Consider the following 107,847-nt stretch of genomic DNA (forward strand, 5'->3'; position numbering starts at 1 on the left):
CGGCCAGCGCGTCGCCGATCTCCGACGTGCTGCGGGCGGGCTTGCCGGTGCGCTCCGCGAGGTCGGCGGAGACCGCCTCGTCGATGCGGGCGGCCTCGGCGTCGTAGCCGAGGTGGCGCAGGAGCAGGGCGACGGACAGGACCGTGGCGGTGGGGTCGGCCTTGCCCTGGCCGGCGATGTCCGGGGCCGAGCCGTGGACCGGCTCGAACATGGACGGGAACGCGCCGGACGGGTTGATGTTCCCGGACGCGGCGACGCCGATGCCGCCGGAGACGGCCGCGGCGAGGTCGGTGATGATGTCGCCGAAGAGGTTGTCGGTGACGATGACGTCGAAGCGCTCGGGCTGCGTGACCAGGTAGATGGTCGCCGCGTCGACGTGCATGTACTCGGTGGTGACCTCGGGGAACTCCTCGGCCACCTTGTTGAAGATGTTGGTCCACAGGTGACCCGCGAAGGTCAGCACGTTGTTCTTGTGGATCAGCGCGAGCTTCTTGCGCGGGCGGGCCTGCGCGCGGGCGAAGGCGTCGCGGACCACGCGCTCGACACCGAAGGCCGTGTTCACGGAGACCTCGGTGGCGACCTCGTGCTCGGTGCCCTTGCGGATGGTGCCGCCGTTGCCGGTGTACGGGCCCTCGGTGCCCTCGCGGACCACGACGAAGTCGATCTCGGGCTGTCCGGCGAGCGGGGTGGCGACCCCCGGAAGGAGCTTCGACGGACGCAGGTTGACGTGGTGGTCGAAGGCGAAGCGGAGCTTCAGCAGGAAGCCGCGCTCCAGGACGCCCGACGGCACGCCCGGGTCGCCGATCGCGCCGAGCAGGATCGCGTCGTGCTTCTTCAGGGCGTCGAGGTCGGCGTCGGTGAGGGTCTCACCCGTGGCGTGGTAGCGCCTGGCGCCGAAGTCGTACTCCTTGGTCTCCAGCTTCACATCCTGCGGAAGGACGGCGGAGAGGACCTTCAGGCCTTCGGCCACGACCTCCTGGCCGATGCCGTCACCGGGAATCACTGCGAGATTGAGGCTGCGAGACATGTCGGCACCCTACTCCTCGTCCCATGGGATGACACACGATGTCCGCGATACGGACACCCTGACGAGGGACGGCGTCTGGGTGTCGACCGGCGTTCACCCGCATGTATGCCGGGTGTTGGCCGTTGCTGGGAACTTTCCCAGCATGGACCTCCCCGACTTCGGCATCCCGCCCCAGCTCGCCCGCCGTATGAGCATGGCGGAACAGCACGAGTACCTGCGTACGAAACTGACCCGGCGCCGCACGCTGGTGACGGCGGGCGCGGTGGCGGGCGGTCTGCTGACGGGCTGCTCGGGGTCGGGGCCGGGCACGCCCGGTACGAAGCCCTCCGTATCGGCGCCCGCGTCCACCCTGACGAAGGTGCCGGGCTCCGCCGTCGCCCCGTTCGGCCGCCATCTCGCCTTCGGCGCCGACCCGAAGTCGCAGATGCGGATCACGTGGCAGGTCCCGGCCGCGGTGAAGAAGCCTTACGTCCGGATCGGCCTGCGGCCCGACGACCTGAGCCGCAGGATCGACGCCGAGATCCGCGATCTGTACACCCCCGAACTGCAGGGCATCCGCGCGGCGTTGGAGCAGTACTACGTCCACGCGGCACTGGACTCCCTGCGCCCCGGCACGACGTACTACTACGGCGTGGGCCATGACGGCTTCGACCCGGCGGCCCCTAAGAACCGCGCGACGATCGCCTCCTTCCGCACGGCTCCCGCGAGCCCGGAGACCTTCACCTTCACGGCCTTCGGCGACCAGGGCGTCAGCGAGGCGGCCGCCGCCAACGACAAACTCCTGCTGGGCCAGAACCCGGCCTTCCACCTCCACGCCGGCGACATCTGCTACGCGAACGTCAAGGGCCAGGGCAAGGAGTCGGACGCCTACGACCCCGGCTTCTGGGACGGTTACCTCAAGCAGACCGAGTCGGTGGCCAAGTCGGTGCCGTGGATGGTGACGACCGGCAACCACGACATGGAGGCCTGGTACTCGCCGGACGGCTACGGCGGCCAGCTGGCCCGCTGGTCCCTGCCGGACAGCGGCTTCGATTCCCGTACGGCCCCGGGCGTGTACTCCTTCACTTACGGCAACGTCGGCTTCGTGGCGCTGGACGCGAACGACGTGTCGTACGAGATTCCCGCCAACCGGGGCCACACGGACGGCCGCCAGACGAAGTGGCTGGACGAGCGGCTCGGTGAGCTGCGGGCGGCGAAGGGCGTCGACTTCATCGTCGTCTTCTTCCACCACTGCGCCTACTCGACGTCCTCGCACGCGTCCGACGGGGGTGTGCGGGCCGAGTGGGTGCCGCTGTTCGCCCGCCACCAGGTGGACCTGGTGATCAACGGGCACAACCACGTCTACGAGCGGACGGACGCCATCAAGAACGGCGAGGTCGGCCGGCAGGTGCCCATCGGCGCCTCGACGGACCCGACGCGGGACGGCATCGTGTACGTCACGGCGGGCGGGGGCGGCAAGGAGCTGTACGGCTTCCCCGCAGGCGTCGAGGAGAGCTACGAGGGGCATGTGACCGAGCGGGAGTCGGTCGACACCTTCAAGTGGACCAAGTCACGCGCCACCAAGGCGGAGAGCGTGCAGTGGTCGCGGGTGCGCTACCGGGGCTTCTCCTTCCTCACCGTGGAGGCGGAGGGCGGCGCGAAGCCCCGGCTGAAGGTGTCGGCACTGGCCCAGGACGGGGAGCGCATCGACCACTTCGAGGTGCGGCGAGGCGGCTGATCGGCCTGAGGTCGGTACGCGGCACGACGGCGGAGCGCTACGCCGCCTGGTGGCCGGTGGCTCCGCCGTTGTCCCTGCGGTCGAGGGCGCGCTGGAGGGCCGCGGCGGCGTTCTTGCGGTCGGACTCGCTCGTGCGGGAGAGGTGACGGACTCGGCGGCGGGCGGTCGTCTCGGCCATGGAAATCGACTCCTTCGACAATCCGGGAGTGCAGACAGGGGATACGAGACGCCGGATGGGGCGGGGAGCGGTGCCGCAGGGGTTGCCTGCAAGGGGCCCGGCTCACGACCGCCATTCGCTTGATCGAGCGAGACGTTCGGCTTCTACAAAGCTAAGGGAGGACGGCGCGTCTGTCTCCACAATTACTCGGACTTCCTACTATCTGAGACGGCCGAGTAGGTCACACCCCACTGACCTGGGCTTTCCGTCATCGCCCCCGTCAGAGCACGTCCCCGTCCCGCCAGTCGAAGACCAGCTCGAAGGCGGGGTCGAGCACACCCGCGAGCGCGGGCCGCACGAACGTCGTGCCCTCCTCGTCCGGCAGATGCACGACGCCCTCCGGTCCCAGCGCGCAGACCCGCCCGCGCCACACCTCCCAGCCGCGAGCGGCGTACAGCGCGGCCCCCTCGTCGCTCGCGGACAGCATCCCCGCGTCGTACGCCCGGTCGATCACCCGCTCCAGCTCCGCCATCACCCGGCCCCCGAGCCCGCCCCGCCGCGCATCGGCCCGCACGGCGACCGCCTCGACGTAGCCGACGCGCAGCCACCGGTCCCGGTACCGCACCCGCCGCATGATCACCGAACCGTGGGCGACGATCCGCCCGGCGTCGTCCTGGACGAGGGCATGCATGCCGCCGAGCCCGTGCTCGAAGTCCTCGTCGGAGAAGTCCCCCTCGAAGGCGTCGTCCAACAGGGCGCGGATCTCGCTCAGTTCGGCGGGGGTGAGGTCGGCGGTGTGCGCGGTGCGCGGGGTGCCCGCCGGTGCGTCGGTGGTCATCCCACCAGTATTCGGCATCGCCCACTCGGCTGATCCTCCGCGCCGCCCGGGAGACGGAGTCACGTCGAGGGGAACGGTGAGGTCATGAACGACACGTCGAAAGTGTTCCTCGAGGGCGGCCCCGAGGATCTGCCCGAGCGGATCGTCGGGGCCCCGTCCCCCGGTCCGGATGTGAAGATCAAGCTCCGCGGTGGATACGAGCACTTCAGGCCGACCTCGCGCCAGGAGAACACCCCGGAGGGCGCGCTGCCGGTCTACGAGTGGTGGGAGCGCACGGAGATCGCCGAGTAGCGCACTCGCCCCGCACGGCAAAGGGCCGGGTCCGTCAAGACCCGGCCCTTTGCGTTGAGTTGGGGTGTCAGCCCATGTGCGGGTACGCGTAGTCGGTCGGCGCGACCAGCGTCTCCTTGATGGCGCGGGTCAGCGTCCAGCGCATCAGGTTCTGCGGGGCGCCGGCCTTGTCGTTGGTGCCGGAGGCGCGGCCACCGCCGAAGGGCTGCTGGCCGACGACGGCGCCGGTCGACTTGTCGTTGATGTAGAAGTTGCCGGCCGCGTAGCGCAGCTTGTCCATCGTGTACGCCGCAGCCGCCCGGTCGCCCGAGATGACCGAGCCGGTCAGCGCGTAGGCGGACACCGACTCCATCTGCTCCAGCATCTCGTCGTACTTGTCGTCCTCGTAGACGTGCACGGCGAGAAACGGGCCGAAGTACTCGGTCGTGAAGACCTCGTTCTCCGGGTCGGTGCACTCGACGACGGTCGGACGGACGAAGTAGCCGACCGAGTCGTCGTAGGAGCCGCCCGCGACGATCGTGCAGGTCGGGTCCTGCTTGGCCCGGTCGATCGCCGCCTTGTTCTTGGCGAACGCCCGCTCGTCGATGACCGCGCCGACGAAGTTCGACAGGTCCGACACATCGCCCATGGTGATGTAGTCGACCTCCGCCGCGAACTCCTCCTTGAAGCCGGAGTTCCAGATCGACGCCGGGATGTACGCCCGGGAGGTCGCCGAGCACTTCTGGCCCTGGTACTCGAAGGCACCGCGGGTCAGGGCGGTCTTCAGCACGGCCTTGTCGGCGCTCGGGTGGGCGACGACGAAGTCCTTGCCGCCGGTCTCGCCGACGATACGCGGGTAGGAGCGGTACTTCTCGATGTTGTTGCCGACCGTCTTCCACAGGTACTGGAAGGTCTTGGTCGACCCGGTGAAGTGGATGCCAGCGAGGTCGCGGTGCTCCAGGGCGACCTTGGACACCTCTATGCCGTCACCGGTGACGAGGTTGATGACGCCCTTGGGCAGACCGGCCTCTTCCAGCAGCTGAAGCAGCAGCACGGCGGCGTGGGTCTGCGTCGGGGACGGCTTCCAGACCACGACGTTGCCCATCAGCGCGGGCGCGGTGGGCAGGTTGCCGGCGATCGCCGTGAAGTTGAACGGCGTGATCGCGTAGACGAAGCCCTCCAGCGGGCGGTGGTCGAGGCGGTTCCACACGCCCGGGGAGTTCGCCGGGGGCTGCTCGGCAAGCAGGTCACGGGCGTACTTGACGTTGAAGCGCCAGAAGTCGACCAGCTCGCAGGGCGTGTCGATCTCGGCCTGCTGGGCGGTCTTCGACTGGCCGAGCATGGTGGAGGCGGCCAGCGTCTCGCGCCACGGGCCGGACAGCAGCTCGGCGGCGCGCAGGATGATCGCCGCGCGGTCGTCGAAGGACATCGCACGCCAGGCCGGCGCGGCGGCGAGGGCCGCGTCGATGGCGTCCTGGGCGTCCTGCCGGGTGGCGTTGCCGTAGGTGCCGATGCGGGCCTTGTGGTTGTGCGGCTGCACGACGTCGACGCGCTCGCCACCGCCCAGCCGTCGCTCGCCGCCGATGGTGCACGGCAGGTCGATCGGGTTCTCGGCCAGCTCCTTGAGCTTGACCTCCAGCCGGGCGCGCTCGGGCGAGCCGGGGGCGTAGCCGTGCACCGGCTCGTTGACGGGGGTGGGGACCTGGGTCACAGCGTCCATGAGTTCCGTAACTCCTTACTGAGCGGTGGTGGTTCAGCCCTTGGTGATCATGCTTCGTACGAAGAACCGCAGGTTGGCGGGCTTCTCCGCGAGCCGGCGCATGAAGTAGCCGTACCAGTCGGTGCCGTACGCCGTGTAGACGCGCATGCGGTGGCCCTCCGCGGCCAGCCGCAGATGCTCGTCGCTGCGGATCCCGTACAGCATCTGGAACTCGTACTCGTCCAGCTTGCGCCCGGCACGCCGCGCGAGCTCCTGGGCGATGGAGATCAGTCGCGGGTCGTGGGAGCCGATCATCGGGTACCCGGCACCCTCCATCAGAACCTTGAGGATCCGGACGTACGCCTTGTCGATCTCTTGTTTCTGCTGGTAGGCGACCTCGGCGGGCTCCTTGTAGGCGCCCTTCACCAGGCGCACCCGGCTGCCGTTCGCGGCGAGACGGCGGGCGTCGGCCTCGGTGCGGAAGAGGTAGGCCTGGATGACGCAGCCGGTCTGCGGGAAGTCCTTCCGCAGCTCCTCGTGGATGGCGAACATCGAGTCGAGGGTCGTGTGGTCCTCCGCGTCCAGCGTGACCGTCGTACCGATGGCGGCGGCGGCCTCGACGACCGGGCGGACGTTGGCGAGCGCGAGCTCGTGTCCGCCCTCCAGCGCCTGGCCGAACATGGAGAGCTTGACGGACATCTCGACGCGCTCGCCGAGCTCGAGGTCCTTGATCCGGTCGACGAGCGCCAGGTAGGCGTCCCGCGCGGCCTCGGCCTGCTCGGGGCGGGTGATGTCCTCGCCGACGACGTCCATCGTCAGCTCCAGGCCGTTGCCCGTGAGCTCCTCGATGATCGGCACGATCTCGTGGACGGTCTCGCCGGGGATGAACCGGTCGACGACCTGTTTGGTCACCGGGGCCGCCGAGATCAGGCGTCGCATCCGGTCGCTGCGCGACGCGGCGAGAATCACGGGACCCAGCACGGGGCACCTCCACAAACACTGCCGAATGACGGCCGACTCCCCGGTAAGTGATGTTCCGGGTACGGCACGGAGAACCACCGTGAAACCTAAGGATCCCTCCGAACGGCGGCCATCGACAGCTGTCACGCATCCGTGCCTCAGATCTCAGACAGATGTATGAAGGCTGCGCGAAAATGCGGGAGAATGCCCGGGTGACGCCGGAATTCAAGGACCACAAGGACCACAAGGACGACTACCAGGAGCTGGTCGACGAGATCTCCGAGCTCCTGGGCGCGCCCGCCACGCTGGAGAACCGCGACTTCGAGCTGATCGCCTTCGGCGCCTACGACAGCGAGGGCGATCTCGACGCGTCCGCCCTGGATCCCGTACGTGCCCGCTCGATCCTGACGCGGCGCTCCACGGCGGCGGTGCGGACGTGGTTCGAGGGCTTCGGCATCACCCGGGCGACAGGCCCGGTACGCATCCCGCCCACCCCGGAGGCGGGCGTCTACCGGGGACGCGTCTGCCTCCCCGTACGCCATCGAGGGGTGGTCCTGGGTTACGTCTGGCTCCTGGACGACGATCCGGGCCCCACGGACCAGCAGTTGTCGGCCGCCATGGAGGTGACCGCCCGGATCGGCGCACTGCTCGCCGACGAGGCGCAGCACGGGGCGGATCTGAGCCGGGAACTGCGGGCCGCGCTGACCGCGGAGCGGGGCTGGCAGGGGGACCAGGCGCTGGCGGCCCTGCGCACGGCCCTCGGCCCGCGCGGCGAGGGCACGCACACCGTGGTCTGCGTGGCCCCGTGGCCGTCCGCCGACCCCGACGACGCCCCGTCCGTCCGTACGGTGCCGCACGCGACGGCGCTGTGCACGGTGCCGTGGGGCGGGGGCACCTCCCACACTCTCAAGGCGGTGGGGGAGAGCGGCCAGAGCCTCGCCATCCTCGTCCGGCTGCGCTCGCCGGAGGTACGGACGCCGGCCCAGGCGGCGGCGTCCCGGCTGCTCAAGGAGGGCGCGGTACAAGCAGCCGCCGGCATCGGCGCACCCCGCTCCGGCCTCGCCGACCTCGCCGCCACCTGGCAGGAGGCATCGGCCGCGGCCCGCGCCGCCCTGGCCGAACCCCGCCTCGGCCCGGTCGCCGAGTGGGCGCACATCGGCCCGTACCGCCTGCTGACGTCCCTCCCCCCGGACGCCGCCCGGGACCCCGCCATCACGCAGCTCCTCTCCCCCACCCACCACGAACTCGCCCGCACCGCCGAGATCTACCTCGACCGCGCGGGCCAGGCCGGCCGCACCGCCGCCGAACTCGGCATCCACCGCCAGACCCTGTACTACCGCCTCTCCCGCGTCGAACAAATCACGGGCCTGGACCTGGACGACGGGGAGGACCGGTTGCTGCTGCATATGGCTTTGAAGGGCGCACGCCTGTAGATCGAGCACGTCATCGGCGCCATTGGCGTCATCTCCCAGGGCTGACGGTCCACTCCCAGCTATTGGAAATGATTGTCATCATGCTACGGTCACGGCAACCGCTCTCTTGACCACCCTTTTACCCGGAGGGCCCCGTGCGCCTGCCCACCCGCCATCTGCTCCCCGCCGCCGCCCTCACCGCGGCCTCCGCGCTGCTCACCGGCTGCTTCGCCGGTGCGGAGTCCGCCGAGGACGTGGGGGCCGGTGGCAAGCGCGTCCGGGTCGCGATGATGCAGCCCCCGCGCTCCGGGCTGTCCCCGCTGTCCGACGACGCGTTCAAGCTGTCGCGGTGGTCGACCGCCGAGACCCTGGTGAAGCTCGACGAGGACGGCGACGCGCAGCCCGCGCTCGCCACCGAGTGGGAGCAGTCCGGCCGTACCTGGACCTTCGAGATACGCGACGGCGTCACCTTCCACGACGGCACGAAGCTCACCGCCGAGGCGGTCGCCAACTCCCTCACCAGGGCCGCCACCGCCTCCCCCAAGCCCCGCATCCTCGACGGCGTCGACCTGACCGCCAAGGCCACGGACGCCGACACCCTCACCGTCACGACAGCCGCCGAGGACCCCCTGGTCCCGCAGCGCCTCAGCTCCCCGCAGTTGTCTGTCCTGGCCGCCAGGGCGTACCGGGGGAAGACGGTCGACCCCGTCGGCGCCGGCACCGGCCCCTTCGAGCTCACGAAGGTCAACGGCACCGCCTCCGCCGCCCTCGACCGCTACGACGCCTACTGGGGCGACAAGGCCCAGGCACCCGGGATCGACGTGACCTTCGTCCCCGACGGCACGGCACGCGCGGCGGCACTGCGCAGCGGCGAGGCCGACATCGTCGAGGCGATACCGGTGTCGCAGGCCGCGGTCCTCGACCAGGATCTGATCACCGAGGTCCCGATGCCGCGCACCAACACGCTGTACCTGAACACCGGGAAGGGCCCCTTCAAGGACGCCTCGCTGCGGGCGGCGGCCCGCGAGGCGATCGACGCCGAGGCACTCGTGAAGGGCGTCTACGAGGGCCGCGCCGACGTCGCCGAAGGGCTGCTGGGGCCTGCCCTTCCCTGGGCCGCCGAGTTGCGCGGGCCGGTGCCGCGGGGCGCCGAGGCCGGGGCGCCGGACGGCGAGGCGATCACCATCGGGACGTACACGGACCGGGCCGAGATGCCCGAGGTCGCCGCCACGCTGCAACAGCAGCTCCAGAAGGCCGGGTTCAGGGTGAAGCTCGACGTCCGCGAGTACACCAACATCGAGGCCGACGCCCTCGCGGGCAGGTTCGACGCCTTCGTCCTCTCCCGCGCCACCGTCCTCGACTCCGGCGACCCGGCCGCCTACCTCTACAGCGACTTCGCGTCCGACGGCACCTTCAACCTGTCCCGGTTCGCGGACCAGGACGTGGACGCGGCCCTGAAGAAGGCCTCCGACACCGAGGTGGGCGATGACCGCCGCGCGGCGGTCATCGCGGCCGAGGCCGCCGTGCTCGCCGCGGACGCGGCCGTGCCGATGCTCCACGAGCGGGTGATCCAGGGTGACGCCGCCGGTGTCGTCGACGCCGCCCACGACCCGCGCGAGCGGGAGCTCGTCACGGCGGACACGTACGTCAGGTGAAGCTCCGTCTGCGTCAAGTGCAGTCCACCGCACGGAAGTCGATCGGCCCCGCCGCCCTGACCCGCCTCGTCTGCCTGGTCGCCGTCCTGGCCACCGTCGGCCTGCTCCCCTGGCTCTCCCACCAGGACCCGGCGCTCACCGTGTTGCGCGCCCGGTCGGCCGAGCGGGAGGCGACCGACGAGGCCCTGTCCGCGATCCGCGAGGACCTCGGCCTGGACGCGGGCCCCCTTTCCCTGCTGGGGAGTTGGGCCTCGGACCTGCTGCGCGGCGACTTCGGCACCTCCTGGGTGTCGGGCACCGACGTGCTGCCGTCCGTCGTCGCCGGCCTCCAGGTGTCGCTGGGCCTGATGGGCGCGGCGCTCGGCGTGGCGGTCACCCTGGCCGCCTTGCTGGTGGCGCCGGTGCTGGTGCGCGGTCGCGGGTCGGCCGGTGCCTTCGCCGCCATGCTCGCCGCCGTACCGGAGTTCCTGCTGGCCACCGTCGCACTGCTGGTCTGCGGGGTGTGGCTGGGCTGGCCGCCGACGGCCGGCTGGGCGGGCCCCGCGTACCTGGTGCTGCCCGCGCTCGCCCTCGGCGTCCCGGCGGGCGGCCTCCTCGGCCGGCTCGTCGCGGACGCGCTGCCCGCCGTCCTCGACGAACGGTGGGTGGAACTGTGGCGGGGCGCGGGAGTGAGCCGTACGGCGATCTCGGCGGCCGCCCTCAGGCGCGTACTGCCGTCACTGGTACCGCAGTTCGGCATGGTCGCCGTCGGCCTGACCGGCGGCGCGGTCGCCGTGGAGCTGGTGTTCGCGGTGCCCGGCATCGGCCGTACCGCTCTGGGCGCGGCCAAGTCGCAGGACCTGCCGCTGCTCCAGGGCTCGGTGCTGGCACTGCTGCTGCTCGGCCTGGTCGCCGGCGCGGCCGCGTCGCTCACCCGGCGCCGGCTGCTCGGCCCCGCCCTGCGGGACGCCGGACTGACACTGCCCCCGGCCCGCCCGGTCCGTACCCACCCGGCGACCCCGTCGGCACTGCTCACGGTCCTCGCCGTGACCATCGGCTGCGGCCTGCTGCGCGACCCGTACACGGTCGATACGGCCGCCCGCCTCGCCACCCCCTCCTGGGCACACCCGCTCGGCACCGACGCCCTCGGGCGTGACGTGCTCGCCCGGCTCGGGCACGGGGCCGCTTCGACCGTGGGCACGGCCGCCGCCATCTGCGCGCTGAGCCTGCTCCTCGCGCTCGCGCTGGGCTTCCTGCCCGGCATCGCGGCGGGCTCCGCGGACATCGCCAACGCCCTGCCCCCGGTGGTCGTCGGCATCCTCGTCGCGGCGGCGACCGGCCCCGGCGCCGGCGGCGCGGCCCTGGCCGTCGCGCTGATCTCGTGGCCCGCGCTGTCCGCGCACGCGGCGGCCCTGGTGCAGGAGGTACGCGCGTCGGCGTTCCTCACCGCCCAACGGGCCATGGGCGCGACCCCGTTCTGGATCCTCACCCGGCACGTCCTGCCGTCCGTCGCCGTCCCGGTCGCCCGCCACGCCCTGCTGCGCCTGCCCGGTATCGCCCTGGCCCTGGCCTCCCTCGGTTTCCTGGGCCTGGGCGCGCAGCCGCCGGCGCCCGAGTGGGGCCTGCTGCTTGACGAGTCCCGCGCCTACGTCGAACGCGCGCCGTGGGCGGCCCTCGCCCCGGCCGTCGCACTGGCCCTGCTGGCGGGGCTGGCGGTGACGGGAGCGGCGGCGGTACCGGGCCGGGGAGCGCGTGCCGTACGCAAGGAGGCCCCCGTTGCAGCCTGAGAAAAGCCCCGAGGTGCTCCTCTCGGTACGCGAGCTCCGTATCGCCTTCGACGGCGTCGAGGCCGTGCGCGGCCTGTCCTTCGATGTCCGCCCGCGCGAAGTCCTCGCGATCGTCGGCGAGTCGGGGGCGGGCAAGTCCCTCACGGCACGGGCACTGCTGGGCATGCTGCCGCGGGGCGCGACGACGGGCGGGACGATCGAGCCGGATCTCTCGGCCCACCGCGGCCGCCGCATCTCGCTCGTCCCGCAGGACGCCCTGTCCGCCCTCTCCCCCGTGCACCCGGTCGGCGACCAACTCGCCGCCGCCGTACGCTCGGTGGCCCGCGTCTCCCGCAAGGAGGCCCGGGCCCGGGCGGTCGCCGCACTCGACCGGGTCGGCATCCGGGACGCCGCCCGCAAGGCGCGGGCGTATCCCCACGAGTACTCCGGCGGCATGCGGCAGCGCGCGGTCATCGCCATGGCGACGATCAACGAGCCCCACGTAGTCGTCGCCGACGAACCCACCACCGCCCTGGACGAGGAGCACCGCGACCAGGTGCTGCGGGTGCTCGCCGAGCGACGGGAGGCCGTCGGTGCCGCGCTGGTCCTGGTCACCCACGACATGGACGTTGTACGGGACCACGCGGACCGCGTGCTGGTCATGTACGCGGGACGTCTCATCGAACTCGGCCCGGCGGCCGAGGTGCTCGGCCGCCCCCGCGCCCCGTACACGGCAGGTCTGCTGGCCTCCCTCCCCCAGCACGCACCCCCCGGCCGCCGCCTCACCACCCTGCACGGCACCCCACCCGCCCCGGGCACCCTCCCACCGGGCTGCGCCTTCGCCCCGCGCTGCCCGTCGGCGGCGGATCCCTGCCATCGGACGGAACCAGCACCGCAGCACGTGGAGGGACGCCTGGTCGCCTGCCACCGATGGCCGGAACTCCCGTATCCGGCATGGGAGTTGTTCCATGAGTGACGCTTTGCTGGACGTCCGCGAGCTCGTGGTCCGCCACGGCGACACGACCGCCGTCGACCACGTCTCCTTCGCCCTGGCCGCCGGCGAGACCCTCGCCCTGAACGGCCCCTCCGGCTGCGGCAAGTCGTCGACGGCCCTGGCGGCGCTGCAGCTGCGCCGCTCGGATGCCGGTGAAGTCCGCTTCGAGGGACGCGAGTTGACGGCCCTGACCGAAGCCGAGCTGCGCCCGATCCGCCCGCGCATGCAGCCCGTCTTCCAGGACCCGTACGGCTCCCTCAGCCCCCGCCACCGCATCCGTGACGCGGTGGCCGAACCGTTGCGGGTGCAGGGCCGCTGGAACGCCGCCGACGGTCCCGCGCGCGTCGCCGAACTCCTCGACCGGGTCGGCCTGGACCCGTCGTACGGCGACCGCCGCCCGCACGAACTCTCCGGCGGTCAGTGCCAGCGCGTCGGAATCGCCCGTGCACTGGCCTCACAGCCCCGCCTGCTGGTTCTCGACGAACCGGTCTCGTCCCTCGACCCGTCGGCGCGCGCCGGCGTGCTGAACCTGCTCGCCGAACTGCAGGACGATCTCGGCCTCGGGTACCTGTTCATCTGCCATGACCGGGCGGTCGTACGGCACTTCGCGGACCGGGTGATCGAGATGCGGGACGGGCGGGTCACTTCCGAGTGGCGGCCTCGATCACCTGGCGCAGGCCCTCGCTGAGCTGATCCGCGTCGGGCGCGGTCTTCGGGTCGAACGTCCACTGCGCGATGAGACCCGTCATCAGGGTCACGTAGAACCTGCCGAGGGTGTCCAGGCTCTCGTCCGGGACGTCCTCCTCCCGTCCGCCCATGAGCAGCGGAATCAGTCCGCGACAGGCCTCCCGCTGAGCCAGCGCCAGATGGTCGCGGACTTCCGGCAGTTGGTCGCCCATCACGACGATCTCCATACTGAGCCGCCACATGGAGCCGGGCCCGCTCATGGTGCCGATGATGTTCGACCACACCTCACGGAACCGTTCGATCGAGCCGGGCTCGGCCGTGATCCCGGTGGCGCCCTCGAAATCGTCGCCCATCCCCTCGACCAGCGACACATAGGCCTGGGCGAGCAGCGCGTCCTTCGAGCCGTAGTGATAGCCGATCGAGGCCAGGTTGGTCCCCGACTCCTTGACGATGTCCCGCGCCGTCGTGCGCGCGAACCCCTTGTCGAGCAGGCAGCGCTTGGCGCCCTCGAGCAGATCCTCACGGTGTCCCATGCCTCCACCCTACCGCCGATCCATACAACCGTCCTATACAGCCGTTCTAGACAAGCGTTTAAGACGCGCGTACATTCACCGCCATGACAACGAACCCGACGAGCACCACCACGCCTCCTTCCCCCGGCGCCGGACGCCGCGAATGGACCGCTCTCGGCGTGCTGATGCTGCCGCTGCTGCTGGTCTCGATGGACGTCTCCGTCCTCTACTTCGCCGTCCCGTCGATCAGCGCGGACCTGGAGCCGAGCGGCACCCAGCAGCTGTGGATCTTCGACATCTACGCCTTCGTGCTGGCCGGCCTGCTGATGACGATGGGCTCGCTCGGCGACCGCATCGGCCACCGCCGGCTCCTGCTGATCGGCGCCGCCGCCTTCGGCACCGCCTCGCTGCTGGCGGCGTACGCGAACAGCGCCGAGATGCTGATCGCGGCCCGCGCGGTCCTCGGCATCGGCGGTGCGACCCTGATGCCGTCGACGGTGGCCATGCTCCGCACGATGTTCACCGACCCCGCCCAGCGCGCGAAGGCGATCGGCGTGTGGTCCGGCGTGATGACCGCCGGGATCGCCCTCGGCTCGGTGATGAGCGGCGTGCTGGTCGAGCACTTCTGGTGGGGCTCGGTGTTCCTGGTCAATCTGCCCGCGATGGCGCTGCTGCTGGTCCTCGGCCCGCTGCTGCTCCCCGAGTCGAGGAGCTCTTCCCCCGGCCGCTTCGACTGGCTGAGTGTCCCGCTGTCGATGGCGGCGGTGCTCCCCGTGATCTACGGCCTGAAGGAGATCCCCTCCGAGGGCTTCGACGTCCGCTACGTCGTCTCGATCACCGTCGGCCTGCTGTTCGCGACGCTCTTCGTGCACCGCCAGCGCACGGCCGTCTCACCGATGATCTCCCCGGCCCTGTTCCGGGGGCGGGGCTTCGCGCCGTCGGTCGTCCTGAACCTGGTCTGCATGTTCGGGGTGATGGGGTCGGCCTACTTCACCACGCAGTACTTGCAGTCGGTGCTGGGCAAGGGTGCGCTGGAGGCGGCCCTGTGGGCGCTGCTGCCGTCGGTGCCGATCGGCGTGGCGGGGCCGGTCGCGACCCAGCTGGTCCAGCGGGGCGTCAATCGTGCCTACGTCGTCACGGCGGGCTTCGCGATCTCCGCGGCCGGGTTCGCGCTGCTCGCCCTCGCCGGGACGGACTCGCTGTGGCTGGTGCTGACCTCGTGCGCGGTCCTCGCCGTCGGGGGCGTCATCGTGATGTCCCAGATCATGGACCTCGCGCTGGGCACCGCCCCGGTGGAGCGGGCAGGCTCGGCGTCCTCCCTGATGGAGACGGCCGGCGAGTTCGGCGGTGCCATGGGCATGGCGCTGCTCGGCTCGATCGGTACGGCGGTCTACCGCCACGAGATCCCCGCGTCGGCACCGGACGTGGCCCACGAGACGCTGGGCGGAGCGCTGGCGGTCGCCGACCGGGTGCCGGGTCTGGCCACACTCGCCCGGGAGGCGTTCACCAGCGGGATGCAGGGGGCGGCGATCGCGGGCGCGGTCCTGCTGGCGGGGGCGGCGGTGCTGGCCGCGGTCACGCTGCGCCGGGCCGAGCTCCGGGAGCCGGCATGCGAAACGCCGGACGAGCCGAGCAAGCTCAGCGCGTCCGGCGTTCGATAGGCCTCGGTGTGCGACGGGCCTCAGGCCAGGTTCACCGCACGGGCCGACGTCGCCCCGATCTCCTCGGCGACCTCGGTCAGCACCCCGGCGGGCACCGTGTCGTCGACGGTCAGGACGGCCAGCGCCTCGCCACCGGCGACGGCACGCGAGACCTGCATGCCGGCGATGTTGATGCCCGCCTCGCCGAAGACCCGGCCGACCGTGCCGACGACACCCGGACGGTCCTCGTACCTCAGGACGACCATGTGGTCGGCGAGCGCGAGATCCACGTCGTAGTCGCCGACCGCGACGATCTTCTGCAGGTGCTTGGGGCCGGCCAGCGTGCCGGACACCGACACCTCCTCGCCGCCCGCGAGCGTGCCGCGCACGGTGACGACGTTGCGGTGGTCGGTGGCCTCCGAGCTGGTCGTCAGCCGCACCTCGACGCCGCGCTCCTGGGCGAACAGCGGGGCGTTGACGTACGACACCGTCTCGTCGACGACGTCCTCGAAGACACCCTTGAGGGCGCTGAGCTCCAGCACCTTCACATCGTGCTGGGTGATCTCGCCGTACACCTCGACGTCGAGGCGGACCGCGACCTCGCCGGCGAGCGCCGTGAAGATGCGGCCCAGACGCTCGGCGAGCGGCAGACCCGGCTTGACGTCCTCGGCGATGACGCCGCCCTGGACGTTCACCGCGTCGGGCACGAGCTCACCGGCGAGGGCGAGGCGCACCGAGCGGGCCACGGCGATACCGGCCTTCTCCTGCGCCTCGTCGGTGGAGGCGCCGAGGTGCGGGGTGGAGACGACCTGGTCGAACTCGAACAGCGGGGAGTCCGTGCAGGGCTCCTTCGCGTACACGTCGAGACCGGCGCCGGCGACCCGGCCCTCCTTGAGGGCGGAGTACAGCGCCTCCTCGTCGACGATCCCGCCGCGCGCGGCGTTGACGATGCGCACGCTCGGCTTGACCTTGCGCAGCGCCTCGTCGCCGATCAGGCCGAGGGTCTCGGGGGTCTTGGGCAGGTGGACGGTGATGAAGTCGGAGACCTCGAGCAGCTCGTCCAGCGACAGCACCTTGACGCCCATCTGCGCGGCCCGCGCGGGCTGCACATAGGGGTCGTAGGCGACGACCTTCATGCCGAAGGCCGACATGCGCTGCGCGACGAGGGCGCCGATGCGGCCCAGACCCACGACACCGAGGGTCTTCTCGGCCAGCTCGACACCGGTGTACTTGCTGCGCTTCCACTCGCCGTTCTTCAGCGCGGCGTTGGCCTGCGGGATGTTGCGGGCGGTGGCGAGCAGGAGACCGCAGGCGAGTTCGGCGGCGGTCACGATGTTCGAGGTGGGGGCGTTGACGACCATGACGCCGGCCTTGGTGGCGGCGGAGACGTCGACATTGTCCAGGCCGACGCCGGCTCGTGCGACGACCTTGAGCTTGCGCGCGGCTGCGACGGCCTCGGCGTCGACCTTGGTGGCGGAGCGGATCAGGATCGCGTCCACGTCGGCGATGGCCGGGAGCAGGGCGGCTCGGTCCGCTCCGTTGCAGTGGCGGATCTCGAAGTCGGGGCCAAGAGCGTCAACGGTGGCGGGCGACAGCTCTTCAGCGATGAGTACGACGGGTTTCGAGCTCACGTGAGTCCTCACATGTCCAATGCGGACGGCCGTCCCGACGGCCGCAGGCGGTGGAGGGTACTGGCCGCGTGGAAGACGCACGACGCTGTGGGCCTGACGCGTATGTTGTGCGCCAGTGTAGTGGCGCGGCGGAAGTCGTCTTACGCCTCCGCGGAAGGATCACTCGTCCGTGGCTGGACGAGGTGGACAACGGGGCCGGAGCAGCTGCTCCGGCCCCGTGGCCTTGAGGCTTACGCCTCCTCGTTCACCCAGCTCATGAGCTTGCGCAGCTCCTTGCCGGTGGTCTCCAGCAGGTGCTCGGAGTCCTGCTGCTTGTACTCGTTGTACTTCTTCAGACCGCCGTGGTACTCGTCCATCCAGGCCTGGGCGAAGGTGCCGTCCTGGATCTCGGCGAGGACCTTCTTCATCTCGGCCTTGGTGGCGTCCGTGATGATGCGCGGGCCGGTGACGTAGTCGCCCCACTCGGCGGTCTCGGAGATCGACCAGCGCATCTTCTCCAGGCCGCCCTCGTACATGAGGTCCACGATCAGCTTCAGCTCGTGCAGGCACTCGAAGTACGCGATCTCCGGCTGGTAACCGGCCTCGGTCAGCGTTTCGAAACCGGCCTTGACCAGGGCGGCCGTACCACCGCAGAGGACGGCCTGCTCACCGAACAGGTCGGTCTCGGTCTCCTCGGTGAAGGTCGTCTTGATGACGCCGGCGCGGGTGCCGCCGATGCCCTTGGCGTACGACAGGGCCAGCGCGAAGGCGTTGCCGGAGGCGTCCTGCTCGACGGCCGCGATGCACGGAACGCCGCGGCCCTCCTCGTACTGGCGGCGCACCAGGTGGCCCGGGCCCTTCGGGGCGACCATGCAGACGTCCACGCCGGCCGGGGGCTTGATGAAGCCGAAGCGGATGTTCAGGCCGTGGCCGAAGAACAGCGCGTCGCCGTCCTTCAGGTTGTCCTTGATGTGGTCCTCGTACACCTGGGCCTGGATCGGGTCCGGGACGAGGATCATGATGACGTCGGCCTCGGCGGCGGCCTCCGACGGCGTCACCACGCGCAGGCCCTGCTCCTCGGCCTTCGCCTTGGACTTGGAGCCCTCGTGCAGTCCGACGCGGACGTCGACACCCGAGTCACGGAGCGACAGCGCGTGGGCGTGGCCCTGGCTGCCGTAACCGATGACCGCGACCTTGCGGCCCTGGATGATGGACAGGTCGGCGTCGGCGTCGTAGAACAGCTCGGCCACTTTGGGTTCTCTCCTTGGTGTGCAGGTGTTGCGTCCCACCGTATGACGGGGGGCGGAAGGGAAGTTTCGGGGTCTCGCCATACGGGCGCTGTCCGGACGGCCGGTGTCACCCGGCCGTCCGAACGCGTCCTAGGCCGAGCGGTCGAGCGCGCGCAGTGAGCGGTCCGTGATGGAGCGGGCGCCGCGGCCGATCGCGATCGTGCCGGACTGGACGAGCTCCTTGATGCCGAAGGGCTCCAGCATCTTCAGCATGGCCTCCAGCTTGTCGCTGGAGCCGGTGGCCTCGATGGTGACGGCCTCCGGGGAGACGTCGACGGTCTTGGCGCGGAACAGCTGGACGATCTCGATGATCTGGGAGCGGGTCTCGTTGTCGGCGCGCACCTTCACCAGAACGAGTTCGCGCTGAACGGCCGAACCCGGCTCCAGCTCGACGATCTTCAGCACGTTGACGAGCTTGTTGAGCTGCTTCGTCACCTGCTCCAGCGGCAGGTCCGCGACGCTCACCACGATGGTGATGCGGGAGATGTCGGGGTGCTCGGTGACGCCGACCGCGAGCGAGTCGATGTTGAAGCCGCGGCGGGAGAACAGGGCGGCGATCCGGGCCAGGATGCCGGGCGTGTTCTCCACCAGGACGGAGAGCGTGTGCTTGGACATGATCTTTTACGTCTCTCTCGCTCAGTCGTCTTCGTTGTCGCCGAAGTCGGGGCGGACGTCCCGGGCGGCCATGATCTCGTCGTTGGAGGTGCCGGCGGCGACCATCGGCCAGACCATCGCGTCCTCGTGGACGATGAAGTCGACGACGACGGGGCGGTCGTTGATGGAGTTCGCCTCTTCGATGACCTTGTCGAGGTCCTCCGGCGACTCGCAGCGGATCGCGTAGCAGCCCATGGCCTCCGACAGCTTCACGAAGTCGGGGACCCGGGTGCCGGCGCTCGGCTGCTTGCCGTCCGCCTCCGGGCCGCTGTGCAGCACGGTGTTGGAGTAGCGCTGGTTGTAGAAGAGGGTCTGCCACTGGCGGACCATCCCGAGGGCGCCGTTGTTGATGATGGCGACCTTGATCGGGATGTTGTTCAGGGCGCAGGTGGTGAGCTCCTGGTTGGTCATCTGGAAGCAACCGTCACCGTCGATCGCCCAGACCGCCTTCTCCGGCGCGCCGGCCTTGGCGCCCATCGCGGCCGGAACGGCGTAGCCCATCGTCCCGGCACCGCCGGAGTTCAGCCAGGTGGCCGGCTTCTCGTACTGGATGAAGTGCGCGGCCCACATCTGGTGCTGGCCGACGCCCGCGGCGAAGACCGTGCCCTCCGGCGCGAGTTGACCGATGCGCTCGATGACCTGCTGCGGGGACAGCGAGCCGTCGCCGGGCTGGTCGTAGCCGAGCGGGTAGGTGTCGCGCCAGCGGCTCAGGTCCTTCCACCAGGCGCTGTAGTCGCCCTGGTGGCCCTCGGCGTGCTCCTTCTGCACGGCCTGGACCAGGTCGGCGATGACCTCGCGGGCGTCACCGACGATCGGCACGTCGGCGTCGCGGTTCTTGCCGATCTCGGCCGGGTCGATGTCGGCGTGGACGATCTTGGCGTACGGGGCGAAGCTGTCCAGCTTGCCGGTGACGCGGTCGTCGAAGCGGGCTCCGAGGGCGACGATCAGGTCGGCCTTCTGCAGCGCGGTGACGGCGGTGACCGCACCGTGCATGCCCGGCATTCCCACGTGCAGCGGGTGGCTGTCGGGGAATGCGCCGAGCGCCATCAGGGTGGTGGTGACGGGCGCTCCGGTGAGTTCGGCGAGGACCTTCAGCTCGGCGGTGGCGCCGGCCTTGAGGACGCCGCCGCCGACGTAGAGGACGGGCCGCTTGGCGGCGGTGATCAGCTTGGCGGCCTCGCGGATCTGCTTGGCGTGCGGCTTGGTGACGGGCCGGTAGCCGGGCAGGTCCATCACGGGCGGCCAGGAGAACGTGGTCTTCGCCTGCAGGGCGTCCTTGGCGATGTCGACCAGCACCGGGCCCGGGCGGCCGGTGGAGGCGATGTGGAACGCCTGCGCGATCACCCGCGGGATGTCCTCGGCCTTGGTGACGAGGAAGTTGTGCTTGGTGATCGGCATCGTGATGCCGACGATGTCCGCCTCCTGGAAGGCGTCCGTACCGATCGCCTTGGAGGCCACCTGTCCGGTGATCGCCACGAGCGGCACCGAGTCCATGTGTGCGTCGGCGATCGGCGTGACCAGGTTGGTGGCGCCGGGTCCCGAGGTGGCCATGCAGACACCGACCCTGCCGGTGGCCTGCGCGTAGCCGGTGGCGGCGTGACCTGCGCCCTGCTCATGGCGGACCAGGACGTGGCGCACCCTGGTGGAGTCCATCAGCGGGTCGTACGCCGGAAGGATCGCACCACCCGGAATGCCGAATACCGTGTCGGCGCCGACCTCCTCGAGCGAACGGATGAGGGACTGCGCACCCGTGACGTGCTCGGGGGCGGACTGGTGTCCTCCGGATCGGGGCCGGGGCTGCGGGTGATGGGCCCCGGTGGCCTGCTCGGTCATCGGCATTCTCTTCTCGATGCTGAGGGTTTTTGCGAAGTTTGAGCGGAGTTTCGGTGCTGCACGACAGGCGCCTGTGCAACAAAAAACCCCTCGTGCCATAAGGCAAGCGAGGGGAGCGCGCCGGGTGTGGTCGCTGGGAGTTCCGGGTCGGTCCGGACGTCACCAGCTTCAGCCGACGCGCTTTCCAAGTACGAGAATTCGGGTGCGCATGGCACAGACCCTCCCCCCGGCACGCACCCACTGTCAAGTGGGTGGGACGGGAGTCTCATTATGTGAGCGCAGGCCACTTCCGCCTCCGAGAACAGCGGGCACACCACCGGTGTACACCCCCGCACCCCTCTCCATGGCTCGTTCACCTCTCACGCCGCCGGCGAACGCGGGCTCCGCCGGTCCCTGCGGCACCGGATAGTGGCCGGAACTCAGCGCCCGTCGCAGCCGGTACTCGTCCAGCGGCCCGGAGAACGCCATGCCCTGCCCGTGCGTGCACCCCATCGCGCGCAGGGCGACGACCTGTTCCGGCAGGTCCACGCCGTCGGCCACGGACTGCACCCCCAGATCGCCGGCGATCCTCAGCAGTCCACCGGTGATCTTGTGCAGCCGCGCGGACTCGACGACACCCTCGACCAGACCTCGGTCGAGCTTGAGTACGTCGACGGGGAGCCGGCGCAGGGCCGTGATCGCCGCGTATCCGCTGCCGAAACCGTCCAGGGCGACCCGGACACCGAGCCGGTGCAGACCGCTCAGGCGACGCTCCAGTTCGTCCAGTGAGACGCGCGGGTCCAGATCGGACAGCTCGATGATCAGCGATCCGGACGGCAGCCCGTGCCGGGTCAGCAACGCCTCGATCGAGCCGAGCGGCATCGACCGGTCCAGCAGCCGGCGCGCGCCCACCCGCACGGCGACGGGTACGGCGAGCCCGGTCGCGGTGCGCTCGGCGGCCTGCTCCACGGCCTCCTCCAGCATCCAGCGGCCCAGCTCGGCGGTCTTGTCGCTGTCCTCGGCCACCCGCAGGAACTCGGCGGGCGTGAACAGCACCCCTTGCGAGGACCGCCAGCGCGCCTGGGTGACGACGGAGGCGATCCGGCCGCTGTCCAGACACACCACCGGCTGGTGCAGCAGCGCGAACTCCCCGTCGTGCAGCGCGGCCCGCAGACGCGTGGCCAGCTCCGCCTTCCGTACGACGTCCTGCTGCATCTGCGGCTTGTACAGCTCGACCCGGCCCTTGCCGCCCGCCTTCGCGCGGTACATCGCCAGGTCGGCGTTGCGCAGCAGCTCCCCCGCGCCGAGACCGGGCTCGGCGAAGGCGACGCCGATGGAGGCGTTGACACGGACATCGTTGCCGTCGATGAGGAACGGCTGCGACAGCGTCACCCTGAGGCGGTCGGCGAGCTCCAGGATGTGTCGTTCGCGGGCGGTGCGGTCACGGGTGTTGTCCCCGGCGATCAGGGCCGCGAACTCGTCGCCGCCCAGCCGGGAGGCCGTGTCCCCGCCCCGGACCGCGTCCTGGAGTCTGCGGGCGGCCTGGACAAGCAGTTCGTCCCCTGCCTGATGTCCGATCGTGTCGTTGACGCCCTTGAAGCCGTCGAGGTCGATGAACAGGACCGCGGTGTTGCGCAGGGCGATGCCCCGGTCGGAGGCGCGGCGGCCGGACAGGGCCTGCTGGACCCGCTTGGTGAACAGCGCGCGGTTGGGCAGGTCGGTGAGCGGGTCGTGCTCGGCGTTGTGCTGGAGCTGCGCCTGCAGGCGCACTCTTTCGGTCACGTCCCGGCTGTTGAAGATGAGGCCGCCGTGGTGACGGTTGACGGTCGACTCGACGTTGAGCCAGCCCTCGTCGCCGGACCGGAAGCGGCACTCGATGCGCGTAGTGGGTTCCTCAAGTGGGCTGGCGGCGAGGAAGCGGCGCACCTCGTGCACCACGCAGCCCAGATCCTCCGGGTGGATGAGATTGGCCAGTTCCGTGCCCACCAGCTCCTCCGCGGAGCGGCCGTAGACCCCGGCGGCGGCCGGGGAGACGTACCGGAGGATGCCGTTCGGCGCGGCGATCATGATGACGTCGCTGGAGCCCTGCACCAGGGAACGGAAGTGGTTCTCCTTCTGGGCCAGTTCCTGGGTGAGGGTGATGTTGTCGAGCAGCATGATGCCCTGGCGCATCACGAGGGCGAGCACGACGGTGCCGCCGGTGATGAGCACGACCCGGTCGACACTGCGGCCGTTGAGGACGTTGTAGAGGATCCCCAGCGTGCAGACGGCGGCCGCGAGGTACGGCGTGAGGGCGGCCAGGGAGCCGGCGATCGGCCGGGTGACCGGGTACCGGCTGTGCTCACCTCCCTGCGCGGGCATGTGGTGATGGCTTCCGCCACGCTGTCCGGGTACGTGCTCGTGCACCACGCGCGTGTGCCCCGTGCTTTCCTGCCGCTCACAGTCTCCGTGCCGGGGCGCGGCCCACGGGGCGTACGCCAGGAGCAGCGAGCCGGCGAACCAGCCCGCGTCGAGCAACTGGCCGGAGCGGTAGCTGTTGTGCATCAGCGGCGAGGTGAACAGGGCGTCGCACATCACGGTCAGTGCGAGCGCGCCGATCGCGGTGTTGACCGCGGTGCGGTTCGCCGACGAGCGGCGGAAGTGCAACGCGAGCACCATGCTGACCAGGGCGATGTCGAGCAGCGGGTAGGCGAGCGAGAGCGCGGTGTGCGCCACGCTGGCCCCGCCGTTCGAGTCGATCTTGGCCGCCTGGGCGAGGGCGAGGCTCCATGCCAGCGTCAGCAGCGAGCCGCCGATCAGCCACGCGTCCAGCGCGAGGCAGACCCAGCCGGCCCTCGTCACCGGCCGCTTGGCGAGCACCAGGAGTCCCACGATGGCGGGCGGCGCGAAGCACAGGAAGAACCCGTCGGCGTAGGAGGGGCTGGGTACGGGTCGCTGCAGGACGACCTCGTACCATCCCCAGACCAGGTTGCCGAGGGCGGCCATCGCCGAGGAGAGCGCGAACAGCAGCCAGGCGGGTCGAAAGCGGATACGGCGGCTACGGGCGTAGCGGAAGCAGGACACGGCGGCGGCGCCCGCCGCGGCGGCCAGCCCGAAGTCGCCCATGATCAGCGCGAGTTGCTCCGAACCCCAGCCGAGTGCGGAACCGGCGGCGTATCCCGCACACACCAGGGCCAGAACGAGCTGCGGAACCAGCCCCGAGCCGCCGCCGAAGGACGACGGACGGGGCAGCAGCGCCGTCGACGAGGGCTGACCCCGCAGCCCCGCGTCCAGCGTGGTCGTGGAGGGCGGTGGCGAGCTCACCGGGCCCTCCCGGTCCGCGCCGCTCGCGGGTCCCGAGGGTCCCGGTGCGCTGGGTGCGCATGCCGCCTGCGGCTGCTGTGCCTGCGGTGGTGATGGCTGTGACGACAGCCGTGAGTGCCGTGGTGGCCGCGTCTGCGCGCGGCCGTTCGCCAGGGTCGCCGCCGACGGCCCCGCCGCGTCGGATTGCTCGTCCATAGGCCGTGCATCGCCCGTCGCCCCCCTCACAAATCTGCAATATCCATCCCCGGCGCCGAAAGGTGCACGGCGCAGCCCCTGTCGGGGACGATACACCAGTCTCGTCACTCAGGGACATAGCATCTCTACGCTCCGTAACGATCAGCGCATATGCGAGTACGGACCGCTTTCGGAAGGTTGCGGACGGTACTCGAAACGGGTTTCGGACCTGTTGCGCGCGGCGCACACGGCACCCGCGGAAAGCTCAGCCCGCGAGCGTCACGCGCGTGCCGCGCCCGTCGTAAGGATCACGTTGCGAAGGGGCTCACGGTTCACGTAACGAGTGAGCTGGTCCACCAGCAACCGCTTGGCGCGCGGCAGGAATGCCGACGTGGGTCCGCCCACGTGCGGGCTGATGAGTACGCCCGGCGCACGCCACAGCGGATGCTCCCTGGGCAGCGGCTCGGGGTCGGTGACGTCCAGGGCCGCGGTGATGCGCCCGGCCTCCAGTTCCGCCAGCAGTGCCTTCGTGTCCACGACGCCGCCACGTGCGACGTTGACCAGCAGCGCGCCGTCCTTCATGCGGGCGAGGAAGCCGGCGTCGACCAGGTGCCGGGTGGCCGCCGTGAGGGGCGTGGAGAGGATGACAACGTCCGCTTCCGGAAGCAGGGCGGACAGTTCGGTGAGCGGAAGCACGGGTCCGCGCGCCGTGGTGCGCTCAGAGCGCGCGACGCGCGCCACCCGCGCGAGTTCAAAGGGCGCGAGCCGGTCCTCGATGGCGGCGCCGATCGAGCCGTATCCCACGATGAGGACGTTCTTGTCCGCCAGCGCGGGCCGGAATCCGCTCAGCCACTCCCCTCTGTCCTGGGCCCGCACGAAGTCGGGGACGCCCCGCAGCGAGGCGAGGATCAGCGTGAGCGTGAGCTCGGCGGTGCTCGCCTCGTGCACTCCACGCGCGTTGCACAGCCGCACGCCCGGACGCAGGTGCTTCAGGCCCGACTCCACGTGATCGATGCCGGCGGAGAGCGTCTGCACGACCTCCACGGAGCTCATCTCCGGCAGGGGACGCTGTCCGATTCCCGGCGGCTTCATGTAGGGGACGACGTAGAAGGCGCACTCGGCCGGGTCGGCTGGAAACGTCTCCTCGCCGTTCCAGAAGCGGTAGTGCGGGCCCTGCGGGAGGCCCTCGATCTCTTCCGGCGGGATGGGGAGCCACACGTCAGCAGTCATGCCTTGGAGGCTATGTCAGGCGAACAGGAGTGCAGAGGTTAGGTTGGGGTGCCGAAAGAGGGAGGGTTACGGCCAGGTGGAGCGCAGGACGATCGGCGCGGCGGCGCTCGCGGTGGGAGCCGTCGGACTCGGGTGCATGCCGATGAGCTGGGCCTACAGCTCGTCGCGGCAGCGGGGCGAGGAGTCGCTCAGGGCGGTGCACCGGGCGCTCGATCTGGGCTCGACGCTGCTGGACACGGCCGACATGTACGGCCCGTTCACCAACGAGCTGCTGTTGGGGCGGGTGTTGAAGGAGCGCCGCCAGGACGCGTTCGTGTCGACCAAGGTCGGCCTGCTCGTGGGCGAACAGCACATCGTGGCCAACGGCCGTCCCGGCTACGTGAAGCGCGCCTGCGACGCCTCTCTGCGCCGCCTGCAGACGGACGTCATCGACCTCTACCAACTGCATCGCGCGGACCCCGAAATACCGGTCGAGGAGACCTGGGGCGCGATGGCGGAGCTCGTTCGGGCCGGAAAGGTACGGGCGTTGGGACTGTGCGCGGTGGGCGCCCGGGGTGGCCGCCGCTCGGGAACCCGTCTGCACGACACGACGATCCGCCAGTTGCAGCGGGTGCAGCAGGTCTTCCCGGTGAGCGCCGTACAGGCGGAACTGTCGGTCTGGTCGCCGGAGGCGCTGGAGACGCTGGTGCCGTGGTGCGAGGCCCGCGGCATCGGCTTCCTGGCCGCGATGCCACTGGGCAACGGCTTCCTCAGCGGCAGGCTGACCCCCGGCGAGGGCTTCGAACCGGACGACGTCCGCGCCCGCCATCCGCGGTTCACCGCGGAGATGATGGCGGCGAACCAGCCGATAATCGCCGGGCTGCGCCGCATCGCGTCCCGCCACGGGGAGGGCGTCACCCCGGCGCAGGTGGCCCTGGCGTGGGTACTGGCGCAGGGGCGACACGTGGTCACCGTGCCGGGGGCGAAGCAGGAGCGCTGGGTGAGCGAGAACGCGGCGGCCGGGGGGTTGCGGCTGACGGAGACGGATCTGGCGGAGGTGGCGGAGCTGCCGGGGGCGTTGGGGTCGTGGGACTGACGATGCAAGGGTCCTGACCCGAGAATCGCCGGGCTCGGGAAGCGGAGATCGGCCGGACACCCGGATGGGCCGGAGACCCAGATCGGCTGGGGGCCGGGCTGACCTGCGGGCCGCCGCGAACCCCTCCCGTCGGCCGCGCGCCCTGCTGCGGCCTCGTCCCGTCGCGAAGTCCCGGCCGCCTGACCCTGCCCCCGCCGACGCCCGCGCATGGGCTCGACCGCAGGTCACAGGCACCGAATGCCGACCAGACACGGACGGGGCGCCCGCACGGCGGTGGTTCGAGGTTCATGGATCGGGAACCTGTGAGGCGCGAGCGGTGTAAGAAAAGTAGAAGCCGCCGCGTCGAAGGGACCTTGATCGTGCAACGTCGAGTTGTGACGGCCGTGATGGCCGCGGCCGCGCTCGTGCTGACGGCCGGCTGTTCCTCCGACGACGGGGGATCTCCGGCCGAGGGCGGAGCCGCGGCACCGAGCAGTAGTACGGCCGCGGGGTCGTCGCCCTCCGGTCGGGCCGCCGAGGAGACCCCGCCGGCGAAGGGCTCCGTCAAGGTGGTGCGCACGGTCGCCGAGGGTCTGAACACCCCCTGGGGCCTGGCCCCCCTCCCCGACGGCGACCTGCTCGTCTCTTCCCGCGACGAGGCCACGATCACGCGGGTCGACGCGAAGACGGGCAAGAAGACGGAGCTGGGCGAGGTACCGGGGGTGTCCCCGGCTGGCGAGGGCGGCCTCATGGGCCTTGCGCTGTCGCCGGACTACGCCTCGGACCACATGATCTACGCATACTTCACCTCGGCCTCGGACAACCGCATAGTCCGTGTGCTGTACGACGAGGAGCGGCCCACCGGCGAGCAGTTGGGCGCACCCGACACGATCTTCAAGGGCATCCCCAAGGGCTTCATCCACAACGGCGGCCGGATCGCGTTCGGCCCCGACAAGATGCTGTACGCGGGCACGGGTGAGAGCGGTGAGACGGGCCTGTCCCAGGACAAGGAGTCCCCGGGCGGCAAGATCCTGCGCATGACGCCGGAGGGTGAACCGGCTCCGGGCAACCCCGTCGCCGACTCCCCCGTGTACTCGTACGGCCACCGCAACGTCCAGGGCCTGGCCTGGGACGCCAAACAGCGCCTGTTCGCGGCGGAGTTCGGCCAGGACACCTGGGACGAGCTCAACGCGATCAAGCCGGGCGACAACTACGGATGGCCGGAAGTCGAGGGCAAGTCCGACAACGCCAAGTACCGCAGCCCACTCGCCCAGTGGGGCACCGACGACGCCTCCCCCAGCGGCATCGCCTACGCCGAGGGCTCCGTCTGGATGGCCGGCCTGAAGGGCCAGCGTCTGTGGCGCGTCCCCCTCAATGGGACCAAGGCATCAGCCGACCCGCAGGCCTTCCTGGAGGGCGAGTACGGCCGGCTGCGGACGGTTGTTTCGGCGGGCGGCGACAAGCTGTGGGTGACGACGAGCAACACGGACGGCCGGGGCAGCCCGAAGGACGGGGACGACCGGATCCTGGAGGTGCAGGTGACTTGAGCGGCCGCCCTCACCCTTCCCCGTCGCGCGTCCCGTCACCCCCGTCGTCGTCCCCCTCGGCCGACAGGTCGGGGGGCCGTACGACGACCTTCCCGGACGCGAGATCTATCGGTCCGCGCCCGGGGTCGTTGTCCCCGACGTCCACGCGGGTGAGTTCCAGGCGGTTCTTTTCGTCACGGGTGTGCTTACGGCCGGGCGCGAAGAGTTCCTCGAACGCGTTGAACACGCAACCTCCCAGGGCCAACGTCCCTTACAGCGTAAACCTCAGGCTCAGATCCCGGACGGGAGTGATTCGGTCGCGAACATCCCCGTTCGATGCGCAACGGCCGCAGCCTCGCCCCTCCCGGAGACGCCGAGCTTGCCCAGGATGTTCGACACATGGACGCTGGCCGTCTTCGGGGAGATGAAGAGTTCCTCGGCGATCTGGCGGTTGGTGCGACCTGCGGAGACCAGGCGGAGGACGTCTCGTTCGCGGGTGGTGAGGCCGAGGGAGTCGGCCGGGTCGGTCGGGGGCGGGGCTGTCGTGAGGGCGAGGCGGGCTCGCTGGGCCAGGTGTGTCGTGGCGTCGACGAGCGGGCGGGCGTCCAGGTGGGTGGCGGCGGCCCGGGTCAGGCGGAGCAGTTCCGTGGCGCGGGCGCGCTCGTCGTCGCCGCCGATGGCGAGCAGCGCCTCGGCCAGGCGGTGGCGGACCTGGGCGAGGTCGTAGGGGCGTTCCAGGGCTTCGAAGGCGGTGACCACCTCCGACCAGGTGTCGGGGTTGGCCCGGTCCTCGGCGCGGTCGAGTTCGGCCCGCGTCCACTTCTCGTAGGCCAGCCACAGGGGTGCGCCGGTGGTGAGCTTGCGGACGGCGTCGCCGAGCCGTTCCAGGAAGGCGGTGCGGCCCTCCTGTGCGGCGGGCAGTGCCTGGGCGCGGGCGTCCGACTCGGCGATGGCGGCGGCCAGCAGCAGGGGCCAGACGTAGCGCTGGGTGCCGGGCGGGAAGCCGGCGTCCAGGACCCGGTCGGCTTCCGCGCGGGCGTCGAGAAGGCGGCCCTCGGCGGCGGCTGTGCCGAGGGCGAGGCAGGACATGCGCAGGTCGTTCTGCGGCATGGGGTCGTGGGTGCCGTAGGAGGCGCGGCTGGTGGCCAGATGGCGGGCGGCAGCGGCGGTGTCGCCGCGGGCGAGCGCGAGGTGGGCGAGGCTGTTGGAGCCGCCGCCGAGCGGTTTGGCGGACTGTCCTGTGCGCTGGGCGTTCACCGCGGCAGCGTAGGCCTCGTCCCAACGCCCCAAGGAGATCAGCGACTTGGCGAGGTTCGCCCACACCCAGGCCTCGGAGTCGCGCAGGCCCCACTGCTGGGTGAGACGCAGGCCCTCGCGCAGGATGCCGACGGCGTCCTCGGAGCGGCCGATGCCTTCCAGGACGGAGGGCAGGTTCACATGGCTGCGGCCCACCACGGAGGTCAGGCCGCGGGCCAGCACCTCGTCCCTGACCTGGTACATCTGGGCCAGTCCGGACTCGATGTGCCCTGCGTCGACCATGAGGTTGCCGAGCGTGAGGCGTGCGTTCAGTTCGATGTCCTCGGCGCCGACCATGCGTGCGTACTCGACGGCGCGTTCGGCGGCGGACATGGCGTCGGGGCCGGGGGCGCGGAGCATCGACCAGTTGGCGGCGGCGGCCAGCACCTCGGCGTGCACCTCGGACGGGGGCAGGCCACGCACCAGTTGCTGGGCGGTGCCGAGTTCCTTCCAGCCGTCGCCGCGGGCCAGGGACTGGACGAGCCGGGAGCGCTGGACCCAGAACCAGGCGGCGCGCATCGGATCGCCCTCGTCCTCCAGCAGGTGCAGGGCCCGCTTGGTGATCTTCAGGGCGCGTTCGCGCTCCCCGCAGAGCCGTCCGGCGACGGCGGCCTCGGCCATCAGGTCGAGGTAGCGCAGCGGTGTGGTGTCGGGGTCGCAGCCGCAGGGAGGGTAGACCTCGGTGTAGTCGACGGGGCGCAGGGTGGCCCGGATGTCCTCGGGGGCGGAGTCCCACAGCTCCATCGCGCGTTCCAGCAGCCGCAGTTGCTCGGAGCGGGCGTGCCGGCGGCGGGCGGTGACGGAGGCGTCCAGGACGGCGGGCAGGGCCTTGGCCGGGTCGTGGGCGTGGTACCAGTAGCTGGCCAGCCGCATCACGCGCTCGCCGGCGGGGACGAGCGTCGGGTCGGTCTCCAGGGCTTCGGCGTAGCGGCGGTTGAGGCGGGAGCGCTCGCCGGGCAGCAGGTCGTCGCCGACGGCCTCGCGGACCAGGGAGTGCCGGAAGCGGTAGCCGTCGCCGCCGGGCGCGGCGATGAGGATGTTGGCGTTGACGGCGGCCCGCAGCGCCTCGATGAGGTCGTCCTCGGCGAGCTGGCCGACGGCGGCGAGCAACCGGTACTCGACGGTGGAGCCGCCCTCGGCGACGATCCGGGCGACCCGCTGGGCGCTCTCGGGCAGGCCCTCGACCCGGACGAGGAGCAGGTCGCGCAGAGAGTCGGTGAGGCCGACGCAACTGCCCTCGTGGGCGGCGACGGCGAGCTCCTCGACGAAGAAGGCGTTGCCGTCGGAGCGTTCGAAGATCTCGTCGACCTGGGCCGGGTCGGGTTCGGCGGCAAGGATGCCGGCGATCTGGCGGCCGACCTCGGCGCGGTTGAAGCGGCCGAGTTCGATGCGGCGGATCGTGCGCAGCCGGTCGAGTTCGGCGAGGAGCGGGCGCAGCGGGTGGCGGCGGTGGATGTCGTCGGAGCGGTAGGTCGCGAGGACGACGAGGCGGCCGGTGCGCAGCGTGCGGAAGAGATAGGCGAGGAGGTGGCGGGTGGAGGCGTCGGCCCAGTGCAGGTCCTCCAGGGCGACGACGACCGTGCGGCCGGCGGCGACACGCTCCAGCAGGCGCGCGGTGAGCTCGAAGAGCCGCGCCATGCCCTCCTCGTCGGAACGGTCCGCGCCGCGGGTCGGGGCCGTCTCCCCCAACTCGGGCAGCAGTCGGGCCAGTTCCTCCTCCTGGCCGGCGGCCGCGGCGGCCAGCTCGCCGGGCAGTTCACGGCGCAGGGCGCGCAGCGCGGTGGAGAACGGGGCGAACGGCAGCCCGTCGGCCCCGATCTCGACGCAGCCGCCCAGCGCGACCACGGCCGCGCCCTCGCCCGCGGCGGTGGCGAACTCCTCGACGAGGCGGGTCTTGCCGACCCCTGCCTCGCCGCCGATCACCAACGCCTGCGGCTCGCCCGCGGCGGCTCGGGCGAGGGCGTCGTTCAGAGTCTCCAACTCGGTTGCGCGACCGACGAACACGGGACTGACGGACCGGCTCTCCACGGGTCCGAGCATCGCACGCGCCGCTGCGAGTCCGGCATCGGTTTTCCGGAGGCTGCCGCCCCCGGAAAACCTCTGCGCCGGGAGGAGACCGTCGGCCGCCGTGACCGCCGCCGTCACGCGGCACGCGGATGCCGGGACCTGCGGAGGCGGGATGTATGCGATTCCGCCTCCGTCGCGCCCTTGGTGGAGCGCTTCGCGGCGCGGCGGAGGCGGATGGCCTCGCGGACCATGCGCTCGTGCTCGGCCTCGCGGATCAGGTCGGCGGAGCGGATGTGGTGAAGTTCGTACTCGTACATGACAGGACCCTCGTTTTCCCTGGTGAGACGCGATCTCCGACATCGCTTTGTGCGATGGGTCAACCTTCGTCTCCAAGGCGGGTCCGCCACATCGGGAGAGTTCCGCATCTTCGGCGGCCGAGGGGCCTTAGACGCGCCTGAGGGGCCTCAGGGCGCCGTCTAAGGTACCTACGGCGGTCCTGAGGCCCCTCGGGACCTGCGGTGATTCAGGTGGTTCAGCTTGCTGAGGGCAGGCCGAGCAGGGCGTCGGTGTACTTGAGCACCGCCAGCAGCAGGCCGATGACGCCGAGCGCGACACCGCCCCAGGCGACGGACTTGATCCACGGGGCCTGCGGCTTGCCGGGCGCTCCGAACGCGGGACGGGCGAGCACGAAGACGCCGACGATCAGCGCGGCCAGTGCGAACACGCCGGCCCACAGGGCGGAGGTCTGCCAGGCGTCGCCGTAGACCTCCTTGATCTGCTGGGAGACGCTCGCGTTCGAGGCGGTCTCCAGCTGGCCCACGAGGGTCTCGCGCGCGGCGGCGACCGTACCGATCCAGCCACCGGTCAGGGAGACAAGGCCGAGCGCCGCGGAGACGACCGCGGCCGCGCCCTGGCCGACAGCGGAAGGGGTCGCTTCCGTGGCCTGAGCGGTCACCTCGTCCTCGGCCTCGATGTCGTCGTTCTCCTCGACCTCGTCGGAGCCGGTGGCGTCAGTGGCGTCGCTCGCCTTGACGACGTCCACCTTCTCCTCGTCGGTCTTCGCCTCAGTGCCTCGGTCGGCGCCGGTCTCGTCCACTGTCTTCGTTCCCATGCCTCGCACCGTACGGACGCAGTATGAGAGGTCTCTTAATGATCGTTGAGGCCTCTTACTGATCATTGTGGACGGCACGCGTGCGTGCCTCACGCCACTCGGGGGCCAGGATCGACCACACCTCAAGGTCGTGCCGCACCCCACGATAGGGGTAGCTCTCCCTGCGCACGCCCTCGCGGGTCATGCCGAGGCGGCGCGCCACGTTCAGGCTGGCCGTGTTCCCGGCGGAGGCGATCCACTCGACGCGGTGGATGCCGCGCTGCTCGACGGCGAAGTCGACGAGTACGCGCATCGCGCGCGTGACGAGCCCCCGCCCGGTGCCGACGGGTTCCAGCCAGCAGCCGACCTCGCAGTTGGCGTTCTCGGCGTCGAAGTTGAGGAAGAGCACCCCGCCGACCAGCTTGCCCTCCAGCCACAGGCCGTGCAGGGACCCGGTGTCGGCGGCGCGCATGTCGGCGTACCGCTGGAGCACGCCACGCGCGGCGTCCACGTCCGTGGCCGTCGAGCCGAAGGGGACGTACTCGTTGATGAACTCCCGCCCGCGCTCCAGATGGGCCAGGAACTCCTCGGCGTGCCAGGGCTCCAGGGGCCGCAACTCGGCTCCGTCGTCACCCAGCGATATCGCGTACATCGCCCCGCTGCTCCTTCTCCAGTTCCGCCACGACGTCGGTGAGCCTCTCATGGGCGGCGCGGGACTCGGGCGGTTCGATGCTGATGCGGGGCATGCGCTTGTCGAGCCAGCGGGGCAGCCACCAGTTGGCGCCGCCGAGCATGTGCATCAGGGCGGGGACGAGGAGGGTGCGCAGGACGAAGGCGTCGAGGGCGACGGCGGCGGCCAGCGCGATGCCGAACATGGCGATCACGCGGTCGCCGCTGAGGACGAAGGCGAGGAAGACCGAGATCATGATGACCGCGGCGGAGTTGATCACCCGCCCGGTCTCGGCGAGGCCGATCCGCACGGCCCGCCGGTTGTCACCGGTCTCCAGCCACTCCTCGTACATCCGGCTGACCAGGAAGACCTGGTAGTCCATGGAGAGGCCGAACAGCACCGACACCATGATCACGGGGAGGAAGGGCTCGATCGGCCCGGCGCGGCCCAGCCCCAGCAGCTCGCTCCCCCAGCCCCACTGGAAGATCGCGACGACGACACCGAAGGCGGCGGCGACCGCGGCGACGTTCATCGCGGCGGCCTTCAGCGGTATGCCGACGGACCGGAAGGCGAGCAGGAGCAGCAGACAGCCCAGGCCGATGACGACGCCGACGAACAACGGCAGCTTGCCGACGATCACGTCGGCGAAGTCGTCGTAGCCGGCCGTCATGCCGCCGACCTGCACATCGAGCGAGGTGCCGGTCTCGGCGCGCGGCAGAACCTCGGAGCGCAGCCGGTCGACGAGGTCGCTGGTCTGCTGCGACTGGGGCGAGGACTCCGGTACGACGGTGAGGTAGGCGGTGTTACCGCCGCTGTTGTACGTCACCGGGGTCACCGCCGCGACGCCCTCGGTGGTGCGCAGGGTGGCGTCGAGGTTGTCCAGGGCGAGCTTGTCGTCGCCGCCGTCGACCTGGGTGACGAGGGTGAGCGGGCCGTTCACGCCGGGGCCGAAGCCGTCGGCGAGGAGGTCGTAGGCCTGGCGGGTGGTGGCGGACTGAGGGTTGTTGCCCTGGTCGGAGGTGCCGAGGCGCAGGCCGAGGGTGGGCAGCGCGAGGACCGCGATGAGGGACAGGGCGATCGCGCCGAGTGCCTTGGGGTGGCGCTCCACGAACGCCGACCAGCGGGCGGCGAACCCGGTGGGCAGCTCGGGCTGAGGTCCGTGCTCCGCCAGTCGGCGCCGCTCGCGACGGCTCAGGGCTCGCATGCCGATGAAGGACAGCAGCGCGGGCAGCAGGGTCACGGAGGCGGCGACCGTCAGGACCACGGTCAGCGAGGCGGCTATCGCGACGCCGTTGAGGAAGCTCAGCTGCAGGATCAGCATGCCGAGCAGGGCGATGCACACGGTGGCACCTGCGAACACGACGGCCCGCCCGGTGGTCGCGACGGCGTTCGTGATCGACTCGGCGACGGGCAGCCCGCGTTTCAGCCCGCGCCGGTGCCGGGTGACGATGAACAGCGCGTAGTCGATGCCGACGCCGAGCCCGATCAGCATGCCGAGCATGGGCGCGAAGTCGGCGACGGTCATGGCGTGCCCGAGCAGCGCGATCCCGGCGTACGCGGTGCCGACGCTCACCAGCGCGGTGGCGATGGGAAGCAGCGAGGCGGCGAGCGAGCCGAAGGCGAGGAAGAGCACGACGGCCGCCACGGCCACCCCGACGACCTCGGCGATGTGCCCGCCCGGCGACTCGGTGACCCCGACGGCGCTGCCGCCCAGCTCCACCTGAAGCCCGTCGGCCTCGGCGTCCTTGGCCGCGCCCACGACGGCCTGTGCGTCGCCCTCGTCGAGGCTCTCGGCTCCGGCGTGGAAAGTCACGGTGGCGTACGCCGTGTGTCCGTCCTCGCTGATCTGCGCGGCGCCCTGCTTGTCGTACGGGCTGCTCACGGCCGCCACTCCGGGCAGTTCCGCGATCTCGTCCAGGGTGCGCGTCATGGTCTGCTCGACGTCGGCGGCGCGCACGGTGCCGGAGGTGGTGTGCCAGACGACGGTGCCGCTGTCGCCGCCGAGCCCGGGGAAGCCGTCTTCCAGCAGCTGGGTGGCGCGGCCCGATTCGGTGCCGGGGACCTGGTAGTCGTTCGAGTACGCGGAGCCGGTCACGGCGGCGGCCGCACTCACCCCGCCGAAGGCAACGAGCCAGAGCAGTACGGCGACGAGGCGGCGCTGGACACACCAGCGTGCAAGGGCTGCCACGAACGTGCTCCCAGGGCTATATGTGGATCTTTGACCGGGAACAGTCGTTCATGTGAAGTGAACAGCCCGCAAAGAACGCGTGAGCGATGTGAAGCAAACTCTCGCAGGCGGAAATGATCGTTTGCCCCGTTCGTGCGTTTATTCACACGAGTGGGAGGCAGATCACAGGACAGTAACGGTCACTCTGTCACTCACGAGTGCCGCCCTTCACATCAGTCGAACTGATCCCCCAGCGCCATCACCATCACCCCGGTGACGAGCAGCCACAGCGCCCGCCGGGTGCGACCCCGCGAGCCGAGGAACGCGGCCAGCGCGCAGAAGGCCGCGCCGACGGCGTAGGCGGTCGGGACGAGGGCCGGCGCGGTGCCGGTGGCGCGGAGCATCGCGGCGGCCAGCCCGGCAAGGGCGAGCAGTGCCCCGGTCCCGGCCGCAGTCCAGCGGGCCCGCCGCGCCACCTGCGCCGGATCCTCGACGTCGTCCAGGTCGTCGACGTCCTCCGGGTCTTCGACATCCTCCAGGTCCCTGCCGTCGTCCAGGTCCTCGGGCGTCTCGGTCCGGTCCTCCCCCGTCTCGGATATCTCGGAATCACCGCGTCCACTCATGGCGGGCGAGCGTAGCGGGTCACGCCGGGAAACCGGATGCCGGGCCGTACCTGCCACTGCTAGTTTCCGGAGGTCAGCCATGCTGCGGCCCACCGCCGCCGACCTGAGCAGGTGCATTGTTTGAGCGTCCGGCCGAGCTCCTCCGTATCCCATTCCGCCGTCCCGGACTCAAGGAGCCCGTTCACCGATGCCGGACATCACCCCGAGGACCTCGAGTGAGGACCTCACCAAGCGGCTGACCCACGCTCGCTATCCACGCAGCACCAGCTACGACCCCCGCTGGGTCGTGGAGAACCAGATGGGTCCGAACGCCCTCTGGCTGCTGGAGTGGCTCGCCCCCGCCCTCGGCCTGGACGCCCTGCGCCCCGGCGCGCGCGTCCTCGACCTGGGCTGCGGACGGGCGATGACCTCGGTCTTCCTGGCCAGGGAGTACGACGCCCAGGTCACCGCGGCCGACCTGTGGATCAAGCCCGACGACAACGCCCGGCGCATCGCCGAGGCCGGTTTCGCCGACCGTGTGCTGCCCGTGCACGCCGAGGCGCACGACCTGCCGTTCGCCGAGGGCAGCTTCGACGCGATCGTGAGCGTCGACGCGTACCAGTACTTCGGCACCGACGATCTCTATCTGCCCACCCTGACGCGGCTGTTGAGGCCCGGCGGGCGGATCGGCGTCGTCGTGCCCGCGCTGCGGGAGGAGCCGGAGGGGCTCGAGCCGCCGGAGCATCTCGAGCCGTGGTGGGAGCCTGACTACTGGTGCTTCCACGCCGCCGACTGGTGGCGACGCCAGTGGACCCGCAGCGGCGCCGTCGAGGTCGAGGCCGCCGACTGGCTGGACGACGGTTGGCGTGACTGGCTGCTGTGGTGCGAGGTGATCGCCGAAGAGAGCCCGGAGGAGTGGCATCGCACGATGGCCCGCCAGGTCGGCGAGATGCTGCGCCATGACGAGGGCCGCGCGCTGGGCTTCGTACGGCTCGTAGGACGCCGTAAGCCGTAGCGCTGCGCAAGGCGACGGCCCCGGAGGACTTGCCTCCGGGGCCGTACGCGCTTCGGCTCAGCCCTCGCTGACGCCCAGCTGCTGAAGGATCAGCTCCTTGACGCGTGCCGCGTCGGCCTGGCCACGGGTGGCCTTCATGACGGCGCCGACCAGGGCGCCGGCCGCGGCCACCTTGCCGCCGCGGATCTTGTCCGCGATGGCCGGGTTGCCGGCGATGGCCTCCTCGACGGCCGTGGTGAGCGCGCCCTCGTCCGAGACGACCTTCAGACCGCGCTTGTCGACGACCTCGTCCGGGGTGCCCTCGCCCGCGAGAACGCCCTCGATGACCTGGCGGGCCAGCTTGTCGTTCAGGTCGCCCTTCGAGACCAGCTCGGTGACGCGGGCCACCTGCGCCGGCGTGATGGCCAGCTCGTCGAGCGCCTTGCCCGACTCGTTGGCGCTGCGGGCGAGTTCGCCCATCCACCACTTGCGGGCGGAGGCGGCGTCGGCACCGGCGTCGATCGTCGCGACGATCGGGTCCAGCGCACCGGCGTTGAGGATCGCCTGCATCTCGACGGCCGAGATGCCCCACTCCGCCAGGAGTCGGGTACGGCGGACCAGCGGCAGCTCCGGGAGACCCGCCCGGATCTCCTCGACCCACTCGCGCGAGGGGGCCACCGGCACCAGGTCCGGCTCGGGGAAGTACCGGTAGTCCTCGGCCTCTTCCTTCACGCGGCCCGAGGTCGTCGACCCGGTGTCCTCGTGGAAGTGCCGCGTCTCCTGGATGATCGTCCCGCCACCGCTCAGCACGGCGGCGTGCCGCTGGATCTCGTAGCGGGCCGCGCGCTCCACGGACCGCAGCGAGTTGACGTTCTTCGTCTCGGACCGCGTGCCGAACTTCTCGCGACCGTGCGGGCGCAGCGACAGGTTCACGTCGCAGCGCATCTGGCCCATCTCCATACGGGCCTCGGAGACGCCGAGCGCCTTGATGAGCTCGCGCAGCTCACGCACGTACGCCTTCGCCACCTCGGGGGCACGCTCGCCCGCACCGACGATCGGCTTGGTGACGATCTCGATGAGCGGGATGCCGGCGCGGTTGTAGTCGAGGAGCGAGTGCGAGGCGCCGTGGATACGGCCCGTGGCACCGCCGACGTGCGTCGACTTGCCGGTGTCCTCCTCCATGTGGGCGCGCTCGATGTCCACGCGGAACGTCTCGCCGTCCTCCAGCTGGACGTCGAGGTAGCCGTTGAAGGCGATCGGCTCGTCGTACTGGGAGGTCTGGAAGTTCTTCGGCATGTCCGGATAGAAGTAGTTCTTCCGGGCGAAGCGGCACCACTCGGCGATCTCGCAGTTCAGCGCGAGACCGATCTTGATCGCCGACTCCACGCCGATCGCGTTGACGACCGGGAGCGCGCCGGGCATGCCGAGGCAGGTGGGACAGGTCTGCGTGTTGGCGTCCTGACCGAGTTCGGTCGAACAGCCGCAGAACATCTTGGTCTTGGTGCCGAGTTCGACATGGACCTCAAGGCCCATGACGGGGTCGTACGACGCCAGCGCGTCCTCGTACGACACCAGGTCGGTCGTGGTGGTCACGGTGAAACTTCCCTCTCAGCCCAGCAGGACGTCGTCGTCGCCCAGCCGCTTCAGCTCGCGGTAGAGGATGGCGAGGCCGGTGACGATGGCGGCGGCGGACACGGTGGCGTCGATCAGGACCAGCGTGTCCTTCTCGGCGCGGGCCGTCTTGAGCCGCTTTGCGACGCCGAACGCGCCGAACGCGGTGGCGGCCATGGACAGGTACGTACCGGACTTGGACTTCTTGAAGCCCTTGGCCTTGGTCAGTGCACTCACAGCGACGGAGCCTCCTCGATCAGCGGGTGCCCCCACCTTTCCACGAAGGCGGCCTCGACAGCAGCGCCGACCTTGTAGAGCCGGTCGTCCTTCAACGCCGGAGCGATGATCTGCAGGCCGACGGGGAGGTTGTCCTCCGGGGCGAGACCGCAGGGCAGCGACATGGCCGCGTTGCCCGCCAGGTTGGTCGGGATGGTGCAGAGGTCGGCGAGGTACATCGCCATCGGGTCGTCGGCACGCTCGCCGATCGCGAAGGCGGTGGTCGGCGTCGTCGGGGAGACGATCACGTCGACCTGCTCGAAGGCCTTCTCGAAGTCGCGGGTGATGAGCGTGCGGACCTTCTGGGCGCTGCCGTAGTACGCGTCGTAGTACCCGCTCGACAGGGCGTACGTGCCGAGCATGATGCGGCGCTTCACCTCGGGGCCGAAGCCGGCCTCGCGGGTGATCGACGTGACCGCCTCGGCGGAGTTCGTGCCGTCGTCGCCGGTCCGCAGGCCGTAGCGCAGGCCGTCGAAGCGGGCGAGGTTGGAGGAGCACTCGGAGGGCGCGATCAGGTAGTACGCCGAGAGCGCCAGGTCGAAGGACGGGCAGTCCAGCTCGACGATCTGCGCGCCCAACTCCTTCAGCAGCTCGACGGACTCGTCGAAGCGCTGGATGACGCCGGCCTGGTAGCCCTCGCCGCGGAACTGCTTGACGACGCCGACGCGCATGCCTTCGACGCTGCCGTTGCGGGCGGCCTCGACGACCGGCGGGACCGGCGCGTCGATCGAGGTGGAGTCCATCGGGTCGTGCCCGGCGATGACCTCGTGCAGCAGGGCCGCGTCCAGGACCGTACGGGCACAGGGGCCGCCCTGGTCGAGGGAGCTGGAGAAGGCGACCATGCCGTAGCGGGACACCGCGCCGTACGTCGGCTTCACGCCGACCGTGCCGGTGACGGAGGCCGGCTGGCGGATGGAGCCGCCGGTGTCGGTGCCGATGGCGAGCGGGGCCTGGAAGGAGGCGAGCGCGGCGGAGGAGCCGCCACCCGATCCACCGGGGATCTTGGTGAGGTCCCACGGGTTGCCGGTCGGGCCGTAGGCGCTGTTCTCGGTGGAGGACCCCATGGCGAACTCGTCCATGTTGGTCTTGCCGAGGATGACGACGTCGGCGGCCTTCAGCCGCTTGGTGAGCGTCGCGTCGTACGGCGGGATCCAGCCCTCGAGGATCTTCGAACCGACGGTCGTGGGCACGCCCTCGGTGGTGAAGATGTCCTTCAGCGCGAGCGGGACGCCGGCCAGCGGGCCGAGCTTCTCGCCCTTGGCCCGCTTCTCGTCGACGGCGCGGGCCTGCGCCAGTGCACCCTCGCGGTCGACGTGCAGGAAGGCGTGCACCTTCTCGTCGACGGCCTCGATGCGGGCCAGGTGGGCCTCGGTGACCTCGACCGCGGTGAGCTCGCCGGAGGCGATCTTCGCGGCGGTCTCGGCGGCCGTGAGCTTGATGATGTCCGTCATGGCGATTAGTCCTCCCCCAGGATCTGCGGCACCTTGAAACGCTGCTGCTCCTGGGCCGGGGCGCCGGAGAGCGCCTGCTCGGGGGTGAGCGACGGACGGACCTCGTCCGCCCGCATGACGTTCGTCAGCGGGAGCGGGTGCGAGGTCGGCGGTACGTCTTGGTCGGCGACCTCACTGACGCGTGCGACCGCGCCGATGATGTCGTCCAGCTGTCCCGCGAAGTGCTCGAGCTCTTCGGGCTTCAGCTCCAGACGCGCCAGCCGGGCGAGGTGGGCGACCTCCTCGCGCGTGATGCCAGGCATGCAGCGATCCTCTGGGGTGAGTGTGTGTGGTTTGGCCCAATCCTATGGGTCGGGGACCTGTGCCCGTGAAACGGTTTCCCAGGGCCTCGTCCGTCAGTGCCGGCGCCCCTCCCAGACCTCGCTCCTGAGGAAGTGGTTGTCGTACAGCTCCTGCACCTCCAGCAGGCTCTCCGGGGTGGCCTCGCCGAGGGCGATGCGCTGGAGGTGGCGGAAGTACTCGAAGCGCTCGACGCCGGGGGTGATAACGATCAGAAGGTCGGCGTCGGCGCCCGGCACGGCGCCGAAGGCGTGCGGTTTTCCGGGGGGTACGACGACGAGGTCGCCGGGGCCGGCGGTGACGACGTCGTCGCCGGAGAGGATCTCGGCGGCGCCGTCGAGCAGGAAGAACATCTCGGCGGAGTTGTCGTGCCAGTGCGGTTTGGCGCCGTCGGCACCGCTCGCGAGCGTGACGCGCTGGGTGGACAGCGCACCGCCCGTCCGGCTGCTGTCGGCCAGCAGACGCATGGTGGTGGGCGCGCGGCCGACGACCTCCGCCTCGGCCGCGCGGACGATCACGGACTCATCGAACTTCGGAACGGACAGCGACATGCCGAACCCCCGGTGACGGTCTTGACGTACTCGGACGAGGTCAGACGAGGAAGAGCAGGGCGGCGGTAATCAGGACGACGACCGCCGTGGCGAAGTGGATCCCGAACGCGACAGCCTTCGTTCCGCCGTGCCGCAGCACTATCAGTGTGTCGCAGAGCGGCACGATCGCCACGGCGAGCATGAACCAGGCCTCGGCGCGGGCGCCCACGAAGAACAGGAGCGCCAGGCCCAGCAGACCAAAGGTGCCGTCCCTCAGACCCTTGATCGAGAGATAGGCGCCGGCGTCGCCGTCCGGTCGGGCCGGGACGCCGTAACCGGTGGCGGCGGAGGCGGGCTGGAACAGGAACCGGTACCCGAGGAACACGCAGAACAGGTTGAGCACGACGGCCAGGGTGTAGGCGGTCACGGTCATGTCTTCACTCCTCGCTAGCACTGCTAGAGACAAGAGCGAGGCTAACAGAGCATCGACAGCCGTGCTAGCACTGCTAGAATTCCTGGCATGTCGATCCAGACGCGCAGGGAGCGCGAACGAGCGGAACGCGAGCGGTTGATCGTCACGGCCGCGCGGGAACTCGCGGAGGCCGAGGGCTGGGACGCGGTGACGACCCGCCGACTGGCGGCGGAGATCGAGTACAGCCAGCCGGTCCTCTACAGCCACTTCAAGGGCAAGGACGCGATCATGGCCGCGGTCGCGGTGCAGGGATGCGCGGATCTGGCGGACGAACTGCACGCGGCACGTACGGCGGCGAAGGGCACCAGCGCGGCGCTGACGGCGGTGGGCGAGACGTACACGGCCTTCGGCCGACGCCGACCGGCGCTCTACGACGCCATGTTCACGTACCGGGTGGACCTGCCGTTCGCCACGGCCGAGGCGCCGGAGCCGCTGAAACGAGCCTTCGGGGAGATCGCGGCAGCGGTGGAGCCGATCGCCGGGGCGGGCGAGGACCTGGGGGTGCTGACGGAGACGTACTGGGCGGGGCTGCACGGTCTGGTGACCCTGATGCGCAGCGGGCGGCTACCGGAGAGGGATCATGAGCAGAGGTTGGCGCTGCTGATAGGACACTTCACGGCAGGCGCGAGTCGCTGAACCGATTCGGTGGCAGCGTGCGGCTGGAAACGCCCTGAGGGTCGCGGGGAACTGCGCGACCGGCCACGACGGCGCCGCAGCCGCCGCACCACCCCTCGCGGCACTCGCGGGAGACCTACTCGGCGGCCGGCAGCGCCGCCCGCGGCCGCTGCCACCCGCGCGATCCCCGCGCCAGCAGCCAGGCCGTGGTCTCCTCGGGCGGCATCGCCGCGGCGACCAGCCATCCCTGTACGGCGTCGCAGCCCAGATCCCGCAGGCGTTCCCAGGTCTCGTCGTCCTCGACGCCCTCGGCGACCACGAGCAGGCCCAGCGAGTGCGCGAGGTCCACGGTGCAGCGCACGATCTCCGCGTCCTCGTTGTCCACCGCGAGCCGGGCCACGAACGAGCGGTCGATCTTCAGTTCGCTCACGGGCAGCCGTCTGAGGTGCACGAGGGACGAGTACCCGGTGCCGAAGTCGTCCAGGGACATCTTCACGCCGTGGCCGGTGAGCCCGGCGAGCGTGTCCGCGGCCCGCTGCGGGTCCTCCAGCAGGACGTGTTCCGTTATCTCCAGTTGGAGCGCTCCCGCGGGAACACCGTGGCGGGCGAGCCGGGCGGCGACGGAGCCGGCGAATCCGGGGGTGTGGACGTCACGCGGCGAGACGTTCACGGCGACGGGCACGAACAGCCCCTGGGACCGCCACCGGGCCACCTGCCCGAGCGCCGTCTCCAGCACGTACTCCGTCAGATGCGGCATCAGCCCGGACGACTCGGCGATCGCTATGAACTCGTCCGGCGGCACCTTCCCGCGCTCGGGATGCACCCAGCGGACCAGGGCCTCCAGGCCGGCGACCTGTCCGTCGAAGCGGACCTTCGGCTGGTAGTGCAGCTCGACCTCGTGCGCGTCGAGCGCCCGGCGCAGATCTCCCAGCAGGCCCAGCCGGTCCGGGGTGTTGGAGTCCCGCTTCGACTCGTAGACCTCCACGCCGGTACGGTCCCGCTTCGCCTGGTACATCGCCACGTCCGCGCGCCGCAGCAGCCCCTCGGCGTCGAGCGCGTGGTCGGGGAAGACCGCGACACCGGCGCTGGCCTCCAGGACCAGGGTGAGGCCGTCGAGGTCGAGCGGGGAGCTGAGGGCGGCGACGAGGCTGCGGGCCACCCGGGTCGCGGACGTGGTGGAGTCGGCGACCGGCAGTAAGACGGCGAACTCGTCACCACCGAGCCGCGCGGCCTCCGCTCCGCGCGGCAGGGCGAGCCGCAGCCGGTCGGCTATCTGCAACAGCAACCGGTCACCGGCGAGATGACCGAGCGTGTCATTGACCGACCGGAAACGGTCGAGGTCGATCAGCATCAGGGCGGACCGGGCGCCGATGCGCTCGGCGTCGTCGAGCGCGGTCCAGATGCGCTCCAGCAGCCACTGCCGGTTGGGCAGCCCGGTCAGCGGGTCGCGCAGTTGCTCCTCCGCCCGGGCCCTGGCGATCCACAGGGTGGAGTCGAGGGCGACGAGGGGGATGGAGAACAGCGGCAGCAGCAGGGGCTTGGCGGTGGCGACCACGCACACCAGCGGGGCGATGCCGAGCAGCGCGACCGCGACCAGTCCCTGTCTGACCAGGGCGGTGCGGGCGACGGTGGGCAGGCCGCCGCGCGGGGCGTGCAGGTACCAGAGCAGGACCCGGGTGACCGCGAGATAGGAGACGGCGACGAGCACCACGCCGGGGGCGGTGTAAAGGGTCCAGGTGTCGGGGTCCCAGGGGTGCTCGACGGTCGGCACCCGGCCGAAGGCGGCCAGCACGAGGGCTCCGGCGGCGATGCCGAGGATGTCCACCGCGCCGTGCAGCACACCCTGCAGCCAGCGCCCGCGCCGGGCGATGCCGACCAGAACGACGACGGTGAGGCTGACCATCCCGGCGGGCACCCAGCCGTACAGCATCAGTACGGCGAGGGTGAGGGCGGCGCCGGATCCGGTGCCGCCCCACCAGCGGGCGCGGCCGAGGGCCACCAGGTGGCCGACGATGATGCCGGTCAGCACGGCCAGGGACCAGCCGACGGTGCCGGACGGGAAGAGGGCGTGGTCGCCGGAGAACGCCCGGTAGAACCCGGCGCCGAGAACGAAGCCGGCCGCAGCGACGACCGCCGCGGGCAGCGCGGGCCAGGACAGGTGCCGTTCGTGATCCGCGCCGGGCAGCCCGTCGGCGCGCTCGGCGTTGAATGGCACGGCGGTGCGATCCTCCGTCATGGCCTTCCGGCCGGCGGCGCTCCCCGCACCTCTTTCCGCCCGCGAACGCTCCGCGGTCCGTGCCGCCCACCCCCGCCACGCGCCGGCCATCCGGCGCAGCCGTGAGTCGGGGGCGGCGCTCTCGGTCGGTTCCATTCCCGTCCCTCTCACAGCCGGCGGTGCCCACGCCACGCGGCCCGATGCCCGACAACAACCTTCAACGGCACCGCGTTGGAAAACCCTTCCCCTCGCCCTTCAAAGCTCTGCAGAGCCAAGGGGATGCCCCGACCGCAGCTGGGCACGGCAGGCGCACACCTCAACAGTAGGCCGCAGAAGGCTTCCACGGGCAGCGGTCGTCGACGGTTGCCCGAATGCGCCCCAGCCACCCGTATGCATCTGATATGCGCCGATCGGGGAGGCTTCAACCGCTACTCCTCTGCGGGTAGCGCAACTTCGGCCGCCGCGTCGGGCCCCTGCTCCAGGAGGACGTTGAAGCCGTCCTCGTTCAGAACTGGCACCTTGACCTGCATTGCCTTGTCGTACTTGGACCCAGGGTTGTCACCTACGACAACAAAAGATGTCTTCTTCGAAACGGAACCGGTCACTTTCGCTCCGCGAGTTTGCAGCGCCTCCTTGGCACCATCGCGGGTGAAGTGCTCCAGAGTGCCGGTGACGACGACAGTAAGCCCTTCCAGCGGACGCGGTCCCTCGTCCTCCCCGGAGCCCTCCTCCTCCGTGCGTACGCCGGCCGCCTTCCACTTGCGCAGGATCTCCTGGTGCCACTCCTCGGCGAACCACTCCTTCAGCGAGGCGGCGATGATCGGGCCGACGCCGTCGGTGTTCGCCAACTCCTCCTCGCCGGCCTGCTCGATACGTTCGATGGAGCGGAATTCGCGGGCCAGCGCCTCGGCTGCGACCGGTCCGACATGGCGGATCGACAGGCCGGTGAGGATACGGGCGAGCGGACGCGCCTTCGCTGCGGCGATGTTCTCCAGCATCGCGACCGCGTTCTTCTTGGGCTCGCCCTGCTGGTTGGCGAAGATCGTGACGATCTTCTCCTCGCCGGTCTTCGGGTCGCGCTTGGGCAGACCGCTGTCCTGGTCCAGGACGTACGCCTTGATGGGCAGCAGCTGCTCGACGGTCAGGTCGAACAGGTCACCCTCGTCCAGCAGCGGCGGCTCGGACGGCTCCAGCGGCTTGGTGAGCGCGGCGGCGGCCACATAGCCGAAATGCTCGATGTCCAGCGCCTTGCGGCCCGCGAGATAGAACAGGCGCTCACGCAACTGGGCCGGACAGCTGCGGGCGTTCGGGCAGCGCAGGTCGACGTCGGCCTCCTTCATCGGCCTGAGCGCCGTGCCGCATTCCGGGCACTCGGACGGCATCACGAACTCGCGCTCGCTGCCGTCACGCAGGTCCACCACGGGCCCGAGGATCTCCGGGATCACGTCACCGGCCTTGCGCAGCACCACCGTGTCACCGATGAGGACGCCCTTCGCCTTGACGACGTCCTGGTTGTGCAGGGTGGCGAACTCGACCTCCGAGCCCGCGACCGTGACCGGCTCGACCTGGGCGTACGGCGTGACCCGGCCCGTACGGCCCACGCCCACACGGATGTTGATGAGCTTGGTGTTGACCTCCTCCGGCGCGTACTTGTACGCGATCGCCCAGCGCGGCGCGCGCGAGGTCGAACCGAGGCGGCCCTGGAGCGGGATCTCGTCGAGCTTGACGACGACGCCGTCGATCTCGTGCTCCACGGAGTGGCGGTTCTCGCCGTAGTACGCGATGAACTCCCGGACGCCGTCGAGGCCGTCGACCACCCGGGCGTGCGTGGAGGTGGGCAGGCCCCAGCTCTTGAGCAGGTCGTAGGCCTCGGAGAGGCGGGTCATGCCCTCGTACCCCTCCAGGGCGCCGATGCCGTGGACCACCATGTGCAGCGGCAGCGTGGCCGTGACCTTGGGGTCCTTCTGCCGCAGCGAACCGGAGGCGGAGTTGCGCGGGTTGGCGTACGGCTTCTCCCCGGCCTTCACACGCCGGGCGTTGAGGTCCGCGAAGGCCTCCATCGGGAAGTAGACCTCGCCGCGGATCTCGACGAGCCGCGGCACACGGTCGCCGTGCAGCCGATGCGGGATCTCCGCGATCGTCATGACGTTGGGCGTGATGTCCTCGCCGATCCGTCCGGTGCCCCGGGTGGCGGCCCGGGTGAGCCGGCCGTCCTCGTACGTCAGGTTCACCGCGAGCCCGTCGACCTTGAGCTCGCACAGCAGGTGGTAGTCGGGACCGCCGACGTCCCGGGCCACTCTCTCCGCCCAGGCCGCGAGGCCCGCGTCGTCGAAGACGTTGTCCAGGGAGAGCATGCGCTCGCGGTGCTCCACCTCGGCGAGGTCCGTCTCGTACTCGACGGCGACCTTCTGGGTCGGCGAGTCCGGGGTGCGCAGCTCCGGATACTCGTCCTCCAGCGCTTCGAGCGAGCGCAGGAGCTCGTCGAACTCCGCGTCGCTGATGACCGGAGCGTCCTTCACGTAGTACCGGAAGCGGTGCTCCTCGATCTGCTCAGCGAGCTTCGCGTGCTTCTCCCGTGCCTGTGCGGGCACCGTCGTCTCCGCTTGCTTGTCGCCGGCCACCGTATGGTCCTCCCGTTACTCTGGGTTGTCCGCGAGGGATCTCGCCGCCCGGGCGCAGTGCGCGAGTGCCTTGCGCGCGTACTGCGGAGAGGCCCCCGCGAGTCCGCACGACGGCGTGACCGTGACCGCCTCCGCGAGAAGCCCCGGTGACAGCCCCAGCCTGCGCCACAACGTCCTGACACCCATGACGCTACCGGCAGGGTCTGACAATGGGCCGTCCGTGCCGGGGACGACACCTGCGAAGAGCCGGGTGCCCCCTTCCACGGCCTCACCGATCGCGTCGTCGTCACGTTCGGTGAGGAGCGAGAAGTCGAAGGAGACCGCCGCCGCGCCCGCCCGGCGCAGCAGGGCGAACGGGACGTCCGGCGCGCATGAGTGGACCACGACGGGGCCGCCGCCGTGAACCCCGACGACGTCGCGGAGGGTGGCCTCGACGATCTGCCGGTCCACGGCACGGTGGGTCCGGTAGCCGCTGGCCGACTTCACGTGCCCGCGCAGTACGGCGACGAGGGAGGGCTCGTCGAGCTGGAGGACGAGCTGCGCGCCGGGTACCCGGCGCGCGACCTCCTCCAGGTGCTGCCGCAGCCCCTCGGCGAGCGAGGCGGCGAGGTCGCGGCAGGCGCCGGCGTCGGAGAGAACGACCTCGCCGTTCTTCAGTTCCAGGGCCGCGGCCAGGGTCCAGGGCCCGACGGCCTGGACCTTGAGCAGCCCCTCGTATCCCTGGGTGAACTCCTCCAGTGCGTCGAGGTCCTGCCCCAGCCACGACCTCGCCCGCCTGGTGTCCCGCCCCGGCCGGTCCCCGATCCGCCATCCGCTGGGCTCCACTCGCGCGTACAGCTCGACGAGCATCCCCGCGGTCCGCCCGATCATGTCCGCGCCGGGGCCGCGGGCGGGCAGCTCGGCGAGGAACGGGAAGTCCTCGAAGGACCCGGTGACGGTCTTGGCGGCCTCACGGGCGTCGCCGCCGGGCATGGAACCGATGCCGGTGGCTCCGCCGAAGGCGGCCTGGGTGGTGTTGTCGCTCACCCCCGAAGCCTACGTAACCCCTCCGGGGGTTCCTGCGCGGTGAGCACGCGCGGTGGGACCGTGCCTGGGGGCTGCCGCCCCCAGACCCCTGCTTCGGCCCTGCGGGCCTCGTCCTCAAACGCCGGACGGGCTGAAGTATCCGGGCGGTGCCGTCAGCTGCCCGGCCGGACCGTCAGGTCGTTGACCTCCGCGTCCCTCGGGAGGTCCAGGGCCATCAGGATCGTCGTGGCGACCGACTCGGGGTCGATCCACTGCGACTCGTCGTACTCCTTGCCCTCCTGCTGGTGGACCTTCGCCTGCATCGGGCTGGCGGTGCGGCCGGGGTAGACGGACGTGACCCGGACGCCGTTGCCGTGCTCCTCGTTGCGCAGGGAGTCGGCCAGGGCCTTCAGGCCGTGCTTGGACGCGGCGTATGCGGACCACTCGGCGCTCGCGCGCAGGCCCGCGCCCGAGTTCACGAAGATCACGTGGCCGCGGGCGGTGCGGAGCTGGGGAAGGAAGTGGCGGGTCAGTTCCGCCGGGGCGATCAGGTTGACGTTCAGCTGATGGCGCCAGGACTTCGGGGTCAGGTCGCCCACCGCGCCGAGGTCCACGACCCCGGCGATGTGGAGCAGGGAGTCCACCCGGCCCGGGAGCGTCTGGTGGGAGAAGGCCCAGGACAGCTTGTCCGGGTCCGCCAGATCGCCGACCAGCGTCTTCGCGCCGGGGAACTGCGCCACCAGCTCCTTCGCCCGGCCCGCGTCGCGCGCGTGGAGGACGAGATCGTCCCCGCGCGCGTGCAGACGGCGGGCGACGGCCGCGCCGATGCCGGAGCCCGCTCCGGTGATCACATGAGTAGCCATGCCCGCCATGCTCGCATCAGTGCCCGGTCACTCCACTCCCTGGCTCTCCTCCAGGTACGCCAGCGCTCCCACCGGCTCCTCCGCGAAGAACACCAGGTCGGTCAGAGGGCGGGGCAGGAAGCCCTCGTCATCCATGCGGCGGAACTGCTCCTTCAGGCCGTCGTAGAAGCCCGCGGTGTTGAGCAGGACCACCGGCTTGTCCGTGTGGCCGTGCTTCTTCAGTTCAAGGATCTCCGTCGCCTCGTCGAGGGTCCCGGTGCCGCCGACCATGATGACCACCGCGTCGGCCTTCTCCAGCAGCAGCTTCTTGCGCTCGGCCAGGTCCTTCGCGATCACCATCTCGTCGACGCCCGGCCGGACCTTGGAGGCCAGGAACTGCACGGAGACCCCGACCAGCCGGCCGCCCGCTTCCTGCACCCCGTCGGCGACCACCTTCATCAGCCCGACGTCGGAGCCGCCCCACACGAGCGTGTGCCCGCCCTTGCCCAGCAGTTTCGCGAACTCGCGCGCGGGTCGCGTGTAACGGTCGTCGAGGTCGGCGGCGGAAAGGAAGACACAGATACGCATGCAGCCACCGTACGCGGGAAGAACTGGGGGCCCGCGAGCGCTTTTCCGATATGGCTCAAGGACACACGATCACGATCGAGCAGGGCACGCGACGGGTGCGGGTCGTCCGCGGCGACCAGATCCTGGCTGAATCCGACCGCCCGCTCCTCCTGCGGGAGACGGGTTGTCCCGTGCGCTACTACATCCCGCCGGAGGACGTACGCCTGGACCTGCTGACGCCCTCGGAGACCCATTCCTACTGCCCCTTCAAGGGAACGGCCTCCTACTGGTCGCTGCCCGACGCGGCCGACCTCGTCTGGGCCTATCCGGACCCGAAGCCGGACGTGGCCGAGATCAAGGACCATCTGTGCTTCTACGAAGTCGAGGTGTCGTAGACGATTAGGAGCGCCCCATACGGCAATCTCCACAGGCATGGACAAGAACACCATTTCGCACGACGGCACCTCCATCGCGTACCAGAGCAGCGGGCAGGGGCCGGCGGTGATCCTGGTCAGTGGGGCGATGTCCACCGGGGCCACTGTCGCGCCGCTGGCCGTACCTCTCGCGGACCGCTTCAGGGTCGTCTCGTACGACCGTCGCGGGCGCGGCGAGAGCGGTGACACCCAGCCGTACGCGGTGGAGCGCGAGGTCGAGGATCTTGCCGCGCTGATCGAGGCGGTGGGCGGCGAGGCGGCGCTCTACGGTGTCTCGTCGGGCGGCGCCCTGGCGCTCGAGGCGGCGGCGAGCGGGCTGCCGGTGCGTCAGGTCGCCGTGTACGAGGTGCCGTTCGCCGTCTACGAGGGCGGCGCCAAGGAGCGGGCGGAGTACACCGAGCGGCTGACCGAGGCGCTGGCGGAAGACCGGCGCGGGGACGCCGTCGAGCTCTTCCTGCGGCTCACGGGCATGGCCGAGCAGATGATCCAGGGTGCCCGCCAGTCGCCCATGTGGCCCGGTCTGGAGACCATCGCGCCGAGCCTGGCGTACGACGACGCCGTGATGGGCGACGGTCTGCTCCCCCAGGACCGGCTGGCCTCGATCGGGGTGCCGGTGCTGGCGGTCGCGGGCAGCCTGAGCCCCGCGTGGATGCGTGAGGCGACGCGGGCGGTCGCGGAGACCGTGCCCGAGGGGACGTACCGGAGCCTGGAGGGGCAGACCCACATGGTGGAGCCGGACGTTCTCGGGCCGGTGCTCGCGGAGTTCTTCGGGGCGTGATCGCGGCCGGATACCGGCACACGCGTGTGCCTGGAGTGCGGCTCCACCCGGGCGCCTCGCCTCAGACGGCCGCTGTCGTCGCCCGCTGAGTCGACGCAATCGTCGCCGAGCCCACCACGCGCGTGCCGTCGTACAGGACGATCGCCTGGCCGGGGGCCACTCCGCGGACCGGGTCCGTGAAGCTGACCTCCAGGGTGCCGTCGACCAGCTCGGCGGTCACCTCGGTCTCGCCGCCGTGGGCGCGCAGCTGGGCGGTGTAGGTGCCGGGGCCGGTCGGGGCGGTGCCGCACCAGCGGGGCTTGATGGCGGTGAGGGCGCTGACGTCCAGGGAGTCCGCCGGGCCGACGGTCACCGTGTTGTTGACCGGCGAGATGTCGAGGACGTAGCGAGGCTTGCCGTCGGGGGCCGGGGTGCCGATGCGCAGGCCCTTGCGCTGGCCGATGGTGAAGCCGTACGCGCCCTCGTGCGTGCCGAGCTTCGCGCCCGCCTCGTCGACGATGTCGCCCTCCGCCTTGCCGAGGCGGTTCGCGAGGAAGCCCTGGGTGTCGCCGTCGGCGATGAAGCAGATGTCGTGCGAGTCGGGCTTCTTCGCGACCGCCAGGCCGCGGCGCTCCGCCTCCGCGCGGATCTCGTCCTTCGTCGTCAGGGTGTCGCCGAGCGGGAACATCGCGTGTGCGAGCTGCTGCTCGTCCAGGACGCCGAGGACGTACGACTGGTCCTTGGCCATGTCGGAGGCGCGGTGCAGCTCGCGGGTGCCGTCCTCGGTCAGCACGACCGTCGCGTAGTGGCCGGTGCAGACCGCGTCGAAGCCGAGGGCCAGGGCCTTGTCCAGCAGGGCCGCGAACTTGATCTTCTCGTTGCAGCGCAGGCAGGGGTTCGGGGTGCGGCCGGCCTCGTACTCGGCGACGAAGTCCTCGACCACGTCCTCGCGGAAGCGGTCGGCGAGGTCCCACACGTAGAACGGGATGCCGATGACGTCCGCGGCGCGGCGGGCGTCGCGGGAGTCCTCGATGGTGCAACAGCCCCGCGCGCCCGTGCGGAAGGATTGGGGGTTCGCGGAGAGCGCGAGGTGGACGCCGGTGACGTCATGGCCGGCCTCGGCCGCGCGGGCGGCGGCGACGGCGGAGTCGACCCCGCCGGACATGGCGGCGAGGACACGGAGGGGGCGGGAGGGCTGCGCGGTGTCAGTCATAACCCTTCCAGGGTACGGGGGCGTGGGAACCAGGACCCGCGAGTATCCGTTGACGATCACATGGGACAGCGGAAGGCTCCGAAGGACGGCGACCGGAAGGTCGGCCGTCGCGCATTGCTGATCGGTGGGGCAGTGGCGGCGGCGGGCTCGGCCGTGCTGGCCCGCGACGAGCTCGCGCGGCTGTGGTGGCGGGTGCCGGGCGTGGAGAAGCCGCGCAAGGAGGGCGAGGTCGACTACACCGGCGCGCGGTGGGTGGCGGCGTCGGACGCGAACTGGCGGCGGGCGGACCGGCCCGACGACTACGGCATAGACATGGTGATCATCCATGTCACCCAGGGCAGCTTCGACAGCGCGGTGAAGGTGTTCCAGGACCCGGAACACGGGGCGGCCGCGCACTACATCGTCCGCAAGGACGGCCACGTCACGCAGATGATCCGCGAGCTGGACGTGGCGTACCACGCGGGCAATCGCGACTACAACGAGCGCAGTGTCGGCATCGAGCACGAGGGCTTCGTGGAGCGGCCGCAGGACCTCACGGACGAGATGTACGAGGCCTCGGCGCGGCTGACGGCCCGGATATGCGCGCGCTATGACATCCCCGTCGACCGCGAGCACATCATCGGGCACGTGGAGGTGCCGGGGACCGACCACACGGACCCCGGGAAGCACTGGGACTGGGACCGGTACATGAAGCTGGTGCGGGCGGCGCGTACGGCGCCCGCGTAGCGCTCTATGTGAGGCCGGCCGCCCGCGCGCGTTCCACCGCCGGGCCGATCGCCTTGGCGACCGCCTCGACGTCGGCCTCCGTGGAGGTGTGGCCGAGGGAGAAGCGGAGGGTGCCGCGGGCCAGGTCGGGGTCGGTGCCGGTGGCCAGGAGGACGTGGCTGGGCTGGGCGACGCCCGCGGTGCAGGCGGAGCCGGTGGAGCACTCGATGCCCTGGGCGTCGAGCAGCAGGAGCAGGGAGTCGCCCTCGCAGCCCGGGAAGGTGAAGTGCGCGTTGGCCGGGAGGCGGCCGCCGGGTGCCGGGTCGCCGCCGAGGATCGCGTCCGGGACGGCCGTACGGACCGCTTCGACCAGGGCGTCGCGCAGGGCGCCGATCTCCCGGTCGAACCACTCGCGCTGCTCGGCGGCGAGGCGGCCGGCGACCGCGAAGGAGGCGATGGCGGGGACGTCGAGGGTGCCGGAGCGGACGTGGCGTTCCTGGCCGCCGCCGTGCAGGACGGGCACGGGGGTGTGATCACGGCCGAGCATCAGGGCGCCGATGCCGTACGGGCCGCCGATCTTGTGGCCGGAGACCGTCATCGCGGCGAGGCCGGAGGCGGCGAAGTCGACGGGGACCTGGCCGAAGGCCTGGACGGCGTCGGCGTGCAGGGGGATGTCGAACTCCTTTGCCACGTCGGCCAGTTCGCGGATCGGCATGACGGTGCCGATCTCGTTGTTGGCCCACATCACGGTGGCGAGGGCGACGTCGTGGGGGTCGCGGGCGATGGCTTCGCGCAGGGCGTCCGGGTGGACCCGGCCGTGGGAGTCGACCGGGAGGTATTCGACCTTGGCGCCCTCGTGCTCGCCGAGCCAGTGGACTGCGTCGAGGACGGCGTGGTGCTCGACGGGGCTCGCCAGGATGCGGGTGCGGGTGCCGGCCGGGTCGGCGTCTCGGCGGGACCAGTACAGGCCCTTGACCGCGAGGTTGTCGGCCTCGGTGCCGCCGGAGGTGAGGACGACCTCGCTGGGGCGGGCGCCGAGCGCTTCCGCGAGGGTCTCGCGGGCCTCCTCGACGGATCGCCTCGCGCGGCGGCCGGATGCGTGGAGGGAGGAGGCGTTGCCGGTGACGCTCAGGTGGGCGGTCAGGGCCTCTGCCGCCTCCGGGAGCATGGGGGTCGTCGCGGCGTGGTCGAGGTAAGCCATGGTGAGCCCGATTCTACGGGCGCCGCCACGTGGCCTCGTGCCCAGGTTGCCGCGGAGTGTGGCTGGATTGCGCCTTGCCCGCGTTCCGGACGCCTTCGGTGGCGACCCAGCCGGCACTGCGGCCCGTGCCCACGCGTTCCGCCCTACGGAACGACTGCCCACGGGGGTGACGGTTCGACCGACGGCGGTCAGCGCGCGAACCACTCCCAGAGCGGGGGCAGCCCGGTCAGCGATCGACCGACGGCCCGCGGCGGCCGGCCGGCGCCGGCGCGTGAACGACGGAGGGCAGGCAACGCCTGGTGGGGCCGACGGCGGGCGGCAGGCAGCGCGCGAAACACTCCCGCAGCTGCCGGCTCCCGCAGCTCCGGCGGCTTGGCCAGCGGGCCGCGCCGGTCAGCCGACGGCAGACAGTGGGCGGCGCCCGGCGGACCGTCCGCGGCTGCGGCTCGTCCCAAGCCGCTTGCCGGCGGATGCGGATGCCGGTGCTCCGGAACCCCTAGAAGCTCCAGGACAGCGTGTTGTCCACCTGCACGAAGGCCAGCAGGACCAGCAGGTCGGCGACGCCGAGGCCCATGCCCAGGTAGGCGCGACCCCTGCGCTGGGTGCCTCGCCACAGGGAAGCCGCGGCCAGGACGATCGCGGTCGGGCCGAGGAAGAGGTTGAAGACGAGGAGGCCGAGGAGGCCGAGGATGAAGGACGCCACGGCCATGCCGTCGGCGTCGCGGGTGCGGGTGCCGGGGCGCGTGGTGGCCGGTGCGGTGAGGTGCATGGGGTGTCAGCTCCCGAGAAGTCGGTTCGGATGACGAAGTCGATTCGGACGACGGAGTCGGTCAGTTGCGGCGGGCGTGACGCTCGCGGGCGGCGAAGATGCCCAGCCAGACGGCGATCACGGCGGCGGCAACAGCGGTGAAGGCGAGCGGTGCGTGGGCCACGGTGCCCAGCAGCACGCCCAGCAGCAGGAGCGCGGCGACGAGGAACAGCATGGAATGGAGCCCCCTTCGAGATCCCTCTCGCTGGAGATCTCTCTCGTTACGTTTGGGTGAACAGTTGTAGTAACAGTTGTTCACTGACTCCAAGTCTAGCGCGCCCCACGGCTTTTCAATTCCAGAGAACAGTTGTTAACTGCATGGTATGAGTCACACCTTCGGTATCCGGCAGGCCCAGAAGCAGAAGACCCGCCAGTCCCTCCTGGACGCGGCGCTCGGACTGCTGGAGGAGCAGAGCCTGAGCAGCCTGGGCCTGCGCGAGGTCACCCGTGCCGTCGGCGTCGCCCCCACCGCCTTCTACCGGCACTTCCGCTCCACCGCCGACCTCGGAGTCGCCCTCGTCGAGGAGGCGTTGGGCAGTCTGCACCCCATGATCCGTACGATCGTCAGCTCCGCCGGCGACAGCGACCAACGCATCGAACGCGCCGTCGACCTGATCGCCCGGCATGTCGAGACCCACCCTGCCCACGTCCGCTTCATCGCCCGGGAGCGGCACGGCGGCGTGCAGTCGGTGCGGGAGGCGATCCAGGACCAACTGGCCCGTTTCGCCGAGGAGGTGAAGGTCGCGCTCACCAAGGACCCGGTCTCCGAGGGCTGGAACGACGACGACCTCCTCATGCTCGCCAACCTCTATGTAGACCAGATGCTGATGACGGCCTCACTGTTCCTGGACGCCCTGGAGGCGCCGGAGGAGGAGCGGCGGCGCGTCGCCCAGGTCGCGACCCGCCAGATGCGGTTGATCAGCATCGGCCGGGAGCACTGGCTGGACTGAGGACCGGGGAACGGCACGACGCCACAGGGGCGGCACCCCCGTTCACCGGGGGTGCCGCCCCTGTCGTACGGCTCGTACGGCGTCCGTACGGCGTCCTACGTCAGCTCTTGGTCGCCGTCGCCGCCGCGCTCGGCGCACCGCTCGGCACCCCGCTGGGAGCCGCCCCGCCGCCGGGACCACCACAGCCACCCTGACCCCCGCCGGGGCCACCCTGCCCTCCACCGGGGCCGCCACTGGGCGCCCCGCTCGGCGCGCCCGACGGCGCCCCGGAAGGCGCACCGGACGGCGGCGAGGCCGGCGCACCCGACGGCGCGCCGCTGGGCGCCCCCGACGCAGCCCCACTCGGCTGCCGGCACGACGACTGCTGCTGCCCGGAGTTGCCGTCGTTCGACGTCGACGACGAGGAGTCGCCGGACCCGCAGGCCGCCAGGGCCAGGGGCGAGAGCGCCAGCAGGGCCACGGCGGGGAGGAGACGCGCACGCTTCATGAGAGACAGCTCCAAGGAAGATGAGGAAACTGAGGAAGTCCTGGGCGGGCACTCAACCAACGCCGCTTAGGGCTCCCTTGAGGCCCGGCTGTCGAGGGCCTGTGCGCCGGGCAAAGCGCACCTCAACACACGCCGCTGACCTGCAAACTTCCTTGGAGACTCAACCAACTCGCCGGTACAGGGCCGTGACACGGCAAAGCCGATCGCGACACGCCCCCTGCACCACCGGACCAGCTTCAGCCGAGCCGTACCCTCGCCAGCTGCCTCGACTGCGCCACCAACCGGTCCGCGCTGTCCCACACTTCCGCGTCCTCCTCCAGGAAGCCGCCGGCGAGGTTGCGGGTGGTGATGGACACGCGCAGGGGGCCCGGGGCCGGGCGGCACCGGATGTGGACGGTCAGTTCGACCGTCGGGACCCAGCCGGAGATGCCGATCTCGAAGGCCGTCGGGGGCAGCGCGTCGACGGCCAGGAGCAGGGAGAGGGGGTCGGCGTCGCGGCCGTCCGCGAGGCCGAACCAGGCCCGCATCTCGCCCTTGCCCGAGGGCTGGCCGAGTGCCCAGCCGAGGGTGGACGGGTCGAGCTTGAGCATGAGGCGGTCGGCAATGGCCGAGCTGCCGTCGACGGGGGCGGGGCCGTCCTCGGGGCCGAAGCAGTGGTCCATCGGCGGGATCGCGGGCGGCTTGGCCGTCGTACGGACGTCGTCGGGGAGGGCGCCGAGGTCGCCGTAGGAGGCGAGGACGCGGATGCGTTCCACCTCGCGGCCCTGCTCGTCGTACTGGAAGAGCGAGGCCTGGCCGGTCGACAGGGTCCGCCCGGTGCGCACCACGTCCGTGCGGACGACCGCCGGGCCCGGCTGGGACGCGGTGAGATAGTGCGCGGAGATGGTGAACGGGTCGCCGTGCGGGAGCGCGTCCGCGAGGGCGCGGCCGAGGACGGCCAGCAGATAGCCGCCGTTGACGGCGCTGATGATCGTCCAGCCGGCGGACAGGTCGATGTCGTAGACGCCGGGCTCGCGCAGGGTCAGCGCGGTGTCGCGGTCGAACTCGCTGTCGCCGATCGTGGCCCGCGGGGCCGTCGGGGCAGAGGCTGCTTCTGGCATGGATGAACGGTACAACAGCTAACTACTAAGCGGTAGCTTTTTCTCCCTGTGAGGGCTCGCACCCGTTCCCGCAAGAGCGCACACCTGTCGGACGAGATGTGCGCAACTTTTCGGCAAGTGCCCCGGCTCGCCCGAAACCCGAAGCCCGCTCTGCCCCTCTATGAGGACATGAGTCTCACCGGGACCCCGTTCCTCTACACGCTGATCGCGCTGTGCGTCGTCGCCGTCGCGCTGCCGCTGGTCCTGTGGTCGCGAGTGCGCGGGCCCAAGGTCGTGCGGGGTGCCGCCCGAGTGCTGATGCTGCTGTTCGCCCAGGCCACCGCGGTCGCCCTGGTCTTCACCATGGTCAACAACTCCAACCAGCTGTACGACAGTTGGGGCGATCTGCTCGGCACCAGCGACCATGTGCACGAGGCCGCCGACCTCGGGGCGAGCGGCACCGGCGGGATCGCGCTGGAGAAGCTGCCCAAGGTGCGGCAGACGTTCAAGCCGGCCAAGGGGCCGGGCATGCGCGCGGAGGGCGGCGTACTCGTCACGCACCTCAAGGGCCGGGTCTCCGGAGTGCACGCCGAGGTCAACGTCTGGCTGCCGCCGCAGTACCACGAGCCCGCGTACCGCAATCACCGGTTCCCGGTCGTCGAGGTGCTGCCGGGCTTCCCGGGCTCGTCGAAGGCCTGGTACGGGACGATGGACGCGCCCCAGCAGCTGGCGCCGCTGATGCGCAGCGGGCAGATCGAGCCGTTCATCATCGTCTCGCCGCGCACCTCGCTGCTGCCCGGCGTGGACACCGGCTGCGCGAACATACCGGGCAAGGTGAACGCCGACAGCTGGCTCAGCGTCGACGTGCCGAGGATGGTCATGGACAACTTCCGCACCCAGGCCGCGCCGGACGGCTGGGCCGTCGCCGGGTACTCGGCGGGCGGGCACTGCGCGGCCAAGCTCGCCGTCGCCCACCCCGACCGCTACCGGGCCGCGGTCAGCCTGTCCGGCTACAACGACCCCGCCGCCGTACCCCAGTCGCTCGCCGCCAAGTCCCCGGCGCTGCGGGCCGCGAACAACCCGTACGCCCTGCTCAAGAAGTCCCGTGTCCCGCCGCGCGTGGCGCTCTACCTCTCCGGTCAGCCGAAGGACGGCTACGAGGCGGCCATGGCCGTCGAGCGGGCCGCGAAGGCGCCGACGACTGTGAACGTGGTGTTCATCCCGAGCGGCGCGGGCGGTCACACCATGGCGCTGTGGAAGCCGCAGGTGGTCCCGGCGTTCCGCTGGCTGAGCGAGGTGATGGGGCCCCGGCAGCAGACCCGTACGGCACCGGGGGCTACTCCTCTCGCACCGTCGACCGCCGGTTCCAGGCCCGCGGAGCTCGCCAGTGGAACCGCATCGCGAGCAGCCGCAGCACGAATGCCGTGACGACCGCGAGCGTGCTGGTGAACGAGTTCAGGGCGCCGTAGTGGATGCACAGGACGACCATCGTGGCGCCGACGATCGCCGGAACCGCGTACAGGTCGCGGTCCCAGCGCAGCAGTGACGGCACTTCGTTGGCGAGGACGTCACGCAGCACGCCGCCGCCCACGGCGGTCGCGAGGCCCAGCGCGGCCGAGGCGGTGAGGTTGAGGCCGTAGTCGTACGCCTTCGTCGTCCCGGCGACGCAGAACAGGCCGAGGCCCGCCGCGTCGAAGACGTTCACGCCGGTCTGGATCCGCTCCACGTGCGGGTGGAGAAAGATGACGAGCAGCGCGGCGAGCAGCGGGGTGAGGAAGTACCCCAGATCCGTGAAGGCGGCCGGGGGTACGGCGCCGATGACGACGTCCCGGAACAGCCCGCCGCCCAGGGCGGTGACCTCGGCGAGGACGGCGATACCGAAGACGTCGAAGTTCTTGCGGACCGCCAGCAGCGCGCCGGAGATGGCGAAGACGAAGATGCCGATCAGGTCGAGCGTGTGCTGGACGGACGGGCTGAACAGTTGCTGGAGCACCCGCACATTCTCGCTCAGCACAAGGCCCCCGCCTTGCAAAGGAAGGCGGGGGCCCGGGCTGGGTTACTTCTTTTCGTCCGGAGTTTCCGCGGAGGACTCCGCGGGAGCCTCAGCCTCGGGGGCCTCCTCGGACGCGTCGTCCGCCGGGGTCTCCTCGGAAGCCTCAGCCCCAGCCGCAGCCGGCACCCGCGCCTCCTTGGAAACCGGGGCGTCGGCGGTCTGCTCCGTCGGCACCAGCTCCGCGGCCTCCTTGGCCACGGTCAGCAGCACCGTGTCCTGCGGCTGCTGGTCCTCGAAGTTCTCCGGGTGGTGGCAGGCCACCCGCTGGCCGGGCCTCAGCTCCAGCAGCGGCGGCTCCGTCGTCCGGCAGACCTCCGTCGCCTTCCAGCACCGCGTGTGGAAGCGGCAGCCGCTCGGCGGGGAGATCGGCGAGGGCACGTCGCCGCGCAGCAGGATGCGCTCGCTCTTGGCGCCCCGGCGCTTGGGGTCCGGCACCGGCACGGCCGACATCAGGGCCTTGGTGTACGGGTGCATCGGCGCCTCGTACAGCGAGGTGCGGTCGGCCAGCTCGACGATCTTGCCGAGGTACATCACCGCGATCCGGTCCGAGACGTGCCGGACGACGGACAGGTCGTGGGCGATGATCACGTACGTGAGGCCGAGCTCCTCCTGGAGGTCGTCCATCAGGTTCACGACCTGGGCCTGGATCGACACGTCCAGCGCGGACACCGGCTCGTCCGCCACGACCAGCTTCGGCTTCAGGGCGAGCGCCCGGGCGATGCCGATGCGCTGGCGCTGACCGCCGGAGAACTCGTGCGGGTAGCGGTTGTAGTGCTCGGGGCTCAGACCCACCAGCTCCAGGAGCCGCTGGACCTCCTTCTTCACCCCGCCCTCGGGCTCGACGCCCTGGAGCCGGAACGGCGCCGAGACGATACCGCCGATGGTGTGCCGGGGGTTCAGGGAGCCGTACGGGTCCTGGAAGATCATCTGGATGTCCCGCCGCAGCGGACGCATCCCGGCCGTGCTCAGCCGCGTGATGTCCTGGCCCTCGAAGTGGATCGAGCCGCCCGTCGGGTCCTGGAGCCGCGTGATGACCCGGCCCATGGTCGACTTGCCGCAGCCGGACTCGCCGACCACACCGAGGGTCTCGCCCTTGCGCACCTCGAAGTCGATGCCGTCGACCGCCTTGACCGCGCCGACCTGACGCTGAAGGACGCCCTTACGGATCGGGAAGTGCTTCTGCAGGCCCTCGACCTTGAGCAGCACCTCACGCTCCGCCAAAGGAGCCGACGCCTGTGCCGGGACGGTCACGTCCGTTTTCTTCGTCTCACTCACAGCTTCGGCGCAATCTCTTCGGTCCAGATCCGCGTACGGTCCTCCGCCGAGAGGTGGCACGCGGAGAAGTGTCCACTGCCGACCGGCTGGAGATCCGGGCGCACGGTACGGGTGACATCGCCCTTGGGGATGTCCGCGTACGGGCAGCGGGGATGGAAGGCGCAGCCCGAGGGGACGTTGATGAGGCTCGGCGGCTGGCCCTTGACGGGGATGAGCCGTTCGGAGGTCTCGCGGTCGATGCGCGGCATCGAGCCGAGCAGGCCCCAGGTGTACGGGTGTTGCGGCCGCTCGAAGACGTCGTCGACGCTGCCGCGCTCCACACACCGGCCGCCGTACATCACGAGGACGTCGTCGGCGATCTCGGCGACCACGCCGAGATCGTGGGTGATGAGGACGACCGCGGAGCCGAACTCCTTCTGCAGGTCCCGGATGAGGTCGAGGATCTGCGCCTGGACGGTCACGTCGAGGGCGGTCGTCGGCTCGTCCGCGATGAGCAGTTCGGGGTTGTTGACCAGCGCCATGGCGATCATCGCGCGCTGGCGCATACCGCCGGAGAACTCGTGCGGGTAGCTGTCGACGCGCTTGCCGGGCTCGGGGATGCCGACCCGGTCGAGCATCTCGACGGCCCGCTTGCGCGCGGTCTTCTTGTTGACGTCGTGGTGGACCCGGTACGCCTCCACGATCTGGTTGCCGATCGTGTAGTACGGGTGCATCGCGGACAGCGGGTCCTGGAAGATCATCGCCATCTCGCGGCCGCGCAGCCGGCGCACCTCGTCCGGGTCGGCGGAGATGAGCTCCTTGCCGCCGAGCCAGATCTCGCCGGACATCCGGACGTTCTTGCCGCGTGCCCCGAGCCGGTGCAGGCCCATGATCGCCAGCGAGGTGACGGACTTGCCGGAGCCCGACTCACCCACGATGCAGAGGGTCTTGCCCTTCTCCACCTGGAAGTTGAGCCCGTCGACGGACTTGACCAGTCCGTCGTCGGTGGGGAAGTGCACCTTGAGGTCTCGGACCGAGAGGAAGGCGTCGGAACCGTTCGAGGGTGAGCTCGTCGGCTCGCCCACGGCGGCACCGGTCTTGGAGAGTTCGGTCACGAGAGCCTCACGCGCGGGTCGGCGGCGGCGTAGAGCAGGTCCACCAGGAGATTTGCGATCACGACGAAGAAGGCGGCCAGCAGGGTGACGCCGAGGATCGGGGGCAGGTCGTTGTCGGTGATGCCCTGAACCGCGTACTGGCCGATGCCGGGCAGCGAGAACACGGTCTCGGTGATCACGGCGCCGCCGAGCAGCAGGCCCAGGTCCATACCGAAAACGGTGATGATCGGGGTCAGCGCGGCCCGCAGCCCGTGCCGGGCCACGACCTTGCGCTCACGCAGGCCCTTGGCACGGGCCGTGCGGATGAAGTCCTCGTTCATCGTCTCCAGCATCCCCGAGCGGGTGAGCCGCGCGTAGATGGCGGAGTACAACAGGGCGAGCGAGCACCAGGCGGGGAAGAGCGTGTTGGCCCATTGCGCCGGATTCTCGGTGAACGGTACGTAGGTGCGGCCGAAGATCGGCCACTGGAAGGTGAAGAGCAGCAGCGCCAGGTTGCCCGTGAAGAACATGGGCAGCGAGACACCGGCGAGCGCGACGCCCATGAACGTGCGGTCGAAGAAGCTGCGGGGCTTGAGCGCGGAGATCACGCCGATCAGCACACCGGACACCAGCCACAGCACGGCGGCGCCGCCGGCCAGCGAGATGGTCACCGGAAGGCGCGAGGTGAGCTGCGGCCACACCTCGACGTGGTTCTTGAAGGAGTAGCCGAAGCACGGCGCGTTGCACTGCGTCGTGGTGGGGCCCAGGTCATAGGTGGCGCCGGCCACGATCCCCTTGATGAAGTGCCAGTACTGGACGTACAGGGGCTGGTCCAGACCGAGGTTCTGCTTGACCGCGGCGATGTCGGCCTTCGTCGGGCTCTTTCCGATGTACTGCTGCGCGAGCTGGTCGGCGGTCTGGCCGGCCATCCGTGGCAGCAGGAAGAAGATCGCGAAGGTGACCGCGGTGACGACCAGCAGCAGGATCACTGCCGCGAGCGTCCGACGGAGGATGTACGAGATCACGGGGACCGGCGCTGGTGCCCGCGGGCTGAGCCCGCGGGCACCAAAGCCTTCACCTGCCTTCCGGGGCTACTTCTTGGTCGTGCCGATGTTGAGGTAGTCGTACTGACCGCTGAAGGCCGCCGTGGACACCAGGTTGGTGAAGTTGGCGGGGCGGTACAGCAGGACCTTGAAGTAGGTCAGCGGGACGAGGACAGCCTGGTCCATTGCACGCTTGTCGATCTCGGCGTACATGCTGTTGCGCTGGGCCTCGTCCTCGGTGGCGATGGCCTTCTCCAGCATCTCGTTGATCTGCTTGTCATCGATGTACGAGAGGTTGGTGTTGCCCGAGGCGCCGATCGCGTCACCGTGCAGGATCTGCTGCAGGAAGCCGTAGCCGCCCGGCCAGTCGGCACCCCACTGCATCATGTGCAGACCGATGTTCTGCTTCTTGTCGAACGCCGGCACACCCGCGTAGTCGGTGAAGTACTTGCCCGACGGGTACTGCTTCAGGCTGGCGTTGATGCCGACCTTCTTCAGCGAGGCGATGATCGCGGTGGCCGCGTCGATCTCCTGCGGGCGGTCGCTGCGCGCCGAGATGTTGGTGGTGATGGTCGACTTGCCGCAGGCCTTCAGCTGGTCCTTGGCCTTGGCCGCGTCGCCCTTGTTGCCGTCGGTCGCGTAGACGTCCGCCTTCTTGTAGCCCGGGATGTCCGGCGGCAGGACGGTGGTGGCGATGTCACCGCGGATCGGGCCGCCCTCGGCGGTCTGCACGGAGACCTTGTCGATGGCGTACTGGACGGCCTTGCGGCACTCGACCTTGTCGAACGGCGCGACCTGGGTGTTGATCGCCATGTAGACCAGACGGCCACCGTAGGTGTTGTCGGTGTTGGCCTTCAGGTCGGCGCTGTTGACGACCTTCGCCTGCGTCGCGGCCTGGACACCGGTACCACCGAGGTCGATCGCGTCACCGGACTGGACGTCCTGGTCGATCGTCTCGGCGTTGACCTTGAGCTTGACGACGATCTTGTCCGGGTACTGCTTGCGCAGCGGGTCCGTCTTCGGGTCCCAGTTCTTGTTGCGGACGAGGACGGCCTGCTTGCCCTCCTCGTAGCTCTCGAACTGGTACGAGCCCGAGGACACGATGCTCTTGACGTAGTCGATGCCCTTGTCCTTGGCCTGGGGCACCGGTGCCGTCTGCGGCGTCGCCACCAGGTAGTCGAACTCCTGGAAGGCACGGTTGAGCTTGAAGACGACCGTGGTGTCGTCCGGCGTCTCGATGGACTTCAGACCCTCGGCGCTCTTGTCCTTGTACGGACCCTTGTACTTGTCGCCGCCATCGAGGAACTGCTGGAAGTAGTTCGGGCCGAGGGAGAGCACGTCACGCGCGAAGTTGGAGCGCGCGACGGCGTACTTGACGTCCTTCGAGGTGATCGGCGTGCCGTCCTGGTACTTCAGGCCCGAACGCAGCTTGTACGTCCACGTCTTGCCGCCGTCGCTCGGCACGCCCGCGCTCTCGGCGAGGTCCGGGACCAGCTTGTTGCCCTCCTCACCCGGACCGGGCGCGAAGGTCATCAGCGGGCGGGCGTACAGCCGGCTGAGGTTGTACATGTACGCGTAGTACGTGTTGCCGGGGTCGAAGGAGTCCGGGACGTCCGAGTACTCGTACGTGACCGTCCCACCCTTCTGGGTGGAGGCGTTGACGACACCCTTGGTCGCTGCGTTGGCCCCAGCCGACTTGTTTCCGTTGTTGTCCGAGTTGTCATCGGCCTTGCTGCAAGCCGAAAGCAGCAAGCTCGCACTGCCGATGGCCGCTACCGCGGCCAGCGCTGACCTTCGCATGATGGTCTGCTTCCCCTCCATTGTAGGAATTTTGGGACTCTCGCTGCGGCCGCAGATCAGCGGCTGCGCGGGTCGAGAGCGTCACGGAGACCGTCGCCGAGCAGGTTGAATGCCAGGACGGTCACGAAGATGGCGAGACCGGGCACGATCATGAACTGCGGGTCGACCTGGTAGTAGTCGACCGCCTGGTTGATCATGCCGCCCCACGAAGCCTGCGGGGGCTGGATGCCGACCCCGAGGAAGCTCAGGGACGCCTCGAAGAGGATGTTGGTCGGGATGAGCAGCGTCGAGTAGACGATGATCGGACCCACGAGGTTGGGCAGCAGCTCCCGGAAGAGGATGTACGGCCCCTTGGCCCCCATCCCCCGCGAGGCGTCGACGAACTCCCGCTCGCGCAGGGCCAGTGTCTGGCCCCGGACAATGCGGCCCAGATAGGGCCAGTTGAAGAAGCCGATGACGAAGATCAGCACACCGATGTGCAGCGGCAGGCCTTCCAGGCCGAAGGCACCGCCCTGCAGGGTGGCGGAGATGGCGATCGCGAACAGCAGCAGAGGGAACGCCAGGAAGGTGTCCATCAGACGGCTGATGATCGTGTCGACGCGTCCGCCGTAGTAGCCGGCCACGACGCCGAGGACGGCGCCGATCGTGTTGGACAGGATCGTGGCGCCGAAGGCGACGACCAGCGAGACCCAGGAGCCTTCCAGGATGCGGGTGGCGATGTCCCGGCCGAACTTCGGCTCCACACCGAGCGGGTGCTCCCAGCTCATACCGCCGAAGTCACCCTTGGGCAGCGACGTGTTGGGGTCGATCAGATCCTGGTTCAGCGCGTTGGGGTCCAGGCCGAACATCGCCTGGATGGGGCGGGAGAGGATCGCGAGCAGGATCAGCAGGATCACGATGACCCCGCCGGCCACAGCCACCTTGTCCTTCTTGAACCGGGACCAGGCGATCTGTCCGAGGGAACGCCCCTCGATCTGGCTCTTCTCGACGCCGGAGAGAACGGCCTCGGGCTGCGCTCCGGCCTCCGCTCCGGTTGTCTCGATCGGTGCGGTCACAGTGAGATTGACCCCTCTCGGCCGGCGGTTGCCGACCCCCCTGGCTGCCGCTGTAGCGGTTGCTTCCACTCGTACACAGGACCGACCGGCCCGTGTCTTGCCGGGAGTCTTCAATGCTTTGGCGATCTGTTGCCAGAGCTGGCGGGGAAAGGATGCGCAACCGTGATGCTGTCTGAGGGGTTCCGTTATCCGAACAGTGGGTATCGGCCGCCGGACGGGGGCCAGTTGGGGCGTAAGAGGGCGGACCGGGACCTTCCGATCGCATCTACGCGCGGAGATCGACCTGGGAAACCGCAGTCCAAGACCCTTTGCACCTACGACAGTCGGGTTGCCGACCGATCAGCAGGTTAGCCGACCAATGATCAGTAACGGCCCTGTGCCGGTGGGTAGCCGTAGCCGGCCGCCGGTGCCTGCGCGGGGGCGGCGACGTGTGCCTCGCGGTCGTAGAACGGGCGGGCGCTCGCTCTCATCCACATGGCGACCGGGTCGTCCTCGTCGGACATCGCCACGGTCGAGACCGGCAGCCCGTCCGGGACCGCGCCGATCGACTGCGACATCATCGAGCGCACCGAGTCGACCGCGGGCGGGCTGGTGTCGTACACGTCGAGCCCGATGGCGAGATACGGCGCACCGAGCGCCGGCTGCACCCAGGCGCGGCGCAGCGAGCGGACCGCCGGGGTGCGGTGGGCGTTCTGCGCGAGGAGGGCGTAGAACTGCGGGATCTCGATGCCGGGTTCCGACAGGCGCAGCGGGCCGGCGGGCTGGCGGTCCAGGCCGGTGGCGATGCGGCGCAGGTCGAGCCACGGGATGCCGACGCCGCCGCCGGGGGCGTGCGGGTTGAGCCAGAGGCCGTAGTGGTCCGGGTAGAGGGTGCGGGCCACGTCGACTCCGTCGACGACTTCGTAGCTGCGGTTCCAGCCGCTGGCGGACAGCTCCTGGGCGGAGGTGACGCACGGGGCGTAGCCGTAGCCCTCGACGTCCATGTTTCCGTACTGGGCGTCCGGGGAGCCGCCCTGGCCGTGCCACAGCAGCATCCAGACCTGGCCGGAGGACGGGGTCGCGAGCGCGCGCAGGAGGGCCTCGTAGGCGTCGTAGCGCCCGGGCGTCACCTGGCGCAGCATGTGCTCGACGCTGCCGCTGAGGCTCGCGCTCACCTGTAGTACCGCCCCTTCTAAGAGTTGCCCCGCATTGGGTGACAGCTTAGGCGCCCAGTACCTCGGGCCTTGTTCTGCCTGCGCGAGTGCGGGTGCGTGGTGGCTGGTCGCGCAGTTCCCCGCGCCCCTTTCAGGGGCGCTGCGCCCTGGGAACGTTCAATGGCCCCGCTGGTAGAAGGGGCGCACCTGCCGGCGCATCCAGGCGATCACCGGGTCCTCGGCCACGTCCAGCAGGACCAGGTTGACCGGCCACGGGACCGGGGTGCGGCCGAGGGCTCGGGCCAGCGCGTCCATGGGGGCGGCGCGCAAGTCGCCCTCCCAGAGGGAGAGTTCCACACCGATGAACATCACCGGGGTGGCCGTCTCGATCGACGCGAGGCAGCGGCGGGCCGTCGTGACCACGCCGGTCTCGGCGAACTCGGCGGCCGCCACCGCGAGGAAGTCGATCGGGTCGTCCTGCCAGTCGGGCTCGTAGAGCTTGACGCGGCCCCCGGACGTGAGGCCGTCCAGCGGGGTGCGGCCCACGCGGCACAGCTCGGCCACCGCCGCCGGGGGCAGCGGGACGCCGACCACGCCGTCGGGATTGACGGCGATGCCGACCTGCGGCGGCAGACCGCGGGCGAACTCCACCGCGGGGGCGATGGTGAACGACATGTGGGAGCCGACCACCTGGCGGAACTGTTCCTCGGAGCTGAAGACCGGCACGTACGCCTGGCCCTCGATCTCCACCGTGGGCAGGTCCAGCGGACCGGTGTCCCGGCCGCCGCCGCCGGGCAGGGGCACCCAGACGAAGCTGCGGCCCAGCACCTCGATGATCCGGCCGCCGGCCGAGGGGAGGCCGAGGGAGGCCGAGAGCACCTCCTCCAGTTCGTTGCCTGGCCACCCGCCGTGGGAGTGGAGGTGTGCCCCTGCCGGGAAGTCCGCGGGGAGTTCCGCCGGGATGTCCATCTACTTCTCAACCGCCTGCTGTGAACCGCTGCTGTGGCTCAAAAGGCTAGCGGGTGACCGCCTCGTACAGGTCCTCGGCCGGTCAGCCCGTGAACCCGATCCGGCGCAGTACGCCCGCCGCATCCCGGTCGATCAGCACCGCCGAGCCGCATCCCGGCGGCAGGTGGCCCTTCTCCACGGAGCGCAGCAGGTGGGCCGCGGCCCTGCGGTGGCGCAGGAAGGCGTACCGCGAGACGCCCCGGCCGCGCTCGCGCTGGCCCTCCAGGGCCGTGTCCGGGTCGACGTCGAGCAGCAGCAGGTGCAGGGTGCCGCCGCGGCGGCGGGCCTCGCGGGCCAGCCAGCCGCGCACCCAGGCCTGCGTGCCGCAGTCGTGCACGACGACGCCCTCGCCGGAGCGCACGGCGCGGCGCAGGCCGGCGTAGTGCGCGAGGCGGACCAGGGGGCGGTAGAAGGCGTAGGGCAGGAAGCCGGGCATGCGGGCGTCCCAGCGGTCCCGGGTGTCCTGGGAGTCGATGCGGGCGCCCGTCACCGTCCGCCGCATCAGCGTGGACTTGCCGCTGCCGGGCAGCCCCGTGATCACGACGAGGTCCTCGGGGGCGAAGAGCAGTGCGTGCGGGCTGTGGCCGGAGCGCTCGCGGAGGTCACGGACCACCGGTGCGACGCGCGTGCCCGGGGCCTCGACGGCCGGGGCCGCGGGCTGCTTGGGCAGCGCGACGCCCGACGTCGTGGCGTACGCCGTGGTGCGCTTCACCGTCATCGTCCTCCTCCGGTTCAGGATTCCCCATCCCCACTGAGCGTAAAGAGAAGGTAATGGATGATCTCCCGCATTTTCGTTCACTTACTGCCACAACCCCGTTACAGACGTGGCCTGCCGAAGACGGGCCGGGCGTGCAATGATGTCCGCGCCAACTGCATACCGGCCGTTCGAATCCGCGCGGGAGAGTTCCCAGCAGTTCATCGCTGGGGCGCCGAAGGAGCAAGTCCCTCCCTTGAATCTCTCAGGCCCCGTTACCGCGCGGGCGAGGCACATCTGAAAAGCGAGTCCCCCTCTTCGCCGAGAAGAGGCGTGGGCTCCACCCAAGGTGCAAGCCGTGACCCGGCCCTCAGCCGGTCATGGCGAACCTCTCAGGTTCCGATGACAGATGGGGAGGAACGACCTCGCCCGTCATGCCTTGGGAGAAGACCGTCCGATGAGCAGTACAGAAGAACTCCGTCACACCGCGCTCGATGCCCTGCATCGCACGCTCGGTGCGACGATGACCGACTTCGCCGGCTGGGACATGCCCCTGCGCTACGGCTCCGAGCGCGACGAGCACAACGCCGTGCGCACCAAGGCCGGCCTCTTCGACCTCTCCCACATGGGCGAGATCACCGTCACCGGCCCCGCCGCGGCGGCCTTCCTGAACCACGCCCTGGTCGGCAACATCGCCTCCGTCGGCGTGGGCCGCGCCCGCTACACCATGATCTGCCGGGCCGACGGCGGCATCCTGGACGACCTGATCGTCTACCGGCTCGCCGAGACCGAGTACATGGTCGTCGCCAACGCCTCCAACGCCCAGGTCGTGCTGGACGCGCTGACCGAGCGGGTCACCGGCTTCGACGCCGAGGTCCGTGACGACCGGGACGCGTACGCCCTGCTCGCCGTGCAGGGTCCGGAGTCCTCCGGCATCCTCAAGTCGCTCACGGACGCCGACCTGGACGGCCTGAAGTACTACGCCGGTCTGCCCGGCACCGTCGCCGGTGTCCCCGCCCTCATCGCCCGCACCGGCTACACCGGCGAGGACGGCTTCGAGCTGTTCGTGAAGCCGGAGCACGCCGTCGAGGTGTGGCAGGCGCTGACCAAGGCGGGCGAGGGCGTCGGCCTGATCCCGTGCGGTCTGTCCTGCCGGGACACCCTGCGGCTGGAGGCGGGCATGCCGCTGTACGGCCACGAGCTGTCGACCTCCCTCACGCCCTTCGACGCCGGGCTCGGCCGGGTGGTGAAGTTCGAGAAGGAGGGCGACTTCGTCGGGCGCGAGGCGCTCACCGAGGCCGCCGACCGTGCCTCGCAGAACCCGCCGCGCGTCCTGGTCGGCCTGATCGCCGAGGGGCGTCGCGTCCCGCGCGCCGGGTACCCGGTCGTCGCCGGCGGCGAGGTGATCGGCGAGGTCACCTCCGGTGCGCCCTCCCCCACGCTGGGCAAGCCCATCGCGATGGCGTACGTCGACGCCGCGCACTCGGCGCCGGGCACGGCCGGGGTCGGCGTGGACATCCGCGGCAGCCACGAGCCGTACGAGGTCGTGGCGCTGCCCTTCTACAAGCGGCAGAAGTAACTCCAGAAGTAGAGACTGGCAGCGGCCCCTGCGTGAGCCTGCGCACATTTGTGCTGCTCACGCACGTTTCCAGCAGTCCCCCCTTCCTCACCACTCCCGCGCGTACAGGAGAATTCAGGCCATGAGCAACCCCCAGCAGCTGCGCTACAGCAAGGAGCACGAGTGGCTGTCGACCGCCGAGGACGGCGTCTCGACGGTCGGCATCACCGAGTTCGCGGCCAACGCGCTCGGCGATGTCGTCTACGCCCAGCTCCCCGAGGTCGGCTCGACCGTGACCGCGGGTGACACCTGCGGCGAGCTGGAGTCGACCAAGTCCGTGTCGGACCTGTACTCCCCGGTCACCGGTGAGATCACCGAGATCAACGAGGACGTGGTGAACGACCCGGCGCTCGTGAACTCGGCCCCCTTCGAGGGCGGCTGGCTGTTCAAGGTACGCATCACGGAGGAGCCGGCCGACCTGCTCTCCGCCGACGAGTACGTCGCCCACACCGCCGGCTGAGGAGTTACACCCCCTTATGTCTGACAAGTCGCTTCTGAACACGCCCCTGCACGAGCTCGACCCGGCGATCGCCGCCGCGCTCGACGCCGAGCTGGAGCGCCAGCAGTCCACCCTGGAGATGATCGCCTCCGAGAACTTCGCGCCGGTCGCGGTCATGGAGGCACAGGGCTCGGTCGCCACGAACAAGTACGCCGAGGGCTACCCGGGCCGCCGCTACTACGGCGGCTGCGAGCACGTCGACGTCGCCGAGCAGATCGCCATCGACCGGGTCAAGGAGCTGTTCGGCGCCGAGTACGCCAACGTCCAGCCCCACTCGGGCGCCTCCGCCAACCAGGCCGCCCTGTTCGCGCTGGCCCAGCCCGGCGACACCATCCTGGGCCTGGACCTGGCCCACGGCGGCCACCTCACGCACGGGATGCGGCTGAACTTCTCGGGCAAGCAGTTCAAGGTGGTCCCGTACCACGTGGACACCGAGACCGGCCTGGTCGACATGGCCGAGGTCGAGCGGCTCGCCAAGGAGCACCGCCCGAAGGTGATCATCGCCGGCTGGTCGGCGTACCCGCGGAAGCTGGACTTCGCCGAGTTCCGCCGGATCGCCGACGAGGTCGAGGCGTACCTGTGGGTCGACATGGCGCACTTCGCCGGTCTGGTCGCGGCGGGCCTGCACCCGAACCCGGTCGAGCACGCGGACGTGGTCACCTCCACGACGCACAAGACGCTGGGCGGCCCGCGCGGCGGCATCATCCTGGCGAAGAAGGACTTCGCGAAGAAGCTGAACTCGTCCGTCTTCCCGGGCTTCCAGGGTGGTCCCCTGGAGCACGTGATCGCGGCCAAGGCGGTCTCCTTCAAGGTCGCCGCGAGCGAGGACTTCAAGGAGCGCCAGCGCCGTACGGTCGAGGGTGCGCGGATCCTCGCCGACCGTCTGACCGCCGCCGACGCCCGCGAGGCCGGTGTGAACGTGCTGTCCGGCGGCACCGACGTGCACCTGATCCTCGTGGATCTGCGCGAGTCGGAGCTGGACGGCCAGCAGGCCGAGGACCGCCTCCACGAGGTCGGCATCACGGTCAACCGCAACGCCGTCCCGAACGACCCGCGCCCGCCGATGGTGACCTCGGGTCTGCGGATCGGTACGCCGGCGCTGGCGACCCGCGGTTTCACGGCCGAGGACTTCGCCGAGGTCGCGGACGTGATCGCCGCGGCGCTGAAGCCGTCCTACGACGCGGACGCGCTGAAGGCCCGGGTCAAGGCGCTCGCGGACAAGCACCCGCTGTACCCCGGTCTCAACAAGTAGTTCCTTTTTGTGGGGTGTCCCGCACACTCGTAGGTGAGCGGGACACCCCACCCCCCTGTTCCACCCCGTATTGAGGAGTCCCCCGTGGCCATCTCGGTCTTCGACCTGTTCTCGATCGGCATCGGCCCGTCCAGCTCCCACACGGTCGGCCCGATGCGCGCGGCACGCATGTTCGCCCGCCGTCTGCGCAACGAGGGTCTGGTGGACTCCGTCGCGTCCGTACGGTCCGAGCTGTACGGCTCCCTGGGCGCGACCGGCCACGGACACGGCACCCCGAAGGCGGTGCTGCTCGGCCTGGAGGACGCCTCGCCGCGCACGGTGGACGTGGAGAGCGCCGACGAGCGGGTGGAGGCGATCAAGAGTGAGGGCCGGCTGCGGCTGCTCGGTGAGCGCGACATCCCGTTCTCCTTCGACAAGGACCTGGTCCTGCACCGCCGTAAGACGCTGCCGTACCACGCGAACGGCATGACGCTGTGGGCGTACGACGCGTCCGGCGGGGAGCTGCTCTCCAAGACGTACTACTCGGTGGGCGGCGGCTTCGTCGTCGACGAGGAGGCGGTCGGCGCGGACCGCATCAAGCTGGACGACACGGTCCTGAAGTACCCCTTCCGCACGGGCGACGAGCTGCTGCGCCTGACGCAGGAGACGGGTCTGTCGATCTCCGCGCTGATGCTGGAGAACGAGCGGGCCTGGCGCACGGAGGAGGAGATCCGCACGGGCCTGCTGGAGATCTGGCAGGTGATGCGGGAATGCGTCTCGCGGGGGATGTCGCGGGAGGGCATCCTGCCGGGCGGCCTGAAGGTGCGCCGCCGGGCCGCGAACACGGCCCGCAAGCTGCGCTCCGAGGGCGACCCGAAGGCGCTCGCCATGGAGTGGATCACGCTCTACGCGATGGCCGTGAACGAGGAGAACGCGGCGGGCGGCCGGGTCGTGACCGCCCCGACGAACGGCGCCGCCGGCATCATCCCGGCGGTCCTGCACTACTACATCAACTTCGTGCCCGGCGCGGACGAGGAAGGCGTGGTCCGCTTTCTGCTGGCCGCCGGCGCGATCGGCATGCTCTTCAAGGAGAACGCGTCCATCTCCGGCGCCGAGGTCGGCTGCCAGGGCGAGGTCGGCTCGGCCTGCTCGATGGCGGCGGGCGCGCTGGCGGAGGTGCTCGGCGGCTCCCCGGAGCAGGTCGAGAACGCCGCCGAGATCGGCATGGAGCACAACCTCGGCCTGACCTGCGACCCGGTCGGCGGCCTCGTCCAGATCCCGTGCATCGAGCGCAACGGCATGGCCGCCGTGAAGGCCGTCACGGCGGCACGGATGGCCATGCGCGGCGACGGCTCGCACAAGGTGTCCCTGGACAAGGTCATCAAGACCATGAAGGACACGGGCGCCGACATGTCCGTCAAGTACAAGGAGACGGCCCGGGGCGGGCTGGCGGTCAACATCATCGAGTGCTGATCCCGCGCTGAGCGAGAGCTAGACGAAGAGCATCAGGGCGATCCCCAGTAGTACGGCGATCACGACGAGGCTGCTGCCGATGAAGCAGCCAGGGTTGTTCATCAGGTCGGAGATCCGTGCCGCGACGGTCAGCGGCGCCGGCGTGAAGGCGGACGGCTGCGCGGGTGCCGGGGGCGCCAGCGGCACCGTCGTGGGGCGGGGCAGGGCGGGTGCGGGTGGCGGCCCCTCGCTGCGGCTCATGGCGTCGCGCAGGAGCTGCCTCCACAGCACCGGCGGCAGGTCGGGGATCTTGCCGTTCGCCGGTTCGATGATGCTCTGCCGGAGCCAGTTGCCCGTGGTGGGGTGGGGGTCCCGGCTCATGCGGTACAGCAGTTCCTGCAGATCTCGCAGATAGCGTTCGTCGCGGGCCAGCGGGGCGACGGCCCAGGTGAAGAGGTCGGCCGAGAGGTCGGTCATGGCCTTCCTCGACGGGTGTTCCCCGTTCGCCGTCTGCGGGGTGAAGTACAGGTTCTTGCGCAGCACCTCGGCGCACAGCTCGTGGCGCACCTCCAGGTGCCGCAACTCGACACGGTCCGGCCTGCCCAGCTCGTTCAGCAGCAGTTCCACCGAGTCCCGCGGCAGCTCGCCGGAACGCAGCTCGCCGAGAAGCACCTCGTCGGACCGCGTGCGCAGGTCCGCCATCAGGATGCTGCGCCGGCTCCCGTCCCCGCGCCGGTAGTCGCGCAGGTCCCGGCGCAGGGCAGGGGGTGCTGACGGTGGAGGCGGCGCGACTGCCGGGCTCGCATACGGTTTTCCGTACGGCTCCGGTGGGGGCTCGGTGTACGTCTCCGGGCGTGGCTGCGCGTACGGCTCGGCGTAGGTCTCCGCGTGGTGCTCGGCGACAGGGTGGGGGTAAGGCGCTGTCCGCGGCTCCGGGGCGACGGTGGCCCGGGCGGCGGCCGGTGTCGGGGGCCTCTCAGGGGCCGGATCCCGATCCCGCGCTCGCCCGGCTTCCCGATCCCGCTCCTGCTCCCGTTCCCGCTCCTCCCCCAGGATTCTCCAGAGCCGGTCACGGCGTCGCTCCCAGTCCAGGGCCGCGCCGTCGGGGAGTTCCTCAACGAGCTGCGGTACGCCGGGGGCCGCCTCCCGGTGCGCGAGGAGGTGGTCGACCAGCCGGTGTGCCGCCTTGTGTTCGAAGCGTGGTTTGCCGTGCGGGCGGCCCATGACCCTGGCGAGCGGGCCGGAGCCGCCCGGATCCGGCTCCCAGCGCGGAACGGCCATCAGCCGCAGGGCGTGGGTGTCGACGGAGTCGCAGGTGGCGAACGTCCACTCCTGCCCCAGCCAGCGCCCGAACAGCAGGAAGAGGCCGAGATACGCCAGCGGTACGGCGTCCCGGTCCGGCCAGTCGCGCGGGGTGTCCTCCTCCAGGAGCAGCGACACCCGCTGCGTGGGATCGCGCAGCAACTCCGCGGTGGTGAGGATCAGCGCGTGCGCGACCTTCGGCAGCCGCTCCAGCATTTCCGGCAGCCGCTTGTGCGCGAGGTCGTCGAGTCTCGCGGGGTCGATCTCGGGCAGCCGGCCCGACGCCTGCTCGGCCTTCTCCTGCATGCGCCAGCCGCGGTACGCCAGCCCCAGGCACTCCCGGACGCCGAGGGTGCCCCGGTCGCCGATGAGGACATGGCTGACCGTGCTGGGCCGGCCGCCCCGGTCGGTGGTGGGCCAGCGCTGCACGAGCAGCACGTCACCGTCGCGGGACACGGTGCGCACGACGCTGGGCCGTGCCGCCGCCGCGCCGGACACCCACAGCAACGGGCCCAGTTCCCGGCCGAGTTCCTCGGCGCGCCCGGGCTCGCACGAGTGCGCGACGGCGTTCATGCCGGTGCCCTGCCGGCCGTGGTTGCCGTCCCAGCGGAAGACGGCCTGGTGGACCGGGCCCCGGTCCTGGAAGTCGCTCACCGATGTTCTCCTCCCTCGGATCCCTCGGGCTCCTCGGGCCCTTCAGACCTCTCGAATCCTGCGGACGTCGCCTCGTGTCCCCCGGCTTCGTCCCACGGCACCGCCTCCAGCGCGGGCGCCTCGCCCACGGCCAACGCATCGGCGCCGCCCGGCACCTGGATCAGCCCGTGCATCGCCAGCAGCGCGACGAGCGGCTCCAGCACCCGCCGGGGGCCCGCGCCCGCCGGATAGCGGCCCTGATCCTCCTGGCCGCCGGTGGCGGACGCGATGTGCAGGGTGCAGCGGCGGAGCGCGTCGAAGGGACGCAGCCACGCCTGGCCGGCGTGCCGGCGCAGCAGCCCGTGGACGTCCCGGCTCTCCTCGCGCATCAGTGCCGGGTCGAGGGAGGCGGCCGGCGGGCGGGTCAGCCATCGGTCGACGGGCGGCTGGAACCTGAGCAGGTCGGCCTTGCCGAGCACCATCGCGGCCGGCACGTCCACGTACGGGCCGTTCTTGGGCAGCCGGTCCAGGACGGTGCCGAAGGCGAGGTCGCCGTCCCGGTTCACCTCGACTCCCCAGCGTTCCCTGGCATGGTCCAGCTGCGGCAGCGGCAGGGCCAGCGCCGGGTCGACGACGAAGACCAGGGCGTCGACGCCCAGCAGGAACCGCAGCGCCGCGTCGGTGCGTACGAGGTCCTCGCCGCCGAGGTCGAAGAAGGCGACCGGGCGCACCTGCCCGCGGGCGTCGGTGATCAGCAGGGACTCCACGAAGCGGGCGAAGTCGTCCAGACCGAGCGCGGCCGTGTGGTCCAGGACCTTGCCGTTGCGCAGCGGCTGCACCCGCTCCCGAACGAACCGGGCGTGCTGCTCCGGATTGACGGACTGCCACTTCAGGCCGTACGGCTCCAGTCCGCCGTCGGTGATGGCCGCGATCATCTGGGTCAGCAGATGGCTCTTGCCGGTGGAGGACTGGCCGACCATCGCGACGGTCAGCGGGCGGCCGTACGTCAGATAGGGCACCGGGATGAAGTGCTCGGGGAAGTCCGGGTCCGCCGTGCACTTCTGGACGGCGCCGCGCATGATGTCGGTCCGCCGCACGGGGTTGGTGATCCCTGCCAGGTCCAGCGGCTTGTACTGCATGCGGCTGTCGGTGACGAACAGTTTGGTGAGGTCGAGCTGGATGGTCTCCAGGCAGTACGGGCACAGCACTTCGCCGTCGCCGCGGGCCGCGCCGTCGCTCCGCCCGGCCGGTGCCTCGCGCTTGAGGCGCAGCGCCTCGTCGAAGGCCTCATGGTGCGGGCGCGTCTCATCGGGCGGCACTGCGAGCCGGACGCGGCGGGCGGCGCCCGGCTTCACCAGGTCGAGCACCTCGGCGGGCGTCGGCCGGTCGGCGGCCCGCGGCGCGAAGGCGTCCCGCAACGTCCGGTCGAGCCTGCGGTGTTCGGCGAGGTCGGGGGGTGTCCGGTCGGCCGGCCCGGGCCGGCCGGTCACCAGCTGGTAGAGCACCTGGGCCGCGCTCCACACCGCGTCCCGTGAGTCGGCGAGTCCCTCGCCCCTTCGCTGTTCCGGCGGGCAGAACGGTGTCCGGCCCCACGGGCGCCTGGGCCGGCCGGTCCGGGTCACCGACTCCAGCCCCCACAGCTGTACCTTTGCGCCGTCCCAGCGCACGGAGTTGGGTGAGATGTCGCGCGGTACCAGCCCCTGGCCCTCCAGCAGGCACAGGGCCAGCATCAGATCCCTGGTGAAGACGTCCTGGTCGGTCGCGGACATCACGTGGATCCGTGCCACCGGGGTTCCGCGCGGCGGGTCGTACAGCAGGAACGGCTCGGCCGTGTCCAGCTCGTAGCCGACGATCCTCGGGAACAGCGCCGCGAACTCCGTGTCGCCGAGCAGTTGTTGCAGGAGCAGGGCGGTGCCCGCCTCCGTGTCCAGCAGGGCGCGCGCCGCCGGGTTCGCCGCGTCCTTGGCGCTCAGGCGCACCTGCACGCACTGCTGTCCCTCGTCGTCGAGCCTCGCCTTGCGGATCAGCAGGGGCAGTGGCCGGTCGCGGCGGACCTCCCGGCCCACGCGGACCGGGGTGACCCGGCGCCGCCCCGAGGGCACGGTGAACGCGAGCTTGTCCGGAGGCGGGCCGCCCGGCCCCTGCGGGGGATACGGGATGCTGCTCACCGGCGGTCCTTTCGTTCGTACGTGAGCACCGGGGTGTGCGGGTGCACCCGGGCGGGGTGCGGGAGACGGGTCACCAGGGGTCGCCGTCCCCTCGGTCGCCGGCGTCCGGTCGGCCGTCCGTGTCGGGCCAGTCGTACGTCTCCGCCGTCCGGTCGGGGGAGTTGGTGCGCTCGCGGCGGTTCACCGGCCTGGCCCGGTCGTACCCGTTCGTCGTGCCGTACGTCTCCAGCGCGTCGTCCGTGTCCAGTGCCGCGTCGCCGTCGGGCTCGGCGCCGTGCCGGGGGCGGACGGTGTGCACCACGCCGATGCGCAGCGGGGTGAGCCGCACCAGGCCGGCGTAGCGTCCCGAGGACGTCCACAGGACCTCGTCCGGGTGGACCGAGCCGCTCGACCGCCAGGCCTTCTCGACCTCGTCGCGTACGGCCCTGGGGGCGAACCTGAGCCACACCGCGGCGGCCGGATCGCGGCTGAGCAGTGCGCCCTGTTCGGGCGAGGACAGCTGCACGACGGCCTGCCGGTCGGCCTCGGCGCCGACCAGGTCGGCCGGTCCGTGCGGGTCGGTGCCGAGGAGGCTGGCCGAGGTGGCGCGGACGCGGCGGGGCGCGGCGAACGGGGGCGGGGCCAGCACGCCGTTGAGCTGCAGGTGATGACGGGCCGTCGACAGCAGCGCGCGGACCCGTTCCTCGGTGCGCCGGACGGCGAGGGTGCCGGCCTGGCCGCGTTCGACGGCGCCCCAGTAGGGCTTCATCGCCTCCAGGGCGGCGTCCGTCAGATCGGCCGACAGGGTGGCGACCAGGTCGGGCCCGCCCTCCCCGCTCTCCCGGTCCAGCCAGCGCGGAACGCCCTTGGAGCGGTCCCGCGACGGGGCGGCACAACTCTGCTCCGGGCCCGTCTCGGGCCCCTTCTCCTGCGCGGGCTCCTCCCACGACGGACCGTCGTCCCAGGCGTACACGCTCGCCCAGTCGCTCTCACCGTCGTCGGACCCGGCGCCGGTGTCGTCCGGCCCGAGGTCCAGGTCGTCGGAGAGCCAGTCGTCGTCGGCAGGCGTGCGGGCGCCGGGCGCGTCGAAGCCGCCGGGCACCCCGGCCGCCGCGAGCCGCGCCGGCTCGGGCACCGCCTCGGCCTCCGCCGCTGCCGCCGTCGCCCGCAGCATGCCGGCGACGGAACGGGCGGCGTCGGCGCAGTACAGGCGCTCCTCGACGGCCCAGTGCTCCCGGACCGCCTCGGCCAGCAGGGCGTCGAGCCCGTCAAGGGCCCGGCGCAGTACGGCGGTCGTGTGGCCCGGCGCCCAGTCGGCGGCCGCCGCCCGCCAGAGCCGGCGTACCGTCTCCAGCGCGACGCCGAGGCCGAGCAGCAGCCCGATCGTGCCGAGCCAGACCGGGGGTTCGGTGGCGTACGAGACCCCGGCGCCGACAGCCGCGCCGCCGACCGCCGCGACCCTGGGGGCGACGGCCCAGCGGCCGGGTCGTCCCGCACCGCGCAGCCGGGCCGACCCGAGGATCGCCATACCGACGAACAGCAGCGGCACGACGACCGCCAGGGCGAGCAACGGCCCCGCCCACAGCGCACCGAGCAGGCCCGCCCAGGCCGCCGCCAGCGGTCCGGCCACCGGGAGGCGGGCTGCCGCGGCGTCCGTCGTCCCCGTCTGCCGGGCCACCGCCTCGGCGGAGTACGGGGCGAGCCTGGGCAGCAGCGCCGTACCCGGCAGTGGCTCGGCGCGCCCGGCCAGGCCGGTGAAGCGCTGCGCCACCGACCGCAGGGCGAGCCCCTGGGCGAGCAGTTTCTGGGCGAACTCCTTCAGTCCCTCGCCGATCCGCTCGCCCATGCCCTCGGCCGACGGCACCCGCAGTCCGAGGGCCGCGAGCCGGGTCGCCGACTCGGCGGCGGACGCTGCCGTGCCGCCGCCGCTGCGCAGGGCCGTGGCGACGAGATCCCGGTAGTTGTCGAGCGCGTGGCGTGCCTGGTCGACGTCCGCCTCGAAAGCCTCCCGGCGCGAGGCGCGCAGCAGCCCGGGCAGGGTCCGCAGCCCGGCCAGGGCGTCCTCGGCGTGGTCGAGGGCGTCCGCGCACGCGCGGTGGGCGTCGTCCGCCACTCCGCCGGGCTCCCGGTGTCCCAGGTCCTGGCCGCCCCGGCCCACCACCAGGCGGCGCAGCGGCTCCGGCAGATCGGCGCCGGAGGAGGCGGTCAGCAGGACGTCCGGGGCGAGTTCGGTGTCCTCGCCGGCGAACCGGGTGAGCGCGTCGCGCCAGGCCCGGTCGCGCACCTGGGGCGGCAGGTCCTGTTCCAGCAGCCGTACGCCGGGCGCGGCGACGGCGTCGGGCAGCGACTGGATGCCGTGCAGCACGCTGAGGTAGACGTCCGGGACCGACAGCACGTCGACCAGGACCGCCAGCGCGTCCGGGTCGTCGGCCGTGGGCTGCTCCAGCGCGGTGCGGGCGGAGCGCAGGTCGCCGGCCCACAGCAGCCCGCTGCCCGGCGCCCGCAGCACCGAGGGGCGCAGCAGCCGGCGGTCGGGCTGGAAGCCGCCTTCCTCGCCCGCGAACGAGCCCGGCGCGCTGCCGACCAGCAGCACCAGGAGCCTGACCTCGCCCACGGCCCGGTAGCCGGTGACGAGTTCGTACTGCGGCCGGTGATCGGTCAGCCCGGCCGGGGTGTCGACCACCAGGAACAGCGGATCGTCGGGTTCGGGCAGCCCGGCCCGGCCCAACTCCTGGGCGACCCTGGCCCGCAGCGCCGACGGGCTGTGCAGCGCGGCTGCCCCGGCCCGCAGGTCGAGATGGATGACGGCACCGAAGTCCTGCGGCATGCTCACAGCACGTCTCCGTCCCAGGAGCCCCCGCGCCGGGCGGAGTCGTCGTCCCACGGCGCCGGAGGCAGGTCGTCGCGCTCCCGGGCGGTGGTCCGGCTGCCGTACTCCTCGCCACGCTCCCGCCGCCGAGCGCCCGGTGCGTCGCGGTCCTCGTCGTCCCGCGGGTCGTCGCCGCCGCTCTCGTCGTGGTCGCCATGTGCGCCGCGACGGCCCCCGCCGCCGCCGTCACGGGGCTCACCCCAGAAGTCCCGCTCCGCGCCCGGTTCTTCACGACGGCGCCCGCTGCCGGGCCGGTCGTAGTCGTCGTAGCCCTCATGACGGCTGTCGCCGCGTTCGCCGCCGTACGGGCCGTCGTCGTCGCCGTACCGGCCCCCACCCCGCGAGCCCCGCGCGTCGGCGTTCTCGTCCCGGTCGCCCTGATCGCGCCGATGGGTGCCGAGGGAGTCGAAGGAGTCGACCGGAGCGGTGCCGAAGTCGTCCTCCTGGGGGCGGCGGCGGGGTTCCGCGAGGCCGTCCGGGGTGCGGGGGCGGGTCGGCGTGCCGCCTCGGACGTGTTCCAGCAGGGTGCGCAGGGTCGGCTGGACGGCACGCTGGTCGCCGAACTCGGTGTCCAGGGCGGCCGGGAGGGTCTCCGCCCAGAACTCCCACAGCGGCCGCACCCAGCCCTCGACCCGCTCGCCGCCCTGTTCCCGGCGGTCCGCCAGCAGCTCCAGCTGGCGCGGGGCGATCTTCTCGACGAGGTCGACGAAGAGGGGGTGCGGTTCGCTGCCGGTCCGGGCGAGGCCCGACGGCTGGGCCCCCATCAGCTCACGGCAGTAGTCCTCGACGGTCCGCTCGTCGTCGAGGACCGTCCAGCGTTCGTACGCGCGCAGCAGCTCGGCCCAGCTGGACACACCGCCGGGGTAGTCCCCCAGCCGCAGCCGCACGCCGGGGACATGGGCGCCCTTCTCGGGGAACAGCCGCAGCCGCACCCGCTCCGGCGACGCGGGGTCGCCGTCCACCACGTCGACCTGGCCGTTCCACATGCAGCACAGCAGCCGGTGCATGATGACGCGCCGGTCCTCCTCGCTGCTCACCATCCAGCTGTCCCGGAAGCCGAGCCGCTGCCGCCACCGCAGGACGTCCTGGGCCTGCTCGGAGTCCTTCGCGCGGGCCCACTGGCGCAGCACCTTGCGGGCCTCGGGCACCTGGGTGAGGCTCATCTCGCTGCGGAAGAGGACCACGGTGACGGAGTCGCTCTCCACGCCCCGGTACTCCACCGAGTTCTTCGCGTCCGTCGGCAGCCGCAGCGTCTTGCCGAGGTACTCCTGCACCTCCTCCACGGCCTGCACCCGAGGATGGGTCACCAGCACCCGCAGCAGTCCGGTGCCCTCCGGGGTGAACCCGACCGGCAGCAGCCCGGCGAGCTTGCGGCCGAAGAGGTCGAGGGCCTCCTTGCTGACCTGTTCGGTGGCGTCCGCGTCACCCGCCGCGGCGGCCAGCAGCATGCCCATCGACGGCAGCAGCGGCCGCTCCTCCAGGTGCGCGCCGCTCTCCGCGAACAGCCGGGTGATCCGGGCCTCCAGCTGCCCCTTGACCCGCGCCACCGCGCCCTCCGGGTCGCGCCGGCTGAGCGTGTGGACCTGACGCCAGGTGTCGCCGTCGACCAGCTTCAGCAGCAGCGCGGCCTCGTCGTCGTTCTCCCGCAGCCCCTCGCGGCGGATGAGCCGGGTGACGACGTCCTCGTAGAAGTGGTTCAGGGTGCGCTGCGGCGGCAGCAGATACGAGATCCCGGTGCGGTCCTCGTACAGTTCGCGGCCCTTCTGCTCGGCGGTCTTGCGCTCCTGGTCGCTGTGCGTGCGGAAGGCGTTCACCAGGCGCACGATGTCGGCGCCGGCCGCGTCCGCGTGGGGCTGCCAGTGCTGTTGCTGCTCCCGCCAGGCCTCGTGCCACACCGTGCGGCAGCGCCACTGGTACCAGGCGTCCTGCTCCTGGATGGCCGCCTGGACGTCGTCGTCGCCCCAGCGGGCCGGTGCCAGGCCGCCCAACTGGCCCTTGATCCGGGGGATCTTGGGCGGCTGCTCCTTCACGCCGGGCGGGCGCTGCGGGGTGCGGGCGCGGTTGTCCAGCATGCCGAGGAAGCCGAGCCGGGCGATCGGCTCGTCGCTGTCGGGGACGCCCCTGACGACACGTTCGGCGAGGAAGGGGTCCACGCTCTGCAGCAGTTTGTCGATGGCGGGGCGCGGCGCGAACCGGTCGGCCATGGCCGTGGCCGCGCGGTCGGCCTCGGCCCGCAGGTCGGACAGCAGCCGCTGCATGTCCGCGACGCGCTCGCCCAGCGCCTGCTCGATGTTCTTGCCGCCGCGGGGCAGCGGATCGGGCTCGGGCACCGGCAACTGCCTGCGTTCCCACAGCTCTTCGAGGTGGGAGTCGGCGAACAGCTCCCGGATCATCGGCACCGCCCCGTCCCGCAGGGCGGCCCGCGGCCGCGCCACGAGATCGGTGACCGCGAGCCGCAGCAGCCGCCCGCCCACCAGGTCGGCGAGCTGGTCCATCGGCGCGGTCATGGACGCCACCAGGCTGGTGGAGACGCCCTGCCGGCCGATGCCGGTCGGGGACACGGCGCTGCGCTGCACGCCCCGGTTGATGAAGCTCGCGGCGAAGGTCGTGAAGTCGTCGTCGGAGGCCTGCTTGCGGCCCTGGACGCGGCCGTCGCCCAGTTCGGTGCCGATCAGCGACATCACCAGGGAGACGATGGAGCGGCGCAGGTCGTCGGCGCGGATGCCGGCGGTCGGGCTGAACAGGAACGCCGTGGGCAGGATGCCGGTGCGCAGCCGGATCGGCATCATGCCCGGGTAGCGGATGCCGAGGCCGACCTCGTGGTCGAGATCGCCGATCTCGGCGCCCTCCGACGGCGCGTTCTGCGTGTCGACCAGCCGGAACAGGTCGACCAGCGCCCGGGCCGCGTTGAGCTCGGCCTCCCTGCCGCCACCGGTGGCGGCGGAGAACGACGACGGCATCACGACCAGCGGGTAGATCTTCACGCCGTCGAAGCGGCGCAGTTGGAAGGCGTGGTTGATCAGGTGGAGGTAGTCCAGGAAGATCCCGGCGCCGGTGCCGCCGGCCACCGAGAAGGCGACGAAGACGTCGCAGCCGTTGACCTTGCCGCCACCGAGCTCGCTCAGCTCGCCCGCCGCCCTGGCCATCGAGTCGATCGCCTGCAGGAGCGGCTCCAGGACCGGGGCCAGGCTGTGCCTCAGGGTGGCGAACAGGGCGGCGCGGCCGACGGTGGGCAGCTGGCCCGCGCCCGAGTGCAGCGGGGTGACCTTCGGTTCGTCGATGCGCGGCGGCAGCCAGTCGGTGACCTCGTCGCGCAGAACGGCCCGGAGCATCTTGGTGACTTCGGGTGAGGCGTCGAAGTTCGGCAGCAGGTTGTGGGTGGCCCGGGAGGTACGGGCGTACGCCGCCCGCAGCGACGGATCCACATTGAACTGGGGCAGCCGGTGGAGGTCGCTCTCGCTGTAGTCCGCGTACACGAACTGCAGGCAGTCGGGCAGTTGGAAGGGGGCGTGGCCGTTCTGCCGGCTGAGCGCCATGCCGTCGGGGCCGCACAGTTCGGCGCGCAGTCTGCGTTCCAGTTCGGCGCCGACCAGGCCCCCGGTGCCGCCCAGGCCGACGAAGAGCATCGGCTGGAAGATCTTCATGGGTTTCCTCCCCGCTCTACGGCCGACACGGCCGCAGGTTCGTGCTGGGTACGTCCGTGGATGTGCGGGTCACAGGTACGAGGTGAAGGGGCTGTCGTTGCCGCCGTCGCCGGGGCCGGTCGAGGAGCCGGCGCCGACGGTGGCCCCCGCGGCGGTCGGCCTGCGGCGATTGCCGCGGCCCGGCCGGGTGTCCTCGCCCAGGGCGAGGCTCAGCGTGTCGGTCAGCTGGACCTGGCCGCCGGTGGTCAGCGCGGTGCGGCCGGCGCCCTTGGTGCGCAGCACCGCGCCGCCCTCACGGCTGCGCTGCACGGCGTACTGGCCGTGCGGGCGCCGCTCGATGCGCGGGCTGCGATGGGCCTCGACGACGGCGAACTCGTACCAGTGCTTGCTGTTGCCGTGGCCCGCCGGGTGCTCGTTGAGGACCCGGCCGTCCTCCGACACCAGTTGCAGCATCAGGCCGTAGGGGTCCTTGCGCCGGTTGCGCAGCTGCCGCCAGGCGACCAGGGCCGCGCCGGCGAGGGCGATCAGGACGGCGGCCGACACGAACGCCCACCAGTACTTCTCCCAGATCCCGGGCTCCGGCACCACGCGCACCGACAGCGGTGACCGTACGAGGGTGCGGTCGCCGTCGGTGGTGTCGACGGCGGTGACGGTGCCGGCGAGCTCCAGCCCGTCGTCGCCGAGGCGGTCGCCGAAGACGTCCGCGGGGGCCACCTCGACCTGCACCTCGCGGGTGCCGGACTCGCCGGGCTTCAGCGTGATCTCGGCGGGCTTGACGGTGAGCAGCCCGGACCGGAGGTCGGCCACGGACAGCCGCAGGGTGTGCGGGGTCTCGGTGGTGTTGTGCACGGCAAGGGTGCCGGTGACCGTGGCGCCGGGATGGGTGTCGGCGGCGGGCAGTTCGAGCGCGGCGGTGACGGGCAGCTCGCCGGGCGCGACCGTGCTGCCCTCGCTGCGGGTGTCGGCGCTGAGCCCGGAGGCCGTGAGGGTGGCGCTCACCTTCAGCTCCCCGTCGGCGTCCTTCGGGATCGTCACGGTGCCGGTGAAGGAGCCGTCGCTCGCCTTCGGGTCGGTTCCCTTGCCGGCGTCGGCGAGGTCGAGTGCCAGCGGGGAGAAGCCGTCCCCGGTCAGCTCGCTGCGTACGCGCAGCCCTTCGTAGTCGCGCGGGTCCTTGATCTCGTAGCCCTCACGCGTCTGCAGCCGCATGGTCACGGTGACCTTCTCGCCGGCCTGCGGCGAGGGCGGGTCCATGGTGATCGCGCCGCGCAGCTCGCCCTGCCACAGCACGCTGACGGCGACGGGCAGCGAGCGATGTCCCTCCGGGGCCTCGGCCTTCACCTTCCAGGTGCCGGGCAGCGGATCGACGATCTTCAGCGCCTCGACGGGTCCGGTGCCGCCGGCCAGCTCGAAGCGGGACTTCTTGTACGTCCCCGAGGTGGGGACCTTGTCGCCGCTGGGGTCGATGTAGCTGATCTTGACCTCGGGGTCGCCCTTGTCTACGACGATGCTGCCCACGGTCGCCAGCGGGGAGATGCCGATCTCCAGGGTGGCCGGGGGCCGTTTGCTGGGGCCCTCCTCGTGGCGCAGGCAGTGGGCCGCGGCGAAGATCCGCTCCAGGGTGGGGCCGACGTCCTTGGCCCCGTTGACCTTGTGGGCCTTCGGGGTGGCGGAGGGCAGTTCGACGCAGCCCTTCTGGTAGCCGCCGGCGGCGATCTGGTCGAGCTGCCCCTTGTCCGGGTCGGGCCCGAAGCCCAGCGGCCAGATCTGGACGTTCTGCGCGGCGGCGTCCTTCAGCGCCTGCTCCAACTGCCGTTCGCCCTCGGCCTGGCGGTGCGCGGGGTCGCCGTACTTGGGGCTGTCCTTGACGTCCAGCTTCCCGTCGGTCAGCAGGAACAGCACCCGGGGCTCCGAGGCGTCGGAGCCGTCGGACAGGTCGTGCACACCCTGCCGGATGGCGCTCGGGAGGTCGGTGCCGGTGCCCTCGCTCTCCTTGCGGCTGCGCAGCTTGCCGACGCACCTGCCGATCGTCTCGCGGCCCGCCGCGTCCAGCGCGGTGCGCGGGCAGACCGGGTCCACCGCGCGCTGGTCGGCGTTCTCGGCAGCGGCGAAGCCGAAGACCGTGACATGCGAGGACGAGGAAACGTCGCCCAGCGCGATGCGCGCGGCGGCGGCCTTCTCGGCCTTCATGTCCTCGGGCGCGAGGCTGGCCGACTCGTCCACGGCCACGGCGTAGTTGACCGCCGGGAACGCCGGTTCGGAGTCCGCCGCGGGCACCGGATCCTGACCGGCCGGCGCCAGCAGGGACGCGAACACCGCGGTGCCGCCCAGCACCGAGACCGCGGCGCGGCGCGCCCGGCCCCTTCGTGATTGCCGTCTTCCCGTGACTCTTTCCACGGCCGTCCCCTGATTCTCGGAGAGTCTCTGCTCTGCGTTGCGTCGGTTGCGTCGGTTGCTTGCGTTGCTTGGGGTGCTTGCGTTGCTTGCCTTGGCCGGCCGGTCGCGCGTCAGCGCGCGGTCAGCCCCCAGACCACGGCCAGTGCCGCCGAGGGGGCGAGCGAGCCCACTCCCCAGCGGATGGCCCGGTACTTGGCGGTGAGGATCGAGCTGACGTCCACGGCCTGGACGAGCAGCCACGCGGCCGGGTCGCGCCCGGCCTCGGCGACCCGGGCGGACAGCTCCGCCAGGTCGCGGGCGGCCACCAGATCGCCGAAGTACGTCACCTCGTCCTGGCCGCGGACCGTGCCGGTGCGCGGCATCAGCGCCCCGACCAGCGCGGACACCGCGACAGCCCAGAGCACCCCGGAGAGGATCAGCGTCACGTCGGCGAACCCGTCCCACCTCGGGGTGCCGTGCCAGCCGACCAGGAACGCGGGCAGCGCGAGCGTCCCCGAGAGCAGCACGGCCGCCTTGGAGTCGGCCCGGCCGACGTCCTCCCGGACGGTGTTCAGCAGCCGTTCCGCGATGTGCTCCCCCGCCCGGTCGTGGCGGTGCCGACCCCCGTCCGGCACGGGCACGACCGGGTCGGGGGAGGTGCGTGCCGCCCCGTCGGCGCTCATCGGTCCTCTTCCGCCCAGGACCAGCCGTCGTCCTCGGCACGTCGGCGTCGGCGCGGCGGCTCCCGGTCGTCGTCCACCGGGTAGAGCTCGGGCCGGTGCGTCTGGCGCCGGGCGGCCCGGGTGCGCGGGTCGTCGTATTCGGGTTCGTCCTGCGGGTGGTAGGGCTCCGGCCGGTAGGTCTGCCGGGGCGTACGGGAGCGCGGGTCGTCGTCCTGGAGGTCCGCTCCCGGGTACGGCTCGGGCCGGTAGGTCCGCTGCCGGGCAGGGGCGCGCGGCTCGTCGTGGTCGGCGTCGTCGCGCGGGGAGTAGGGCTCGGGCTGGTACGACGGACGCCGCGCGGGGACGCGCCGGTCGTCGTGGTCGTGGTCGTCCGCCGGGTAGGGGTCGGGCCGCTGAGTCCGGCGCTGGACCGGGGCGCGCTCGTCGTCGTGACCGCGGTCGTCCCCCGGGTAGGGGTCCGGCCGGTGGCTCGCGCGCCGCGTGCGGGCGCCCCGGGGGTCGTACTCGGCGTCGTAGTCGGCGTCGTAGTCGGCGTCGTAGTCCTCGCCTCCCCGGTACGGCTCCGTCCGGTCAGGGCCTCGGCGGTCGGGCCCCCGTCGGTCGGCGCCTCGGCCGTCGGACCGCCGGTCGGGCTCGCCCCGGGAGGGCTCGGCCCGCGGAGGGCGCCGCCTGGGTGGTTCGTCCGACGCCCAGTCCGGGTTGAACGGGCGGCCGGAGGACGCCTCCAGCTCCCGGGGCCGACGGGCCGGCACGGTTCCGATGGGGCCCACCATGGGCCGTCCGTCGCCCTGGTTCAGAAGGTTCAGGACCTGCGTCTCCACGTCCACGGTGGCGAGTTCGCCCCGCTGGGCCATGGCGAACAGCCGGGCGACCCGGTCCTTCTCGTCCTGTCTGCCCTCCTGGCGGATCTTCTCCAGGAAGTCCTTGGCCCCCTCGGGGTCGGCCGCGAGCATGAAGCTGAGCTGCTCCAGCTCCCCGCCCTGCAACATGCGCCGGTACGACTCCTGCCGCAGCCGGATCACCTTGGCCTGGGCGTGCGCGTCCCGTTCCTCGTCGGCGTGCTCGATGGTCCGGTCGTCCACGCGCAGCCGGACGTACAGCCGGACCCGCAGGCCGAGTTCGGAGCCGAGGTCGGCCCAGCGGCCGCCGGCGCACTCGCGTGTGATGGCGCGGTTGGCCTGTTCGGCCTCGGTCACCCGGTAGGTGGTGGTGACCTCACGCAGCCGTTCCAGCACCGGGGAGGTGAGCCGATTGGCGACGTCGGTGACGACCTCCAGGGCGGCCAGGTGCGGGTCGGTCACGGCCCACTGGATGTCCACCTCGGCCTTGAAGAAGGTGGTGCCGCCGGCAGCCGGGAGTTCCATCTGGAGCGGCGTCACATAGGTGCCGAGCGCGATCTCGCACATGCTGTGCGTCCGGGCCAGCACCGGCCTGTCGACATGCTGGACCCCGGAGGCCCTTTTCACCGTGTAGCCGCCGTTCCGGTAGAACTGCACCAGCGCCGACCGGGGGCTCACCTTGGGGAACCCGTCCGTCAGCGTGTTGAAGTCCCGAAGGAACGGACCCGCGGGCCCGGCGGGGTCGGGGCCGACCGCCTCGTCCCCGTCGCGCGCCTCGTCCTCGTTCTCAGCCATACCGCTCCTCCTCGCGGGTCCTCTCCCGGCGCAGCCGGTCCTGTCGCGGCCACTCCTGACGCGGCCTGTCCGGGCCCGGCCGGTGCGGACCCGGCCACTCCTGACGCCGCCGGTCCTGGCGCGGCCCGTCCTGCCTCGCCCGCTCCTCCGGCGCGACGGCGAGCCACCACAGGTCGCGTGCGTCCGCGTCGGGGAGCGGCTTCTCCGGGTCGCTCATCATGCGGCGCAGCAGCCAGTCCAGCCGCCGCCGGTCGTGCTCCTCGGTCGCCAGCGCGGGCAGCAGCTCCGCCAGCCCGGGCCGGGTCCACTCGGTGCCGTCCTTGCGCACGGCCGACCGCAGCAGTTCCTCCAGCGCGTCCATCGCCACATCCTTCGACCGCGCCGTGTTCAGCGCGGTCCACATCAAGTCGGCCATCGGCTCGACGAGTTCGGGCCGGATGGCGGCGAGGGCCAGCGCGACCGGCCAGTCCCCGCGGTCCGTCCAGGGGGAATCGCTGTCGTCGTCCCCCAGGGAGTCGGGGTCCATCAGCAGCTCGTCCACCGTCGTCAGCGCCAGCCGGACGGTGGCCGCGAGCCCCAGGTCCTGGTACGGCTCGCGCTTGTGGTGGGTCCACTCGGCCATCCGCGCCAGCACTTCGGCGGCGTCCGGCAGCACCAGCAGCCGTACGACGTTGTGGGAGGCGACCGTGACCAGTTCCCCCTCGTCACGGACCCCGATGCGGGCCAGGGCGTCCAGGATGTCGTCCGTGGTGGCCGCGGCGTTGCCGTAGCCGAGCGCCCAGGCCGCGCTCCAGCGCTGCGACGGGGTGCCCTTCTTGCTCCAGTCGCCGATCAGCCGGTGCACGGCCTTGCGGTGCGAGGCGTGGCCGGCCGCCTGGTCCAGCGTCGTGGCCGCGAAGATCAGCCGGCGGTTCGTGGTCGCCTCGGCGAGCGGGCGGATCAGTTCCGTGTAGCCGTGGTCGAAGTCCCGTACGCACAGCTCCCCGGCCGCGACCGCGGCGCGCATCCACACCTGGTCGCGCGGGTCGTCCGCCAGCAGCCGCAGCCAGCGCACCACCGGCGCCCGGACCGGGAAGTGCCGGTCCCACAGCTCGGTGAGCACCGCGGACGGCAGGGCGGAACCCCGGTACCAGATCAGCCGGGCCGGCACCTCGTGCCCGTCCACCTCGACCTTGCCGTCGGTGAGTTCGGCGCGCGAGAGCGCCCGGTCGGCTTCCGGGTCGTCGCAGAACAGCGGGCGGGCCGGGGTGCTGTCCGGGTCCGACTGCACGGACAGTTCCCAGGTCAGCAGGTGCGCGGCGGCGGCCACGGCACTGTGCGAGGCCCCGCCGAGGACGGCGAGGGCGATCCGGAACGCCACCGGGTGGAACAGCGTCGCCGTACCCGACCGTCCCGGGTTCCGGTCACCGCGCTCCGCCTCGGCCGTCCGGGCCGTCAGCGCCCGGTCCACGCCGGCGAACCACTCCTGGGCCTGTACGGCGGCCAGGCTCCGGCAGCCGTCCAGCAACGCGTCGCGGGAGATGTCCCCCAGCACATGCCCGGCCAGCAGCGATGCGAGCAACTCGGCCTCGGCGGGCCGCAGATCCTTCAGCCCGACGGCGTCCTTGACCTCCGCCCGGTCCGCGAGCCGCTCGGCGCGGGCCAGCAGGTCGGCGGGCGCGGTGTCGTCCGCCCCGGTCCCGGCGGCGTGCTCCTCCAGCCGCTCACGCAGCCGGGTTGCCAGGAGCTCCTCGGTCGGCGCGGGCGGGCAGATCATGCCGTACCGCCCGGCCAGCAGCGGATTCGCCGCCGACCCGACCGTCACGACGATCACCGCGAAGGCCTCGCAGCGGGCCAGGGCGGCCGCGAGCTCGTCCAGGTCCATCTCGTCCGGGGGCAGCGCCCCGGGCCGGGTGAGGGACAGCTCCAGCAGATACCCGACGCCGGGCCGCGCCTCCTCGCCCTCACCGCCCCGCGACTCGTCCAGCGACGCGGCCAACTGCCGTACGCCGCCGTCCGGATCGACCCTGAGCACCCGGGAGCCGGCCGACGGCTCCGCGGCCGGGCAGGTGCCGGTGCCGTTCGCCGCGGAGGTGGTGATTTCGTCGAGGAGCGACAGCGCGGTACTGGTACGTCCGGTACCGGGCGCGGCACCGAGGACCAGCAGCCGCTGGGCGCGGAGCGCGGTGCGCAGCTGGACGTACCCCTCGGGTTCGACGTGGGCGCGGCGGAGCCTGCGCAGTTCGTCCTCGGGCACGGGTCCGCTGCGCATGCCCGCGCCGGACCGGCGGGCGCCGAGCCGCAGGTTGATGTCGCCGATGTGGGCGTTGTTGAAGTACGAGCGGTCGAAGCGGTGCAGGTCCCGGCCGACGTCGAACAGCAGCCGGGTGGCCCGGCGGGTGCGTGCGGCGGCGGCGAGGTCGGTGGGGCCGTCCTCGCCCTGGTCCTCGGCGAGGGGATCGCGGGTGTACGCCTTGAACCGCCCGGCGGCGCGCTCCCGTTCCTTCTCGCGCTCGTCCTCCTCGTCGTCCGCCTCGTCCTCGGCGGACTTCTCGTCGTCGTCCTCGCCCTCGTCGTCCCGGCCCTTGTCGTCCCGGGCCTGCTTCTTGCCGTCCCTGGCCGGCTTCTTGTCGTCGCCGGACTTCTTGTCGCCGGCCTTCCTGTCCCCCGCCTTCCTGTCCCCGGACTTCTTGTCGTCGGCCTTCTTGTCGTCGGCGTCGGACGACCGGCCGCCGGCCGGCTTCTCGGGGGCGTCGTCGGCCGCGCCGCCCGCCTGCTCGTCGTCGCTCACCCGGCTCAGCCCCTCCCCTGCTCGGCGTCGCGGTCGGTGTTCCGGCCGATGTGCACGTCGCCCCGGTAGTCGTTGTGGTGGTGATGGGACATGTCGCCGATGACGTTGTAATGAATGCCGACGCCACCGGGCCGATGACCGGACATGCCGTCGCCGACGACCTCGAACTCGTCGTTGTCGTCGAAGCCCTCGCCGTCGTCGAACTCGTCGCCGTCGACGGCGTGCAGGGGGCTGCCGACGGCAGCGGATGACGACGGCGAAGGTGACGGTGACGGCGAAGGCGAAGGCGGTGCAGGCTCGGGCTCCGGGATCACCGGAGCGGTCCGCCCGGGCAGATGGAACCAGGCGGTGACCTCGCCCTCCTTCAGCTCCAGCCGGGCCGGCGAGTAGTGCGCGGGCTCGATGAACTTGCCGCCGGCGCCGACCACGTCGTCGTACAGGGACTGGGACGTCACCAGCACCAGGTCGGCCTTCTCGGCGTCGAGCAGTCCGCGGGCGACGGAGGAGTCGGCCAGCCGGCAGGCGAGGTCGACGGCACGTCCGCTGATGCCCCGGCCGTCGTGCCGGACCGGTCCGACATGCATGCCGATGCGCAGCCCGAGGGGCACGGCCAGGCCGCGGTTCTCGTCCCGCAGCTTCTCGTGCACCTCGATCAGCCACAGGCCGAGCAGCCGGCTCGCCGCGATCCGGCCCGGCACCGACAGCAGCACGCCGTCGCCGCGGTCCTCCAGGTGTACGGCGTCCCGGGCCACCTTGGCGTGGGTGAACGCCGTCTCCAGCACGCGGTAGATGCGCTCACGCATCCGCACCTTGTCGACGTCGTCGTAGGCGCCGGAACGTCTGGCGTCGACGCTGATCACCAACTCGTAGTGCGCTTCGGTGATGTCCAGAGCGTCGTGGTTCACCCGTGCCCCCTGCATGTTCCGTCCTTGCCGAAGAGTGGTTCGTCGTGCCGAAGAAGTGGTTCGTGGTGCCGAAGAGAGGTCGTTCGCCCCGGCGAAGAGGTCGTGTGTCCCGCCGGGAAGTGGTTCGTCCCGGCGAAGGCGTCGTCCGTCCTGCCGGAGAAACGCTCCGTCCCTTCAGCGTCGGGCCGGGGAGGAGTGGCGTCTGTAGCCGTTTACACACGGCGGGGCGGGGGTTTACTCCTGATGACCGTCCGCGAGCAGGGCCAGCAGGGCGGGGTCGAGGATCTCGACCATCCGGTTGCCGGTACGGACGATGTGCTGCGTGCGCAGGAGGCGCAGGGCCTTGGCGACGGCTTCCCGGGTGGCGCCTATGGTGGCGGCCAGCTCGTCCTGGGCCAGGTGCACGACGGGGCCGGAGGCCGAGGGGTCACTCGAAGGACCCGCGCGGGAGGGGGTGTACGGGCCGGCGCGTTCGGCTCCCGAGAGTTCGATGAGCCGGCTGGCCAGGCGCTGGAGCACGGTGAGTGAGGCGAGCGCGGACCGCTCCTGGTCGGCGCTGCGGAGGCGGAAGGTGAGCTGACGTATCACCAGGCCGCTGACCCTGGGGTGCAGGGCGAGAAAACGGCGAAACGCGTCCCCGGATATGACCTGGGCCTCTATCGCGCCCAGCGCACGCACGGTGGCGCTGCGGGGATGCGGGTCCAACGCGGCCATCTCCCCGAGGAGTTCACCCGGGCCGCGCAGGCCGAGTATCAGCCGGGTGGCCCCACGGTCCGTCACCACGGACACCGTCACCCACCCCCGAATGATGATCACGACATGACTGGACCGGTCGCCCTCCGTGAGGAGATGGGCGTCGGCCGGGAAGTCCTTCCGGCTGCCGAGGGCCATGACGCTCTCGCGCTCCTGAGCAGTCAGAGCCTGAGCGAATGCCAGCTCATTGCCGAGCAGTCCCATGGCCGGTCCCCCGCCGCATTCCGGACGCCTGGATTTTCGATGGGTGTTGATGCTGGCAGAGCGATGTTCCGGCTCGAGTGAATTGCGCCACACCGGGGGTACTGACCGGTACTTGAGGAATGCCAGGTAGATCACCCTGTCCTCGACATCGCGCTCCACCCCACTCAGGGGGCGCACATCATGGAGCGTGCGCCCCCTGTCTGCGCCTTTGGGAATGACCTTGAGGTCAAACCCGGCGCACGAACGATCGTTCAACCTCAAGGCCGATAATCGGCCGACCGAGGAGGAGTTGGCGCAAACTCGGGTTTGTGGCGCGGATGCCTTGGTGGCGAGGTGAGGGCGATGTGAGCGGACGGTGAGTCGACCGATCCGGGGACGCCCGCCCAAGGCCCCTTCTAGGCTGGGCACTTCGAGCGCGAGGGGGTGAGCGGCATGGCAGGACGACCGGAGAGCGCCGCCGGGGTTGTGGCGGCGGTGCAGCGGATCTTCCGGGGCGGGCTGCTGAGCGGGCAGTCGGCCCTCGGGCGGGACCTGGAGTCGTGGACCGCGGCGACCGCCTCCGACTTGCGGGCCCGCTTCGTGGACCGGCCGGACTCATCGTCGGACACGTTCCTCGTCAAGCTGCGGCGCCAGCTCGACGGCGCACCCGCGGCCACGATCGCCCTCGCGGCCGAGCTGCTGTTCGTGAACATGGCCCCGCTGGTGCCCGAGCAGATCGGGATCAGGAAGAAGCTCCAGATCCTGGACGAGGTCCTGTCCTGGGCCGGCCTGGACGCGGCGACGATCGACGTAGACCTGGAGACCTCACTGGCAGGCTTCCTGCACGGCGGACAGGGCTTCCTGAACTACCGGTGGGCGCAGTTCCAGATCCTGGTCCTGCTGGTGGAGCGGATCGCCGCGAGGCCACTCCCGGAACGGGAGGCGCTGCTGAACGACCCGTGGACGCTGCGGGACGAGTGCCTCGACGTGCAGCGTTCGGTGGGTCACAAGAAGGGCCGCGCCCAGATCCACGTCCTGCTGTACACGCTCTTCCCGGACACCTTCCAGCCGATCGCCAGCGCCTACCACAAGCAGGAGATCGTCAAGGCGTTCGCGGGCGAACTCCCGCAGCCCTCCGGCGACGACGACCGCGACCTGCTGGAACTGCGCAGGACACTGGAGGAACAGACCGGCGAACGCGTCGACTTCTACGACGAGCCGTGGGTGCGCCGATGGCGCGCGGGCACCGTCGAGCACGAGCAGCGCGGCTGGCTCGTGCGCGGCTACAACGTCGACGGACGCAACTTCATCCCGGCCTGGATCGAGCAGGGCTACTGCTCGGTGTCCTGGCGCGAGGTACCGCAGATCCCCGCCGACTCCACCAAGCAGGAGGTCCAGCGGGCGGTCGCCGACGCGATGCCGGACGCCAGCACCCAGATGCGCGGCCAGGCCGCGTACCAGCTGCACGTCTTCCTCACCGTCATGCAGCCCGGCGACCTCGTGGTCACCGTCACCCCCGACGAGGTCCACGTCGGCACGGTCCAGGGCCCCGCGACGTACGACCCCTCCGACGGCCTCGACAACGCCCGTCGCCGCCAGGTGAGTTGGGCGACCGCCGGGCGGCCCCTCAACCGCGCGGAGCTGCCCGAGACGGTGCAGGCCCGGCTCCCACTGCCGCCCACGGTGTACGACATCAGCAGCGTGGCCGCCGAGCTGGCGGAACGCGCGGGGCTGGAGGACGTCGTGGCCGAGGAACTCGTCGACGTCGATGTCACCAAGCCACTCGAGCTGCCACCCGTCACCGAGGAACTCGCCACCCGGCTGCTGATGCCGCTCGACTGGCTCAGGGAGACGGCCGAGCAGCTCCGCGACCAGGGCCAGCTCGTCCTGCACGGCCCGCCCGGCACCGGCAAGACCTACCTCGCCCGCGCCCTCGCCCGGCATCTGGCCGGCCCCGACCGGGTGGAGCTCGTGCAGTTCCACCCCTCCTACACCTACGAGGACTTCTTCGAGGGGTTCCGGCCCGTGCGGGGCGAGGACGGCTCGGTGGTGTTCGACGTCCTGCCGGGCCCGTTCAGGCTGCTTGCCGAGCGTGCCGCCAAGGACCCGGCGAACCCGTACATCCTGATCATCGACGAGATCAACCGGGCCAACCTGGCCAAGGTCTTCGGCGAGCTGTACTTCCTGCTGGAGTACCGCGAGGAGCCGGTCACCACCCAGTACAGCCCGCACGACCCCTTCCACCTGCCGGGCAACCTCTTCCTCATCGGCACGATGAACACCGCCGACCGCTCGATCGCGCTCGTCGACGCGGCCATGCGGCGCCGCTTCGCCTTCCGCCGGCTCTCCCCCGAACAGCCGCCGGTCCACGGCCTCCTGGACCGCTGGCTGCGCGACCGCGGCCTCCCCTCCGCCCCCGCCCGGCTGCTGGACGAACTCAACGCGCGACTGGGCGACGCCGACCGGGCCATCGGACCGTCGTACCTGATGAGACGGGGCGTGGACCGGCCCGAGGTGCTGGATCTCGTCTGGCGCACCCAGATCCTGCCGCTGCTGGAGGACCAGCTGTACGGCACGGGAGTCGACGTGGAGAAGGAGTACGGCCTCGACTCCCTGCGTACGGCGCTCGGCTCGTGACCCACCTGGACCTGGAGGTACGGGAGACCGGCCCCGGCACCGTCCGGGACCTGACCGCCGACCAGGTCGCCGGCCTCATCGGCGTGCCGGGGCTGCTGCGGCTGACGCCGGCGGCAGGCGGCCGCTGGCGGCTGACCGGCAACCAGAAGGTCGGCCTCGTCCGGCTGCGCACCCCGGCCGGCGAGGCGATCCGGCTCCACCTGCGCCCCAAACTGGCCGTCAGCGACCTGCTGTTCCTGCTCACCCACTCCCCGACCGACCCCTGGCACCCGGACGAGGTCACGGCCGCCACCTCGAACGACCTGCTGCCGGCCCTGGCGGAACTGCTCGCCCGCACCGCACGCCGCACGCTGGACGCCGGAGTGCTGCACGGCTACCGCACGGTCGAGGAGGAACTGCCCCTGCTGCGCGGCCGGATCCGCACCGCCGACCAACTGCGCCGCGTGGGCATGCCGCTCCCGGTAGCCGTCCGCTACGACGACCACACCTCCGACATCGCCGAGAACCGCATCCTGCTCGCCGCCCTGCACCTCGCCGCCCGGCTCCCGGGTGTCCCCGTCGGCACCACCCTCGCCCTGCGCCACCTCGCCGACCACCTCTACGGCGTCCGGCCACTGCACCCCGGCGCACCACTGCCGCACTGGACCCCGACCCGCCTCAACTCCCGCTACCGACACGCGCTACGCCTGGCGGAGCTGCTGCTGTCGGCACGTTCCGTACGTCCGGACGGCGAGGCGAGCGTGACGGTGGACGGCTTCCTGCTCGACATGCCGAAGGTCTTCGAGCGCTTTCTGGAGGACACCCTGCGCGCGGCCCTCTCCCCCCAGGGCATCCGATGCGCCGCCCAGGAGGGCCACCACCGCCTCGACGAGGCCGGGCAGGTGCGCTTCCGGCCGGACCTGGTGCTGTACCGCTCCGGCCGCCCGGTCTCGGTCGTGGACGCGAAGTACGCCCACCTCGACACCACGCCCCGCACGGAGCACATGTTCCAACTGCTCGCCTACTGCACGGCCCTCGGCCTCCACCAGGGCCACCTGGTGTACGCGGCCGCGTCCCAAGGCTCCCCGAGCGCCCCCACGCACCACACCATCCGCCGAGCCGGCATCACGATCACGACCCACGCCGTCGACCTGGCCCAACCCCCCGCGGACCTCCTCAGGACGGTCACGGAGCTGGCGACACGAATGGTGATGTTCCGCCCCCACGAAGCAGGGGCATACACCAATTCCAACTCCTATCCCCCCACTGACACTTGAAGGAGTCTCCCCCCATGCTCCGCGGCATCGATGTAAGCGCGTACCAGTCCTCGTCCTACGACACGGACGGCCTCTCCTTCGTCTTCATCAAGGCGACGGAGGGCCGCTCCTACATCAACCCCAAACTCACCGCCCAGACCAAACGCGCCCGCGACGCCGGCCTGGTCGTCGGCTTCTACCACTTCCTCTGGCCCGGCAACCTCTCCGCCCAGGCCGACTACTTCGTCAGCAAGGCCCCCGAGAAGGCGGGCGACATCCTCGCCGTCGACTGGGAGACGACGAGCGAGGGGACACATGCGAGCAACGCGGAGAAGGACCTGTTCATCAGGAAGGTGAAGGAGAAACGACCGAACAATCCGGTCGTCCTCTACGCAAATCGCCACTACTGGCTCAACGTCGACACCACGTCGTATGCCGGCGATGGGCTCTGGATCGCCGACTACGTGACCGCAGGCAAGCCCCGCATCCAGGCGAAGTGGCGCTTCCACCAGTACACGGACAACCCGCTGGACAAGAACGTCGCGAACTTCGCGAGCAAGGCCGCTCTGCGCGAGTGGGCCGAGAACGCCTGACCACACTTCCGGCGGCGGACATGGCGAAGGGGTGCCCTCCGCCGCTCGGGCGGAGGGCACCCCTCCCGCACGTCACTTGTTCAGGTAGGACCAGAACTCGTCGAACGACAGCAGCTTGTCGCCGTTGAGGTCACGGCTCTTGATGATCGCCTCGGCGACCGCCTCGGTCACGTTCCAGTCGCCGCCCTGAGCCAGGGCGGACTTGAATTCGGCGGCGGTGATGGTGCCGTCCCCGTCCGCATCGATGCGCTCGAACTGCTTGCGTGCTTCCTCGATGTCGATGTGCGTCACCGGTCCGCCCCTTTACTCGCGTCTGCTCGCGTCTGTCGTGTTGTGCTGGCTTACTGCCGCAGGTCAGATTAACCGTCCGCCCACGCCTCCAGCCCGTCGACCACCCACCGGACTCCACGCGGCGCCCGGTGCCGGCGTCGGCGATGTCTGGGAGTGTGGGCCCAGTAGTGGGTGACGGCTCAGGGAGTGGGACGGGGGCGGCCGTGGCGGAGACCTTGCGGGAGATTCTGGAGGCTGTGGCGCGGGGGATCTTCCCGCCCGCGGACGGCCGTACGACGGTAGTGCCCCAGCCCTCCGCCCGGAACGCGGGCGTCCTTGCCTTCACGGCGCACTCCGTCGTCTTCACGGACGAGGATCCTGACTGGGTGTACGCCGCCCTGCGCGACGTCGGCTGCGACGCCCTGGCCGCGGCGATGAATCCGCGCTTCCTGGCGGCGCTCATGGAGCGGACGGGGCGGGCGTCGGAGACCATCGACGCGGTCCTGGTCGGCTCCCCGCTGCCGGGTGAGCCGCCCATCGCACTGAAGGAGATCGAGGACGCCGAGCATCCCCGGGTCGTCTATGCCCGACGCCGGCGGGACGACGTACGCGCGTGGGCGGCGGACGGTGGCGTGCTGGTGACGGGGCGCGGGGTCGCGGGCCGCCTGGAGGTCTCGGTCGAGGTGGACGAGGGCGTACGGCACCGGGGGCTGGGGCGGCTGCTGGCGAGCGCGGCCCGGCATCTCGTCGAGGAGCCCCTGTGGGCCCAGGTCGCGCCGGGGAACGCCCGCAGCGCGCGGGCGTTCCAGGCGGCCGGCTACCGGCCGGTCGGCGCGGAGTTGCTCCTGCACGCCTGGTAGGGGGCAGGCCGTCAGCTCCAGACCGTCAGTGCCAGGCCTCGAAGTGCGGGTTGCTCCGGCAGTCGCTCATGATCTCGACCTTGGTGGCTTTGTCCACCGGGCAGGCGCCGATGACGTACGTCCGGTCGATGCCGCCGGGGAAGGCGACCTCCACCTGGTCGGCCCATTTGTGGGTGTCGCCGATGGTCTTGTTGACGTCGATGCCGCCGGGGGCGTCGATGTAGTAGTTCCAGCCCGACTTCCACCACGTCTTGTACAGGTCGTGGTCGTAGGTCGTGGAGACGTACGGGGAGGGCTGGTTGACCAGGACGTACTGCTCCAGGTCGTACTGGCCGTCGACGACGTCCCTGGGCCGGAAGCCCTCCTCGAAGACGATGTCCGGGCCGCGGCCGTCGGCCCGGTAGAGCGTGCCGCAGCCGGTGCGCCAGGCCGGGGCGGGGGTGATCCGGTCGACGTCGACGCGGCGGTCGGCGGCGGCCTTGAGCCTGTCGTCGTACTGGACGGGACAGGCGACCGGGGCGACGGCCCTGACTGCGGCCGGGCGGGCCGGGGCGGGGGACTGCGGAGCCGTGGCGGCCGTCGTGGCGAGGATGGCCGAGAGGGACAGGACGGCGGCAGCGGCCCGCCGCCGCAGGCGAGTTGTGATCATGGGAAGCACGATCCCGGGCCCGTGACGGCGCGGCACGCATCGTCACCCGTACGGCGGCGTGTCCGCTGACCGCCGGTCAACCGGCCGCCCACCGGCGGAAGATGCCCGTGTGGCCGAGGGATTAGCGGCCCGGCCGCGGGTAGACGGCGAGGCCGTGCGGGCCGCTGCCGACGGAGATACGGGCGAGCTGTTCGCCGGTGCGGGTGTCGAGGGCATCACCACCCTGACGCCTCCCCCATCGGGCGCCGGGCCGAGCCGTCGTCGCGGCGACGGCCTGACGGGCTGGGGTGCCGGGTGTCGGCGTCGGGAGAAGGCGAGTCGGGTGGTGGGTGGGCATCGGTGCCGGGGAGGGTCAGGGGGCGGAGCCCCTTGGTACGTCGGCGGCAGGGGGATGGGCCGCCGCAGTCGGCTCAGCCGCCGGAGGTACGCGTCAGCGGTCCGCCACCCGCATCTCGAACCATGTCGTCTTGCCGCGCGGCAGCAGGTCCACGCCCCAGCGGTCGGAGAGTTTGTCGACCAGGAACAGGCCCCGGCCGCTGATGTCCATCTCCTGGACCGGCATCAGACAGGGCAGCCCCCGGGACGGGTCGCGGACCTCGATGCGGATCCAGCCGCGGCGGCGGCGCATACGGAGGCCGAAGACGCGGGCGCCGGTGTGGCGGACGGCGTTGCCGACCAGTTCCGAGACGAGCAGGACCGCGTCCTCCGTCATCTTCGGGGTCAGGCCCCACTGGCGCAGGACCACAACCTGCGTCAGTCGCCGCGCCGTGGCGGCGGACTCCGGACGGGACGGGAGCGGAACCTCCGCCTCCGTGGGATTGCCGAACAACTCCAGCGCCTTCGCAGCAGTTTCGTCCTCGACCGTCGGCGACCAGCGCGCCGCGGTCGCACGGCCGTGTCCCCGCGGCTGTTCGATACCCTCCAGCCCCGCCATGCCCCCATCATGGCCGCCCGCGGGGCCCTCCGGGGCCGTTCCGCAGGAATACTTCCCCCGGAAGCGGTCATTCCGCAGGGCACGGTTGGCATATGACGGGGGCAGTTCGGAGCCGTCCGCAGCCCACCTGAGCTGCGGCGGAGGGTCCGCTTGAGGCAATCGACAGGCTCCCTCGACAAGGCACGCTTAAGGCTGCCTTAAGGCTGCCATAAACCGCCCCATCGAGGGACCCGGATCAGACGTCCTGTCAATTGCAAGTGGTTCGACGGAGTTTCAGACCGGGAATTTCCCGACGCTCAGAGGAACTTGGCCTTGCCCGGCCCCTCCTCCACGAAGCTCCGCATCCCCCGCTCCCGGTCCTCCGTGGCGAACAGGCCCGCGAACCAGCCCCGTTCCACCGCAAGGCCCGTCTCGATGTCCGTCTCCAGACCGGTGTCGATCGACTCCTTCGCCGCACGCAGCGCGATCGCCGGACCCTGCGCCAGCTTCGCCGCCCAGGCGTGCGCCTCGGCGTAGACCTGGTCCGGCGCCACCACGCGGTCCACGAGGCCCAACTCCCGCGCCTCGTCCGCCTTCACCATGCGGCCCGTGAAGATCAGGTCCTTCGCCTTCGAGGGGCCGATCAGCCGGGCCAGCCGCTGGGTGCCGCCGGCGCCCGGGATCAGGCCGAGCAGGATCTCCGGCTGGCCCAGCTTGGCGTTGTCCCCGGCGATGCGGTAGTCCGCGCACAGCGCCAACTCGCACCCACCGCCGAGCGCGTAGCCCGTCACCGCCGCCACGACCGGCTTCGGGATGCGGGCCACCGCCGTGAACGACTCCTGCAGGGCCCGGGCGCGCAGGACCATCGCCGCGTGGTCCATGGCCTGCATCTCCTTGATGTCCGCGCCCGCCGCGAACACCTTCTCCCCGCCGTAGATCACCACGGCCCGTACGTCGTCACGACGGCCCGCCTCCTCGGCGAGCTCCTTGAGCCGGTCCTGGGTGGCGACATCCAGCGCGTTCATGGGCGGTCGGTCGAGGCGGAGGGTACCGACACCTTCGGCGACTTCGAGATTCACGGTCATGCCAGCAGGTTAACGGGGACTAACGGGTACGGCCCCGGTGCCGTACCTCACAGTCGAGGCCGTGCACCAGGGCCGTATGTCAGCGTCGGGGCCGTAGGCCCATCACTGCGGCACTACGCCTTCCACTTCTCCCACGACATGTTCCAGCCGTTGAGGCCGTTCTCCGGAGCGACCGTCCCGTCGGCGGAGTTCTTCACGACCACCACGTCACCGATCATCGAGTGGTTGTAGAACCACGCCGCCGGGGTGCCCTTGTCCCACGCGCCCTTGACGTCGCGCAGGCCGATGCACCCGTGGCTGGCGTTGGTGTTGCCGAAGACGCCGCCGCCCCAGTAGTTGCCGTGGATGAAGGTCCCGGAGTCGGTCAGGCGGGTGGCGTGCGGGACGTCCTTGATGTCGTACTCGCCGTCGTAGCCGACCGTGTCGCCGTTCATACGGGTCTGGACGAACTTCTCGGTCATGACCATCTGACCGTTCCAGGTCTCGTACCCGGGCGCGCCGGTGGTGACGGGGATGGTCTTGACGACCTTGCCGTCCTGCGTGACCTTCATCTTCTTGGTCTTCGCGTCGACGATCGAGACCTGGTTGCGGCCGATGGTGAAGGTGACCTTCTTGTCCTGCTCGCCGTAGACGCCGTCGCGGCCCTCGACGCCGTCGAGGTTGAGGTCGACCGTGACCTTCGTGCCTTCCTTCCAGTACTTCTCGGGCCGGAAGTCGAGGCGGTCGTTGCCGAACCAGTGGCCCTCGACCTCGACGGCCGGCTCGGTCTTGATGGTGATGGCCTTCTCGACGTCCTCGGGGTTGGTGATGCCCCGGTCGAAGCGGAGGGAGAACGGCATTCCGACGCCGACCTTGGAACCGTCCTCGGGGGTGAACCGGCCGAGGAAGGTGTTCTTCGGGGTCAGGGTGGTGAAGTCGGCCTCCTTGGCGGCCTCCAGGCCGTCGGAGTCCTTGGCGACCGCGTGCACCGAGTACTTCGTGGCGGCGGCGAGGTGCGTGGACGGCGTCCAGGCGGCGCCGTCGCCGGATATCTTCCCGGCTATCGCGTTGCCCTTGGTGTCCTTGACCTCGACGTCCGTCAGCCTGCCCTTGGCCGCGGTCACCTTCAGCGCCCCGCTGGTCTCGACGGACTTGGCGCCGTCGCCCGGAGCTATGGTCACCACCGCCTGCGACTTCTTGGCCTCCGCCGTGGAGGAGTCGCCGCCCTTGCCGTCACCGGCCCCGGAGTCCGATCCGCCGCTCCCGCCGCACGCGGTGACGGCGAGCAGCAGCACTCCGGCCATCGCCGCCAGCCCCTTGCGCCCACGCCTCCCGCGCGCGTCAACCGACGCCCCCGATATCGGCCGCACGTTCAAGTCCTTCTCCCCTCCCCCGGGCCTGGTCAGGCCCGCGCCCCCGCGCATTTGCCGCGCTCATCGGCGCATATTAACCACAAGGCCAGGGCGCCGACGCCGCGCGTTTGTCACCGTTCCGTTCCAACATCGACGGACGGTCGGCCGGTCGGGCAACCGACCCCCCTGTCCTGTTACTTCACCGCACTCCCGGCCTTCCACTCCTTCCAGCCCATATTCCATCCTCCGAGGCCATTGTCGGGAGCGACCTTTTTGTCATTGCTGCGGACGACCTCGACGACGTCCCCGACCAGGCTGCGGTCGAAGAACCAGCCCGCCGGCGTCTCCGAACCGCCGCCCTTGACGTCCCTGAGCCCCACGCACCCGTGGCTGACGTTGCTCCGTCCGAAGATGGAGGCGTCCGCCCAGTAGTTGCCGTGCAGGAAGGTGCCGGAGTTGGTCAGGCGCATGGCGTGCGGGACGTCCGGGATGTCGTACTCGCCCTTGCCGTTGGCCTTCTTGAAGCCGACCGTGGCGCCGTTCATCCGGGTCAGCTCCAGCATCTCGGTGACGACCATCTTGCCGTTGTAGGTGGTGGTCTTCGGGGAGCCGGCGGTGACCGGCACGGTCGTCAGCAGCTCGCCGTCGCGCCGGACCTCCATGGTGTGCTTGGCCGCGTCGACGACGGAGACCTGGTGGCGGCCGACGGTGAAGGAGAACGTCTTGTACTGCTGCCCGTACACCCCGGGCGCCCCCTCGACGTCCCGCAGCCGCAGCGCGACGGTGACCTGGGTGCCGGGCTTCCAGTAGTGCTCGGGACGGAAGTCGAGGCGGCCCGCGCCGAACCAGTGCGGGCGGATCTCCACGGCGGGCTCGGCGGTGACCTCGATGGCGCGTTCGACGGCGGCGCGGTTCTGGATCTCGCGGTTGAAGTCCAGCGAGACGATCATTCCGGTGCCGACGGTGGAGCGGTTCTCCGGGGCGACGTATCCGATGAACCGCTCCTCGGGGACGTACGTGGTGAAGGTCGTGTGCCGTGCGCTGCGGCGTCCGTGGCCGTCGACGGCCACCGCGTCGATCGTGTATTCGGCGGCCAGCGCGAGCCTGGGGTCCTCGGGCTCCCAGCGCCGGCCGTCCCCGGAGATCCGCCCGGGCACCGGGGTGTCCTGGGCGTCCTGGGACTTGACGACCTTCACCGACTCCAGGCGTCCGCTGAGCACACGGACAAGCAGCGGGTCGTCGGGGCGTGCGCCCTTGGTCTCGTCGTCGGGCGTGACCCGGATGACGTCCTCGGGCGCCCGGGGTTTGCCCGGCGTCCGGTCCGCGCCACCGCCGTCCGAAGTACAGCCGGCAGCACCGGCCAGCAGTCCTGCCCATGTCAGTACGGCGGCCAACACGGCCCCCGCGCGCCGCGCGCGCCCTTGTACGTGCCTCACGAAGACCCCAACGACCGGGGTGGCCCTGGGGAAACGTGAGTGCGAGCCCGGCGGTGGGCAGAACAGTGGGGAGGACGACGCGATGGGGAGCCGCGGACCGGGACACCGTGGGCTCTCTTTCCCTGTGCGTGGGGTCCATGAGCCGTGGGAGGCCGACAGGTGTCGAGCGCAGCCGAGCAGGAGGCGGTGGCCGGGGCGGTCGCCGCTGAGGAGGGGCGCCCGGCCGCCGTCGTGAACGGGGCGCAGCGCAAGACCCCGGCCGTGCCGGTGTGGCCGGGCGCGCCGATGCCGCTCGGCGCCCGCTTCCGGGTCGGCCCGGACGGGGTGGCGGGCACCAACTTCGCGCTGTGGGCGGGGGGAGCCGAGGCCGTCGAGCTGTGTCTGTTCGACGCGCAGGGCAAGGAGACCCGGGCCCGGCTCACCGAGCTGACGCACGAGATCTGGCACGGCTTCGTGCCGGGTGTCATGCCGGGTCAGCGCTACGGCTACCGGGTGCACGGCCGCTGGGACCCGTGGACCGGGGGCCGCTGGAACCCGGCCAAACTGCTTCTCGACCCGTACGCCCGTGCGGTGGACGGCGACTTCAGCCTGCCGCCCGAGGTGTACGGGCATGTCCGCGACTGGCCGCAGCAGCATGTCGCCGACACCGTGCGCGACGACCGGGACTCGGCGCCGTACGTCCCGAAGGGCGTGGTCGTCCACGACGACGCCCCCGACGACGAGTGGATGGACGACCGGCGGCCGAAGACGCCGTGGGCGGACTCGGTGATCTACGAGGTGCATGTCCGGGGCTTCACCGAGCTGCATCCGGGGATACCGCAGGAGCTGCGGGGCACCTACGCCGGTCTCGCGCACCCGGCGGCCGTCGAACACCTGGTGAAGCTGGGAGTGACGGCGGTGGAGCTGCTGCCGGTGCACCAGTTCGCGCACGAGGACCATCTGCTGCGCAAGGGCCTGCGCAACTACTGGGGCTACAACTCCATCGGCTACTTCGCCCCGCACGCCGCCTACGCCGCCTCCGGCACGACCGGTCAGCAGGTCGGCGAGTTCAAGCGGATGGTGCACGCCCTGCACGCGGCCGGGATCGAGGTCATCCTCGACGTGGTCTACAACCACACCGCGGAGGCGGGCGAGCTGGGCCCGACGCTGTCGCTGAAGGGCATCGACAACCGCGGGTACTACCGGTTGCAGTCGGACGCCCGCAGGTACGCCGACTACACGGGCTGCGGCAACACACTGCACGTCGTACAGCCGCACGTACTCCGCCTCATCACCGACTCCCTGCGCTACTGGGTGACGGAGATGGGCGTGGACGGCTTCCGCTTCGACCTGGCGGCGGCGCTGGCCCGCTCCATGCACGACGTCGACATGCTCTCGCCGTTCCTCGCCGTCATCGCGCAGGATCCGGTGCTGCGCCGGGTGAAGCTGATCGCCGAGCCGTGGGACGTGGGCTCGGGCGGCTACCAGGTGGGCGCGTTCCCACCCCTGTGGACGGAGTGGAACGACCGCTACCGCAATGCCGTACGGGACTTCTGGCGGGGCGCGCTGCCGGACGTACGGGATCTGGGGTACCGCCTGTCGGGGTCGAGCGACCTGTACGCGTGGGGCGGGCGGCGGCCGTACGCCTCGGTCAACTTCGTGACGGCGCACGACGGTTTCACGCTGCGGGACATGGTGTCCTACGAGCGCAAGCACAACGAGGCGAACGGCGAGGGCAACCGGGACGGCTCGAACGACAACCGGTCCTGGAACTGCGGGGCCGAGGGCGAGACGGACGACGAGCGCGTCCGGGCGCTGCGGCGGCGGCAGTTGCGGAACCTGCTGACGACCCTGTTGCTGTCGACGGGCGTGCCGATGCTGGTCGCGGGCGACGAGCTGGGGCGGACGCAGCGGGGCAACAACAACGCCTACTGCCAGGACAACGAGATCAGCTGGCTGGACTGGGGGCTGCTGGAGGACCCGGGCTGGAAGGCCCTGTTCGATCTGACGGCCCGGCTGATCGAGCTGCGCCACCGGCATCCCGTGCTGCGCCGCCGCGCCTTCTTCTCCGGGCGGGCCCATTCGGCCGACGGCCTGCGGGACCTGGCCTGGTTCACCCTGCGCGGCGCGGAGATGACGGAACGGGACTGGTACGCCCCCGCCGCCACGCTGGGCATGTACCTCTCCGGCCGGGACATCCCGGGCCGCGACGAGCGGGGTGCGCCGATCCTCGACGACAGCTTCCTGGCCGTCCTGCACGCCGGCGACCGTCCGGTGACCTTCGTGCTGCCGGGGCCGCCGTGGGCGGAGCGGTACGAGGTGGTCGTCGACACCTCACGGGAGGAGCAGGGGGAGGCGCCGGGCGTGGAGCACCGGGCGGGGGCGGCGATCACGGTGCCGGCGCGGGCCGTGCTGCTGCTGCGGGTGCTCGCCTGAGAGAGGTTTGCCGACGTGGCGTTGCAGTCGCGTGAACTACGCGCCGGTTGCCTGGTCACGGGGCTCGGCCCGCTGATCGACTGAGAGGCATGCCCGAGATCTCCCGCCGTGCCTTCGGTGGTCTCGTCGGCGGCGGCGCCGTGACCGCCGTCGCCGCCACGACCACCGCCGCAGCAGCCGCCGATGCCGTCGAAGCCGTCCCCGCCGAGCGCCCGTTCAAGGCCCGCCGCCCCGGCGCGCCCGGCAGGCGCCCCAACATCCTGGTCATCCTCGGCGACGACCTCGGCTGGGCCGACCTGTCCTCGTACGGCGCCCCGCACATCAGGACCCCGAACCTGGACCGGCTGGCCCGGCAGGGGGTGCGGTTCACGAACGCGTACTCCGGGTCCGCGACCTGCTCGCCGACCCGGTTCAGTCTCTACACCGGGCGCTATCCGGGCCGTACGCCGGACGGGCTCGCCGAGCCGATCGCCAACAGGACGCAGGGGCTGGACCCCAACCACCCCACCCTGGCCTCGCTGCTGAAGAGGGCCGGCTACGCCACCGCGCTGATCGGCAAGTGGCACTGCGGCTGGCTGCCGGACCACAGCCCCACCAAGTCCGGGTGGGACGAGTTCTTCGGGAACTTCGGGGGCGTCCTGGAGTACTTCTCCAAGCTCGGCCAGCTGGGCACGTACGACCTCTACGAGGGCGACGCGGAGTACAAGGACCTGCGGTACTACACGATCGTGCTGACCGAGCGCGCCGTCGAGTACGTGAGCCGGGACCACGACGACACGCCGTGGCTGCTCAATCTCAACTTCACCACCCCGCACTGGCCCTGGCTCGCGGAGGGTGACGAGGACACCGCCGCCGAGATCGAGGCGAGGATCCGGGCGGCGAAGAGCCAGGCGGAGGTCAGCCGGGCGCTGAACCACTACGACGGCGGCTCGGTCGAGAAGTACGCGCAGATGGTGGAGAGCCTCGACGCGGCCGTCGGCGAGGTGCTCGACGCGCTGCGCCGGTCGGGGCAGGAGCAGAACACCGTCGTGCTGTTCGCCAGCGACAACGGTGGTGAGCGCTACTCCTACAACTGGCCGCTCAGCGGGGAGAAGTTCGTGCTGCTGGAGGGCGGCATCCGGGTTCCGTCGATCCTGCGCTGGCCCGCCCGCATCGACGGCCGGCAGGTCAGCTACGAGCCGGTCTTCTCCCCCGACTGGACGGCGACCCTGCTGGAGCTGGGCGGTGCGCGGCCCGACCCGGCGTATCCGCTGGACGGCACCAGTCTCGCGGACTACCTGCTGCGCGGCGCGGAGCTGCCGGAGCGGGACCTGTTCTGGCGGGTGCGGGCCAACCGGGCCCTGCGGCGCGGCGACTGGAAGTACTACCGGGACGACAAGGGGACCGACCACCTCTACGACCTCGGCGCCGACCAGCGGGAGCAGGCCGACCTGGCGCCCGACGAGCCGGAGCTGCTGGCGGAGCTGAAGGCATCCTGGGAGAGGATCGCCTCCGGTCTCCTCCCCTATCCGGGTTAGGACGCAACAGGCCCTAGTAGTGCTTCGTTAGGTCTTTCCGTTGGTGCTGATCAAGAGCATGTTGGTCTGGTGGATGCGCATGAAGTGAACCGATTACGGGCGGCGTT

Annotated in this window: 88 protein-coding genes and 2 riboswitches (1 of these 90 only partly in view); of the genes, 27 read left to right on the forward strand and 61 right to left on the reverse strand. The window is 71.1% G+C overall.

The genetic code is table 11. From position 1 onward, the window contains the following. Positions 1 to 1,027 carry the 5' portion of a 3-isopropylmalate dehydrogenase gene (locus tag ACZ7M7_RS34245; RefSeq protein ID WP_383607473.1) on the reverse strand. The gene continues 17 nt to the left of window position 1, outside the view, so only the first 1,027 of its 1,044 coding nucleotides appear in the window; the start codon lies at positions 1,025 to 1,027; the stop codon falls past the left edge of the window. Between the two features lie 142 nt (positions 1,028 to 1,169). Between ACZ7M7_RS34245 and ACZ7M7_RS34250 the strand changes: the two genes are divergently transcribed. Beyond that, positions 1,170 to 2,744 carry a purple acid phosphatase family protein gene (locus tag ACZ7M7_RS34250; RefSeq protein WP_472123733.1) on the forward strand — a complete coding sequence of 525 codons (1,575 nt, stop codon included), beginning with the start codon at positions 1,170 to 1,172 and terminating at the stop codon, positions 2,742 to 2,744. A 37-nt stretch (positions 2,745 to 2,781) separates the two neighbouring features. Here the strand turns inward: ACZ7M7_RS34250 and ACZ7M7_RS34255 are convergent, their stop codons facing one another. Both ACZ7M7_RS34255 and ACZ7M7_RS34260 read right to left on the reverse strand, forming a co-directional pair. Next, positions 2,782 to 2,922, reverse strand: coding sequence for a hypothetical protein (locus tag ACZ7M7_RS34255; RefSeq protein WP_107083653.1), 141 nt, complete (start codon positions 2,920 to 2,922; stop codon positions 2,782 to 2,784). 259 nt (positions 2,923 to 3,181) lie between these two features. Next, entirely contained in the window at positions 3,182 to 3,739 is a 558-nt protein-coding gene (locus tag ACZ7M7_RS34260) for a GNAT family N-acetyltransferase (RefSeq protein ID WP_383607475.1), read from the reverse strand. 84 nt (positions 3,740 to 3,823) lie between these two features. On the opposite strand from ACZ7M7_RS34260, the gene ACZ7M7_RS34265 reads away from it, so the two are divergent. Continuing rightward, the gene (locus ACZ7M7_RS34265; RefSeq protein ID WP_383607476.1) at positions 3,824 to 4,030 is read left to right on the forward strand and encodes a DUF5988 family protein; all 207 of its coding nucleotides are present in this window, start codon (positions 3,824 to 3,826) and stop codon (positions 4,028 to 4,030) included. A gap of 67 nt (positions 4,031 to 4,097) precedes the next feature. Here the strand turns inward: ACZ7M7_RS34265 and pruA are convergent, their stop codons facing one another. Further along, positions 4,098 to 5,729: an L-glutamate gamma-semialdehyde dehydrogenase gene (gene pruA / locus ACZ7M7_RS34270; RefSeq protein WP_472123737.1), complete on the reverse strand. Its 1,632-nt coding sequence runs from the start codon at positions 5,727 to 5,729 to the stop codon at positions 4,098 to 4,100. A 33-nt stretch (positions 5,730 to 5,762) separates the two neighbouring features. After that, complete coding sequence (locus ACZ7M7_RS34275; protein WP_369273588.1) at positions 5,763 to 6,689, reverse strand: proline dehydrogenase family protein; 927 nt, start codon at positions 6,687 to 6,689, stop codon at positions 5,763 to 5,765. 173 nt (positions 6,690 to 6,862) lie between these two features. On the opposite strand from ACZ7M7_RS34275, the gene ACZ7M7_RS34280 reads away from it, so the two are divergent. The 5 genes from ACZ7M7_RS34280 (at position 6,863) to ACZ7M7_RS34300 (ending at position 13,162) form a co-directional block, all read left to right on the forward strand. After that, the gene (locus ACZ7M7_RS34280) at positions 6,863 to 8,101 is read left to right on the forward strand and encodes a PucR family transcriptional regulator (RefSeq protein WP_472123739.1); all 1,239 of its coding nucleotides are present in this window, start codon (positions 6,863 to 6,865) and stop codon (positions 8,099 to 8,101) included. 134 nt (positions 8,102 to 8,235) lie between these two features. Then, on the forward strand, positions 8,236 to 9,735 hold the full coding sequence (locus ACZ7M7_RS34285; RefSeq protein ID WP_472123742.1) for an ABC transporter substrate-binding protein: 1,500 nt from the start codon (positions 8,236 to 8,238) through the stop codon (positions 9,733 to 9,735). 17 nt (positions 9,736 to 9,752) lie between these two features. After that, positions 9,753 to 11,501: an ABC transporter permease subunit gene (locus tag ACZ7M7_RS34290; protein WP_472123745.1), complete on the forward strand. Its 1,749-nt coding sequence runs from the start codon at positions 9,753 to 9,755 to the stop codon at positions 11,499 to 11,501. Further along, complete coding sequence (locus ACZ7M7_RS34295; protein WP_472123748.1) at positions 11,491 to 12,456, forward strand: ABC transporter ATP-binding protein; 966 nt, start codon at positions 11,491 to 11,493, stop codon at positions 12,454 to 12,456. Before ACZ7M7_RS34290 ends, ACZ7M7_RS34295 begins: the two co-directional genes overlap by 11 nt. Beyond that, entirely contained in the window at positions 12,449 to 13,162 is a 714-nt protein-coding gene (locus tag ACZ7M7_RS34300; RefSeq protein ID WP_472123751.1) for an ATP-binding cassette domain-containing protein, read from the forward strand. Before ACZ7M7_RS34295 ends, ACZ7M7_RS34300 begins: the two co-directional genes overlap by 8 nt. Here ACZ7M7_RS34300 and ACZ7M7_RS34305 read toward each other — a convergent pair. Further along, complete coding sequence (locus ACZ7M7_RS34305; protein ID WP_383628569.1) at positions 13,116 to 13,694, reverse strand: TetR/AcrR family transcriptional regulator; 579 nt, start codon at positions 13,692 to 13,694, stop codon at positions 13,116 to 13,118. The two genes, ACZ7M7_RS34300 and ACZ7M7_RS34305, sit on opposite strands and share 47 nt — an antisense overlap. Positions 13,695 to 13,777: 83 nt before the next feature. On the opposite strand from ACZ7M7_RS34305, the gene ACZ7M7_RS34310 reads away from it, so the two are divergent. Then, positions 13,778 to 15,334: an MFS transporter gene (locus tag ACZ7M7_RS34310; RefSeq protein WP_472123754.1), complete on the forward strand. Its 1,557-nt coding sequence runs from the start codon at positions 13,778 to 13,780 to the stop codon at positions 15,332 to 15,334. 20 nt (positions 15,335 to 15,354) lie between these two features. On the opposite strand, the gene serA is transcribed toward ACZ7M7_RS34310, so the two are convergent. The 6 genes from serA to ACZ7M7_RS34340 form a co-directional block, all read right to left on the reverse strand. Continuing rightward, positions 15,355 to 16,944 (reverse strand): phosphoglycerate dehydrogenase, encoded by a 1,590-nt coding sequence (serA, locus tag ACZ7M7_RS34315; protein WP_328879025.1) that lies wholly within the window; start codon positions 16,942 to 16,944, stop codon positions 15,355 to 15,357. 230 nt (positions 16,945 to 17,174) lie between these two features. Beyond that, positions 17,175 to 18,173: a ketol-acid reductoisomerase gene (gene ilvC / locus ACZ7M7_RS34320; RefSeq protein ID WP_328879026.1), complete on the reverse strand. Its 999-nt coding sequence runs from the start codon at positions 18,171 to 18,173 to the stop codon at positions 17,175 to 17,177. A gap of 129 nt (positions 18,174 to 18,302) precedes the next feature. Further along, entirely contained in the window at positions 18,303 to 18,827 is a 525-nt protein-coding gene (gene ilvN, locus ACZ7M7_RS34325) for an acetolactate synthase small subunit (protein WP_030051183.1), read from the reverse strand. A gap of 21 nt (positions 18,828 to 18,848) precedes the next feature. After that, positions 18,849 to 20,705, reverse strand: coding sequence for an acetolactate synthase large subunit (locus ACZ7M7_RS34330; RefSeq protein WP_383607487.1), 1,857 nt, complete (start codon positions 20,703 to 20,705; stop codon positions 18,849 to 18,851). Between the two features lie 237 nt (positions 20,706 to 20,942). Then, complete coding sequence (locus tag ACZ7M7_RS34335) at positions 20,943 to 23,981, reverse strand: putative bifunctional diguanylate cyclase/phosphodiesterase (protein WP_472123758.1); 3,039 nt, start codon at positions 23,979 to 23,981, stop codon at positions 20,943 to 20,945. A gap of 453 nt (positions 23,982 to 24,434) precedes the next feature. After that, the gene (locus tag ACZ7M7_RS34340) at positions 24,435 to 25,385 is read right to left on the reverse strand and encodes a 2-hydroxyacid dehydrogenase (protein WP_383607489.1); all 951 of its coding nucleotides are present in this window, start codon (positions 25,383 to 25,385) and stop codon (positions 24,435 to 24,437) included. 76 nt (positions 25,386 to 25,461) lie between these two features. Here ACZ7M7_RS34340 and ACZ7M7_RS34345 point away from each other — a divergent pair, with 76 nt between their 5' ends. Together ACZ7M7_RS34345 and ACZ7M7_RS34350 are read left to right on the forward strand one after the other, a co-directional pair. Further along, positions 25,462 to 26,460, forward strand: coding sequence for an aldo/keto reductase (locus ACZ7M7_RS34345; RefSeq protein WP_472123761.1), 999 nt, complete (start codon positions 25,462 to 25,464; stop codon positions 26,458 to 26,460). A gap of 353 nt (positions 26,461 to 26,813) precedes the next feature. Further along, positions 26,814 to 27,986 (forward strand): PQQ-dependent sugar dehydrogenase, encoded by a 1,173-nt coding sequence (locus ACZ7M7_RS34350; protein WP_472123764.1) that lies wholly within the window; start codon positions 26,814 to 26,816, stop codon positions 27,984 to 27,986. 10 nt (positions 27,987 to 27,996) lie between these two features. On the opposite strand, the gene ACZ7M7_RS34355 is transcribed toward ACZ7M7_RS34350, so the two are convergent. The 7 genes from ACZ7M7_RS34355 to ACZ7M7_RS34385 all read right to left on the reverse strand — a co-directional run bounded on the left by ACZ7M7_RS34355 (position 27,997) and on the right by ACZ7M7_RS34385 (position 35,818). Next, on the reverse strand, positions 27,997 to 28,212 hold the full coding sequence (locus ACZ7M7_RS34355) for a DUF6191 domain-containing protein (protein ID WP_472123767.1): 216 nt from the start codon (positions 28,210 to 28,212) through the stop codon (positions 27,997 to 27,999). Positions 28,213 to 28,256: 44 nt separating this feature from the next. After that, positions 28,257 to 31,301, reverse strand: coding sequence for a helix-turn-helix transcriptional regulator (locus ACZ7M7_RS34360; protein WP_472123770.1), 3,045 nt, complete (start codon positions 31,299 to 31,301; stop codon positions 28,257 to 28,259). 101 nt (positions 31,302 to 31,402) lie between these two features. Continuing rightward, complete coding sequence (locus ACZ7M7_RS34365; protein WP_383607493.1) at positions 31,403 to 31,585, reverse strand: hypothetical protein; 183 nt, start codon at positions 31,583 to 31,585, stop codon at positions 31,403 to 31,405. Between the two features lie 215 nt (positions 31,586 to 31,800). After that, positions 31,801 to 32,379, reverse strand: coding sequence for a hypothetical protein (locus tag ACZ7M7_RS34370; RefSeq protein ID WP_472123773.1), 579 nt, complete (start codon positions 32,377 to 32,379; stop codon positions 31,801 to 31,803). Between the two features lie 55 nt (positions 32,380 to 32,434). Continuing rightward, positions 32,435 to 33,010 carry a GNAT family N-acetyltransferase gene (locus ACZ7M7_RS34375; protein ID WP_472123777.1) on the reverse strand — a complete coding sequence of 192 codons (576 nt, stop codon included), beginning with the start codon at positions 33,008 to 33,010 and terminating at the stop codon, positions 32,435 to 32,437. Next, the gene (locus ACZ7M7_RS34380) at positions 32,988 to 35,216 is read right to left on the reverse strand and encodes an MMPL family transporter (RefSeq protein ID WP_472123780.1); all 2,229 of its coding nucleotides are present in this window, start codon (positions 35,214 to 35,216) and stop codon (positions 32,988 to 32,990) included. Before ACZ7M7_RS34380 ends, ACZ7M7_RS34375 begins: the two co-directional genes overlap by 23 nt. A 212-nt stretch (positions 35,217 to 35,428) precedes the next feature. After that, positions 35,429 to 35,818 carry a hypothetical protein gene (locus ACZ7M7_RS34385; protein WP_472123782.1) on the reverse strand — a complete coding sequence of 130 codons (390 nt, stop codon included), beginning with the start codon at positions 35,816 to 35,818 and terminating at the stop codon, positions 35,429 to 35,431. Between the two features lie 187 nt (positions 35,819 to 36,005). Between ACZ7M7_RS34385 and ACZ7M7_RS34390 the strand changes: the two genes are divergently transcribed. Continuing rightward, a complete protein-coding gene (locus ACZ7M7_RS34390) occupies positions 36,006 to 36,812 on the forward strand; it encodes an SAM-dependent methyltransferase (protein ID WP_472123784.1) in 807 nt (268 codons plus the stop codon). A gap of 57 nt (positions 36,813 to 36,869) precedes the next feature. Here ACZ7M7_RS34390 and gatB read toward each other — a convergent pair whose 3' ends face one another. The 6 genes from gatB to ACZ7M7_RS34420 all read right to left on the reverse strand — a co-directional run bounded on the left by gatB (position 36,870) and on the right by ACZ7M7_RS34420 (position 41,431). Next, positions 36,870 to 38,384 carry an Asp-tRNA(Asn)/Glu-tRNA(Gln) amidotransferase subunit GatB gene (gatB, locus tag ACZ7M7_RS34395; protein ID WP_427839805.1) on the reverse strand — a complete coding sequence of 505 codons (1,515 nt, stop codon included), beginning with the start codon at positions 38,382 to 38,384 and terminating at the stop codon, positions 36,870 to 36,872. A gap of 15 nt (positions 38,385 to 38,399) precedes the next feature. Beyond that, positions 38,400 to 38,639: a hypothetical protein gene (locus ACZ7M7_RS34400; protein ID WP_328423132.1), complete on the reverse strand. Its 240-nt coding sequence runs from the start codon at positions 38,637 to 38,639 to the stop codon at positions 38,400 to 38,402. Continuing rightward, entirely contained in the window at positions 38,636 to 40,129 is a 1,494-nt protein-coding gene (gatA, locus tag ACZ7M7_RS34405; RefSeq protein WP_451177390.1) for an Asp-tRNA(Asn)/Glu-tRNA(Gln) amidotransferase subunit GatA, read from the reverse strand. Before gatA ends, ACZ7M7_RS34400 begins: the two co-directional genes overlap by 4 nt. 5 nt (positions 40,130 to 40,134) lie before the next feature. Then, the gene (gene gatC, locus ACZ7M7_RS34410; RefSeq protein ID WP_007384860.1) at positions 40,135 to 40,431 is read right to left on the reverse strand and encodes an Asp-tRNA(Asn)/Glu-tRNA(Gln) amidotransferase subunit GatC; all 297 of its coding nucleotides are present in this window, start codon (positions 40,429 to 40,431) and stop codon (positions 40,135 to 40,137) included. Positions 40,432 to 40,524: 93 nt separating this feature from the next. Then, entirely contained in the window at positions 40,525 to 41,019 is a 495-nt protein-coding gene (locus ACZ7M7_RS34415; RefSeq protein WP_451177388.1) for a cupin domain-containing protein, read from the reverse strand. A 40-nt stretch (positions 41,020 to 41,059) separates the two neighbouring features. Continuing rightward, a complete protein-coding gene (locus ACZ7M7_RS34420) occupies positions 41,060 to 41,431 on the reverse strand; it encodes a DUF4267 domain-containing protein (protein WP_472123788.1) in 372 nt (123 codons plus the stop codon). 87 nt (positions 41,432 to 41,518) lie between these two features. Here ACZ7M7_RS34420 and ACZ7M7_RS34425 point away from each other — a divergent pair, with 87 nt between their 5' ends. Then, positions 41,519 to 42,106, forward strand: coding sequence for a TetR/AcrR family transcriptional regulator (locus tag ACZ7M7_RS34425; protein WP_472123791.1), 588 nt, complete (start codon positions 41,519 to 41,521; stop codon positions 42,104 to 42,106). A 115-nt stretch (positions 42,107 to 42,221) separates the two neighbouring features. Here ACZ7M7_RS34425 and ACZ7M7_RS34430 read toward each other — a convergent pair whose 3' ends face one another. The 5 genes from ACZ7M7_RS34430 to ACZ7M7_RS34450 form a co-directional block, all read right to left on the reverse strand. Beyond that, entirely contained in the window at positions 42,222 to 44,456 is a 2,235-nt protein-coding gene (locus tag ACZ7M7_RS34430) for a putative bifunctional diguanylate cyclase/phosphodiesterase (RefSeq protein ID WP_472123794.1), read from the reverse strand. 272 nt (positions 44,457 to 44,728) lie between these two features. Next, positions 44,729 to 46,921 carry an NAD-dependent DNA ligase LigA gene (gene ligA, locus ACZ7M7_RS34435; protein ID WP_472123797.1) on the reverse strand — a complete coding sequence of 731 codons (2,193 nt, stop codon included), beginning with the start codon at positions 46,919 to 46,921 and terminating at the stop codon, positions 44,729 to 44,731. A gap of 15 nt (positions 46,922 to 46,936) precedes the next feature. Next, complete coding sequence (locus ACZ7M7_RS34440) at positions 46,937 to 47,947, reverse strand: methionine synthase (RefSeq protein WP_472123800.1); 1,011 nt, start codon at positions 47,945 to 47,947, stop codon at positions 46,937 to 46,939. 152 nt (positions 47,948 to 48,099) lie between these two features. Beyond that, entirely contained in the window at positions 48,100 to 48,789 is a 690-nt protein-coding gene (locus tag ACZ7M7_RS34445) for an SDR family oxidoreductase (protein ID WP_472123803.1), read from the reverse strand. A gap of 27 nt (positions 48,790 to 48,816) precedes the next feature. After that, on the reverse strand, positions 48,817 to 49,356 hold the full coding sequence (locus ACZ7M7_RS34450; RefSeq protein WP_328879048.1) for an LOG family protein: 540 nt from the start codon (positions 49,354 to 49,356) through the stop codon (positions 48,817 to 48,819). Between the two features lie 50 nt (positions 49,357 to 49,406). Between ACZ7M7_RS34450 and ACZ7M7_RS34455 the strand changes: the two genes are divergently transcribed. Together ACZ7M7_RS34455 and ACZ7M7_RS34460 are read left to right on the forward strand one after the other, a co-directional pair. After that, positions 49,407 to 49,730, forward strand: a complete 324-nt coding sequence (locus ACZ7M7_RS34455) for a DUF427 domain-containing protein (RefSeq protein ID WP_383607507.1) — start codon at positions 49,407 to 49,409, stop codon at positions 49,728 to 49,730. A 37-nt stretch (positions 49,731 to 49,767) separates the two neighbouring features. Then, positions 49,768 to 50,547, forward strand: coding sequence for an alpha/beta fold hydrolase (locus ACZ7M7_RS34460; protein WP_472123807.1), 780 nt, complete (start codon positions 49,768 to 49,770; stop codon positions 50,545 to 50,547). 61 nt (positions 50,548 to 50,608) lie between these two features. On the opposite strand, the gene mnmA is transcribed toward ACZ7M7_RS34460, so the two are convergent. Then, positions 50,609 to 51,739, reverse strand: a complete 1,131-nt coding sequence (gene mnmA, locus ACZ7M7_RS34465; protein ID WP_383607509.1) for a tRNA 2-thiouridine(34) synthase MnmA — start codon at positions 51,737 to 51,739, stop codon at positions 50,609 to 50,611. Between the two features lie 60 nt (positions 51,740 to 51,799). On the opposite strand from mnmA, the gene ACZ7M7_RS34470 reads away from it, so the two are divergent. Continuing rightward, entirely contained in the window at positions 51,800 to 52,465 is a 666-nt protein-coding gene (locus tag ACZ7M7_RS34470; protein ID WP_383628578.1) for an N-acetylmuramoyl-L-alanine amidase, read from the forward strand. A gap of 4 nt (positions 52,466 to 52,469) precedes the next feature. Here the strand turns inward: ACZ7M7_RS34470 and ACZ7M7_RS34475 are convergent, their stop codons facing one another. The 3 genes from ACZ7M7_RS34475 to ACZ7M7_RS34485 form a co-directional block, all read right to left on the reverse strand. Further along, a complete protein-coding gene (locus tag ACZ7M7_RS34475) occupies positions 52,470 to 53,645 on the reverse strand; it encodes a cysteine desulfurase family protein (RefSeq protein ID WP_472123811.1) in 1,176 nt (391 codons plus the stop codon). Positions 53,646 to 54,141: 496 nt separating this feature from the next. Continuing rightward, positions 54,142 to 54,414, reverse strand: coding sequence for a DUF4190 domain-containing protein (locus tag ACZ7M7_RS34480; protein WP_383607512.1), 273 nt, complete (start codon positions 54,412 to 54,414; stop codon positions 54,142 to 54,144). Positions 54,415 to 54,475: 61 nt separating this feature from the next. Next, on the reverse strand, positions 54,476 to 54,628 hold the full coding sequence (locus ACZ7M7_RS34485) for a hypothetical protein (RefSeq protein WP_328879055.1): 153 nt from the start codon (positions 54,626 to 54,628) through the stop codon (positions 54,476 to 54,478). A gap of 148 nt (positions 54,629 to 54,776) precedes the next feature. On the opposite strand from ACZ7M7_RS34485, the gene ACZ7M7_RS34490 reads away from it, so the two are divergent. Beyond that, a complete protein-coding gene (locus ACZ7M7_RS34490) occupies positions 54,777 to 55,403 on the forward strand; it encodes a TetR family transcriptional regulator (RefSeq protein ID WP_383628580.1) in 627 nt (208 codons plus the stop codon). A gap of 100 nt (positions 55,404 to 55,503) precedes the next feature. Here the strand turns inward: ACZ7M7_RS34490 and ACZ7M7_RS34495 are convergent, their stop codons facing one another. Continuing rightward, positions 55,504 to 55,890, reverse strand: a complete 387-nt coding sequence (locus tag ACZ7M7_RS34495; protein ID WP_472123814.1) for a hypothetical protein — start codon at positions 55,888 to 55,890, stop codon at positions 55,504 to 55,506. A 236-nt stretch (positions 55,891 to 56,126) separates the two neighbouring features. Continuing rightward, positions 56,127 to 56,990 carry a thioesterase family protein gene (locus ACZ7M7_RS34500; RefSeq protein ID WP_383607515.1) on the reverse strand — a complete coding sequence of 288 codons (864 nt, stop codon included), beginning with the start codon at positions 56,988 to 56,990 and terminating at the stop codon, positions 56,127 to 56,129. Between the two features lie 168 nt (positions 56,991 to 57,158). Between ACZ7M7_RS34500 and ACZ7M7_RS34505 the strand changes: the two genes are divergently transcribed. Then, positions 57,159 to 58,397, forward strand: a complete 1,239-nt coding sequence (locus tag ACZ7M7_RS34505) for an alpha/beta hydrolase (RefSeq protein ID WP_472123817.1) — start codon at positions 57,159 to 57,161, stop codon at positions 58,395 to 58,397. On the opposite strand, the gene ACZ7M7_RS34510 is transcribed toward ACZ7M7_RS34505, so the two are convergent. The 9 genes from ACZ7M7_RS34510 to ACZ7M7_RS34550 form a co-directional block, all read right to left on the reverse strand. Continuing rightward, the gene (locus ACZ7M7_RS34510; RefSeq protein ID WP_472123874.1) at positions 58,306 to 58,962 is read right to left on the reverse strand and encodes a trimeric intracellular cation channel family protein; all 657 of its coding nucleotides are present in this window, start codon (positions 58,960 to 58,962) and stop codon (positions 58,306 to 58,308) included. The two genes, ACZ7M7_RS34505 and ACZ7M7_RS34510, sit on opposite strands and share 92 nt — an antisense overlap. A 63-nt stretch (positions 58,963 to 59,025) precedes the next feature. Continuing rightward, a complete protein-coding gene (locus ACZ7M7_RS34515) occupies positions 59,026 to 60,297 on the reverse strand; it encodes an ABC transporter ATP-binding protein (protein WP_472123819.1) in 1,272 nt (423 codons plus the stop codon). Further along, entirely contained in the window at positions 60,294 to 61,391 is a 1,098-nt protein-coding gene (locus ACZ7M7_RS34520) for an ABC transporter ATP-binding protein (protein WP_383607518.1), read from the reverse strand. The genes ACZ7M7_RS34515 and ACZ7M7_RS34520 overlap by 4 nt, the downstream gene beginning before the upstream one ends. Then, complete coding sequence (locus tag ACZ7M7_RS34525) at positions 61,388 to 62,395, reverse strand: ABC transporter permease (RefSeq protein WP_328879062.1); 1,008 nt, start codon at positions 62,393 to 62,395, stop codon at positions 61,388 to 61,390. Before ACZ7M7_RS34525 ends, ACZ7M7_RS34520 begins: the two co-directional genes overlap by 4 nt. A 66-nt stretch (positions 62,396 to 62,461) precedes the next feature. Next, positions 62,462 to 64,213, reverse strand: coding sequence for an ABC transporter substrate-binding protein (locus ACZ7M7_RS34530; protein WP_451177351.1), 1,752 nt, complete (start codon positions 64,211 to 64,213; stop codon positions 62,462 to 62,464). Positions 64,214 to 64,269: 56 nt separating this feature from the next. Next, positions 64,270 to 65,268: an ABC transporter permease gene (locus ACZ7M7_RS34535; protein ID WP_383607520.1), complete on the reverse strand. Its 999-nt coding sequence runs from the start codon at positions 65,266 to 65,268 to the stop codon at positions 64,270 to 64,272. A gap of 362 nt (positions 65,269 to 65,630) precedes the next feature. Next, the gene (locus ACZ7M7_RS34540; protein ID WP_383607564.1) at positions 65,631 to 66,389 is read right to left on the reverse strand and encodes an enhanced serine sensitivity protein SseB C-terminal domain-containing protein; all 759 of its coding nucleotides are present in this window, start codon (positions 66,387 to 66,389) and stop codon (positions 65,631 to 65,633) included. A gap of 189 nt (positions 66,390 to 66,578) precedes the next feature. After that, complete coding sequence (locus ACZ7M7_RS34545) at positions 66,579 to 67,370, reverse strand: enhanced serine sensitivity protein SseB (protein WP_383607521.1); 792 nt, start codon at positions 67,368 to 67,370, stop codon at positions 66,579 to 66,581. Between the two features lie 82 nt (positions 67,371 to 67,452). Further along, on the reverse strand, positions 67,453 to 68,127 hold the full coding sequence (locus ACZ7M7_RS34550; RefSeq protein ID WP_383607522.1) for an AAA family ATPase: 675 nt from the start codon (positions 68,125 to 68,127) through the stop codon (positions 67,453 to 67,455). 168 nt (positions 68,128 to 68,295) lie between these two features. Next, positions 68,296 to 68,394: riboswitch (glycine riboswitch) on the forward strand. Next, a riboswitch (glycine riboswitch) is annotated at positions 68,395 to 68,522 on the forward strand. It begins immediately after the preceding riboswitch. 38 nt (positions 68,523 to 68,560) lie between these two features. On the opposite strand from ACZ7M7_RS34550, the gene gcvT reads away from it, so the two are divergent. From gcvT to ACZ7M7_RS34570, 4 genes are all read left to right on the forward strand, one after another. Next, positions 68,561 to 69,682 (forward strand): glycine cleavage system aminomethyltransferase GcvT, encoded by a 1,122-nt coding sequence (gcvT, locus tag ACZ7M7_RS34555; protein WP_451177342.1) that lies wholly within the window; start codon positions 68,561 to 68,563, stop codon positions 69,680 to 69,682. 121 nt (positions 69,683 to 69,803) lie between these two features. Then, positions 69,804 to 70,181, forward strand: a complete 378-nt coding sequence (gene gcvH / locus ACZ7M7_RS34560; RefSeq protein WP_328423188.1) for a glycine cleavage system protein GcvH — start codon at positions 69,804 to 69,806, stop codon at positions 70,179 to 70,181. A gap of 16 nt (positions 70,182 to 70,197) precedes the next feature. Beyond that, positions 70,198 to 71,472: a serine hydroxymethyltransferase gene (gene glyA / locus ACZ7M7_RS34565; RefSeq protein WP_383607524.1), complete on the forward strand. Its 1,275-nt coding sequence runs from the start codon at positions 70,198 to 70,200 to the stop codon at positions 71,470 to 71,472. Positions 71,473 to 71,556: 84 nt separating this feature from the next. Then, on the forward strand, positions 71,557 to 72,924 hold the full coding sequence (locus tag ACZ7M7_RS34570) for an L-serine ammonia-lyase (RefSeq protein ID WP_383607525.1): 1,368 nt from the start codon (positions 71,557 to 71,559) through the stop codon (positions 72,922 to 72,924). Between the two features lie 18 nt (positions 72,925 to 72,942). Here the strand turns inward: ACZ7M7_RS34570 and ACZ7M7_RS34575 are convergent, their stop codons facing one another. The 10 genes from ACZ7M7_RS34575 to ACZ7M7_RS34620 all read right to left on the reverse strand — a co-directional run bounded on the left by ACZ7M7_RS34575 (position 72,943) and on the right by ACZ7M7_RS34620 (position 92,820). Further along, positions 72,943 to 74,859, reverse strand: a complete 1,917-nt coding sequence (locus ACZ7M7_RS34575; RefSeq protein WP_472123825.1) for a hypothetical protein — start codon at positions 74,857 to 74,859, stop codon at positions 72,943 to 72,945. Then, positions 74,856 to 77,006, reverse strand: a complete 2,151-nt coding sequence (locus ACZ7M7_RS34580; RefSeq protein ID WP_472123828.1) for a serine/threonine-protein kinase — start codon at positions 77,004 to 77,006, stop codon at positions 74,856 to 74,858. Before ACZ7M7_RS34580 ends, ACZ7M7_RS34575 begins: the two co-directional genes overlap by 4 nt. Before the next feature lie 70 nt (positions 77,007 to 77,076). Continuing rightward, positions 77,077 to 79,812, reverse strand: coding sequence for a hypothetical protein (locus ACZ7M7_RS34585; protein WP_472123877.1), 2,736 nt, complete (start codon positions 79,810 to 79,812; stop codon positions 77,077 to 77,079). 2 nt (positions 79,813 to 79,814) lie between these two features. Beyond that, positions 79,815 to 83,498 carry a tubulin-like doman-containing protein gene (locus tag ACZ7M7_RS34590; protein ID WP_472123830.1) on the reverse strand — a complete coding sequence of 1,228 codons (3,684 nt, stop codon included), beginning with the start codon at positions 83,496 to 83,498 and terminating at the stop codon, positions 79,815 to 79,817. Between the two features lie 69 nt (positions 83,499 to 83,567). Then, the gene (locus tag ACZ7M7_RS34595) at positions 83,568 to 85,892 is read right to left on the reverse strand and encodes a VWA domain-containing protein (RefSeq protein WP_472123833.1); all 2,325 of its coding nucleotides are present in this window, start codon (positions 85,890 to 85,892) and stop codon (positions 83,568 to 83,570) included. 110 nt (positions 85,893 to 86,002) lie between these two features. Next, positions 86,003 to 86,554 (reverse strand): Pycsar system effector family protein, encoded by a 552-nt coding sequence (locus ACZ7M7_RS34600; RefSeq protein ID WP_383607530.1) that lies wholly within the window; start codon positions 86,552 to 86,554, stop codon positions 86,003 to 86,005. After that, the gene (locus tag ACZ7M7_RS34605; protein WP_472123836.1) at positions 86,551 to 88,188 is read right to left on the reverse strand and encodes a hypothetical protein; all 1,638 of its coding nucleotides are present in this window, start codon (positions 88,186 to 88,188) and stop codon (positions 86,551 to 86,553) included. The genes ACZ7M7_RS34600 and ACZ7M7_RS34605 overlap by 4 nt, the downstream gene beginning before the upstream one ends. Beyond that, a complete protein-coding gene (locus tag ACZ7M7_RS34610) occupies positions 88,181 to 90,958 on the reverse strand; it encodes a hypothetical protein (RefSeq protein ID WP_472123839.1) in 2,778 nt (925 codons plus the stop codon). Before ACZ7M7_RS34610 ends, ACZ7M7_RS34605 begins: the two co-directional genes overlap by 8 nt. A 5-nt stretch (positions 90,959 to 90,963) precedes the next feature. Continuing rightward, on the reverse strand, positions 90,964 to 91,878 hold the full coding sequence (locus ACZ7M7_RS34615) for a nucleotidyl cyclase domain-containing protein (RefSeq protein ID WP_472123842.1): 915 nt from the start codon (positions 91,876 to 91,878) through the stop codon (positions 90,964 to 90,966). 219 nt (positions 91,879 to 92,097) lie between these two features. Next, positions 92,098 to 92,820 carry a Crp/Fnr family transcriptional regulator gene (locus tag ACZ7M7_RS34620; RefSeq protein WP_383607534.1) on the reverse strand — a complete coding sequence of 241 codons (723 nt, stop codon included), beginning with the start codon at positions 92,818 to 92,820 and terminating at the stop codon, positions 92,098 to 92,100. Positions 92,821 to 93,252: 432 nt separating this feature from the next. On the opposite strand from ACZ7M7_RS34620, the gene ACZ7M7_RS34625 reads away from it, so the two are divergent. From ACZ7M7_RS34625 to ACZ7M7_RS34635, 3 genes are read left to right on the forward strand one after another with little or no spacing between them, the layout of a single operon-like run. Further along, a complete protein-coding gene (locus ACZ7M7_RS34625; protein ID WP_472123845.1) occupies positions 93,253 to 95,436 on the forward strand; it encodes an McrB family protein in 2,184 nt (727 codons plus the stop codon). Next, the gene (locus tag ACZ7M7_RS34630; protein WP_472123847.1) at positions 95,433 to 96,692 is read left to right on the forward strand and encodes an McrC family protein; all 1,260 of its coding nucleotides are present in this window, start codon (positions 95,433 to 95,435) and stop codon (positions 96,690 to 96,692) included. The genes ACZ7M7_RS34625 and ACZ7M7_RS34630 overlap by 4 nt, the downstream gene beginning before the upstream one ends. Positions 96,693 to 96,706: 14 nt before the next feature. Next, the gene (locus tag ACZ7M7_RS34635) at positions 96,707 to 97,264 is read left to right on the forward strand and encodes a glycoside hydrolase family 25 protein (protein ID WP_365058134.1); all 558 of its coding nucleotides are present in this window, start codon (positions 96,707 to 96,709) and stop codon (positions 97,262 to 97,264) included. A gap of 72 nt (positions 97,265 to 97,336) precedes the next feature. Here the strand turns inward: ACZ7M7_RS34635 and ACZ7M7_RS34640 are convergent, their stop codons facing one another. Beyond that, positions 97,337 to 97,555 (reverse strand): EF-hand domain-containing protein, encoded by a 219-nt coding sequence (locus ACZ7M7_RS34640; RefSeq protein ID WP_369273514.1) that lies wholly within the window; start codon positions 97,553 to 97,555, stop codon positions 97,337 to 97,339. A gap of 203 nt (positions 97,556 to 97,758) precedes the next feature. Between ACZ7M7_RS34640 and ACZ7M7_RS34645 the strand changes: the two genes are divergently transcribed. Then, the gene (locus tag ACZ7M7_RS34645) at positions 97,759 to 98,394 is read left to right on the forward strand and encodes a GNAT family N-acetyltransferase (protein ID WP_472123851.1); all 636 of its coding nucleotides are present in this window, start codon (positions 97,759 to 97,761) and stop codon (positions 98,392 to 98,394) included. Positions 98,395 to 98,419: 25 nt separating this feature from the next. Here ACZ7M7_RS34645 and ACZ7M7_RS34650 read toward each other — a convergent pair whose 3' ends face one another. From ACZ7M7_RS34650 to ACZ7M7_RS34670, 5 genes are all read right to left on the reverse strand, one after another. Beyond that, a complete protein-coding gene (locus ACZ7M7_RS34650; RefSeq protein ID WP_472123854.1) occupies positions 98,420 to 99,043 on the reverse strand; it encodes an ADP-ribosyltransferase in 624 nt (207 codons plus the stop codon). Positions 99,044 to 99,473: 430 nt separating this feature from the next. Beyond that, complete coding sequence (locus tag ACZ7M7_RS34655; protein WP_472123857.1) at positions 99,474 to 99,977, reverse strand: ATP-binding protein; 504 nt, start codon at positions 99,975 to 99,977, stop codon at positions 99,474 to 99,476. A gap of 296 nt (positions 99,978 to 100,273) precedes the next feature. Continuing rightward, positions 100,274 to 101,041: an enoyl-CoA hydratase/isomerase family protein gene (locus ACZ7M7_RS34660; RefSeq protein ID WP_383607539.1), complete on the reverse strand. Its 768-nt coding sequence runs from the start codon at positions 101,039 to 101,041 to the stop codon at positions 100,274 to 100,276. Between the two features lie 113 nt (positions 101,042 to 101,154). Next, entirely contained in the window at positions 101,155 to 102,396 is a 1,242-nt protein-coding gene (locus tag ACZ7M7_RS34665; protein WP_383607540.1) for a L,D-transpeptidase, read from the reverse strand. 170 nt (positions 102,397 to 102,566) lie between these two features. Beyond that, entirely contained in the window at positions 102,567 to 103,808 is a 1,242-nt protein-coding gene (locus tag ACZ7M7_RS34670) for a L,D-transpeptidase (protein ID WP_383628611.1), read from the reverse strand. 159 nt (positions 103,809 to 103,967) lie between these two features. Here ACZ7M7_RS34670 and glgX point away from each other — a divergent pair, with 159 nt between their 5' ends. Both glgX and ACZ7M7_RS34680 read left to right on the forward strand, forming a co-directional pair. After that, entirely contained in the window at positions 103,968 to 106,223 is a 2,256-nt protein-coding gene (gene glgX / locus ACZ7M7_RS34675; protein WP_451178883.1) for a glycogen debranching protein GlgX, read from the forward strand. A gap of 89 nt (positions 106,224 to 106,312) precedes the next feature. After that, positions 106,313 to 107,740: a sulfatase family protein gene (locus tag ACZ7M7_RS34680; RefSeq protein WP_472123861.1), complete on the forward strand. Its 1,428-nt coding sequence runs from the start codon at positions 106,313 to 106,315 to the stop codon at positions 107,738 to 107,740. The last annotated feature ends 107 nt before the right edge of the window (positions 107,741 to 107,847 follow it).

It is taken from the genome of Streptomyces sp. NPDC111606, assembly GCF_055656945.1.

What these genes read in the sequence shown, in the direction of transcription:
- ACZ7M7_RS34590 (WP_472123830.1), bottom strand. Translation starts at nt 83,498, where the DNA reads ATGAAGATCTTCCAGCCGATGCTCTTCGTCGGCCTGGGCGGCACCGGG.
- ACZ7M7_RS34660 (WP_383607539.1), bottom strand. Translation starts at nt 101,041, where the DNA reads ATGACCGTGAATCTCGAAGTCGCCGAAGGTGTCGGTACCCTCCGCCTC.
- ACZ7M7_RS34305 (WP_383628569.1), bottom strand. Translation starts at nt 13,694, where the DNA reads ATGGGACACCGTGAGGATCTGCTCGAGGGCGCCAAGCGCTGCCTGCTC.
- ACZ7M7_RS34585 (WP_472123877.1), bottom strand. Translation starts at nt 79,812, where the DNA reads ATGCCGCAGGACTTCGGTGCCGTCATCCATCTCGACCTGCGGGCCGGG.
- ACZ7M7_RS34430 (WP_472123794.1), bottom strand. Translation starts at nt 44,456, where the DNA reads ATGGAACCGACCGAGAGCGCCGCCCCCGACTCACGGCTGCGCCGGATG.
- ACZ7M7_RS34495 (WP_472123814.1), bottom strand. Translation starts at nt 55,890, where the DNA reads ATGAAGCGTGCGCGTCTCCTCCCCGCCGTGGCCCTGCTGGCGCTCTCG.
- ACZ7M7_RS34680 (WP_472123861.1), top strand. Translation starts at nt 106,313, where the DNA reads ATGCCCGAGATCTCCCGCCGTGCCTTCGGTGGTCTCGTCGGCGGCGGC.
- ACZ7M7_RS34600 (WP_383607530.1), bottom strand. Translation starts at nt 86,554, where the DNA reads ATGAGCGCCGACGGGGCGGCACGCACCTCCCCCGACCCGGTCGTGCCC.
- ACZ7M7_RS34340 (WP_383607489.1), bottom strand. Translation starts at nt 25,385, where the DNA reads ATGACTGCTGACGTGTGGCTCCCCATCCCGCCGGAAGAGATCGAGGGC.
- ACZ7M7_RS34330 (WP_383607487.1), bottom strand. Translation starts at nt 20,705, where the DNA reads ATGCCGATGACCGAGCAGGCCACCGGGGCCCATCACCCGCAGCCCCGG.
- ACZ7M7_RS34545 (WP_383607521.1), bottom strand. Translation starts at nt 67,370, where the DNA reads ATGGACATCCCGGCGGAACTCCCCGCGGACTTCCCGGCAGGGGCACAC.
- ACZ7M7_RS34480 (WP_383607512.1), bottom strand. Translation starts at nt 54,414, where the DNA reads ATGCACCTCACCGCACCGGCCACCACGCGCCCCGGCACCCGCACCCGC.
- ACZ7M7_RS34260 (WP_383607475.1), bottom strand. Translation starts at nt 3,739, where the DNA reads ATGACCACCGACGCACCGGCGGGCACCCCGCGCACCGCGCACACCGCC.
- ACZ7M7_RS34530 (WP_451177351.1), bottom strand. Translation starts at nt 64,213, where the DNA reads ATGCGAAGGTCAGCGCTGGCCGCGGTAGCGGCCATCGGCAGTGCGAGC.
- ACZ7M7_RS34475 (WP_472123811.1), bottom strand. Translation starts at nt 53,645, where the DNA reads ATGGCTTACCTCGACCACGCCGCGACGACCCCCATGCTCCCGGAGGCG.
- gcvH (WP_328423188.1), top strand. Translation starts at nt 69,804, where the DNA reads ATGAGCAACCCCCAGCAGCTGCGCTACAGCAAGGAGCACGAGTGGCTG.
- ACZ7M7_RS34635 (WP_365058134.1), top strand. Translation starts at nt 96,707, where the DNA reads ATGCTCCGCGGCATCGATGTAAGCGCGTACCAGTCCTCGTCCTACGAC.
- ACZ7M7_RS34505 (WP_472123817.1), top strand. Translation starts at nt 57,159, where the DNA reads ATGAGTCTCACCGGGACCCCGTTCCTCTACACGCTGATCGCGCTGTGC.
- ACZ7M7_RS34385 (WP_472123782.1), bottom strand. Translation starts at nt 35,818, where the DNA reads ATGAGTGGACGCGGTGATTCCGAGATATCCGAGACGGGGGAGGACCGG.
- ACZ7M7_RS34370 (WP_472123773.1), bottom strand. Translation starts at nt 32,379, where the DNA reads ATGGGAACGAAGACAGTGGACGAGACCGGCGCCGACCGAGGCACTGAG.
- ACZ7M7_RS34450 (WP_328879048.1), bottom strand. Translation starts at nt 49,356, where the DNA reads ATGCGTATCTGTGTCTTCCTTTCCGCCGCCGACCTCGACGACCGTTAC.
- ACZ7M7_RS34300 (WP_472123751.1), top strand. Translation starts at nt 12,449, where the DNA reads ATGAGTGACGCTTTGCTGGACGTCCGCGAGCTCGTGGTCCGCCACGGC.
- ACZ7M7_RS34310 (WP_472123754.1), top strand. Translation starts at nt 13,778, where the DNA reads ATGACAACGAACCCGACGAGCACCACCACGCCTCCTTCCCCCGGCGCC.
- ACZ7M7_RS34650 (WP_472123854.1), bottom strand. Translation starts at nt 99,043, where the DNA reads ATGATCACAACTCGCCTGCGGCGGCGGGCCGCTGCCGCCGTCCTGTCC.
- ACZ7M7_RS34460 (WP_472123807.1), top strand. Translation starts at nt 49,768, where the DNA reads ATGGACAAGAACACCATTTCGCACGACGGCACCTCCATCGCGTACCAG.
- pruA (WP_472123737.1), bottom strand. Translation starts at nt 5,729, where the DNA reads ATGGACGCTGTGACCCAGGTCCCCACCCCCGTCAACGAGCCGGTGCAC.
- ACZ7M7_RS34605 (WP_472123836.1), bottom strand. Translation starts at nt 88,188, where the DNA reads ATGGCTGAGAACGAGGACGAGGCGCGCGACGGGGACGAGGCGGTCGGC.
- ACZ7M7_RS34265 (WP_383607476.1), top strand. Translation starts at nt 3,824, where the DNA reads ATGAACGACACGTCGAAAGTGTTCCTCGAGGGCGGCCCCGAGGATCTG.
- ACZ7M7_RS34375 (WP_472123777.1), bottom strand. Translation starts at nt 33,010, where the DNA reads ATGTACGCGATATCGCTGGGTGACGACGGAGCCGAGTTGCGGCCCCTG.
- ACZ7M7_RS34620 (WP_383607534.1), bottom strand. Translation starts at nt 92,820, where the DNA reads ATGGGACTGCTCGGCAATGAGCTGGCATTCGCTCAGGCTCTGACTGCT.
- ACZ7M7_RS34540 (WP_383607564.1), bottom strand. Translation starts at nt 66,389, where the DNA reads ATGCTGCGCCAGGTGACGCCCGGGCGCTACGACGCCTACGAGGCCCTC.
- ACZ7M7_RS34625 (WP_472123845.1), top strand. Translation starts at nt 93,253, where the DNA reads ATGGCAGGACGACCGGAGAGCGCCGCCGGGGTTGTGGCGGCGGTGCAG.
- ACZ7M7_RS34390 (WP_472123784.1), top strand. Translation starts at nt 36,006, where the DNA reads ATGCCGGACATCACCCCGAGGACCTCGAGTGAGGACCTCACCAAGCGG.
- ACZ7M7_RS34365 (WP_383607493.1), bottom strand. Translation starts at nt 31,585, where the DNA reads ATGTACGAGTACGAACTTCACCACATCCGCTCCGCCGACCTGATCCGC.
- ACZ7M7_RS34250 (WP_472123733.1), top strand. Translation starts at nt 1,170, where the DNA reads ATGGACCTCCCCGACTTCGGCATCCCGCCCCAGCTCGCCCGCCGTATG.
- glyA (WP_383607524.1), top strand. Translation starts at nt 70,198, where the DNA reads ATGTCTGACAAGTCGCTTCTGAACACGCCCCTGCACGAGCTCGACCCG.
- ACZ7M7_RS34490 (WP_383628580.1), top strand. Translation starts at nt 54,777, where the DNA reads ATGAGTCACACCTTCGGTATCCGGCAGGCCCAGAAGCAGAAGACCCGC.
- ACZ7M7_RS34445 (WP_472123803.1), bottom strand. Translation starts at nt 48,789, where the DNA reads ATGGCTACTCATGTGATCACCGGAGCGGGCTCCGGCATCGGCGCGGCC.
- ACZ7M7_RS34615 (WP_472123842.1), bottom strand. Translation starts at nt 91,878, where the DNA reads ATGCAGGGGGCACGGGTGAACCACGACGCTCTGGACATCACCGAAGCG.
- ACZ7M7_RS34415 (WP_451177388.1), bottom strand. Translation starts at nt 41,019, where the DNA reads ATGTCGCTGTCCGTTCCGAAGTTCGATGAGTCCGTGATCGTCCGCGCG.
- ACZ7M7_RS34485 (WP_328879055.1), bottom strand. Translation starts at nt 54,628, where the DNA reads ATGCTGTTCCTCGTCGCCGCGCTCCTGCTGCTGGGCGTGCTGCTGGGC.
- ACZ7M7_RS34425 (WP_472123791.1), top strand. Translation starts at nt 41,519, where the DNA reads ATGTCGATCCAGACGCGCAGGGAGCGCGAACGAGCGGAACGCGAGCGG.
- ACZ7M7_RS34255 (WP_107083653.1), bottom strand. Translation starts at nt 2,922, where the DNA reads ATGGCCGAGACGACCGCCCGCCGCCGAGTCCGTCACCTCTCCCGCACG.
- ACZ7M7_RS34500 (WP_383607515.1), bottom strand. Translation starts at nt 56,990, where the DNA reads ATGCCAGAAGCAGCCTCTGCCCCGACGGCCCCGCGGGCCACGATCGGC.
- mnmA (WP_383607509.1), bottom strand. Translation starts at nt 51,739, where the DNA reads ATGACTGACACCGCGCAGCCCTCCCGCCCCCTCCGTGTCCTCGCCGCC.
- ACZ7M7_RS34455 (WP_383607507.1), top strand. Translation starts at nt 49,407, where the DNA reads ATGGCTCAAGGACACACGATCACGATCGAGCAGGGCACGCGACGGGTG.
- ACZ7M7_RS34550 (WP_383607522.1), bottom strand. Translation starts at nt 68,127, where the DNA reads ATGACGGTGAAGCGCACCACGGCGTACGCCACGACGTCGGGCGTCGCG.
- ACZ7M7_RS34360 (WP_472123770.1), bottom strand. Translation starts at nt 31,301, where the DNA reads ATGCTCGGACCCGTGGAGAGCCGGTCCGTCAGTCCCGTGTTCGTCGGT.
- gcvT (WP_451177342.1), top strand. Translation starts at nt 68,561, where the DNA reads ATGAGCAGTACAGAAGAACTCCGTCACACCGCGCTCGATGCCCTGCAT.
- ACZ7M7_RS34420 (WP_472123788.1), bottom strand. Translation starts at nt 41,431, where the DNA reads ATGACCGTGACCGCCTACACCCTGGCCGTCGTGCTCAACCTGTTCTGC.
- ACZ7M7_RS34655 (WP_472123857.1), bottom strand. Translation starts at nt 99,977, where the DNA reads ATGGCGGGGCTGGAGGGTATCGAACAGCCGCGGGGACACGGCCGTGCG.
- ACZ7M7_RS34470 (WP_383628578.1), top strand. Translation starts at nt 51,800, where the DNA reads ATGGGACAGCGGAAGGCTCCGAAGGACGGCGACCGGAAGGTCGGCCGT.
- gatC (WP_007384860.1), bottom strand. Translation starts at nt 40,431, where the DNA reads ATGCCTGGCATCACGCGCGAGGAGGTCGCCCACCTCGCCCGGCTGGCG.
- ilvN (WP_030051183.1), bottom strand. Translation starts at nt 18,827, where the DNA reads ATGTCCAAGCACACGCTCTCCGTCCTGGTGGAGAACACGCCCGGCATC.
- gatA (WP_451177390.1), bottom strand. Translation starts at nt 40,129, where the DNA reads ATGACGGACATCATCAAGCTCACGGCCGCCGAGACCGCCGCGAAGATC.
- ACZ7M7_RS34280 (WP_472123739.1), top strand. Translation starts at nt 6,863, where the DNA reads ATGCGGGAGAATGCCCGGGTGACGCCGGAATTCAAGGACCACAAGGAC.